The 115,343-nt window shown below is 35.9% G+C and carries 122 protein-coding genes, 2 tRNA genes, 3 rRNA genes and 2 pseudogenes (2 of these 129 running past the window's edge); 106 read left to right on the top strand and 23 right to left on the bottom strand.

Going from position 1 to position 115,343, the window contains the following annotated elements:
- Both G7059_RS08305 and G7059_RS08300 read left to right on the top strand, forming a co-directional pair.
- On the top strand, positions 1–192 hold the 3' end of the coding sequence (locus tag G7059_RS08305) for a sensor histidine kinase (protein WP_166081619.1). Its footprint begins 1,530 nt before the window's first position; only the last 192 of its 1,722 coding nucleotides appear in the window; its start codon lies beyond the left edge, outside the window; it ends in the stop codon at positions 190–192.
- Between the two features lie 6 nt (positions 193–198).
- Positions 199–975 (top strand): response regulator, encoded by a 777-nt coding sequence (locus G7059_RS08300; protein ID WP_166081617.1) that lies wholly within the window; start codon positions 199–201, stop codon positions 973–975.
- A 133-nt stretch (positions 976–1,108) separates the two neighbouring features.
- Here G7059_RS08300 and G7059_RS08295 read toward each other — a convergent pair whose 3' ends face one another.
- Complete coding sequence (locus G7059_RS08295; RefSeq protein WP_166081616.1) at positions 1,109–1,549, bottom strand: hypothetical protein; 441 nt, start codon at positions 1,547–1,549, stop codon at positions 1,109–1,111.
- 75 nt (positions 1,550–1,624) lie between these two features.
- Positions 1,625–1,709: transfer RNA gene (locus G7059_RS08290), tRNA-Leu, on the bottom strand.
- Positions 1,710–1,876: 167 nt separating this feature from the next.
- Here G7059_RS08290 and G7059_RS08285 point away from each other — a divergent pair.
- A complete protein-coding gene (locus G7059_RS08285) occupies positions 1,877–2,056 on the top strand; it encodes a hypothetical protein (protein WP_166081615.1) in 180 nt (59 codons plus the stop codon).
- A 14-nt stretch (positions 2,057–2,070) separates the two neighbouring features.
- Here the strand turns inward: G7059_RS08285 and G7059_RS08280 are convergent, their stop codons facing one another.
- The 3 genes from G7059_RS08280 to G7059_RS08270 form a co-directional block, all read right to left on the bottom strand.
- Complete coding sequence (locus G7059_RS08280; protein WP_166081614.1) at positions 2,071–2,889, bottom strand: hypothetical protein; 819 nt, start codon at positions 2,887–2,889, stop codon at positions 2,071–2,073.
- Complete coding sequence (locus G7059_RS08275; RefSeq protein ID WP_166081613.1) at positions 2,889–3,326, bottom strand: LytTR family DNA-binding domain-containing protein; 438 nt, start codon at positions 3,324–3,326, stop codon at positions 2,889–2,891. Before G7059_RS08275 ends, G7059_RS08280 begins: the two co-directional genes overlap by 1 nt.
- A 90-nt stretch (positions 3,327–3,416) precedes the next feature.
- The gene (locus G7059_RS08270) at positions 3,417–4,253 is read right to left on the bottom strand and encodes a deoxyribonuclease IV (RefSeq protein ID WP_166081612.1); all 837 of its coding nucleotides are present in this window, start codon (positions 4,251–4,253) and stop codon (positions 3,417–3,419) included.
- A gap of 83 nt (positions 4,254–4,336) precedes the next feature.
- Here G7059_RS08270 and G7059_RS08265 point away from each other — a divergent pair, with 83 nt between their 5' ends.
- Positions 4,337–4,861 carry a type 1 glutamine amidotransferase domain-containing protein gene (locus G7059_RS08265; RefSeq protein WP_166081611.1) on the top strand — a complete coding sequence of 175 codons (525 nt, stop codon included), beginning with the start codon at positions 4,337–4,339 and terminating at the stop codon, positions 4,859–4,861.
- Positions 4,862–4,884: 23 nt separating this feature from the next.
- Here G7059_RS08265 and G7059_RS08260 read toward each other — a convergent pair whose 3' ends face one another.
- Positions 4,885–5,847: a lactonase family protein gene (locus G7059_RS08260; RefSeq protein WP_166081610.1), complete on the bottom strand. Its 963-nt coding sequence runs from the start codon at positions 5,845–5,847 to the stop codon at positions 4,885–4,887.
- A gap of 155 nt (positions 5,848–6,002) precedes the next feature.
- Between G7059_RS08260 and G7059_RS08255 the strand changes: the two genes are divergently transcribed.
- Positions 6,003–7,391 carry a 6-phospho-beta-glucosidase gene (locus G7059_RS08255; RefSeq protein WP_166081609.1) on the top strand — a complete coding sequence of 463 codons (1,389 nt, stop codon included), beginning with the start codon at positions 6,003–6,005 and terminating at the stop codon, positions 7,389–7,391.
- A 36-nt stretch (positions 7,392–7,427) separates the two neighbouring features.
- Here G7059_RS08255 and G7059_RS08250 read toward each other — a convergent pair whose 3' ends face one another.
- A complete protein-coding gene (locus G7059_RS08250; RefSeq protein ID WP_166081608.1) occupies positions 7,428–8,258 on the bottom strand; it encodes a MurR/RpiR family transcriptional regulator in 831 nt (276 codons plus the stop codon).
- A gap of 77 nt (positions 8,259–8,335) precedes the next feature.
- Between G7059_RS08250 and G7059_RS08245 the strand changes: the two genes are divergently transcribed.
- Positions 8,336–8,423, top strand: a tRNA-Ser gene (locus tag G7059_RS08245).
- A gap of 285 nt (positions 8,424–8,708) precedes the next feature.
- Here the strand turns inward: G7059_RS08245 and G7059_RS10595 are convergent.
- Both G7059_RS10595 and G7059_RS08240 read right to left on the bottom strand, forming a co-directional pair.
- Complete coding sequence (locus G7059_RS10595) at positions 8,709–8,843, bottom strand: hypothetical protein (RefSeq protein WP_255489620.1); 135 nt, start codon at positions 8,841–8,843, stop codon at positions 8,709–8,711.
- A 97-nt stretch (positions 8,844–8,940) separates the two neighbouring features.
- Positions 8,941–9,351 carry a hypothetical protein gene (locus G7059_RS08240; RefSeq protein ID WP_166081607.1) on the bottom strand — a complete coding sequence of 137 codons (411 nt, stop codon included), beginning with the start codon at positions 9,349–9,351 and terminating at the stop codon, positions 8,941–8,943.
- A gap of 481 nt (positions 9,352–9,832) precedes the next feature.
- On the opposite strand from G7059_RS08240, the pseudogene G7059_RS08235 reads away from it, so the two are divergent.
- Together G7059_RS08235 and G7059_RS08230 are read left to right on the top strand one after the other, a co-directional pair.
- Positions 9,833–10,150: pseudogene (locus G7059_RS08235) on the top strand (HAD domain-containing protein); the annotation flags it as partial.
- A gap of 107 nt (positions 10,151–10,257) precedes the next feature.
- Complete coding sequence (locus G7059_RS08230; protein WP_166081605.1) at positions 10,258–10,737, top strand: hypothetical protein; 480 nt, start codon at positions 10,258–10,260, stop codon at positions 10,735–10,737.
- Positions 10,738–10,795: 58 nt separating this feature from the next.
- Here G7059_RS08230 and G7059_RS08225 read toward each other — a convergent pair whose 3' ends face one another.
- From G7059_RS08225 to G7059_RS08215, 3 genes are all read right to left on the bottom strand, one after another.
- The gene (locus G7059_RS08225) at positions 10,796–11,179 is read right to left on the bottom strand and encodes a hypothetical protein (RefSeq protein WP_166081604.1); all 384 of its coding nucleotides are present in this window, start codon (positions 11,177–11,179) and stop codon (positions 10,796–10,798) included.
- A 93-nt stretch (positions 11,180–11,272) separates the two neighbouring features.
- Positions 11,273–12,043 (bottom strand): hypothetical protein, encoded by a 771-nt coding sequence (locus G7059_RS08220; protein WP_166081603.1) that lies wholly within the window; start codon positions 12,041–12,043, stop codon positions 11,273–11,275.
- Positions 12,044–12,253: 210 nt separating this feature from the next.
- Entirely contained in the window at positions 12,254–12,682 is a 429-nt protein-coding gene (locus tag G7059_RS08215; RefSeq protein WP_166081602.1) for a hypothetical protein, read from the bottom strand.
- 178 nt (positions 12,683–12,860) lie between these two features.
- Here G7059_RS08215 and G7059_RS08210 point away from each other — a divergent pair, with 178 nt between their 5' ends.
- Genes G7059_RS08210 through G7059_RS08200 form a run of 3 tightly spaced genes read left to right on the top strand, consistent with a single transcriptional unit; the run spans position 12,861 to position 13,733 of the window.
- Positions 12,861–13,160: a hypothetical protein gene (locus tag G7059_RS08210; protein ID WP_166081601.1), complete on the top strand. Its 300-nt coding sequence runs from the start codon at positions 12,861–12,863 to the stop codon at positions 13,158–13,160.
- A 36-nt stretch (positions 13,161–13,196) separates the two neighbouring features.
- Positions 13,197–13,463, top strand: coding sequence for an acylphosphatase (locus G7059_RS08205; protein ID WP_166081600.1), 267 nt, complete (start codon positions 13,197–13,199; stop codon positions 13,461–13,463).
- A gap of 18 nt (positions 13,464–13,481) precedes the next feature.
- The gene (locus G7059_RS08200; RefSeq protein ID WP_166081599.1) at positions 13,482–13,733 is read left to right on the top strand and encodes a hypothetical protein; all 252 of its coding nucleotides are present in this window, start codon (positions 13,482–13,484) and stop codon (positions 13,731–13,733) included.
- Positions 13,734–13,748: 15 nt separating this feature from the next.
- Here the strand turns inward: G7059_RS08200 and G7059_RS08195 are convergent, their stop codons facing one another.
- Complete coding sequence (locus tag G7059_RS08195) at positions 13,749–15,494, bottom strand: M3 family oligoendopeptidase (RefSeq protein ID WP_166081598.1); 1,746 nt, start codon at positions 15,492–15,494, stop codon at positions 13,749–13,751.
- 302 nt (positions 15,495–15,796) lie between these two features.
- On the opposite strand from G7059_RS08195, the gene G7059_RS08190 reads away from it, so the two are divergent.
- The 17 genes from G7059_RS08190 (at position 15,797) to G7059_RS08110 (ending at position 34,901) form a co-directional block, all read left to right on the top strand.
- Positions 15,797–16,756 (top strand): ABC transporter substrate-binding protein, encoded by a 960-nt coding sequence (locus tag G7059_RS08190; protein WP_166081597.1) that lies wholly within the window; start codon positions 15,797–15,799, stop codon positions 16,754–16,756.
- Positions 16,757–17,091: 335 nt separating this feature from the next.
- The gene (locus G7059_RS08185) at positions 17,092–18,057 is read left to right on the top strand and encodes an ABC transporter substrate-binding protein (RefSeq protein ID WP_240920484.1); all 966 of its coding nucleotides are present in this window, start codon (positions 17,092–17,094) and stop codon (positions 18,055–18,057) included.
- Between the two features lies 1 nt (position 18,058).
- Positions 18,059–18,955, top strand: a complete 897-nt coding sequence (locus tag G7059_RS08180) for an ABC transporter permease (protein WP_166081596.1) — start codon at positions 18,059–18,061, stop codon at positions 18,953–18,955.
- Complete coding sequence (locus tag G7059_RS08175; protein WP_166082099.1) at positions 18,955–19,734, top strand: ABC transporter ATP-binding protein; 780 nt, start codon at positions 18,955–18,957, stop codon at positions 19,732–19,734. Before G7059_RS08180 ends, G7059_RS08175 begins: the two co-directional genes overlap by 1 nt.
- Before the next feature lie 254 nt (positions 19,735–19,988).
- Positions 19,989–21,523 (top strand): 16S ribosomal RNA (locus G7059_RS08170).
- 292 nt (positions 21,524–21,815) lie between these two features.
- Positions 21,816–24,724, top strand: a 23S ribosomal RNA gene (locus G7059_RS08165).
- An 82-nt stretch (positions 24,725–24,806) separates the two neighbouring features.
- Positions 24,807–24,920, top strand: a 5S ribosomal RNA gene (rrf, locus tag G7059_RS08160).
- The 16S, 23S and 5S rRNA genes sit together here, the layout of an rRNA operon.
- A gap of 409 nt (positions 24,921–25,329) precedes the next feature.
- The gene (locus G7059_RS08155; protein ID WP_166081595.1) at positions 25,330–26,403 is read left to right on the top strand and encodes an ABC transporter ATP-binding protein; all 1,074 of its coding nucleotides are present in this window, start codon (positions 25,330–25,332) and stop codon (positions 26,401–26,403) included.
- Positions 26,403–27,311 (top strand): carbohydrate ABC transporter permease, encoded by a 909-nt coding sequence (locus G7059_RS08150; RefSeq protein WP_166081594.1) that lies wholly within the window; start codon positions 26,403–26,405, stop codon positions 27,309–27,311. The genes G7059_RS08155 and G7059_RS08150 overlap by 1 nt, the downstream gene beginning before the upstream one ends.
- Position 27,312: 1 nt before the next feature.
- Complete coding sequence (locus G7059_RS08145; protein ID WP_166081593.1) at positions 27,313–28,131, top strand: carbohydrate ABC transporter permease; 819 nt, start codon at positions 27,313–27,315, stop codon at positions 28,129–28,131.
- Entirely contained in the window at positions 28,115–29,377 is a 1,263-nt protein-coding gene (locus G7059_RS08140) for an MBL fold metallo-hydrolase (RefSeq protein ID WP_166081592.1), read from the top strand. The genes G7059_RS08145 and G7059_RS08140 overlap by 17 nt, the downstream gene beginning before the upstream one ends.
- Positions 29,378–29,388: 11 nt before the next feature.
- Complete coding sequence (locus G7059_RS08135) at positions 29,389–30,660, top strand: ABC transporter substrate-binding protein (RefSeq protein ID WP_166081591.1); 1,272 nt, start codon at positions 29,389–29,391, stop codon at positions 30,658–30,660.
- 114 nt (positions 30,661–30,774) lie between these two features.
- Positions 30,775–31,320: a hypothetical protein gene (locus G7059_RS08130; protein ID WP_166081590.1), complete on the top strand. Its 546-nt coding sequence runs from the start codon at positions 30,775–30,777 to the stop codon at positions 31,318–31,320.
- Positions 31,320–32,240 (top strand): YafY family protein, encoded by a 921-nt coding sequence (locus G7059_RS08125; RefSeq protein WP_166081589.1) that lies wholly within the window; start codon positions 31,320–31,322, stop codon positions 32,238–32,240. Before G7059_RS08130 ends, G7059_RS08125 begins: the two co-directional genes overlap by 1 nt.
- A 73-nt stretch (positions 32,241–32,313) precedes the next feature.
- Complete coding sequence (locus G7059_RS08120; protein ID WP_166081588.1) at positions 32,314–32,970, top strand: deoxynucleoside kinase; 657 nt, start codon at positions 32,314–32,316, stop codon at positions 32,968–32,970.
- A gap of 13 nt (positions 32,971–32,983) precedes the next feature.
- On the top strand, positions 32,984–33,490 hold the full coding sequence (epsC, locus tag G7059_RS08115; RefSeq protein ID WP_166081587.1) for a serine O-acetyltransferase EpsC: 507 nt from the start codon (positions 32,984–32,986) through the stop codon (positions 33,488–33,490).
- A gap of 328 nt (positions 33,491–33,818) precedes the next feature.
- Positions 33,819–34,901, top strand: coding sequence for an MFS transporter (locus tag G7059_RS08110; RefSeq protein WP_166081586.1), 1,083 nt, complete (start codon positions 33,819–33,821; stop codon positions 34,899–34,901).
- Between the two features lie 132 nt (positions 34,902–35,033).
- Here G7059_RS08110 and G7059_RS08105 read toward each other — a convergent pair whose 3' ends face one another.
- From G7059_RS08105 to G7059_RS08090, 4 genes are all read right to left on the bottom strand, one after another.
- A complete protein-coding gene (locus G7059_RS08105) occupies positions 35,034–36,164 on the bottom strand; it encodes a tyrosine-type recombinase/integrase (protein ID WP_166081585.1) in 1,131 nt (376 codons plus the stop codon).
- 99 nt (positions 36,165–36,263) lie between these two features.
- On the bottom strand, positions 36,264–36,662 hold the full coding sequence (locus G7059_RS08100) for a YxeA family protein (RefSeq protein ID WP_166081583.1): 399 nt from the start codon (positions 36,660–36,662) through the stop codon (positions 36,264–36,266).
- Positions 36,663–36,701: 39 nt separating this feature from the next.
- A complete protein-coding gene (locus tag G7059_RS08095; protein ID WP_166081582.1) occupies positions 36,702–37,274 on the bottom strand; it encodes a hypothetical protein in 573 nt (190 codons plus the stop codon).
- Between the two features lie 302 nt (positions 37,275–37,576).
- Positions 37,577–37,984: a helix-turn-helix domain-containing protein gene (locus G7059_RS08090; RefSeq protein WP_166081581.1), complete on the bottom strand. Its 408-nt coding sequence runs from the start codon at positions 37,982–37,984 to the stop codon at positions 37,577–37,579.
- Between the two features lie 151 nt (positions 37,985–38,135).
- On the opposite strand from G7059_RS08090, the gene G7059_RS08085 reads away from it, so the two are divergent.
- Positions 38,136–38,360: a helix-turn-helix transcriptional regulator gene (locus G7059_RS08085; RefSeq protein ID WP_166081580.1), complete on the top strand. Its 225-nt coding sequence runs from the start codon at positions 38,136–38,138 to the stop codon at positions 38,358–38,360.
- A gap of 133 nt (positions 38,361–38,493) precedes the next feature.
- On the opposite strand, the gene G7059_RS08080 is transcribed toward G7059_RS08085, so the two are convergent.
- Positions 38,494–39,015: a hypothetical protein gene (locus tag G7059_RS08080; protein WP_166081579.1), complete on the bottom strand. Its 522-nt coding sequence runs from the start codon at positions 39,013–39,015 to the stop codon at positions 38,494–38,496.
- 667 nt (positions 39,016–39,682) lie between these two features.
- On the opposite strand from G7059_RS08080, the gene G7059_RS08075 reads away from it, so the two are divergent.
- The 13 genes from G7059_RS08075 (at position 39,683) to G7059_RS08015 (ending at position 48,075) form a co-directional block, all read left to right on the top strand.
- Positions 39,683–40,078 carry a helix-turn-helix transcriptional regulator gene (locus G7059_RS08075; protein ID WP_166081578.1) on the top strand — a complete coding sequence of 132 codons (396 nt, stop codon included), beginning with the start codon at positions 39,683–39,685 and terminating at the stop codon, positions 40,076–40,078.
- Positions 40,079–40,093: 15 nt separating this feature from the next.
- Entirely contained in the window at positions 40,094–40,387 is a 294-nt protein-coding gene (locus tag G7059_RS08070; RefSeq protein WP_166081577.1) for a hypothetical protein, read from the top strand.
- Positions 40,375–40,986, top strand: a complete 612-nt coding sequence (locus tag G7059_RS08065) for a hypothetical protein (protein ID WP_166081576.1) — start codon at positions 40,375–40,377, stop codon at positions 40,984–40,986. Before G7059_RS08070 ends, G7059_RS08065 begins: the two co-directional genes overlap by 13 nt.
- Positions 40,979–42,259, top strand: coding sequence for a DEAD/DEAH box helicase (locus tag G7059_RS08060; RefSeq protein WP_166081575.1), 1,281 nt, complete (start codon positions 40,979–40,981; stop codon positions 42,257–42,259). The genes G7059_RS08065 and G7059_RS08060 overlap by 8 nt, the downstream gene beginning before the upstream one ends.
- Complete coding sequence (locus G7059_RS08055; protein ID WP_166081574.1) at positions 42,256–44,886, top strand: ERF family protein; 2,631 nt, start codon at positions 42,256–42,258, stop codon at positions 44,884–44,886. The genes G7059_RS08060 and G7059_RS08055 overlap by 4 nt, the downstream gene beginning before the upstream one ends.
- 14 nt (positions 44,887–44,900) lie before the next feature.
- The gene (locus tag G7059_RS08050) at positions 44,901–45,950 is read left to right on the top strand and encodes a YqaJ viral recombinase family protein (RefSeq protein ID WP_166081573.1); all 1,050 of its coding nucleotides are present in this window, start codon (positions 44,901–44,903) and stop codon (positions 45,948–45,950) included.
- Entirely contained in the window at positions 45,950–46,414 is a 465-nt protein-coding gene (locus G7059_RS08045; protein ID WP_166081572.1) for a hypothetical protein, read from the top strand. Before G7059_RS08050 ends, G7059_RS08045 begins: the two co-directional genes overlap by 1 nt.
- 58 nt (positions 46,415–46,472) lie before the next feature.
- Entirely contained in the window at positions 46,473–46,625 is a 153-nt protein-coding gene (locus G7059_RS08040; protein WP_166081570.1) for a hypothetical protein, read from the top strand.
- Positions 46,612–46,914, top strand: a complete 303-nt coding sequence (locus tag G7059_RS08035; protein ID WP_166081569.1) for a hypothetical protein — start codon at positions 46,612–46,614, stop codon at positions 46,912–46,914. The genes G7059_RS08040 and G7059_RS08035 overlap by 14 nt, the downstream gene beginning before the upstream one ends.
- On the top strand, positions 46,907–47,098 hold the full coding sequence (locus G7059_RS08030) for a hypothetical protein (protein WP_166081568.1): 192 nt from the start codon (positions 46,907–46,909) through the stop codon (positions 47,096–47,098). The genes G7059_RS08035 and G7059_RS08030 overlap by 8 nt, the downstream gene beginning before the upstream one ends.
- Complete coding sequence (locus G7059_RS08025; protein ID WP_166081567.1) at positions 47,091–47,231, top strand: hypothetical protein; 141 nt, start codon at positions 47,091–47,093, stop codon at positions 47,229–47,231. The genes G7059_RS08030 and G7059_RS08025 overlap by 8 nt, the downstream gene beginning before the upstream one ends.
- Positions 47,232–47,395: 164 nt before the next feature.
- Positions 47,396–47,728, top strand: a complete 333-nt coding sequence (locus tag G7059_RS08020) for a hypothetical protein (RefSeq protein ID WP_166081566.1) — start codon at positions 47,396–47,398, stop codon at positions 47,726–47,728.
- Positions 47,725–48,075, top strand: a complete 351-nt coding sequence (locus tag G7059_RS08015) for a hypothetical protein (protein ID WP_166081565.1) — start codon at positions 47,725–47,727, stop codon at positions 48,073–48,075. The genes G7059_RS08020 and G7059_RS08015 overlap by 4 nt, the downstream gene beginning before the upstream one ends.
- A gap of 84 nt (positions 48,076–48,159) precedes the next feature.
- Here G7059_RS08015 and G7059_RS08010 read toward each other — a convergent pair whose 3' ends face one another.
- Complete coding sequence (locus G7059_RS08010; RefSeq protein ID WP_166081564.1) at positions 48,160–48,363, bottom strand: hypothetical protein; 204 nt, start codon at positions 48,361–48,363, stop codon at positions 48,160–48,162.
- Positions 48,364–48,560: 197 nt separating this feature from the next.
- On the opposite strand from G7059_RS08010, the gene G7059_RS08005 reads away from it, so the two are divergent.
- From G7059_RS08005 to G7059_RS07835, 35 genes are all read left to right on the top strand, one after another.
- Positions 48,561–48,734 (top strand): hypothetical protein, encoded by a 174-nt coding sequence (locus G7059_RS08005; RefSeq protein WP_166081563.1) that lies wholly within the window; start codon positions 48,561–48,563, stop codon positions 48,732–48,734.
- Positions 48,727–48,891: a hypothetical protein gene (locus G7059_RS08000; RefSeq protein WP_166081562.1), complete on the top strand. Its 165-nt coding sequence runs from the start codon at positions 48,727–48,729 to the stop codon at positions 48,889–48,891. Before G7059_RS08005 ends, G7059_RS08000 begins: the two co-directional genes overlap by 8 nt.
- Positions 48,872–49,183 carry a hypothetical protein gene (locus tag G7059_RS07995; RefSeq protein WP_166081561.1) on the top strand — a complete coding sequence of 104 codons (312 nt, stop codon included), beginning with the start codon at positions 48,872–48,874 and terminating at the stop codon, positions 49,181–49,183. Before G7059_RS08000 ends, G7059_RS07995 begins: the two co-directional genes overlap by 20 nt.
- Positions 49,184–49,196: 13 nt before the next feature.
- Entirely contained in the window at positions 49,197–51,161 is a 1,965-nt protein-coding gene (locus G7059_RS07990) for a phage/plasmid primase, P4 family (RefSeq protein WP_166081560.1), read from the top strand.
- A gap of 570 nt (positions 51,162–51,731) precedes the next feature.
- Positions 51,732–52,151: a hypothetical protein gene (locus tag G7059_RS07985; RefSeq protein ID WP_166081559.1), complete on the top strand. Its 420-nt coding sequence runs from the start codon at positions 51,732–51,734 to the stop codon at positions 52,149–52,151.
- Positions 52,152–52,235: 84 nt separating this feature from the next.
- On the top strand, positions 52,236–52,412 hold the full coding sequence (locus G7059_RS07980; RefSeq protein ID WP_166081558.1) for a hypothetical protein: 177 nt from the start codon (positions 52,236–52,238) through the stop codon (positions 52,410–52,412).
- 161 nt (positions 52,413–52,573) lie between these two features.
- Positions 52,574–53,344, top strand: a complete 771-nt coding sequence (locus tag G7059_RS07975) for a hypothetical protein (RefSeq protein WP_166081557.1) — start codon at positions 52,574–52,576, stop codon at positions 53,342–53,344.
- The gene (locus G7059_RS07970) at positions 53,331–53,807 is read left to right on the top strand and encodes a hypothetical protein (RefSeq protein ID WP_166081556.1); all 477 of its coding nucleotides are present in this window, start codon (positions 53,331–53,333) and stop codon (positions 53,805–53,807) included. The genes G7059_RS07975 and G7059_RS07970 overlap by 14 nt, the downstream gene beginning before the upstream one ends.
- A gap of 14 nt (positions 53,808–53,821) precedes the next feature.
- Complete coding sequence (locus tag G7059_RS07965; protein WP_205700199.1) at positions 53,822–54,313, top strand: helix-turn-helix domain-containing protein; 492 nt, start codon at positions 53,822–53,824, stop codon at positions 54,311–54,313.
- Positions 54,258–55,553, top strand: a complete 1,296-nt coding sequence (locus G7059_RS07960) for a PBSX family phage terminase large subunit (protein WP_205700198.1) — start codon at positions 54,258–54,260, stop codon at positions 55,551–55,553. The genes G7059_RS07965 and G7059_RS07960 overlap by 56 nt, the downstream gene beginning before the upstream one ends.
- Positions 55,553–56,875 carry a phage portal protein gene (locus tag G7059_RS07955; RefSeq protein ID WP_166081555.1) on the top strand — a complete coding sequence of 441 codons (1,323 nt, stop codon included), beginning with the start codon at positions 55,553–55,555 and terminating at the stop codon, positions 56,873–56,875. The genes G7059_RS07960 and G7059_RS07955 overlap by 1 nt, the downstream gene beginning before the upstream one ends.
- Positions 56,859–58,421 carry a minor capsid protein gene (locus tag G7059_RS07950; RefSeq protein WP_166081554.1) on the top strand — a complete coding sequence of 521 codons (1,563 nt, stop codon included), beginning with the start codon at positions 56,859–56,861 and terminating at the stop codon, positions 58,419–58,421. Before G7059_RS07955 ends, G7059_RS07950 begins: the two co-directional genes overlap by 17 nt.
- 4 nt (positions 58,422–58,425) lie before the next feature.
- Entirely contained in the window at positions 58,426–58,623 is a 198-nt protein-coding gene (locus G7059_RS07945; protein WP_166081553.1) for a DUF4926 domain-containing protein, read from the top strand.
- 192 nt (positions 58,624–58,815) lie between these two features.
- Positions 58,816–59,445 carry a DUF4355 domain-containing protein gene (locus tag G7059_RS07940; protein ID WP_166081552.1) on the top strand — a complete coding sequence of 210 codons (630 nt, stop codon included), beginning with the start codon at positions 58,816–58,818 and terminating at the stop codon, positions 59,443–59,445.
- 3 nt (positions 59,446–59,448) lie between these two features.
- A complete protein-coding gene (locus tag G7059_RS07935) occupies positions 59,449–60,399 on the top strand; it encodes a hypothetical protein (RefSeq protein WP_166081551.1) in 951 nt (316 codons plus the stop codon).
- Between the two features lie 2 nt (positions 60,400–60,401).
- Positions 60,402–60,767: a hypothetical protein gene (locus G7059_RS07930; protein WP_166081549.1), complete on the top strand. Its 366-nt coding sequence runs from the start codon at positions 60,402–60,404 to the stop codon at positions 60,765–60,767.
- Complete coding sequence (locus G7059_RS07925; protein ID WP_166081548.1) at positions 60,742–61,074, top strand: hypothetical protein; 333 nt, start codon at positions 60,742–60,744, stop codon at positions 61,072–61,074. The genes G7059_RS07930 and G7059_RS07925 overlap by 26 nt, the downstream gene beginning before the upstream one ends.
- The gene (locus G7059_RS07920; protein WP_166081547.1) at positions 61,065–61,592 is read left to right on the top strand and encodes an HK97-gp10 family putative phage morphogenesis protein; all 528 of its coding nucleotides are present in this window, start codon (positions 61,065–61,067) and stop codon (positions 61,590–61,592) included. The genes G7059_RS07925 and G7059_RS07920 overlap by 10 nt, the downstream gene beginning before the upstream one ends.
- The gene (locus tag G7059_RS07915; protein WP_166081546.1) at positions 61,589–61,903 is read left to right on the top strand and encodes a hypothetical protein; all 315 of its coding nucleotides are present in this window, start codon (positions 61,589–61,591) and stop codon (positions 61,901–61,903) included. The genes G7059_RS07920 and G7059_RS07915 overlap by 4 nt, the downstream gene beginning before the upstream one ends.
- Before the next feature lie 3 nt (positions 61,904–61,906).
- Positions 61,907–62,386 (top strand): phage tail tube protein, encoded by a 480-nt coding sequence (locus tag G7059_RS07910; RefSeq protein ID WP_166081545.1) that lies wholly within the window; start codon positions 61,907–61,909, stop codon positions 62,384–62,386.
- Between the two features lie 8 nt (positions 62,387–62,394).
- Entirely contained in the window at positions 62,395–62,748 is a 354-nt protein-coding gene (locus tag G7059_RS07905; RefSeq protein WP_166081544.1) for a hypothetical protein, read from the top strand.
- A 59-nt stretch (positions 62,749–62,807) separates the two neighbouring features.
- Positions 62,808–63,077 (top strand): hypothetical protein, encoded by a 270-nt coding sequence (locus G7059_RS07900; protein ID WP_166081543.1) that lies wholly within the window; start codon positions 62,808–62,810, stop codon positions 63,075–63,077.
- Positions 63,074–65,656, top strand: coding sequence for a tape measure protein (locus G7059_RS07895; RefSeq protein WP_166081542.1), 2,583 nt, complete (start codon positions 63,074–63,076; stop codon positions 65,654–65,656). The genes G7059_RS07900 and G7059_RS07895 overlap by 4 nt, the downstream gene beginning before the upstream one ends.
- A 13-nt stretch (positions 65,657–65,669) precedes the next feature.
- Positions 65,670–66,038: a hypothetical protein gene (locus G7059_RS07890; protein ID WP_166081541.1), complete on the top strand. Its 369-nt coding sequence runs from the start codon at positions 65,670–65,672 to the stop codon at positions 66,036–66,038.
- Complete coding sequence (locus G7059_RS07885) at positions 66,038–67,651, top strand: hypothetical protein (protein WP_166081540.1); 1,614 nt, start codon at positions 66,038–66,040, stop codon at positions 67,649–67,651. The genes G7059_RS07890 and G7059_RS07885 overlap by 1 nt, the downstream gene beginning before the upstream one ends.
- The gene (locus G7059_RS07880; protein ID WP_166081539.1) at positions 67,652–69,733 is read left to right on the top strand and encodes a DUF859 family phage minor structural protein; all 2,082 of its coding nucleotides are present in this window, start codon (positions 67,652–67,654) and stop codon (positions 69,731–69,733) included.
- A gap of 15 nt (positions 69,734–69,748) precedes the next feature.
- Positions 69,749–69,991 carry a hypothetical protein gene (locus tag G7059_RS07875; RefSeq protein ID WP_166081538.1) on the top strand — a complete coding sequence of 81 codons (243 nt, stop codon included), beginning with the start codon at positions 69,749–69,751 and terminating at the stop codon, positions 69,989–69,991.
- Positions 69,988–70,347, top strand: a complete 360-nt coding sequence (locus G7059_RS07870; protein WP_166081537.1) for a phage holin — start codon at positions 69,988–69,990, stop codon at positions 70,345–70,347. The genes G7059_RS07875 and G7059_RS07870 overlap by 4 nt, the downstream gene beginning before the upstream one ends.
- A 1-nt stretch (position 70,348) precedes the next feature.
- On the top strand, positions 70,349–71,341 hold the full coding sequence (locus G7059_RS07865) for an SH3 domain-containing protein (RefSeq protein ID WP_166081536.1): 993 nt from the start codon (positions 70,349–70,351) through the stop codon (positions 71,339–71,341).
- A 3-nt stretch (positions 71,342–71,344) separates the two neighbouring features.
- Positions 71,345–71,596, top strand: a complete 252-nt coding sequence (locus G7059_RS07860) for a hypothetical protein (protein ID WP_166081535.1) — start codon at positions 71,345–71,347, stop codon at positions 71,594–71,596.
- Positions 71,597–71,772: 176 nt separating this feature from the next.
- A complete protein-coding gene (locus G7059_RS07855) occupies positions 71,773–72,897 on the top strand; it encodes a M23 family metallopeptidase (protein ID WP_166081534.1) in 1,125 nt (374 codons plus the stop codon).
- 1,414 nt (positions 72,898–74,311) lie between these two features.
- A complete protein-coding gene (buk, locus tag G7059_RS07850; protein ID WP_166081532.1) occupies positions 74,312–75,415 on the top strand; it encodes a butyrate kinase in 1,104 nt (367 codons plus the stop codon).
- A gap of 21 nt (positions 75,416–75,436) precedes the next feature.
- Entirely contained in the window at positions 75,437–76,813 is a 1,377-nt protein-coding gene (locus G7059_RS07845) for an aldehyde dehydrogenase family protein (RefSeq protein WP_166081531.1), read from the top strand.
- A 28-nt stretch (positions 76,814–76,841) separates the two neighbouring features.
- The gene (locus G7059_RS07840; protein ID WP_166081530.1) at positions 76,842–78,008 is read left to right on the top strand and encodes an iron-containing alcohol dehydrogenase; all 1,167 of its coding nucleotides are present in this window, start codon (positions 76,842–76,844) and stop codon (positions 78,006–78,008) included.
- A gap of 23 nt (positions 78,009–78,031) precedes the next feature.
- Entirely contained in the window at positions 78,032–78,931 is a 900-nt protein-coding gene (locus tag G7059_RS07835) for a bifunctional enoyl-CoA hydratase/phosphate acetyltransferase (protein WP_166081529.1), read from the top strand.
- 150 nt (positions 78,932–79,081) lie between these two features.
- Here G7059_RS07835 and G7059_RS07830 read toward each other — a convergent pair whose 3' ends face one another.
- Positions 79,082–80,605 (bottom strand): bifunctional UDP-sugar hydrolase/5'-nucleotidase, encoded by a 1,524-nt coding sequence (locus G7059_RS07830; RefSeq protein ID WP_166081528.1) that lies wholly within the window; start codon positions 80,603–80,605, stop codon positions 79,082–79,084.
- 156 nt (positions 80,606–80,761) lie between these two features.
- On the opposite strand from G7059_RS07830, the gene G7059_RS07825 reads away from it, so the two are divergent.
- The 7 genes from G7059_RS07825 (at position 80,762) to G7059_RS07795 (ending at position 87,447) form a co-directional block, all read left to right on the top strand.
- Complete coding sequence (locus G7059_RS07825; RefSeq protein WP_166081527.1) at positions 80,762–81,139, top strand: NusG domain II-containing protein; 378 nt, start codon at positions 80,762–80,764, stop codon at positions 81,137–81,139.
- Positions 81,136–81,636, top strand: coding sequence for a Gx transporter family protein (locus G7059_RS07820; protein WP_205700197.1), 501 nt, complete (start codon positions 81,136–81,138; stop codon positions 81,634–81,636). The genes G7059_RS07825 and G7059_RS07820 overlap by 4 nt, the downstream gene beginning before the upstream one ends.
- Positions 81,637–81,655: 19 nt before the next feature.
- On the top strand, positions 81,656–83,449 hold the full coding sequence (locus G7059_RS07815; RefSeq protein WP_166081525.1) for an ABC transporter ATP-binding protein: 1,794 nt from the start codon (positions 81,656–81,658) through the stop codon (positions 83,447–83,449).
- Positions 83,436–85,277, top strand: a complete 1,842-nt coding sequence (locus G7059_RS07810; RefSeq protein WP_370519179.1) for an ABC transporter ATP-binding protein — start codon at positions 83,436–83,438, stop codon at positions 85,275–85,277. The genes G7059_RS07815 and G7059_RS07810 overlap by 14 nt, the downstream gene beginning before the upstream one ends.
- A gap of 145 nt (positions 85,278–85,422) precedes the next feature.
- A complete protein-coding gene (locus G7059_RS07805) occupies positions 85,423–86,535 on the top strand; it encodes a M42 family metallopeptidase (protein WP_166081524.1) in 1,113 nt (370 codons plus the stop codon).
- A 48-nt stretch (positions 86,536–86,583) separates the two neighbouring features.
- Positions 86,584–86,877 (top strand): hypothetical protein, encoded by a 294-nt coding sequence (locus G7059_RS07800; RefSeq protein ID WP_166081523.1) that lies wholly within the window; start codon positions 86,584–86,586, stop codon positions 86,875–86,877.
- Positions 86,878–86,973: 96 nt separating this feature from the next.
- A complete protein-coding gene (locus tag G7059_RS07795) occupies positions 86,974–87,447 on the top strand; it encodes a hypothetical protein (protein WP_166081522.1) in 474 nt (157 codons plus the stop codon).
- Between the two features lie 25 nt (positions 87,448–87,472).
- On the opposite strand, the gene chbG is transcribed toward G7059_RS07795, so the two are convergent.
- Complete coding sequence (gene chbG / locus G7059_RS07790; RefSeq protein ID WP_166081521.1) at positions 87,473–88,189, bottom strand: chitin disaccharide deacetylase; 717 nt, start codon at positions 88,187–88,189, stop codon at positions 87,473–87,475.
- A gap of 57 nt (positions 88,190–88,246) precedes the next feature.
- Between chbG and G7059_RS07785 the strand changes: the two genes are divergently transcribed.
- Complete coding sequence (locus G7059_RS07785; protein ID WP_166081520.1) at positions 88,247–88,726, top strand: peptidylprolyl isomerase; 480 nt, start codon at positions 88,247–88,249, stop codon at positions 88,724–88,726.
- A 127-nt stretch (positions 88,727–88,853) separates the two neighbouring features.
- On the opposite strand, the gene G7059_RS07780 is transcribed toward G7059_RS07785, so the two are convergent.
- On the bottom strand, positions 88,854–89,894 hold the full coding sequence (locus tag G7059_RS07780) for a Xaa-Pro peptidase family protein (RefSeq protein ID WP_166081519.1): 1,041 nt from the start codon (positions 89,892–89,894) through the stop codon (positions 88,854–88,856).
- 94 nt (positions 89,895–89,988) lie between these two features.
- Here G7059_RS07780 and G7059_RS07775 point away from each other — a divergent pair, with 94 nt between their 5' ends.
- The 3 genes from G7059_RS07775 (at position 89,989) to G7059_RS07765 (ending at position 92,915) form a co-directional block, all read left to right on the top strand.
- A complete protein-coding gene (locus tag G7059_RS07775) occupies positions 89,989–90,345 on the top strand; it encodes a hypothetical protein (protein WP_166081518.1) in 357 nt (118 codons plus the stop codon).
- A 79-nt stretch (positions 90,346–90,424) separates the two neighbouring features.
- Positions 90,425–91,306 (top strand): MurR/RpiR family transcriptional regulator, encoded by an 882-nt coding sequence (locus tag G7059_RS07770; protein ID WP_166081517.1) that lies wholly within the window; start codon positions 90,425–90,427, stop codon positions 91,304–91,306.
- 145 nt (positions 91,307–91,451) lie between these two features.
- Entirely contained in the window at positions 91,452–92,915 is a 1,464-nt protein-coding gene (locus tag G7059_RS07765) for a 6-phospho-beta-glucosidase (RefSeq protein WP_166081516.1), read from the top strand.
- 28 nt (positions 92,916–92,943) lie between these two features.
- On the opposite strand, the gene G7059_RS07760 is transcribed toward G7059_RS07765, so the two are convergent.
- On the bottom strand, positions 92,944–93,351 hold the full coding sequence (locus tag G7059_RS07760; protein WP_166081515.1) for a DUF2721 domain-containing protein: 408 nt from the start codon (positions 93,349–93,351) through the stop codon (positions 92,944–92,946).
- An 87-nt stretch (positions 93,352–93,438) separates the two neighbouring features.
- Here G7059_RS07760 and G7059_RS07755 point away from each other — a divergent pair, with 87 nt between their 5' ends.
- The 18 genes and pseudogenes from G7059_RS07755 to G7059_RS07670 form a co-directional block, all read left to right on the top strand.
- Positions 93,439–94,425, top strand: a complete 987-nt coding sequence (locus tag G7059_RS07755) for a lipoate--protein ligase (protein WP_166081514.1) — start codon at positions 93,439–93,441, stop codon at positions 94,423–94,425.
- A gap of 157 nt (positions 94,426–94,582) precedes the next feature.
- Positions 94,583–95,704 carry a pyruvate dehydrogenase (acetyl-transferring) E1 component subunit alpha gene (gene pdhA / locus G7059_RS07750; protein WP_166081513.1) on the top strand — a complete coding sequence of 374 codons (1,122 nt, stop codon included), beginning with the start codon at positions 94,583–94,585 and terminating at the stop codon, positions 95,702–95,704.
- Positions 95,704–96,684 carry an alpha-ketoacid dehydrogenase subunit beta gene (locus G7059_RS07745; protein WP_166081512.1) on the top strand — a complete coding sequence of 327 codons (981 nt, stop codon included), beginning with the start codon at positions 95,704–95,706 and terminating at the stop codon, positions 96,682–96,684. Before pdhA ends, G7059_RS07745 begins: the two co-directional genes overlap by 1 nt.
- Positions 96,685–96,702: 18 nt before the next feature.
- Positions 96,703–98,319 carry a 2-oxo acid dehydrogenase subunit E2 gene (locus G7059_RS07740; RefSeq protein ID WP_166081511.1) on the top strand — a complete coding sequence of 539 codons (1,617 nt, stop codon included), beginning with the start codon at positions 96,703–96,705 and terminating at the stop codon, positions 98,317–98,319.
- 17 nt (positions 98,320–98,336) lie between these two features.
- Entirely contained in the window at positions 98,337–99,743 is a 1,407-nt protein-coding gene (lpdA, locus tag G7059_RS07735; RefSeq protein ID WP_166081510.1) for a dihydrolipoyl dehydrogenase, read from the top strand.
- A gap of 211 nt (positions 99,744–99,954) precedes the next feature.
- Positions 99,955–101,901 (top strand): peptide ABC transporter substrate-binding protein, encoded by a 1,947-nt coding sequence (locus tag G7059_RS07730; RefSeq protein WP_166081509.1) that lies wholly within the window; start codon positions 99,955–99,957, stop codon positions 101,899–101,901.
- 84 nt (positions 101,902–101,985) lie between these two features.
- Positions 101,986–103,470, top strand: a complete 1,485-nt coding sequence (locus tag G7059_RS07725) for an ABC transporter permease (protein WP_166081508.1) — start codon at positions 101,986–101,988, stop codon at positions 103,468–103,470.
- Between the two features lie 2 nt (positions 103,471–103,472).
- Entirely contained in the window at positions 103,473–104,423 is a 951-nt protein-coding gene (gene oppC / locus G7059_RS07720; protein WP_166081507.1) for an oligopeptide ABC transporter permease OppC, read from the top strand.
- Between the two features lie 10 nt (positions 104,424–104,433).
- Complete coding sequence (locus tag G7059_RS07715) at positions 104,434–105,528, top strand: ABC transporter ATP-binding protein (protein WP_166082095.1); 1,095 nt, start codon at positions 104,434–104,436, stop codon at positions 105,526–105,528.
- The gene (locus G7059_RS07710) at positions 105,515–106,444 is read left to right on the top strand and encodes an ABC transporter ATP-binding protein (protein WP_166081506.1); all 930 of its coding nucleotides are present in this window, start codon (positions 105,515–105,517) and stop codon (positions 106,442–106,444) included. Before G7059_RS07715 ends, G7059_RS07710 begins: the two co-directional genes overlap by 14 nt.
- 104 nt (positions 106,445–106,548) lie before the next feature.
- Positions 106,549–106,989 carry a MarR family winged helix-turn-helix transcriptional regulator gene (locus G7059_RS07705; RefSeq protein WP_166081505.1) on the top strand — a complete coding sequence of 147 codons (441 nt, stop codon included), beginning with the start codon at positions 106,549–106,551 and terminating at the stop codon, positions 106,987–106,989.
- Positions 106,973–108,699: pseudogene (locus G7059_RS07700) on the top strand (ABC transporter ATP-binding protein). Before G7059_RS07705 ends, G7059_RS07700 begins: the two are co-directional and overlap by 17 nt.
- 1 nt (position 108,700) lies before the next feature.
- Positions 108,701–110,497, top strand: a complete 1,797-nt coding sequence (locus G7059_RS07695) for an ABC transporter ATP-binding protein (protein WP_166081504.1) — start codon at positions 108,701–108,703, stop codon at positions 110,495–110,497.
- A gap of 55 nt (positions 110,498–110,552) precedes the next feature.
- Positions 110,553–111,245: a hypothetical protein gene (locus G7059_RS07690; RefSeq protein ID WP_166081503.1), complete on the top strand. Its 693-nt coding sequence runs from the start codon at positions 110,553–110,555 to the stop codon at positions 111,243–111,245.
- On the top strand, positions 111,242–111,877 hold the full coding sequence (locus G7059_RS07685) for an HAD family hydrolase (RefSeq protein ID WP_166081502.1): 636 nt from the start codon (positions 111,242–111,244) through the stop codon (positions 111,875–111,877). The genes G7059_RS07690 and G7059_RS07685 overlap by 4 nt, the downstream gene beginning before the upstream one ends.
- Before the next feature lie 9 nt (positions 111,878–111,886).
- Positions 111,887–112,363 (top strand): hypothetical protein, encoded by a 477-nt coding sequence (locus tag G7059_RS07680; RefSeq protein ID WP_166081501.1) that lies wholly within the window; start codon positions 111,887–111,889, stop codon positions 112,361–112,363.
- 182 nt (positions 112,364–112,545) lie between these two features.
- Positions 112,546–114,108, top strand: a complete 1,563-nt coding sequence (gpmI, locus tag G7059_RS07675; RefSeq protein ID WP_166081500.1) for a 2,3-bisphosphoglycerate-independent phosphoglycerate mutase — start codon at positions 112,546–112,548, stop codon at positions 114,106–114,108.
- 122 nt (positions 114,109–114,230) lie between these two features.
- Positions 114,231–115,343 carry the 5' portion of a putative manganese-dependent inorganic diphosphatase gene (locus G7059_RS07670; RefSeq protein ID WP_166081499.1) on the top strand. 552 nt of this gene lie beyond the right edge of the window, so the window shows 1,113 of its 1,665 coding nt (coding positions 1–1,113); it begins with the start codon at positions 114,231–114,233; the stop codon falls past the right edge of the window.

Below are 115,343 nucleotides of genomic sequence, written 5' to 3'. Positions count from 1 at the left end.
ACCATTGCTGATAATGGAATAGGAAGCGATGTCGATGTCTTACGTGAAGCTTCTAAAGAGAATCAGGGTATCGGAATAATAAATGTCAATAATAGATTGAAGTTACACTTTGGAGAATCCTATGGACTACGATGGGAAAGTAAAAAGGGTAAAGGGACTGTTGTGTTTATAGAGATTCCAATAGAGGAGTGATAAGTTATGTTTAGAGCATTGATTGTTGAAGATGAAGTGATGACACGTCAAGGTCTCATTATGACAACACCTTGGCAGGACTATGATGTTGAAATAATTGGCGAAGCAAGTAATGGTAAAGAAGGTTATGATTTAGCCTTAAAGTTACAGCCAGATATAATCATTACAGATATTAAGATGCCACTTATGGATGGCTTAGAAATGATTGAAGCTTTATCGGATAAAGAGAATTTTGTATTTATTATATTAAGCGCTTTTAGTGAGTTTCAATATGCGAAGAAAGCTTTACAACTTGGTGCGGTCGATTATCTACTTAAACCCTTTACTGACTCAGATTTAGAAGAAGCGATCGATAGTGCAAAAAAACAAGTTGAAACAATGAAAATTCTTAAAGAGCAGAGTAAGGTAAGCCGTGCTGATTTAATATCAACAGTTAACCGTTATCTCTCGAAAAGTGATCGAAGCAAGCACGAAAACATTCAAAAAGTCCTAAGTTTCATACATGATAATTACTCAGATGATATTAGTGTTACTACTGCTTCTGATTACTTACAAGTCTCAGAAAGTTACTTGAACAGACTGTTCAGGCAGGAGACAAGCTATAGCTTTCATGAGTATCTAACGGTTTATCGTATGAAGGTAGCTTGCGATTTATTAACGGATCCATCAATAAAAATATACGAAGTAGCAAATGCAGTTGGATATAAAGACCAACGTTATTTCAGTATTGTATTTAAGAAATATCTTGGGATGACTCCAAATCATTTTAAGGAGCAACATTAACGAATTAATTATTTAAAAGAGAATGAACCGATTTGTCAGAAAACTCATATTAAAAAAACAGAGCTCACTACCGCAATAGTGGGCTCTGTTTGTATCGTTGATTAGCATTTAGGATTATTGATTGATATTATCTTCAATTAAGAAACTCATCGAGTTCATGTATAAGTTCAGGTAAATAGGATTGATCCATACCTCTTATAAATAGGAATCGATCTTCTCCAACAAACCCTTCATTCGCACCATACCGAAGTATCTCTAGATTCAGTTCGATTTTTCCTAGACTACCGATGTTGTGGATATTAATTGTTAAGTCATTATCATAGAATCCATTGTTAAGATAAGCTTTTCCATTCATGCTGTGATATAAGTCATTCAGTGAATTTCTAAAGCTAACGAGATTATATGCTAAAAAATCAAGACGATAATTTAGCTCGTAGAATTGTGTCTTTAACTTTACAGCAAGATCATATTTTGGGGTAAACTCTCCAGGAACATACTCATATTTATCGATGCGGTCTAATAACTCAAACGTTAAGTACTCGCTGCTGTCTTTGAATAATGTCAAATACTTCATAGTGGTACCTCCATATTAATTATATCGAAACCATAAAAAAACCAATCTTTTTAAGATTGGTATCTGATTAAATTTTGGTGCGGATGAAGGGACTCGAACCCCCATGCACGAAGGCGCTAGATCCTAAGTCTAGTGTGTCTGCCAATTTCACCACATCCGCGAATATTTAATGCTTTTAGATTATAACAAGCTTTCAAGTATTAATCAATAGTTAAAACGAAAGAAATGATAAATCTTCGTTTTTGAAATTTTTGTAAAACAGTATGCTTCAAAATAGCTATTTAATATTTAATAGTGATATAATTTATCTATGAAGGAGGGGCGCATATGAAATGGTATAATCGTGCAATGTTAGGGTTTGGTTTAGCGTGGATCTCGTTGGTCTTAGGTGCTGATGCAGGGTATGTTTCCAACATACAATCGTCAAGTATTGATTTGATCATTTTATTTGCGGTTATCTCCGTAATTCTCATTGATATTTTCAGAAAAAAAGAAGGAAAGCTCTAAGCTCTCCTTCTTTTCTATAGATAGATAATCTTAATATTGCCGAAATTCGCATCACCATCAATGACCAAAGTAGGAGCATTGTAACCTGGGCGGTTGAAATCATCGGTAACACCACCAAGTGTAGCACTAATGTTGTTAATGACATTGATGTTACGTGGTAAGTAGATTACAACTTGTCCAAAGTTACACTCAACGTTTAAGTGAGCGCCGTTTGGATTAAATGTAGCTTGATCAAAGTAAACACGTAATGATCCGAAATCATTCTCTATTGAACCATCTGTAAAGTTCTCAGCTCTTACATATCGCGTTCTATCGGTAAATGTTGCATTAATACGAACATAATCAGGGTCAATTGTTTCACTATAGGATTCTTTGTCTTTATATTTGAATGCCTCTTTTTTGTACTCATTTTCGAAATCATCCGTATCATTATCAATGATAATAACTTCTTCATCGTCATCATCATCTTTAGAATAAGTAAATTTTGATGAATAGGTATCGTAATTTGAGTAGTTACCACTCTTTGGACGTTTTCGAATTAAACTCTGGAGTCCAAGACTTAAGAACACTCCAGATAGTATTAACCACCATGAGTTTAGTGAATCACTAATATTTAATATTTCTCTGTTAATAATAACTGCAACGATGATTGGCATTATGATGCCAAAGAAGTTTAGTCGTGGCATGTTGCTTAGAGATGAAGCAACTAATAGTACAGTAATTATTATTGTAAATAAGCTAGGGGTCGCAGTGAATAAGTTAAAGGCGTTACCAAGTAAGATAAACCCTAGAACTGTAAATATAATCCCCCAATAATAATTTTTCTTTCTCATTACAAGCTCCTTTCATCCAGTTGTTTCTTTAATATTGGAAAGAACATTCTGGATACGTACACAATTTTATGTGTGTTATAGAATTGGACTGAACGTGATGAACTTAAGTTTCGCTCAATTGATGCGATAAGATCACAGTTTACAATCGCTGATTTTGAAATTCTTTGAAACTGATGTGGTAATAGTTCTTCAAGTTCATACAATCTGTATTTTACTTTATAAGAACCATCGTGTGTATGGGCGTATACATAATCTGTTTCAGTTTCGAAAAACAATACTTTATTAAGTGATACCGCAAATTCTCGACCACGATGTTCAACATGAATATCATTCTTTTGGAATTGACGTAGTATTGCTTCTACTTCAGGAGTCAATTCACGATATTCAATGACGATATCTACGTCTAGATTTGGGTTCTCTTTGGTGAGAACTTTCATGAACTTCCTCCTTTACCCATATCCTAGCAAAATCATAGCCAAATACTATAAAAAGGTGCTAAGTTGTAATAAAAACTAACTAAGTTGCATTTATTCAGTTCTAAGAGACTTAAGAAGTTCGATTTCTTCTGCATACCCATTGTCATTGTCTTGTGGTGTTTCTAGGTAGAAAGGTAGATGACGTAACTTAGGATGGTTGATGATTCTCTCAAATGCATCTTGTCCTAAAGAACCTTTACCAATCTTTTCATGACGGTCTTTATGTGAGTTGAATGGGTTCTTACTATCGTTGATATGAATTGCATGGAGTTTATCTAGTCCAACTACTGCATCAAACATTGCGATAACTCCATCTAAATCATTCACAAGGTCATAACCTGCATCGTATAAGTGGCAGGTATCCCAGCAAACGCCAAGCTTCTCTTTGACTTCTACTTTATCAATAATAGCTTTTAATTCTTCAAATGTACGTCCGATTTCAGTTCCTTTTCCTGCCATTGTCTCAAGAAGAACAATGGTTTCTTGATTTGGATCTAAAACACGATTAAGCATCTCAGCAATCATATCAATACCAGCTTCAACACCTTGACCAACGTGACTTCCAGGATGAAAGTTATATAAACTTCCTTTAATATAACTCATGCGGTAAATATCATCTTTCATGACTTCTTCAGCATATTCTCGTGTGTATGCTTTATCACTACATGCATTTAATGTGTAGGGAGCATGGGCCAAGATATGTCTAAAATCATGTTCCTTAATAATTTCATTTAATGCCTCTATATCAGAAACATCAAGTTCTTTTGCTTTACCACCACGTGGTGAACGAGTAAAAAATTGAAACGTATTCGCTCCTACTTCAAGAGCTTTTAAACCTAAACCTTTATATCCTTTTGAAAAAGAAAGGTGACAACCAATAACAAACATAAGTTCCTCCTCATAATCTTATAAGTATTTTAACACATGTCTTCTAAAAGACCATGCTATAATACATACAAAGGAGGGATGACATGGAATTAAAAGGTAAAAAAGTACTAACAATCGTAAGTCCGGACTTTGATGACTTGGAACTCTGGTATCCAATCATTAGACTTCGTGAAGCTGGAGCGAGTGTTGATATCGCTGCGGAAATTGCTGAGCATGAGTATAAAGGGAAATACGGATTGTCAGTTACTTCATCAATTTCTTTTGAAAATGTAGATATTAGTCAATATGATGGAATTGTGATTCCTGGAGGTTGGGCTCCTGACTATCTAAGGCGTTTAGAGAGTGTTCTAGGCTTTGTTCGCTACATGGATGAACATAATAAGGTTATTGGGCAAATATGTCATGCTGGATGGGTACTATCCTCAGCAGGTATCTTAGAAGGACGTACTGTCACAAGTACACCGGGTATTAAACATGATCTTATGTATGCAGGAGCTACATGGGTCGACGAACCAGCGGTAACAGATGGTAATCTAATCTCTGGAAGACGTCCACCAGATCTACCAATTTATTTACCACAATTAATTGAAGCATTAAAAAAAGGTTAATCTACGGATTAACCTTTCGTTTATTATAGAAACAGAACACAGACTGGTTCTGGTGCATGGACATCTTTTTGAAGTAATGTGAGTTTACCTGTTTCAACATCTCTTGCAAAAAGGCTTAAATTATCAGTAATCATATTTGCGACCACCATGAATTTGTTGTCTGGTGTTAAGTTGAAGTCACGTGGATGTTCACCTTCAGTTGGAATATGTTCAACAAGTTCTAATGTATAATCATCATTAACTTTAAAGACAGCTATAGAGTCATGACCACGATTACTTGCATAAACAAACTTACCATCATTACTGATGCGAATTGCTCCACCTGAGCTCTTAATACCTTCTTCAGGTAAAGTATTGATTGTTTGGACATGTACTAAATCAAAGTCTTCATCACGAACGACATCAATAGTATTGTTGAGTTCTCCAAAGATGTAAATATAAGGTTCAGTAGGGTGGAAGACAAGATGTCTTGGTCCCATTCCATCTGCAGTTTTATAAGTTGCAATCTCATTCATAAGGCGATATTTGCGAACTGTATCAAGTCCTAAATCACAAACAAAGACATCATCTGTCTTAGGATCAAAGTCAATAAAGTGAGCATGAGATCCTTTTGCATACTCAATGACACGATCTTCTTTTTTATCACGTGTTACTGTAATTGAACCTGCATGATAGTTAGCTTCATAGATTGAACCTTCGTTCTTATGGTAGCTCACATAACAAGGTTGAACACCTTCGTTAATACGAGTATATTCTAATTCCGCTTTATCGTCTTCAAAATGGTAAACTGCGATTCCAGCTTTATCATTTTCTTGATAAACACTAAAGAGTGTTTTACTTTCTTCATCAAAATCTAAGTATGTAGGGTTTTGTGTTTTTACTACTAGATTAAGATCTTTCAATTCTTGATTATTTTCGTCAAGAGTAATTTCATAAATACCTTCGCTTATTCGGCGAGTATATGTTCCTAATAGAATTTTAGTCATACGATTCCTCCTTATATTATAATAGCATAAACTTAAGAAAATTAATTTCATTTGCTTGGATAAAAACATGGATTCGATGAAAAAGGTAACCGAGATAGGGCTTATCATTGAATAGAAAAATCCAAAAGAGTACAATGGGGTTAGGAGGGTGAAATATGAGTAAAAAAATTAAAATTGTAACAATTGGTGGTGGTTCAAGTTATACACCAGAACTAATGGAAGGATTTATTAACCGTCGTGATAAATTAGACATTTCAGAACTATGGTTGGTTGACGTTGAAGCGGGTCGTGAAAAACTTGAAATCGTTGGCGAAATGGCGAAACGTATGGTTAAAGCGGCTGGTCTAGATTGGGAAGTTCATTTAACTCTTGATCGTCGTGAAGCGCTTCAAGGCGGAGCAGACTTTGTAACGACACAATTCCGTGTTGGACAATTAGACGCACGTGTTAAAGACGAAAGAATTCCTGCAAAATATGGTTTATTAGGACAAGAAACTAATGGAGCAGGTGGAATCTTTAAAGCGTTCCGTACAATTCCAGTAATCTTAGATATTATTAATGATATGCGTGAATTAGCACCAAATGCTTGGTTAATTGATTTTACTAACCCAGCAGGTATGGTTACTGAAGCAGCTATTAAAGTTGGTGGATGGAAACGTACAATTGGATTATGTAATATTCCAGTAGGGGCAACAAAAATGAACCATGAAGCTATGGGCTATGGTCCAGATGAGTCTGTATTATTTGAAAAATTCGCAGGCTTGAACCATTTCCACTGGCATCGTGTATGGGATAAAGACGGAACAGAAGTTACAGATAAACTTATTGATGCGTTCTATAACCCAGAAAGTGAATTTGCTAAGAAAAAACGTGCAGAAGTTGCGAATATTGCAGCAATTAACTACACATTAGAACAAGTTCAAGATTTAGGTATGTTACCTTGTCCATATCACCGTTACTATTACATTGAACGTGATATGTTAGAAGAAAGTTTAGAAAAATACAACAAACACCAAACACGTGCAGAAGAAGTTAAACGTACAGAAGCAGAACTCTTTGAACTTTACAAAGATCCTGCATTAGACTACAAACCAGAACAACTTGCAAAACGTGGTGGTGCACACTACTCAGATGCAGCATGTGAAATTATTTCATCAATTCATAATGATGGACGTGCAGTTATGACAGTAAGTACACAAAATAATGGTACTATTACTGACTTACCATATGACTGTGTCGTTGAAGTTACTTCTGTAATTACATCACATGGTGCTGAACCATTTAACTGGGGATCATTCCCACCAGCAGCACGCGGACAATTACAACTAATGAAATCAATGGAAGAATTAGTAATTGAAGCAGCAGCTACAGGTAACTATGGTAAAGCAATTCAAGCATTTAATGTGAACCCATTAATTCCAAGTGGAACATACGCTAAAGATCTATTGAATGAAATGTTAGTAGCTCACAAAGACTACTTACCACAATTTAAAGATAAGATTGCTGAATTAGAAGCAGCTGGCGTTACTTACATCGCTGATTAATAAAAGAAGGCAGATTCCCTTAAGGGTTTCTGCCTTTTACATGTTTTCTTCTTCGATGAGTTTTTGATAGCGTTCATAATCAAATGAAAAGATTAGTGCATATAATAAATCAAGAACTAATTGAATTGAAGTACGAGATGAGAATGATGCCATTTTGCGTATTAATGTTTCTTGGGGTGCTACATGAATGACTTCATCAGCGTACTCGACTAAAGGATTATCTTTAGGTCCGGTGATGAGTACAATATAGAGTCCACGAGCTCTTAGACTTTGAATGAGCGCTAGGTTACTTCGAGATACTCCATAGTATGACACCATGATAGTGACGCTATCTTGAGGCTGTGTGAGGGTCTTCATGTATTGGAATCCCACCATGCTCTCGAGGTTGCAATCTTTTTCAATTCTAAACAACTTGTATTGAAAGTCCTGACAGAGGATTAATGATTGTCCCGTCCCATATAAGTATGTGTGAGGGGCTTCGTGAATTTTTCGAGCAACCCTTGATAATTGTTTTTGATCTAGAATGTTGTAAGTATCCTGCATTGATTGAAAGTTCAATGCTAGAATATTTTCTAGAATTTGAGATTCTGACTCATCTTTAACAAAGGGGACATCATCGTGAATGCGTTTATCACTAAAGTGTGAACTTAGCTCTCGTGCTATTCGTAATTTGAAGTCACTAAAACCTTCGGTTCCCATTTTACGACAATAGCGCGTAATGGTTGCAGGCGATGTGAAGGTAGCATTCGCAAGTTCTTGTATCGTTAACGATGATACCTCCCTTTGATGAGTTAGAATATATTCTGAAATTTTAATTTCGGTTTCAGATAGATTATCGAAGTTTTGGATTTTATGAATGAGTAACATAATAACCTCCGTTTCTACTATTATACATTTTATAGATTGTTTTTGTGAATATAATTATGTATAATAGAAAAGCAGTTGGAGGATTGGCCGAGTGGCTTAAGGCACCATCTTGGAAAGGTGGCGAAGTGTAAGCTTCCGTGAGTTCGAATCTCATGTCCTCCGCCATATGAAACTACACCCACTTATTAGTGGGTTTTTATTTTGGAAACACATACAAAACCCCTACAAAATTTTAAAACTAAATTTGCATGTGTGATATATCTAAAAGTTTCAGAATCTGAAGTTTTTCACCATTGGTCTAAGCAAAAAAAGGCAACTACATATTATTGAGGAAATACTAATAATAAGACGAACTTTGATGATGTGAAAAGAGCATTAAAACTTTTGTGTTTTAATGCCCCCAAGTTTGATTGAACAAGAATACTCACATATCTAAACTTGGCAAAATTTCTACGATGGAACTTCCATGTAATTGCTAAAGTCTGGGAAATCAAACTTAACGGCATCATTAATAGCTTCGATAAATACTTCTTGATGTCCAAAATCATTTTGTTGCGACCTAAATTCAATTGAATAGCCTATCAATTGTGAGCCCTTTACATGAAAACTTACATTATCTATATTTACTGGATCGTCTTCATCTAATGGTGAGTCAAATGAATCTAATAGTGGCTTTGCATTATCATTCCTCTTTATCTAAGATGTATAAGATTCCACCATCCTTTGATTTCGTAGTAAAAATCTTCGAATCATAGAAGCTTGGGCTTTTTGTAAGGACAGTGAGCTGATACGCAACAACATTCATATCAAAGTAATCACCATATGCAAACTCAAGTGTTTCATGAGTTAACTGTTCCTTTAGTTGACCACTAGGAAAATCATAATAAATATATCCTTCATTGATATAAGTTGCTGTCAATTGTTCTCCCTCAACTAATGTTTCATTAATCATTTTAGCTTGAGGGAAGTCATTGAGATTATTTAAAGAGACTTTTCTTCCTGATAATAGATTGGGTTCGTTACTTAAGTGTAATAGATAAGATATTACATCACTTTCTATAATTTCATTGATTGCATTCTCTAAAACAGTCATGGATGAATCAGCATTGCTTGCTGTTTTTGCTCATCTGCTTCAGGTTTCTTAGCGCAAGCTGTCAACATTATTAACGCTATCAAGATAACACTTACTTTTCTTTTCATAGGCCCTCCTTATTATTTACTTCTAGTCTATCATAAGCAAAAGTACTGTGGACAGCTAGTGTTCCAATAAGTAAACAGTATAAATATATAACATTATACTTTTGCAAGGGAATTAACTTATAATAAAAGTATCGTGATTCAATGGTTTTGATTAAAAAAGACACAAATGAATATCTCTTTCAACTAATGTAGGTGTATATTATAGGTAGAGATACAAGAGGTGATTTTTTGAAAGTTATATTCCTAGATATCGATGGTGTTATTAACAGTAACTTTTACTATCATAAAGTTAATCGTGAGTCTGAGAGATGTTACATGTTTTTGAGTCGCGAACTGATACTAAAACTTAAAGATATTGTTATGAAAACGGGGCAGTTATTGTGTTGTCTTCTTCATGGCGTACCTCTTTCAATCAAGATATGAAGCCAAGAAGCATCATGGCAGAATACTTACTAACTGCACTTGAGCGAGAAAATTTATCTTTGTTTGATAAAACTAATGTATATGGGGTTGATCGATATAAGGAAATAAAAGAATGGTTAAGTAATCATCCGATTGTTGAAACGTTTGTAATTCTAGATGACATAGATTTTCATTGGAAAGAATTAGAAAAACATTGGATTCGTTGTGACCCTAATATTGGGATAAGTGCCAAAAATATAGAAGAAGCAGTAAATATACTTAACTCCTAAGGTAGCTTTCATAATAACTACCAAAAACGTACTTATATAGAGCTAAAATACATAAAAATGATTTTATTATTGTTAGTTTGTGATATTATTATTACAGGAGGGAATTTATGAAGAACAAAACAAATAGAGGAGTAAAAATTGCTTTGGTATTAGTTGCTATGTTTGCTTTATTAGCAGGCTGTAGTTCTAAGCCAAAGAGCGGTTTAACTGATCAAGAGATTGCTACTATGCAAGTTGACAACAAGAGCATGAAAGAGCAAATCGAAGCGATCACAAACAAGATTCAAGTTAGAGAAGAAACAATGACTTCATTAGAGCTACAACTGTTAAATGTTGTTGATCCTTATAAGGGAACAGCTTTAGAAGGTAAAGTGGAATCTTTAACATTAATCATGGAAGATAAGAATGCAGAGAAACCAAGCATCTTTGAATTATCCATTGAAGATGGTCCTACTAATTCTTTATTGTCAGCTGTAATCGAAGGATTAGAAGTAGGTAAAAATTATAAAGTAATCTTCGTAGGTATCAATGGAATGTCAGATTCAAGAACAATTGGTAAAGTTGCTCGTATCGAACCAATTAACTAATATAGTTTATATAAAAACCGACCAAAACTTGTTATCAAGTAAGGTCGGTTTTTTTGACTTATGAATTACTGTTGTGAGTATTTAAGTGATGCTTTAGAATGATTCCAACGATAATAATAAATAAGTAATACCCAGAAAATAGTATTATTGAATCTCTAACACTTAAAAGTGAGGTATCTTGTTTTGTATAGATATAAATATCATAAAAAACTATAAGCATTAGTGCGTATATTAGGCTAGTGATTTCACCTTTTGTTATCAGGTAAGCTAATAAAAAGAGGGAAAACAATAGCAATAAACCAATAACTCGATCAAGTGAGAAAAAGTCATTAATACCAAAGGTAAACATTACATGAACGTTGATTCCAGTAAGTAATAACGCAGGTAGATAAGCAAATAACTTATATGTGGTCAGTAAATAACTCTTTGTTTCTTGCTTCATATTTTCCTCCCTGTAAGCCTATTGAAGTCACTATTTATGACATCTATATTATAACATTTAAGAGTTGGAGGAATGTTAATGCTTGGTTAAATCCTATGATGAGAGCTTATTGTAACCGAGGTAACAAAGAATCAATTGGACTATTACTCCCCAGAAATTGAGAGGTAAGAGCATGAGACTTACTATATACAGCGCTAGAGTAACAATAGCCATTATTCGAGAATTGTTATACCACGCTAAGTAATTGGTAATGCTTGCTACTAATATCGTAAGAACGTGAAATGGAAGTAAATTGCTTAAGCTTAACTCTTTCAGCTGATTTAACAGATTAGCTTGCTTAAAATCCAAGTGATTCGACAGGAAATAGACAACAATCATTAAATAAATTAAGTTGATAAACAATGACGCTAATAAATATTGGTCTCTTTTTGGTTTGAGTCGGGCTTTGATATTAGAAAGAGACTCGTGGATTTGATTAGGATTTTCGATTAATATTTCATCTCGTGTAATGATGCTTTCACTTGTAAGTTCACTTGTAGTATCGGAATCTATTGGTAAATCTTGAAATGTGTTAGAAGAAACTTCAACTTCCTCAACTTCTTCTGTATAGACTTCATCAATAGGATTCACTTCTACCACACTAGATTCGTGTGTAATCGTTTCATTAAATTGAGTATCTTCTGAGATTGAAGTGTCTTCCTTTGCTGATTTAAACAACATGATACTAAGTATAAACAAAAGTAATCCGGAAACGCTTGTTAAAGCTAGAAGAATAAAGTCATTTTTTACAAATTGCTGAAAAGCTAAAGTGACTGCTACAACGGATAATATTAGAATAAGTATTGGTAGTATGTATTTTTTCATGTGAAGCCTCCAAGAACCTAGCTACATCAATTATAGACTAGATTTATGCATGAATCAAAAGAGAAATACCTATATCTTGGAAGTGTTATTAAAAGAATGATAAAGGTTTGGGAAAAACTTTGGCTTGTTTATTTTATCAAGGTAAAGAATAGTGTTTGTGAATGGCTTTGAAAGGCACTTTCATATAAAAAAACTCCACAAATGTGAAGTTTATTCTTGACCATAATGGTTGTTGTTATCTACCATTATGAAGTAAATTTCAGCTTTATCGCTAGAACCATTCCACTTGAAAATTAGTTTACTAATCAGTGGTCTCGTATTCGTACGGAGTTCTTTTATTATTACTGCAGTTTTTGGACCTTCTTCTTTAAGAATCCAATCAGATGCTTTAACGTCTTTTCCATACTCTTTGAATTTAGCTATGATGAACTCTTCTTTACTTTGAGTAGTAACTACTACTTCGGTCTTAGATGGTTCTTCAATCTCAACAGGAGCTGACTCTTCTTTTTTATCAGAAGTGCTCTCTATAATGGCTTCTTTCTCAGAATTATTGGTTTCGTTTGGTGCGGGTGTATTAATATTTACTGTGCAGCCACCAAGTAATAACGAAATTAAACTGATTATAATGCGTTTCTTCATTATAATTGCCTCCTTTCACTACAGCCCTGGACATTCGGGATGAATGATTCGACCTTGTATAGAATACCACAATAATTTGATAAGACAATCAAATGTACTGAAAGTACGATTTAGTGTTACGAATCATTGTTTTTAGCTAAAAGTGTTGTTATACTTTATTATGAAATGAGGGATTGTTATGACATTTAAACAATTTAAGAAAAAAATGATGCGTCGACAAACTGAGTCTTTTAAGTTTCGTCCTAAAGAGTTGTTAAGATTTAATACTGCGCACGATAAATTTGCGAAAAATAATATGATTATTTCTATTATCTCAATGGTTGTTGTAATCGCGATAATTTTTGCTAAACCTAGTGATATTGTAAGTTTAGTAGTCTGTGCAATTACTTTGTCTGTACTTATTTACTCACAGTATTTTAGTAAAGGATACAAAGAAGTACATTCGATCTTAAAAGAAATGTACGAACAAGTAAAATAGTGCCGAAAGGTACTTTTTTTGAAAGGATAACCATTTATGATTCATATAATTCTACAAGGTAGAGTCCAAGGGGTAGGGTGTCGATGGCTCTGTAAAATGTTGGCTGATAAATTAATCATCACGGGTACAGTAAGTAACTTAGATAATGGTGATGTAGAAATTTATGCTCAAGGTAGTCAAGAATCGCTTGATGTATTTCTTTCTGAAATTAAGAAAGGTTTATCTCCGGTAATGAAAGTGAATTCTATGACAATTAGTGACGTTGATACTGACAAAACGATGAACAACTTTGTTATAATATAAACAAGAGGAGATGATACTATGGATGAAATGAAACTTCAAATACTTGATCGAGTAAAGTACATTGCGGAACATTTTGATTCTTTAGATCTTGTGGACATGGTAACGTTGTTTGTTGCCTGTGCAACCATGTTTGATGTACACAGTGAACACGAACCCTTTTACTCATCGTATTTAAAGATAGTACGACAAATGGTACTTGCTAAACAGCTTGGGGCATCTCTGGATGAACCAGTTTATCGATTAATCGAAAAAATAGAACATCAAATGTGATGTTCTATTTTTATATTATTTTGTTAATTCGATAAAATCATCGATACGCTTAGCAACAACGTCAAGACTAGATTTCCAGAAGTTAATATCTGTGACATCAATGTCTGCCATTTTCGCAACGTCTTCACAACTTGCAGTTGGTGTAGCTTTGAGAAGTGCTTGGTATTTTGGAACAAAGTCTTTTCCTTCTTCTTCAAATTGGTGGTAAAGACCTAATGCGAAGAGCCCCCCAAAGGCATAAGGGAAGTTATAGAAGCTAAGTTCACCACTATAGTAGTGTCCTTTATTGATCCACATGTATGGATGCATAGCATTTTCATCAAGTCCATCTCCATAGGTATCCCTTTGTGCTTGCAACATAATTTCTTTTAAATCTTTAGCAAAGAGGAACTCTTCTTTTCTGCGTTTGAATACTTCCGTTTCAAATTTGTAACGGGAAAGAATATCGACAGTTATTTGAGCTAAATCACTGATTGAGTTTTCGATGAGTACAATCTTTTCTTCATCGCTAACTGTTTTAAGAGCAGCATTCAACACAATGTTTTCGCAGAATGTCGATGCAGTCTCAGCTACAGGCATTGTATAATCGGTATTCAGAATTGCAAGGTCTTCAATCATGTATCCGTGATAAGCATGACCCAATTCGTGAGCAAGCGTGATAATATCAGAAATACTTCCTCCAAAATTTGTTAAGATATAACTTTGTTTAATCTGTGGTTGATTACTACAGAATGCTCCACCAGATTTACCTTCTTTAGGTAAGAAGTCAATCCACTTATTCTCGTAAGCAGTACGTGTCATTTCACTCAAGTCATCGGAGAAATCAGCGAAACTAGAAACGATCATCTCTTTTGATTCTTCGATGGTGTATGTTTTTGGATTCGATGTTTCAAATGGTGCGAAAAGATCATACCAAGGAAGGGAATCTTTATGTCCTAATAGTTTAGCCTTATGTTTAAAGAACTTTCTAAATGTTGGTAAATACTCCTCAATTGCAGCAATCAATGCATCTAATGTCTCTTGGCTTAATCGAGAGTTTATGAGGGTTTGTTCTAATGGAGAGCTATATCCTCGAAGTTCGGAAAGTGTGTTCACTTCTCCCTTAATACTGTTGAGTGCAAATGCTACACTCTCTTCGATTGGTTTGTAGAGCTCTAGTTCTTTTTCATAAGCAGCTTTTCGAACGGTTTGATCGCTATCATATGCTAAGTTACGAATTGAAGAAAGTGTTTGTGTTTCTCCATTCAATTCAATGGTTGTCATAGCTGTTAAGTAAGTTTGAAGTTGACTCCAGTTATTGGAAGCGTTAATTTTCATTTTTGATACAACTTCTTCAGCATCGTCACTTAAGTTATAGGAACTTTGATCAATAATTTCTTGAAGCATGAATTCATATTCTTTAATTTTATCGTTGCTATTAACCCAAATAGGGAATTCGTCACGGTGTTTGCTTAAGAATGTCTTGAATCGAGCGTAAGGTTTAGCTGTACTACTCATGATTGGTTGTAGGATACCAAGCTTTTGATTTGTTACAGCATCTGTAGCATCAGTAGATAAGTTTAATGAAATATAGCTAGATAGAGACATAGCTAGAGTGTAGAAAGCTTCTTCGGTCTCAAGCCATTTTACTAAATCAGCTTGAGTTTCTAAATTCTGTGATAATGAGTCCATAGTTCTAATAATCTTTTTTAGCTCATTAATATCACTGTCAAATTTTTCGTTGTATGCAGGATAAAGTGCATCGAGTGACCATGTGTACATATTTTATATTCTCCTTTAATTTATGAAACAATTATATCACAACAACATTTATTTTCATTGTTTTTCAGAAAGATATTGTAATTTGTTTTGTCCTTTGATACTATGGATTTAGAAAGGTCGGGGTACAATGTCGACAATTCACAATTTACAAGCAAGTAAGAGCTTTTTCTTTTTCTTTAGTTAAACGGTTAATTTCGCCATCGAGATTAACCATTTTCCAATGGAAATCGACATGGCTCCTTAAGTATTCATTTTAAAGCCATGTTGTATACATGGCTTTTTTACTTGAATAGGAGGAAACTATGAAAAAAATCATTGTAACGCTTTTAATGGTAATGCTAGTATTGACAGGGTGTTCAGAGAAAAGTGGAGAGAAACCTACAATTGGAGTTCTTCAACTAGCTGAACATAAATCTCTTGACGCGACATATCAAGGGATGATTGATGTTCTTGATGAGAAACTTGGAAAAGATAACTATGATGTGAATCTAAAGAATGCCCAAGGGAATATGACAAATGTGCAGTTGATAGCTGAACAGTTTGTAAAGGATAAAGTAGATATTATATATGCGATTGGAACGAATGCTGCTCAGACTGCCTATAATGTGACAGAAGGAACTGACACAGTTGTGGTATTTAATGCAGTTACTGATCCTGTTGCAGCAGGACTAGTTGAGTCAAACGATAAACCTGGAGAAAGAATTACAGGGGTAAGTGATATATCACCTGCTAAGAAGCAGTTTCAACTTGTTAAAGAATTGCTACCAGAGGTTAAACGAGTGGGTATTGTTTACAACATTGCAGAGGTTAACTCTAAGGTACAAATAGAAACGCTAGTCCCTATAGCAGAAGAAATGGGTATTGAGATACTTTCTCAAGGAGTAGCGACGATGCAAGATTTACCGCTAGCTGCAAAACAATTGGCTTCAAAAGTTGATGCGTTCTATAACACGACTGACAACATGGTTGTATCTGCCACTTCAACGATTGTAGATGTTGCTAATGAGGCAAGAATTCCTGTGTTTGCTTCAGAAGATGGTGCTTTTGATGAGGGGATCTTAGCAACAGAGTCACTCAGCTATCTAAAACTTGGTAGACGTGGTGGAGATATTGTTTATGATATATTACGTGGTACTAAGAAAGCTCAAGAGATACCAGTCGTAGTTTCAGAAGAGACAGAATTATTTATCAATAAAGACCAGGCAAAAGATTTAGGTATAGAATTAAGTAAAGAAACACTATCAAGAATTTCAAATCAATAGTAAGCGGTGAATAGTTTAGTGCTTTTGATTGATTGAATAATGAAAATATACAAATTTATTACATTTGCTTGCAAAGAAATGTAAACAATGATATGGTTATTTCAGAAAGGTTGGGAATATTATGATTAATACCAATATTATTACATCTCAAGCCCAACAATGGAGCTTCTATTATTACTTTAGTTAATCGGTTAATAGCCTCGTGGATATTAACCTTTTGTGTTTGCTAAAGTATCTACAGGCTCCATACAAAATTCTTCTTAGTTATTCAATGATTATGATGAAGCCGTGTAGAAACGGCTTTTTTGTTATTTGAGATACAAGGAGAGAGAAAAATGAAGAGAATGAAGAAAATTAGTGTTGTATTATTTGTCAGTTTGTTATTACTGGCTGGTTGTTCAAAGAAAAATAAAGACGAAATTACAATTGGAGTGTTACAGTGGGCGCAGCATCCTGCATTAAATGATTCTTTAGAAGGAATGATGGAAGGATTAAAGCAAGCGGGATTGGAAAATGCAAATGTGCAAATCAAAGTGGTTAATGAAGATGCTAGTACTGCTACAATGGCTGCTTCCCAGTTTGTTAGTCAAGGAGTTGATCTAATCTTTACAATCGCAACACCTGCTGCACAGACTGCACTAGTTGCTGTTGAAAATACGAACATACCTGTAGTGTTTAGTGCAGTGACGGATGCAAAGGCAGCGGGTCTTGTAGAAAATATTGACAGTCCTGAAGGGGCAATCACTGGAGTTAGCGATCTTCCGCCAGTTAAGAAACAACTAGAACTGATGAAAACAATGTTTCCTGAAATGAAGAAGCTTGGAATCCTTTTTAATACTAGTGAAGCAAATAGTACAAGCCAAATTGAAGAAGTGAAGAAAATAGCGAGTCCTTTAGGAATTGAAATAGTTACCCAAGGTATTAGTAAGCCGAGTGAACTTGCGATTGCAGCAGCTCAGATAACTAAATCAGTTGATGCCATCTACATAATTCCTGATAACACCATTGCTTCACAAGCTGGATTAGTAGTAAACCAAGCAAGTGAGCTTAAAGTCCCAGTGTTTATGGCGGAATCCGGACAATTCGATCAAGGAATCCTTGCAACTGATTCTATTAGTTACAAATCACTTGGTATTCAAGCAGGGATTATGATTAAAGAAATATTGGTGGATAAAAAACCGATTCAGTCAATTCCGGTTCAAACTGCTCAAGAGACTGAATTAATTATCAGCCAGAAAATGGCGGATGAACTTGGAATTCAAATTCCAAAAGAATTATTAGAAAGAGCAGAGATTCGATAGTATGTTAGATTTCATTATAAGTGTAGGTGTTCAAGGCTTACTGTATGGTATTTTGTCAATGGGAGTCATGATTTCCTATAGAATCTTAGATATTCCTGATTTGAGTGTTGATGGTACCTTTCCATTAGGGGTTGCTGTCAGTGCTATCTTAATAGTTAATGGAGTTAACCCTTGGATTGCTTTACTTGCTTCTTTAATAGCAGGGTTAATAGCTGGTTCAATTACTGGTTTATTACATGTTAAATTAGGAATCAGTTCCTTATTAAGTGGGATACTCGTAATGACTGGATTATACTCTATTAATCTAATGGTTGCAGGGAGCTCTAATGTTCCGCTCTTTGCTCATAACACTTTATTTGTTACTAAGAACTTAAGTGGATTAAATTTGCCTGACTTCGTTTTGAAATACTACCAAATTATTGTGCTATTCATCTTAACAATGATAGTTAAGGTCATAATTGATTTACTTCTTAAAACAAGATTTGGATATTTATTAAAAGTAACAGGTGATAATGAGGGTTTAGTTACAACCTTGGGTCATGATGTCGGGACAGTGAAAATCTTCGGATTAGCAATTGCGAATGGTATTGTTGCATTCAGTGGTGGTATTGCTGCTTCGGTTGGAAGAACATTTGATATTAGCTTAGGTACTGGAATGGTGGTTCTTGGATTGTCCTCAGTAATCCTAGGTACAACATTATTTGGAAAATTAAAGATTAAACAAACGACAATGGTTATTCTGGGTTCAATTGTTTACCGATTAATTATTGCGATTGCATTAGAATTAAACATGAATCCGCAACATTTAAATCTTGCGACAGTCATTATCTTTGTAGTAGCTATTGTGTTAAATAAAAGTAAAGTTGCGAAGAAGATTGGGATGGGAGAAATATTATGATGTTAACATTAAAGAATATAGATAAGACATTTAATGGTGGAACGAGTGCAGAGTCTTCCTTATATAATGATTTAAACTTAGAAATAGAAAAAGGAGAGTTTGTTACTATCATTGGGTCCAATGGATCTGGCAAGTCAACATTGCTTAATTTAATTTGTGGTCAACTTAAACCTGATGATGGCTTCATTGAGTTTGATAAACAAAATTTGTTGAAGATTAAAGGATTTCAACGATTCAAACGAATCTCACGCGTTTACCAAGACCCTCTTGCAGGAACATCTCCTTCCTTAACTGTGATCGAAAACTTATCGCTAGCTTCAGGTAAAGGGAAGCTTTTCACGCTAAGAAAATTATCTACTCAAGATGAGAGAAAACATTTCATAGAACTATTGAAAACTTTAGATATGAACTTAGAAGATAAACTGGATGTAAAGGTTGCACAATTGTCTGGTGGACAGCGTCAAGCTCTATCCTTATTAATGGCACTCATGAATAATCCAGATGTACTTCTTTTGGATGAACATACTGCTGCTCTTGATCCTAAAAGTTCGGAGGCAATTATGGCCTTAACAGATAAGATGATAAAAGAGAAAAACATTACATCTGTTATGGTAACTCATAATCTAAACCATGCCTTGGAATATGGAAGCAGATTGTTGATGTTTCATGAAGGTAAAATCATCCATGATATTAAAGGTGAAGAAAAACAACGGCTTAATAGAGACCAGTTAATTAATATGTTTATGGAATATGAGAATTCTTTTGTCGAAACACTATAATTTATTAGAAGTTATAGTGTTTCTTTTTTTCTAAAACGCAGTGTTTAGAGGGATAAAATGGTGTAGATGTGAAGAAAATGAAAATAAAAAATAAAAAGTTGTTAAAAGCGTTGACAGTGAATAGAATGAATGATATTATGTACAAGCGCTAAGGGAACGAGGCGCAAAAAGGTCTTTGAAAACTAAACAGGAAACGTCAATTTCAATAGTAATTTTAGATAGAAATAAACTCGTCAGAGTTAAAGAGAAAGAATCAAATGGAGAGTTTGATCCTGGCTCAGGATGAACGCTGGCGGCGTGCCTAATACATGCAAGTCGAACGAAGAGCGAAGAAGTTTACTTTTTCAATCTTAGTGGCGAACGGGTGAGTAATACATAAGCAACCTGCCTCACTGCCTGGGATAACTGATGGAAACGTCAGCTAATACCGGATAGCTTATCTTAAGACATCTTAAGATAATTAAAGATGGGATACATCACAATGAGATGGGCTTATGGCGCATTAGTTAGTTGGTAAGGTAACGGCTTACCAAGACGATGATGCGTAGCCGACCTGAGAGGGTGACCGGCCACACTGGGACTGAGACACGGCCCAGACTCCTACGGGAGGCAGCAGTAGGGAATTTTCGGCAATGGGGGAAACCCTGACCGAGCAACGCCGCGTGAGTGAAGAAGGCCTTCGGGTTGTAAAGCTCTGTTGTAAGGGAAGAACAAGTGTGAGAGGGAATGCTCATGCTATGACGGTACCTTACCAGAAAGCCACGGCTAACTACGTGCCAGCAGCCGCGGTAATACGTAGGTGGCAAGCGTTATCCGGAATTATTGGGCGTAAAGGGAGCGCAGGCGGTTTATTAAGTTTATGGTGAAAGTTCGGGGCTCAACCCCGTGATGCCATAGAAACTGGTAGACTTGAGTGCAGGAGAGGTTAGTGGAATTCCATGTGTAGCGGTAAAATGCGTAGATATATGGAGGAACACCAGTGGCGAAGGCGGCTAACTGGCCTGTAACTGACGCTGAGGCTCGAAAGCGTGGGGAGCAAATAGGATTAGATACCCTAGTAGTCCACGCCGTAAACGATGGATACTAAGTGTTGGAGAAATTCAGTGCTGTAGTTAACGCAATAAGTATCCCGCCTGGGGAGTATGCGCGCAAGCGTAAAACTCAAAGGAATTGACGGGGGCCCGCACAAGCGGTGGAGTATGTGGTTTAATTCGAAGCAACGCGAAGAACCTTACCAGGTCTTGACATACCACGCAAAAGCATAGAGATATGTAATAGTTATGGTGGATACAGGTGGTGCATGGTTGTCGTCAGCTCGTGTCGTGAGATGTTGGGTTAAGTCCCGCAACGAGCGCAACCCTTGTCTTCAGTTACCAGCATTAAGTTGGGGACTCTGGAGAGACTGCCGGTGATAAACCGGAGGAAGGTGGGGATGACGTCAAATCATCATGCCCCTTATGATCTGGGCTACACACGTACTACAATGGCGTATACAGAGGGCAGCGAAGCAGTGATGTGGAGCGAATCTCAGAAAGTACGTCTCAGTTCGGATTGGAGTCTGCAACTCGACTCCATGAAGTCGGAATCGCTAGTAATCGCGAATCAGAATGTCGCGGTGAATACGTTCTCGGGCCTTGTACACACCGCCCGTCAAACCATGAGAGTTGGTAATACCCGAAGCCGGTGGCCTAACCCGAAAGGGAGGGAGCCGTCGAAGGTAGGACCGATGATTGGGGTTAAGTCGTAACAAGGTATCCCTACCGGAAGGTGGGGATGGATCACCTCCTTTCTAAGGAGTAATACACTTAAGAAAGAAGCGGAATTGACACAAAGTTTCCTGTTTAGTTTTGAGAGGCTTTTTAATAAGAATCTCAGAAGAAATGAATGATCTTTGAAAACTGAATAATAGAGAAGACAATAGATAGAAATAGAGATATAGACATCAGTAGGTCTTTTCGAATAGTTGAAAACTAGATTTACATCAAGTTAAACAAACAGTAACTTAAGCAAAGCGAACACACGTTTATCAACAGCTGATAAACACAAAAACTGATTTTAAACAATCAGGCGCAAAACCATGTGATTAAATATGGAAGGGCGTACGGTGGATGCCTAGGCACTAAGAGTCGAAGAAGGACGCGACTAACAGCGAAATGCCTCGGGGAGTGGTACGTACACAATGATCCGGGGGTATCCGAATGGGGGAACCCAGTACTGGTAATGCAGTATTACACATGTATGAATACATAGTACATGCTGAGACAACCTTGCGAATTGAAACATCTTAGTAGCAAGAGGAAAAGAAAACAACAGTGATTCCCTGAGTAGTGGCGAGCGAAACGGGAAGAGCCCAAACCAACTTTAGAGTTGGGGTAGTAGGACCATGATGTGGGATTAGTCAAAGTTAGTTGAATGGCATTGAAAGGCCAGTCGTAGAAGGTGCAAACCCTGTAAACGAAAACAGCGACTACCCTAATGGAATCCTGAGTACGGCGAGGCACGTGAAACCTTGTCGGAATCAACCGGGACCACCCGGTAAGGCTAAATACTCCTTAGTGACCGATAGTGAACCAGTACCGTGAGGGAAAGGTGAAAAGAACCGCGGAAGCGGAGTGAAATAGAACCTGAAACCGTATGCTTACAAGAAGTCAGAGCCCGTTAAAGGGTGATGGCGTGCCTTTTGTAGAATGAACCGGCGAGTTACTCATAATGTGCGAGGTTAAGTTTTAAAAGACGGAGCCGAAGCGAAAGCGAGTCTTAATAGGGCGAAATAGTACATTGTGGTAGACCCGAAACGAGGTGATCTAGCCATGACCAGGTTGAAGTTTGGGTGAAACCAAATGGAGGACCGAACCGACCATCGTTGAAAAGCTGGCGGATGAGTTGTGGCTAGGGGTGAAATACCAATCGAACCTCGATATAGCTGGTTCTCCCCGAAATAGCTTTAGGGCTAGCGTCATTGGAATGACTTTGGAGGTAGAGCACTGAATGTATGATGGCCCCATCTCGGGGTACTGATTATAATCAAACTCCGAATGCCAAAGTAGAAATAGATGGCAGTCAGACTGTGGGTGATAAGGTCCATAGTCGAAAGGGAAACAGCCCAGATCGCCAGTTAAGGTCCCAAAATACATGCTAAGTGGAAAAGGATGTGGGGATGCACAGACAACTAGGAGGTTGGCTTAGAAGCAGCCACCCTTGAAAGAGTGCGTAACAGCTCACTAGTCGAGTGACCCTGCGCCGAAAATGTACCGGGGCTAAGCATGATACCGAAACTGCGAATTTATAGTAATATAAGTGGTAGGGGAGCGTTCTATACCGCGTTGAAGATGTACCGTAAGGAGCGTTGGAGCGTATAGAAGTGAGAATGCCGGTGTGAGTAGCGAGAGGTCAGTGAGAATCTGACCCACCGATTGCCTAAGGATTCCAGGGGAAGGCTCGTCCTCCCTGGGTAAGTCGGGACCTAAGATGAGGCTGAAAAGCGTAGTCGATGGACAACAGGTTGATATTCCTGTACCCGAATCATAAGTGAAGGAATGACAGAGAAGGCTAGATTGAGCAGGCGAATGGAAGAGCCTGTCTAAGCGAAGGAGCAGTGTGGTAGGCAAATCCGCCACATAATGCAAAGGCGTGATGGGGAGTGAACCCGTGAGGAAGTAACGAAGCAATTGATGCCAGCTCTCGAGAAAAGTTTCTAGCGTTAATTATGATTTGGCCCGTACCAAAACCGACACAGGTAGGCAAGGAGAGAATCCTAAGGTGAGCGAGAGAACTGTTGCCAAGGAACTCGGCAAAATGACCCCGTAACTTCGGGAGAAGGGGTGCTCTTGTAAAAGGGAGCCGCAGTGAAGAGGCCCAAGCGACTGTTTAACTAAAACACAGCTCTCTGCAAAGTCGCAAGACGAAGTATAGGGGGTGACGCCTGCCCGGTGCTGGAAGGTTAAGGGGATGTGTTAGACCTTGAGTCGAAGCATTGAACTGAAGCCCCAGTGAACGGCGGCCGTAACTATAACGGTCCTAAGGTAGCGAAATTCCTTGTCGGGTAAGTTCCGACCCGCACGAAAGGCGTAACGATTTGGGCGCTGTCTCGGCAGCAGACTCGGTGAAATCTTAGTACCGGTAAAGATGCCGGTTACCCGCAACTAGACGGAAAGACCCCATGGAGCTTTACTGTAGCTTGATATTGAACTTTGAATTTACATGTACAGGATAGGTGGGAGACTATGAAGCATGGACGCTAGTCTATGTGGAGTCATCATTGGGATACCACTCTTGTAAGTTTGAAGTTCTAACCGCAACCCGTTATCCGGGTTCGGGAGAGTGTCAGGTGGGCAGTTTGACTGGGGCGGTCGCCTCCTAAAGAGTAACGGAGGCGCCCAAAGGTACCCTCAGATTGGTTGGAAATCAATCGACGAGCGTAAAGGCAGAAGGGTGCTTGACTGCGAGACATACAGGTCGAGCAGGGACGAAAGTCGGGCTTAGTGATCCGGCGGTACCGCGTGGAAGGGCCGTCGCTTAACGGATAAAAGCTACCCTGGGGATAACAGGCTGATCTCGCCCAAGAGTTCACATCGACGGCGAGGTTTGGCACCTCGATGTCGGCTCATCGCATCCTGGAGCTGAATTCGGTTCCAAGGGTTGGGCTGTCCGCCCATTAAAGCGGTACGCGAGCTGGGTTCAGAACGTCGTGAGACAGTTCGGTCCCTATCTGTTGTGGGCGTAGGAAATTTGAGGAGCGCTGCCCCTAGTACGAGAGGACCGGGGTGGACATACCGCTGGTGTACCAGTTGTCCTGCCAAGGGCACGGCTGGGTAGCTAAGTATGGACTGGATAAGCGCTGAAAGCATCTAAGCACGAAGCCAACTCCAAGATGAGATTTCCCATACGTAAGTAGTAAGACCCCTGAGAGACGATCAGGTTGATAGGTCAGAGGTGGAAGCATAGCAATATGTGTAGCTGACTGATACTAATAGGTCGAGGATTTAATCACACACCACAACTATTTGAAAAGAACTAAGAGTCACACTTTATTATTCAGTTTTGAGAGATTATCTCTCAGTAAAAGCAATTGATCTGGTGATAGTTGCGAAGTGGTCACACCTGTTCCCATCCCGAACACAGAAGTTAAGCACTTTAGCGGCGACAATAGCTAGGCACGCTCTAGTGAAGATAGCTCATTGCCAGGTAATTCGGAACACCTTCTCGGTGTTCTTTTTTTTGTGCTTAAAGTTCGTATATTGGTACTGTATATCCCTTGATTATAATGATATAATGATGTTCCTAGCTTATTTTTTATGAATGTTAACAAAAGATCATATTCAATGAATTCATATGTTATATAATAGTATTAACAACCATATAATGTGAAATCGTTAAGAATACTTATCTATTCTCATTTGTATGCTATAATTTAATGTTATATAACAATGTTTTCACCAATTTTTAACATTAGATGGTATAATACAGGGGTGAGTATGAGGTAATGAATATTTTGAAACACATGTTATAAATAAGATAGTTGTTGTATAATAAGTGTGAGGTTTTTTATTATAAAACTCATTAATTAATCGAAATTTACTACTAGGAGGAACGTAAATGATTGAAATCAGAGACTTGCGAAAGGTATTTGATAATGGCTTTGAAGCTCTCAAGAAAGTTAACTTTACAGTTGAAGAAGGTGACTTAATTTGTTTGCTAGGACCATCAGGTTGTGGTAAGACTACAATCCTAAACTTAATTGCAGGATTACTCGATCCAACAGAAGGGGATATTCTAAACAACGGCGTCACTATGATTGATAAACACCCTAAAGATCGTGACATCGGTTTTGTATTCCAAAACTACGCTCTTTACCCACATATGACAGTATTGGAGAATGTTATGTTCCCATTACGTGTAGGTGAAAAGAAAATTCCAAAAGAGGAAGCTGAAAAAATTGCTCGTAAATTTATGAAGCTAACAAGTATTGAAGAATTAGAAAATAAGAAACCAGGTACAATGTCTGGTGGACAACAACAACGTGTTGCGATTACACGTGCACTTGTACAAAATCCAAACATTTTATTACTTGATGAACCATTATCAAATCTTGATGCTCGTCTACGACTACGAATTCGTGAGGAGATTCGTCGTTTAGTTAAAGAAGTTGGGATTACTACAATTTTTGTTACTCATGACCAAGAGGAAGCGTTATCAATTAGTGACAAAATTGTTCTTATGGATGAAGGTGTCATTCAACAACATGATGACCCTCAAAACTTATATTTAGAGCCAAATAATCTATTTGTTGCTAAATTTATTGGAAACCCAGTCATCAATATCTTACCAGTCGATATTGCTAATGGAAGTGTCAAAGGTAGTGACTTTGAATTTAGTACAAGTGATTTTATTCCTGAACGCTTTAAACAAGAATTATCAGATGGAAAATACCTATTAGGTGTACGTCCTGAAGATATTCATGTCAATCAAGAATCATCACTATTTGAAGTAACAGTTGATAGTGTTGAATTAATTGGACGTGAACGTATTCTAAACTTTAAATTAGATGGTGAACATGCAAAATCAATCGTAACAATTGATGAAATGATTAACCATGGTGATGTAATTAAATGTTCATTTAATTATCCACGTATTTATCTCTTTAAAGAAACAGGGGAGCGTGTTTATTAATGTTCAACTCGATAAAAAGAAAGTTTACTGCCTATAGCGCTGAAAACCAACCAAAAGCTTGGCTTTATTTATTGCCTACATTGCTTATTGTTGGATTATTCAATATCTATCCTTTAATTCGTTCTTTTTGGTTATCATTACAAAAAGGAACCTTATTAAATCTCAGTTTTACTGGATTTGATAACTATGTCCGAGTAATTAATGACAGTGTATTTCAAACTGCAATGAAGAATACTGCAATCTATGCATTCTTCGTTGTTCCTATCTGTCTTGTTATTTCATTACTTATCTCATGGTTAGTATTTGAAAAGATTAAGAAGACAAAAATTCAAAGTGTATTTGAAACAATCTTCTTTATTCCTTATGTAACAAGTACATTAGCTATTGGTATTGTATTTAAATATTTCTTTAACGGTGATTACGGAATTATTAACCATATACTTAGCTGGTTCAATGTACCTGCAGTAAACTGGTTGGATAATCCAGCAATGGCTTTAACAACACTCATTATCTTTGGTGTTTGGTCAGGCCTTGCATTTAACATCATTATCCTTCTTGCAGGTCTACGTAATATTTCAGAAGAATACTATAAAGTAGCTGATATGTTTGGGGCAAGTAATTGGGAGAAGTTCTACCGTATTACCTTACCTCAATTAATACCTACAGTTACATTCTTACTAACAGTAAACTTTATTAGTGCATTCAAGGTTTATTCCCAAGTATATGCTCTGTTTGGAGGATCTGCTGGTCCAGCGAATAGTGCTCAAACTGCAGTGTATTATATCTATGATAAGTTCCACGTTGCTCAGCGTCCAGGGGTCGCTATGGCAGCTACAGTTATTCTGTTCATCCTTATCTTATTGTTTACATTTGTGCAAAATAAACTCTTAAGAAAGGTGGAAGAATAGTATGAAAAAAGTTGTAAACACAGTTGGTATTCTTTTTGTAATCTTTATGGCTATCGTAACCATTTTCCCATTCGTGTACATGGTTTTAGCTGGATTGATGACTTATCAAGAAGCGGTAAGTATTCCACCAACATTAATCCCTGCCAACCCACAGTTTATTAACTATGATTTGGTCTTTGCAAAGGCTCCATTTATTCGTTACTTCTTCAATACAGTTTTTGTTTCTTTAACAACAACAGCAGGTATTTTAGTAACATCAGTATTAGCTGGCTTTGCATTAGTTAAACTAGAATTCAAACATAAAAATCTTGTAACACTTATTATGGTTTCCTTACTTATGGTTCCATACGAGTCAATTGTTTTTACAAACTTCTTAACAATTGCAAAGTTACAATTAATTGATACATATTGGGCACTTATTATTCCATCGTTAGCGAGTGTATTCTATATTTTCTACCTTCAAAACTACTTGAAGAGTATTCCAAGCTCATATTACAAAGCTGCGAAAATTGATGGATGTGGAGATATTGAATTTATTGGTAAAATTTTAATCCCACTTACAAAACCTGCCTTAGTTACAGTTGGTATCCTTAGCTTTATTTCTGGATGGAACTCATTCCTATGGCCATTGCTTGTAACAAACCAAAAAGAATTACGATTATTGAATAATGGTCTTTCTGCTTTTACTACTGAGAGTGGTAGTGATGTCCATTTACAAATGGCAGCAGCAACACTAACTATTATTCCAATTATTATTATTTATCTAGTATTCAGAAAGCAAATTATTCAGGGGGTTGCTAAGAATGGTATTAAAGGATAAGAAAACAACATTAACATTTCATAGCGGTGTGCTTACAATAGGTGGTACGATTATTGAGGTGCGATATGGAAAGTCAAGAATTTTCTTTGATTTTGGTACTGAATACAATCCAGAGATTCAATTGAAAGATGATAGTCTTTTAAGCCTATTAGAAACAGGTTTAATTCCTGAGTTGAATCATGTATACGACCCACGCATGGGTTATCAAGAAGCAAAAGATTTAGATGCTGAAAACACTGCTATTTTTATCAGTCACTGTCATTTAGATCATACTCGCATGGTCAATTATTCAGATCCTGCAATTCCAATGTACGCACTTAAAGAAACAAAAGTACTGCTTGAGAGTCTTAACGCTAAAGGAGATTTCCTTTTACCAAGCTATGATGGTACAAGCGTTAGAAATATTATTCCATTAGACAATTTAGAAACGATTACGGTTGGAGATATTAACGTTCAAGTGATGCGTGTCGACCACGATGCATACGGTGCATGTGGTATGATTATTACAACACCAGATTTACAAATTGCTTATACTGGTGATTTACGTTTACACGGTTATGATAGAGCTGATTCGCTTGCATACTGTGAAAGAGTACACGGAACAGATATCTTAATTATTGAGGGAGTTTCGATAAGTTTTGATGATGACAGAAATGTAAATCGAATCAATAGTGAAGCCGAACTCTTAGAGAAAATCATTGCTTGTGTAAACGAGAATGATGGAAAACAAGTTACATTTAACACATATCCAGGTAATGTCAAACGTCTTGCTGCAATTGTAGAACATGCACCACGTCAAGTCGTACTAGAAGCATCTTATGCACACATTCTTAAGGAATGTTTAAACATCGATGCTTGGTATTATCAAAATGATGATACAGACTACAAACTTGATGAAAGCAAACGTTTAGATTACAAGGATTTGTTAGATGACACAGGTCATTATTTATGGCAAGTTGTGGATAACTATGAAAATCTTAAAGGAGGTGGTGTCTATATCCATAGCGACGCGTCACCATTAGGTGAATTTGATCCTGCTTACCAACCATTCTTAGATATGTTGGCAGCAAACAATATAGATTTTGTACGATTAGCATGTACGGGTCATGCATTCGTAGAAGATTTGGAGGAAATTGTTGATCGAATTTCGCCAAAACTGTTAGTCCCAATTCATAGTTTGCATCCAGAAAGACTGGAAAACAAACATGGTTTGAGACATTTACCAATCCGAGGAGAAACTATTTGAAGGAGATACTCATGAAAAGTATTAAAAAGTTTTTAGTTGTATTACTTGCAGTACTCGTATTAGTAGGGTGTTCAAGTAAACCAGCATCAAAAGATGATGCATCAATCGTAACTGAAATTAAAGAAGATGTAACGGTAACATTCTGGCACGCAATGAACGGTGCACAAGAAGAATCTTTAACAAGAATCACTGAAAAATTTATGGCAGATAATCCAAAAATTAAAATTGAATTGTTAAACCAATCAAAATACCAAGATCTTCAAAGTAAAATTAATGCTGCAATGCAATCACCTAAAGATTTACCAACAATTACTCAAGCATATCCAAACTGGTTATGGACAGCAGCAACTGTTGCAAATCTATTAGTAGACATTGACCCATACATGAATCACTCAGATTTAGGTATCAAAGATATTGACGATATCAACAAAGCATTATTAGACGGTGCTAAAATTGATGGAAAACAATATGGTATGCCTTTCAACAAATCAACAGAAGTTCTTTACTATAACAAAGATTTATTAGCACAATATGGAGTGGAAGTTCCTACAACAATGGAAGAACTAAAAGAAGCTTCAAAAACAATCTATGAAAAATCAAATGGTGAAGTAGTTGGTGTTGGTTTCGATTCATTAACAAACTATTACTCAATTGGAATGAAAGAAGCAGGCGTAGAATTCAATAAAGATCTTGACATTACAAGTGACGCAAGTGTCAATTTAATCAAATACTACCAAGATGGTATTAAAGAAGGCTACTTCCGTATCGCTGGTTCCGATAAATATCTTTCAGGACCATTTGGTGAACAAAAAATCGCTATGAATATCGGCTCAATGGCTGGAGAAAGCCATGTTAGAAAAGGTTCAGAAGGAAAATTTGAATACGGTGTAGCATTACGTCCAAGTGAAGTTAACTTACAACAAGGTACAGATATCTACATGTTCTCAGAAGCAACTCCTGAACAACGTACAGCAGCATTCTTATACATGAAACACTTAGTTTCTAAAGAATCTCAATTAGACTGGGCATCAAGTACAGGTTATATGCCAGTACGTACATCAGTACAAAATGATAAAGCATATGCTGAATCAGAATCAAAAGTTGCTCCATTAATTGCAGAAGCAACAAAGAACTTATTCCCATTACCAGTAATTGAAAACTCAGATCCTGCGTACCAATTATCAGGTAAAATTGTTGAAGACCTTCTTGTTAATAAAGACAAGGATGTTAAAGAAACATTAGAAGGCTATAAGGCAGAAATGAAAGACACTTGGAATCAATAATTTCTAAGTTCAAAGACAAGGTTTCGAAAGAGACCTTGTTTTTTTAGTTTAATGATAGTATATGACGTTAAATGTCGTATAATAGTTATATACTTGAGTCAAGAGGTGATAATCATGACACAAGGATATACATTACAAGAATTAATGCTAGAAATGAAAGGAAACACTATAACACAGTTTATCAGTGACCAACACGGACGATTCCAGGAACGCTTTGGAATGAACTATGATGAGACAGTAAGTGTTACGTTAAAGTTTCAAAATGAGAAAGATAGTATCGACTTCTATAATGAAGTAAAGTACAACACTCACTACAGCAAAGACTACACAGTTTCTACTGTAATATCTGATCCACGACAACTGGTGGTAATGGGTGCTGAGACTCTCTATGATTATTTTGGAAGTAGAGAACCAAACTTATTGACAATAAGTCGAGACTATGGGATTGCGTTTGATATTGAGTTTATTCAACAATTCTCAGGAACCGTATTTACAGGCTCTGTAAACCGAGGAGAGTTATTAAGTCGCCAATGTATCATCGAAGTCAGTAACGTCTTACCTGAGCTTGCTTTGGGTGGTCTTGTTCAAATTGGTCGAAATGACAGAGACTTCAACGACTTGTTGACTCGCTGTTATATTGTTAAAGGGTACAATCTTTAATGAGTAAATTAAACAATGCTTTATCCATGTTAGATATTCTATCAGCACGTAGTGTTGTATCTGTACAAGAGTTATCCGATGCTCTTGAGATCAGCACACGTGCTGTTCAGCGTCTCAAAGATACAATAATTGATTCTGGATATCATATTGAGACAATCATGGGACCAGGAGGTGGATACCGCCTCTTATCAAGTTCTCAGATTCAACCATTAGCATTTGATATGAATCAAAGAAGAATTCTAAAGAAAGCTATTGCTAATATGATGCAGCAGACAACGGTATATGGACCTGATATGCAAATAGCTTTAGCGAAACTATCACAACAACTAAACTATAATGATGTGAATTCAAATCCTTTTGTCCAATCTGTGCAGCTTAATGTAGATCCTCAAACCTACCAAAGACATTTGGAGTTGCTAGAGGATGCTATTGATAGGGAACATAAGATTAGGATTGAATATCAAAAGAATCATCAAACACTGAACAACTATCTTTTTGAACCGTATGAACTCGTACTCGTAAATCAACTTTGGTACCTTTTTGGCTTTGATGAGAAAAATAGATACCTTAGTTTGAAGATAAATCGTATTAATTCTATTGAGGTACTGGACACTAAATTTCTTAAAGATGATGAATTTAGTCATCGACAATCTCTTTCAGAGTTTGGATATAAGATATCACCTGTGAAGGTTTCTTTGATTGTAAAAGATCGTGATTATTTGAGTGAGTATATTTGGGGAAAAAACCAAACGATTACATGGATTGATAGTCACAAGTTTCGTCTCGAAGTAGAGTTTGCGAATGATGAAGCAGCTCGTACTTTTATCCTTCGTGGTGGGTCAAATATCTATATTGATGCACCTGAAAGTCTTCGAAATTGGGCATGTGAAGAGTATCTACAAGCATTTCAACAATATTAACGGCAATACTCTTGCATTTATTCTTTAGTCATAATAAACTTAGAATGCAACTTATGAAAACGTGGTGAATAATATGGAATTTTCGTATCAAGATGTGTTGCGTTTTATATCGAGAAAAGAGGTTTATGACATGATTGTTATTGAGGGTGTTGTAGGAGTTGGAAAGAGCTCCTTGATGAATGTAATCGCTCAGCAAGGCTACGAGCCATTTGAAGAGCCAGTAGTAGATAATCCAGTATTAGATAAGTTTTATTATGATAGAGAGCGTTATTCCTTTCCGCTACAAGTGTTCTTTTTAAATAAAAGATTTGAACATATTAAGAAAGCAAAAGATGTTACTCGTGCTGTTATGGATCATAGTATTTATGGTGATGCAATTTTCGCGAGAATGCTTAATTTAAGTGACGAAATGTCAGATGAAGAATTCCAGATTTATACCGAATTGTTACAAAATATGTTGGAACATGTTCATGTTCCAAAACTTATGATTTATTTAGAAATTAGTGTTGATGAAGCAATGCGTCGTATTGCTAAACGTGGTCGTGATTATGAACAAGTTGTTGAACGAGAATATTGGGAAAAATTAAATACAGAATACCGCAAGTATTTTGATAATTATGATTTATCTCCAATCTTAACAATTAATGTTGATAATCTTGATTTTGAAAATAACCCAGAAGATAAAGCATATGTACTGGGATTAATTGATGAAAAATTAAAGTCTTTATGATTGGAGTGGTTTAATGAAATGGTTGGATACAGCGAGAGCTTATAAGAAAAATGATCCAGCTGTAAGAAGCTTATTAGAAGTAATATTATTATATCCTGGCTATCATGCCTTAGGCTTTTATCGAGCAGCTCATTTTTTGAATACAATTCATTTGTATTTCCTTGCTCGCCTTGTATCTCAGTTTGGACGATTTATCACTCAAATAGAGATTCATCCAGCTGCCAAAATTGGTCGTCGCTTTGTAATTGATCATGGTAATGGAGTTGTTATTGGTGAAACAGCAATAGTAGGTGATGATTGCTTGGTACATCATGGTGTAACTTTAGGTAGTAAAGTAAGAGAGCCAATTAAACGTCACCCAACTTTACAAAACGGTGTTCGTATTGGTGCCTTAGCCGTTCTCCTTGGAGATATAACAATAGGAGAGGGTGCTATTATTGGTGCTGGAAGTGTTGTCACTAAAGATGTTGAAGCACATGATATTGTAGCTGGTGTACCAGCAAAATCGGTAAAAAGATAATTTACAATAGTAATTTACTAGATTAACTTAATGGAAAGTCATTCGTACTATCCATTTTTTAATGGGCAAAAGTCAATTAAACACATTAGAAATTGTTTAGAAATAAATTGTCTGTGATATAACTCACATAGTTGAATTGTGAAATATTTCTTTAATCTAACAAATGCTTGCTAATTGTTTAAATGTAAACTATCATTTAAGTAGTAGTAGAAGTTATATTTTTTTAATACAAGTTGTAAGCGCTTTCTGTTATTCACGAAGGGAGGACACAATCTGTGAACAACACCAAGTTATGCAGCATTTGTTTTAAAAGAAATGAGGTAAACTCATGTTGAAAGATAAATTTCCAGGGTATAAAGTTGCGTTTGGTTGTTTTCTTATAATGTTTATACATTTGGGGGTACTGGGAAGTATAGGGGTCTTTATTCCAAGCATTGCAAAAGAACTAAGTATTCCTATGAGCAGTATTTCACTTGTAGTAACATTCGCAACATCTTCTGCATTTATTTGTAGTCTATTCGCAACTCAATTTATTGCGAAGGTTACTGCAAAGAGAGCTATGTATTTTGCAACAGTAGTCTGTGCATTCCACTATGTAATCTTTGGATTTACACAAAATGTTTGGTTTATTTATTTAGGTGGAACTTTAGCAGGTGCTGTCATGGGATTTGGTACAAACGTTGCCGCAGCTTCCGTTATTGCTGAATGGTTTATTGACCGTAGATCAACTGTTGTTGGTTTAGTATTCGGTGGTGCTGGATTTGGTAGTTCTGTAGCAATGTTCTTCTCAGGAATACTTATTGAAAACTTTGGCTGGAGAAGCGCATACTTCATCTTAGCTGTAGTTATTTTAGTTTTTGGTATATTAGCTAACTTCTTATTTATCAAGAGTCCACAAGATCTTAATGAAAAACCTCTTGGTTGGGAAAAACAATTGGATAATGAAAATAATAAACAAGCGGTAGTAGGTGGCGTTTCATTTGCTGAAGCTCGTAAGAGTTCTACATTCTATATGTGGTGGACAGCAATATTGTTAATTGCAATGTTAATCACAGGGTATACATCTTTTGCACCAACATTCTGGCAAGAAGCTGGCATGACTCATTTACAGTCTTCAAGCTTTATTAGCCTATTATCACTCATGGGAGCAATTTCAGTCATGGTGTCAGGTGCTCTAGCAGAAAAATTTGGTGTTAAATTCTTTGTTCTGTACAATACCGTTGCGTTTACGGTAGGGACAGTTATTTTAGTCATGTTCCCAAATTCTGGAACAGTTATAACTTTAATTACAATCGTCTTAGTAGCTGTAGCTTATCCATCATCGAACTCACTCCCTGCAACCATTACTGCATCAGGTTTTGGAAACTTGGAGTATGGAAAGATCATGGCGCAGTTATCAACAGCAGATTAGATGATATTTCAGTCAATTCAAATAATGTCCAATATGCACTTATAATTGGGTGAAATATCATTTAATACCTTCCGATCTGTTTTCCTAAATCGTGAAGAATAATAAAAAATGGTGACCATTTGGTGACCATTTTCACTTTTTAGAAGATAAATTATCATACATATTTTCGACTAATTCTTTTTGCTCATCAATATCAACAAGCGCATAGGTATCTGTCGTCATTGCCTGATTATGCCCAGCGTTTTTTGCAACAATATAAGCATCAGCACCAGAGCGCAACATATTTGTTATCATCGTGCTTCTTAAGTCATACCAGGAGAATACAGGCACATTAGCGAGTGATATCGCATTTTTAATGGCTTTATCTATGGAAGACTTAGATTGTCGCTCAGTGACTCCAATCAGCGGTGTATCGCTTTGTAAATCATAAAGCTTTAAGGAATCATAGTACATATCTAATTCTACACGCAATTGGTGGGGAATAGCAACATATCTTTCTTTATTGTTCTTAGGAGGCCCGAGTTGTTTTGTCTCAGAGTCCCATGATTTCGTAATAGTAAATCGATCACCTAAGTCATCACCAAAATCTAAGGCAAATATCTCAGCAGGTCTCATGAATGTATAAAGAGATATTGCGAGTGCAGCTCTATAAGTAGGTACATTTAAATAATCCAGTACTTTGAGTACATCCTCATACTTAGTATATCTTCTCTTGAATGTACTATTAGGTCTATTCGTTTTGAGTGGTGGCATTCTTCGCATTAAGTTTTTGTCAATATAATCGAAATTTTCTGCATAGTCGAAAACTTGTTTAACAACAGAGTCCATTTTTTGTACAGACCTATTGTCGTAGTAGCTACCATCCTGCTTCTTTTTTTCAGTGATTTCTTTTCTAAAGGCAACAAGGTGTGACACTTTAATCTCTGATATTTTCAAATGACCGAGTATAGATTTGACATGATTATCATAATATCTCTTATCACCAATCTTTGTGTTTTTACGTGCTACTTTGAAATCTAAATATTCATAGAATACTTCTTCAAAAGTCATCCTACTAATTGGAGTCTTAGTTGATAAATTTTCGCAAAGTTCGAGTAATGACTCTTCAGCAAGATACTTTTTAGACTTGATCCATTTCTTTGATTTGCGTTGATAACGAACGTCATTATGATAAAAATCATAAGTCCAGCATTTACGTTTATCATTCCATTCGATACTATCTTTATAAAGTTTAAATAGATTTTGAATATCAGCTAATGTCATAATTCATTTCCTCCTTTTATATGTTATAATTGGAGTACAACAAAAGTCAGTCAGTCAGACCAAAGTTGTACTTAGACACCGGTGACCGCCGGTGTTTTTTTAATTTTCTTTCGAATTCAATTTAGCCAACACTGATTTCGGAACGTCTGACTCACTAATTATTTTTTCACTTAATGATAATTCTTTACTCATCGCAATTTTTAAATATTGTCCAGGTTGTAGTAGCTTTTCAGAGTCTTTAGTTTGAATTGTGAATGTGACTTCTCTTTCTTCTCCATTTTCACTAATTGCGATAAACTTGTACTCTTTTCCTTTATCAACAATTTTTCCTGAGTCGTCAAATAGATCTTCTATTTCAGTAGATTGATCAGCTGGGACTTTATAATAAAAATAGTCATCGTGTGCATATCTTCCATCATTGTACTGTTTTACAAAAAACAATCCTGTAAAAAATAATACAAGCGCTACAATTGAAATAAACATATTCTTCTTTTTCATAAAAATCCTCCTATTAAATTATTAATTCCATTACAATAATCAGTCAATCTTAATGATTCTAATTCCGTTGCCTTCTTTTAATTGAATCATTTTATTCTTTGGTGAATTGGAATCTTTGGACATTTCCTTAATTTTACGTTCAACTTCTTTGGAAATAAGGTTATCCAAGTCCTCTTTATTTATTTTTTCTCTATTGTTTCCAGATATCATAGGGTGAACAACCGCGATAGTGATAAGAACACTTAGAATGTTACCGATAAATCCCAACCACCCATCAGCACTACCTAATTTTGGCACATTGCTTTTTACTAAAGCATTCCCAAATGTCAAAATGTAGTATGTTACAGGGAAAGATAAAATTAACGACGATGCCAGAATGGGTAGAGCCGTTGGTTTTTTTTCACCTTTATAGGCGATAAGTAAATATAGGAGATAGAAATAGACAACTATAGAAAATAAGGATACTCCTACATTCATAAAAAAATGAGATGCATTGTCAGGTTCGTTAAAAGAGCTTTTAGTGAGCCATATGAACAAAAATAAAGTTCCGGTATAAACTAATCCTTCGAGCCAAAGCCATAAAAGATTAAATTTTCGTTTTTGTGTATTCATCAAAGTTCCTCCATTAAACAAATACTAATTCCATTACTTTAATCATATCTTTAACTTCTTTCTCACATTCCCAAGCATCATTTATATGGCAGGAAAAATGATTCTCTAATACATGAATTATTTCGTGAATAGTGGTTTTCTTCAGTTGTTGTGAGTCAAATCTATTATTTAATATCACATGGTAGACATTTCCATCATAGAAACAAAAACCTCTTATTAACGTATCTAAACTATTATTCAAGTTAATATATATACCATGGTTATAGCAGAACTCTTCAAAATTTACACCAATATGCATTTTATCATCGCGTTCCGCCTTTCTTAATACTTTCAATAATTAATAAGACAGACTCAAGAGCTTCAGGAGTTAAGTCCTTAGCACTATCAAATAGTAGTTGAAGAGACTCACTATTATAAATTTCTTTATATAGTTCTAGTAGTTCAGGCTTATTTGCGAAATAGTCTAAGTTGTCTTGGTGGTTTCCATAGATTGAGTCTTCGGCTTGAGTTAAATCGTGATTCACGAGCTCATCCATTGTCAAATTAAACATATTAGCTAGTATGTTTAGCTTTTCTATGCTTGGTTCAGACATGTCACTTTCCCACTTTTGAATGGTTGTATAATTTTTATATCCTAATTTATCAGCAATAAATTCTTGACTCATTCCATTTTTATGTCTTAAGTATCTTAAATTTTTTCCAAAGTGCATAATTTTCACCTCTTTATAACTGAATAGTACAGTATACTTGAAATTTTATCAAGTAATTTTGAATGTTTTGTATGAAAACATGAAATATATTCAATTTAACTATTGACACATGAAAATTATTCATGTAGCATGTGAGTAAGGAGGTGAAAGAGTGAAATACACACTAAAAGAGTTGCGAGCAAAAAATAATCAGAGTCAAACTGATGTTGCAAAAGCCGTCGGAGTTAGCGTTCAGACATACTGCTCATGGGAAAAAGATTATAACCAAATTAAAATAGGAAACGCTAATAAAATAGCAAATCACTTTAGAGTTACTTTAGATGATATTTTTTTTACAAAAAAACATGAAAATTATTCATGTAAAAATGAATGTTGAGTTTACTATACCTAGAAAGGAGAAGTCATGGAACTAGAAGTCGTGAATAAACCAAAAGGAAAGTTGGTTGAAGTAATATCGAAAAATGGAGGTATGGTTGTCAAAATATATGGTCTAGACATATCAGATAACGTCATATCTGTTCGCTGTGATGATCTATCACGTAGTGTTGTGACAGTTGAATTGCTGGTTGACCAGATTGATTGTCAGTTTGATAATCTCGGCTAAAGTAATTGTTTATAAAAACTGTTACAAGAGCAGTAATAACTATAAACAAAATGGTAGTTAGAAAATTTTTGAGTGTTGAGTGTTTATCCTTGAGTGCATAGTATTCAACAAGACCCGAGTTATCACTCAGTAATGAAAGGATATCAATATCAGATTTTGAGAAATTATCATAATATTTTATAAAACGCAAGCCGTTTGAGCTTAAGTAATTGATATCTCGAACAACTCCCCTAAGTTGCCCGGAGCCTACTCTTTCGTAACTTATACCTTCAATCATTTTGTAATCAAAGATAGCTTGGAGGACCTGATGGTTGGGTAATTCTTTATTTGAGTTATTCCAAAATGATGTAAACGATCTGGGGTCATTTTGATAGTTGGTTAAAACGTTATAAATATCACGATAAAGTGATTCTCTAGTTACATGCATAAAATACCTTCTTTCTATATAGAAAGTATACCAAGGTGAATAAGTAAAAGAAATGAGTAAGTAGCTGGAACGTTAAAAAGGGCAAGGGGGAAATGATGGAAACAAATAATAGTAATTCTAATTAAAGTGATCCTAATAAAAGTTTAGTTAGGATTGGTCCATTCACATTTACTCACATTTCAAATAGAAAAACAGTTAAAGCTGATTTCTATGATAATGATGATGGAGGATTTGTAGAAAAAGAAAATAATAATTTGTTAACCTGCAGTGATCGCGAAGGTGTGTACATCATTTGAACTAAAGAAACACCGCTACTGAGAATAGTGATGTTTCAATTAAGACCGTTAATGGATACATAGTTGAGGTATCAAGATAGTAAATTATTCCTTAATTTCAGGATGATATCTAAATAAATCAAGATGACCACAATTTGTACACATATATGGACGAACAGGGATAAATGTATCAGGTACTATCTTGAGTTCTTGTGGAACTTAAGAATGTCCTGTAGATACCATTTCTAATTTAACCGGTCCATATGATGCATCATAATCTGTAATTGTTGTATCTGCTCCACAGTGTGTACAACGTTTCATATTATCACCAGCTTTCTATTGTAATAATAGCATGGAGGAAACAATTTAACTATTGAGAAAGGAGAACGTAAATGAAAGAAATTGAATTAAGAAAATTAATGGAAAGAGACAATATCAGTATTAGAGAGCTTGCTCGATATTTAGATGTGTCTAAGTCTGCGATAGAGCGTTGGAGACAAAGCTCACACTATATACCTGAAAACAAGCTCTTAGATGTTTGTACTCTGTTTGGTCTCCCATATGAAGATTATATCAATCCGATTGAGTTAGTAGTGAATGATGACTCAGATCAGTTAGTATTCTCACCAAAAATAGGATTCGAAAAACTAAATCACAGTATTTCAGTGAATGGTGAATTGTACTTAAGAATTAAATCAATATCAAAACTGACAGGGCATTCTATGACATTTATTACTAAAGAATTACTCGAATTCAGTATTGAAAAAGTACGCTTACTAGATAAGTAGAGAAAGGAAATCATTATGAACTTAACATGGAGTGAAGTGCAAGATATATTAGAAATTTATTTAACTACTGCAAAACAATTAGTCAGAAAGTATAAACATAAATGGACAGCTTCAGGATTAAAGCTTGTTGATCGCAAGAAGATTCCTACATGGTTCTTCATCTATCAATATTCTAAAGAATTTGGAGTAGCAGAAACAGAATTATGTAAAAAATTCAATTACGAACTGAGAAACTATGAAGCCAATCTTACTAAGTATAAGAAGCACTTAGAAGAATTAGAAAAGGAACGTGAGAAATGCAAGAAATAAAAAAGGAAAGAACAATTAGCCCGGCAGCTAAAATCATTCTTTCTGTACTCATTTTATCATGTGCGGTTTATCTAATCAATCAGCAGCACAAGACGAGAATAGTACAGGAAAAACTTAGAAATGAAATTAATGAGGTATCCGACGACATTCGTGAGTTTCAAAAGTCCAATAAAGAAATAAAGAATGAACTGGATTTAATAAGTGAGATTGAGGAAATCGGTAGGACAGCAGCTACCACAGATGTGTTATTTACCAATTATTACACAGGCGATGGCTCAAGTGGAACAACAACAGCTTCAGGTTTATCAACAAATGATTTCACAGTTAATGATCTAGGAATGTACCTCTATGACCATAAAGTAGTTCTTGCAACTGCTCACACTTCTTTAGGTAACGTGAGAGCTGGATTTAGAACCCACCAACTCTACGACACAGTGGTCTTTGAACTAAACAATGTTATCTATACAGGTATTGTTCTTGATAAATGTGGGACATGTACCTGGGGTAATAGTTTCGAGGATAAACAGCGTTATGACATATTCACCACTCACTCTGTAATTGGTAAACAACCAGGTATGGTAATTGAGAGAAATGATTAAGCTATATTCACATCAGGTAGTGGCGCGTAAGCATCTTATGCAAAACAATGCTTTCGCTCTCTTTATGGACCAGGGAAGTGGTAAAACATTACCAATCCTATTCCATCTTGCTTACCTATTCGAACACGGCTTGATTAGTAACGCGATTATCATCGCTCCACTATCGACCTTAGGTAGCTGGTCAAGGGACCTCGATAAGCTCCCAAAGAGACGTAGAGAGTCAATTGGTGAACTTGAAATCATTAATTATGACAAAGTGTGGCGAAGAGCTGAAATATACGAGAAGAAATGGGACTGCATTGTACTTGATGAGAGTCATTCAATTAAACATAGAACGAGTAAACGTTCGAAAGCAGTAAGAAAGATGGCTCGAAATGGTAGCAAGTATCGTTATATCTTAACAGGTACACCCATGAGTAATGGCCACTTGGAAGAGTATTGGGCTCAATATGATTTTCTTGATAACTCAATATTTAATACATATAAGAAATTCAGTGATCGCTATTGCTTGTTAAACCAGTTCTTTAAACCGTACAAGTACCGAAACACTGACGAGTTAATAGAGATTATCAATAATCATTGTTATCGCATAACCAAGGAAGAATGTCTTGATTTACCAGATAAGCTTCCAGATGAAGTAATTAAAGTTGAACTTAAAGAGAAGAAACTCTACAAACAGATGATGGATAACTTTATCAAAGAGTTAGAAATCGAAGCAAGTAATCCTTTAGTACGAACGATTAAGCTACGTCAAATTGCCAGTGGGTTTATCGTAAATGAAGAAGGTCAAATTCACTCATTAAAAAGTGACAAGTTGAAAATACTTGGTGAACTACTTGAGGCAAGAGGAGATAAGAAAACAGTAATCTTTGCTGAATTCAAACACTCTATAAAATCAATAAGACACTATCTTGAGAAAAGTAATATTAAGCACTTAGTTCTTGATGGTGACCAGAAGGATAAAAACATCTGGAAGAAGTTTCAAAGTGATGAAACGGAACAGGTTATCGTTTGCCAGTATCAAACCGCAAACGCAGGAATTGACCTCTTTGCAAGTGACACGATTATCTTCTACGAACCAACACTGAGTAGTACAGTGAACGACCAAGCAAAGGATAGAATTCATCGTATTGGTCAGAACTCGAAATGTAGTTACTATTATTTACTTACAAAAGGAACATTAGAAACACAGATTTATAACACTGTTGCCAAAGGAAGTGATTTTGGTAAAGAAGTGTTACTAGACTTTATAAGAAGAGGAGAACGACCATGATTAGCGGTGTGACATTCTACGACGTTGAAGTGTTCAAACATGGCTGGTCCATAGTATTTAAAAATCAGAGAGGACAGTATAAGACGTTCATTTCAAAGCATACGGATGTAAGCGTTGGACTCAAAGTTAAAGAGTGGCTGACACGTAACAATATCTGGTTATGTGGGTTTAACTCCAAACACTATGATGACCACATTCTTCATGCGATTACTCTTGGTTTCTCTAATGAAGAAATAAAAGAGTTGAACGATTTCATCATAAATGACAGACAGCAAGCATGGCTTTGGTATAAGTTTCCCAAAGGTGAATATAAATGCTTTGACTCGTTTGATAGTAGAGATGATCTTATGTTGTCGTTATCACTTAAAGCAATTGAAGGAAACCTCGGTATGAAGATACTTGAGAGTAGTGTTCCTTTTGATATCGATAGACCACTCACTGATAAAGAGTGGGAAGAAAACATTGAATATAACAAGTTTGATGTTGATGCGACGGAGAGAGTATTCATGGAACGGCAAGACTATCTCCAAACTAAAATTATGTTAGGCGAGATGTCGGGTATCGATGAGAGAAATGCATTGTCAATGACTAATGCGAAACTTGTTGCTGCATATTTAGTAGGACGATATGCTAAACCACTCACTTGGAGTGATGAGACAGTCTACTCAAGACCACAAAACATAGAAGTGGTTAACGATGAGGTCAATGACTTCTTTAGTGAAGTTGACCCAGAGTATAAGTCCTACAGAAATGTTCTCATTGGAGACATTGAACACCGTATTGCCTGGGGTGGACTGCACGGTGCACTTCCAAACTTTCATATGACACTTGATGATGACTCAATAATTATCAATGCTGATGGACTTCAATTTTATCCATCCATGATGAATGAGTATGAGTTTCTATCAAGAGCTGTGAAAAGTCCTGAACTCTTTGAGCAGTCTTGTAATGACCGTGTGTACTATAAATCAATTGGAGACACTGCAAAACAGAAACCGTTGAAACTCGTTAACAATACGACCTATGGGGCTTCTAAGAACCAATACAATGCACTTTATGACCCGCGAATGGCAAACAGTGTATGTATTACTGGTCAGCTTCTCTTAATTGATTTGATTGAAAAATTAGAGATGAAGATAAAAAGTTTCAAACTGATTCAATCAAACACTGACGGTATCATGTTCAAATATTCAAAGAAAGACAATGACGCAGTTTATGAAGTCTTTGATGAGTGGCAGAAAAGAACACGGATTACACTTGAATATGACTTGATTAAGTCAGTTCATCAAAAAGACGTTAACAACTACATGGTCGAAATGGACAACGGGAAAATTAAAACAAAAGGTGGATATCTTGCAACATACGGTGGTCGAACACTTGAGAATGGATCCCTTGTCATAGTTTCAAAGGCAATTGTTGATTACTTCATCAAAGGAATTAGTCCAGAAGTAACCATCAATCAATGTAATGATCCATTAGACTTTCAAATGATTGCTAAAGCTGGTGGAACATATGACCAGGTTATGTGGGAAAGTCACAACGGAATGGTTGAAGTAAATAGAGTTAACAGAGTATACGCAAGCAAAGACCACAAAGATGGAACACTTTATAAAATCAAACACGAAGCAATGCGTAAAGATAAGATTGCAAGTTTACCTGAACGTTGTTTAATTGACAACAATAATGAGGTAACAATTGACCAAATTGATAAGGAATTCTATATCAATATGGCAACAAAACGAATTCATGACTTTATTGGAAAAGGAGAAAGTGAATTGGGTAAAGAATTACAACAAATTGTAAAGCGTAAAACATACAAGAAACTCGATGATGAGGTTCGTGTATTTAATAAGGGCGATATCATTTCTGATGAATGGAATGAAGCTCAGGATATTACTAAGAAGAAATATGATGATTTTATCGCTAAGGGCGAAGAGGAGGATATTGTCGTGAGTAAAACAGAAGTACAAGGAATAGTGAGTAAAATATTTGAGATTCGTAAAATCCTATCAAGAGTCCAATGGGAAAAAGACGGAACTAACACTAACCAAGAATATAACTATATTACAGAAGCACAGTATAAGAAACATTTCGAGTCTGCGATAGAACAAGTTGGCTTAGATTTTGTATTTAATCCAATTGAAACTAACTTTGTTCAAAATATAACCTCTAAGCAGCATTTAACTGAAGTAAAAGTTGAAGCTAAATTAATTGATACTGATACGAATGAGGAACGACTCTATTATGCGTTTGGCCAGGGAGCAGATATGGGTGATAAAGGAATATACAAAGCGCTCACAGGAGCACTTAAATACTTTATCAGTACTAACTTCTTGATTAATGATAACAACGATCCAGAGGCTGATGAACCACTTCCTAAACCAAAGAAAACAGCGTATGTGGCTCCAAGTAAACGTGACGAAATTAAAGAAGAGATTATGGAGACTGAGGAACTTGCTACAGCAGAGAATAAAAGAATCATAAAAGACCTCCGTGACCAACTTAAAGAAACTGGTGAGCATAACGACTTAGTAAAAGAAATCAATTCTATTATGAAATCAAAACCTACAAATAATGTCGCAATAGAATTAATAATGAGACTAGAGGACGAAATCGATGAAATTTAAAGAAGGTGCTCACAGTGGAATATAAGCTTACAAATAGCAATGTTGAGGTGGGGAAGTTAGGACGAGTTAAGAAGGTAACTGGCACGCGTCTTGCGGCGATACTAGGTTTAAACAATTGGAATACTCCGTTTGCAACTTGGTGCGATATGACCAAGGTTTACTCTCCACCGTTTGAAGATACGATTTATACTATCGCTGGTAAAGTAATTGAACCAAAAATCATTAATTTTCTAAGAAGAACTATTAAAGTTGGAAAGGTAATTGATGGTGAAGAGTACTGGGGCAAGGACTTTATGAAACGTCGATTTGATTATTACCCTGAGAACAAGATATTTGGTGGTATGTGGGATGCACTCATAGTTAGTGAGAAAACTGGTAAGCCTAGGGGAGTTATTGAAATCAAGACAACCAAGAGAGCTGAAGATTGGCAAGAGGATATTCCACTCTACTACAAGATTCAAGCAATGCTTTATGCTCATCTTCTTGGGGTTAAGAACATACTTTTTGCAGTAGCTTTCTTGAGTGATGATATCTACGATGATCCAAGTTTGTTTATTGCAAGTGAAGAAACAGTAAAGATAATTTCATTCCGACTAGATGACGACGAAATCAATCAGTACATATTACTAGCAGAAAAATGGCACAAAGAACATATCGAAGGTAAAGTTAGTCCTGATTTCGATGAGAAGAAGGATGCGGAAATATTAAAGATACTTCGTACAAATGTGGTAGAAGACATCGACGATTCAATAGAGACTCATTTAAAAATTATTGATGAAAACAAGCCACTTCTTGATGAAATGAAAAAAGTGGAGAAATTAGTTAAAGACTCTGAAAGTGCAATAAAAAAGTATCTCCTTACACAATTTGGAGAAACAGACACAAAAGCAGTAGTTTCCAGTTCAAAGTATGAGATTACGCTTTCTAATACAGTTAAGGATGTTGAGTCCTTTGATGTAGAAGCATTCAAGGAATCATACCCTAAACTGTACGAAGAATACTTGAATGTAGAAACAAAAGAAACCATTAGACAGTCAATTAAAAATATAGGAGGTACTAAATAATGGCAAAATTTACAAATGCAAATACGGGAAACGGTTGGATTAGTGAAGAGGGTGAGAAAGTCCTTCTCAAAGTTACCAAAGTAGATGACAAAATGGATGATTTTGGAAAAATCACTGTTTATTTTCAAAATGAATTAGGACAGGGAATTAGTAACAATTATCAAATTAAAAAAAGAAGTAAAATCAATGAAGGCGCAATGACTGCATTAAATATTCTAGCAAGTAGAGTACTGCCTGGAGTAGAAGAATATGATACGGATGATTTTGTTGGTAAATATATTCGCGCCAACATTATTGGAGTAGAAGGAGATGAAAAAGATGAGGATGGAAACATCAAAATGTTTTATAACATTAAAGAAATGTTTTCAACCACAGATGTATTTACTTCAAAAACGAAAAAGAATAGTAAGCCAGCTCCTGAACCTGAAGTAGATGAAGACGAGGACGACGAGGAGTGGGATTAACCCACTCTTTGTCTTAGATATTATGTTCAGATGTAATAATTGCAATTGTGAGTTTTCGATGCCTGAAAACATTCATACGACCTATGAGAAAGTTTATGGTGTAGCTAATCAATTTGGCGATAGACACAATGTAACGATGACAGTGTGTCCAGTGTGTTTACTTGATGATTATTATCTGGTTGAAGATGAGATTGAATATGAAAGAGACTGATTTACAGAAGAAGTGTTTGAGATGGTGCCGTGATCAAGAAAAGAACGGTTATCCAATTGTAGCCGTCAACCAGCACGGTAGTGCATTTGCTTCTAGAGGCGTTAGTGACATCTTACTGAACGTTAACAGTAAGTTTGTAGCTATTGAACTTAAGGTAGGTAAAAACAAGCCTACAGAGCTACAAACGCATTTCATTGAACGAATACAAAGAGCCAAAGGTTTAACGTATGTAGTTTATGATTATGAATCGTTTAAAACAATAATAAAGGAGATTTTAGATTATGAGTAATACGACTCAGATGAAACATACATTGAATATCGCGTATGACACAGTCAAAGAAGTAAGTATTCAAAGTGGTAGAAATAGATTGAATAATAAAGAGTCGATTGAGTTGTTATCCTCTGCACTACTGAGTGTTATATCGATTGTGAATAGGCTGATATATGAAGTGGAGAATAAAGATCATGTTTAACATCGATGTACTATTAAATATATTGTTCGGACTTGTGCTGTGTACATTAATTGCTGTGGTTGCACTTCTTGTGATTATCCTTGTTAAACAAATAATTATTACCGTGTTTATTGAAGATAAAGAGAATAAATAATATGCGACGAAAAGTAAAGTATACCGTAAAATATTACGACCAGATACTGGGTCACTTAAACGATATACACGAAGTATATGAAGAATTGGCTTTCAGTATTCAAGTGGTCAATTCAATGATTACTCAAAAGTTACCCTATATGGGTTACAGCGTGGAGGTGGAGTATGAATGAGTATCACTGTATTTTAGATAATGGAACAATTGTAAAAGTGCGAGCAAACTCAGAGGACGAAGCTATTCGTGTGGTAGAAGACACGTACAAGAAGCGTTGTTACAGTGTAGAACTGCAAAGTGATAATCTAGCAGATAAGATGTTTAGTGACTTAGGGTATATCGGGAAAGGATTAAGATATGAAGGTAAGTATCAAACTATAACATTCAATCTTAATAGTAAGAAATATTGGATAATGACAAACGCTCATGGTGACAATAGTTTTGTATGTAACAAACTACACCTCGCAATACATCAAAAATTAAAGGAGCTAGGGTGGATATGAATAGAGCAGAATGGTATTTTGCAAGACTAATGTTTCAAGCTGAAGAGTTTGATATTACTTACAATGATCCAAAAGAATTAATTGAAGTTGAGAAGTTATACTCTGAAATTGATGACTACCTTAATCGTAAAGATAAATTAGTTGTAGGCTCGGAATGGGTATGTGATGCGAATAATTGGTCATATGACGATACAGAATATTACGAAAGCGCCGGAGAAATCAAGGAAGGTCAAATAGTTACCATCTCAAAAATCATTGAGGGATATATACAAACAAACGAGTACAGGGACGATAGCATTCCATTAGGTCAATTTCTAGCGTGTTTTAGTCCTAAGAAGCAGAAATAAATATAAAGTGAATAGTGATTGATAGTAGTTGTTAGATATAGACTCTGCTGATTTAAATAAAAAAAGAAGGTTTTCACCTTCAAATTACAATGCTAATAAAGATACAACTATCACAGCCAATAATGCGGATAAAATAAACTGTAAAAGGAATGAACCTCTAGAATTAATGCTCTTACCCAGGTAACGATAAGCTGTTTCAACAATCCAAGAGCAAATACCAAATGAAACGCCAAAAACAGCTAGTATCACAATCATTCCACCCAAGTCACCTGAAACTTTAAATCTCATAGTTAACCTCCAAATATTGTTGGGTTAATTATATCACAAAGAATACACATAGAGTGTTAAAAGTTTCTAAAATAAAATAAAATATTAAGGAGAAAATATGTATAGAGCAGAAAAACTAATAAATGAATTTATGGTGAGTTTTACCCATATAAACCTGACGTATTCCATGAGACGTATGTGGTTGTTGGTGATGAGGAATGATTAATCTAGAAACATCATTAAACATTCTCGTCTCATTATTCGTTATTATTGTAGTCATTGGAACTGTGTTTGCAATAGTAATGGTAGTTTACACTTTAAAAACCATGAAAAAACGCGATGAGAGACGTTACAAGTGTTTCTATTATAGAAAGGTAAAGAAAGATGAATGACTTATTACTTGGTATTTTAATTGGAGTTGGTGGCAGCATACTGATACTGTTCTTAAGTGGTTTTACTCATATGAATGATCCTAAAGTATTTAGTGAGGCTGAAGTAAATGAAATGATACAAAAAGTGAGGAAACAATATGAAAATAATTCTCGATGACGAGTATTACATCAGAGCTGGTCAAGGTGCATCCTATGAGCTTGTAAGAGATGAAGGTAAAACGACACTTGTAAATCAAAAGGACGGGTCAACACTAGATACTCCAATTGTTACAGTACTTGCTTATAATGATGTACCAATGCTTGTGGATAGTTACATTAATCGCAATATAATAGATAGTAAGCGAGTCTTTACTCTAAAAGAATATGTTAATGAGTATAAGTTAATGCGAATGGAAGTTTTAAAATTATTAGATGATATTAATGGTGTAAGAACACAAACAGATAAATAGAGAGGGTGAGCCAATGAAATATATAAAAATTGTACCAGGCAAGAAAACGCCCGCTCATAAGTTAACGACTACATTTACTCGCAAAGAAATAAGTGATGTTGATGATGTTGGAATGATGGTTGAAGAGCCTTATGTTGTAGTTGATGTTGACGATAGTGAAGAAGCAGAAATTCTTCTTAATATTATTAGGGGAGAAGGTATCAAGGCACGAGTCATGAAGACGCGTCGTGGTTATCACTTCTGGTTCAAAACCTCCAAATCAATTAAGAATAACACAACCGCTAAAGTTGGACTTACGCTCTATGTCGATTACAGATCATGGGGCATTAAAGCAAATGGTGAACCTAAGCTGTCATACACGCGAATTAAAGCCGATGGTGCTTGGTTCGATTGGGAGCTGAGAACACCGTTTAAAAACCTCGATGAGTTACCACGCTGGTTAAGGCCTACTGGGAGCAAATATCTATTCAAGGGGTATTCAGATGGAGATGGTCGTAATCAGGCTCTATATGAGTACATACTCACCCTACAGTCTGCTGGGTATACGCGTGAAGAAGCTATTGAAACAATAACGCTTATTAATAAGTATGTGCTTAAGGATTCTCTAAAATTATCAGAGTTAGAGACGATACTTAGAGATGAATCCTTTGTTGATGAAGAGACTCTTGAAACAGTTAATGGTAATCACGAATCATGGTTTACAGATAAGGGTAAGTTTCTTCATAATGTATTCGCCGATATGATTATTAAGGATATGCAAATTGTTACCTATCATGCACGCACATATGTTTATGAAGATGGCTATTATCAAGATACAGACAATGACATCATGCTGAAGATGATGGAACTCTTTCCTGCAATCAGCATGAGGCAGCGCAGTGAAGTAATGTCATACATTAAAATCATCACACATGTTAGTGAACCTGAAAGTGATGAATATACGATTAATCTCATGAATGGACGTTATGATTTACGTAAACAAAGACTGACACCTCATAACTCAAAATATATGGACTTCTCAAGAGTCAATGCTGAGTATGATGCCGATGCGTATGATGAATATACTCATAATGTGTTAAAGAAAGTATTTATAAATGATGATCAGTTATTTGAACTCTTTACTCAGATACTTGGGTACAGTCTTTGTAAGAATACTATATATCAACAAGCCTTCTTTTTATCAGGTGGTGGGTCCAATGGTAAGTCAACAATATTAGAGATGGTAAAGTCTCTCATCGGTTATCGTAATGTATCCACTCTGAGTCTTACTGACTTAGAAGATAAGTTTAAGGTGGCAGAGCTTGAGAACAAACTCGTGAACCTTGGTGATGATATACCAACTTTAACTATTAAAGATACTGGTAAGTTTAAAAAGCTTGTATCGGGCGAAGGAGTGACTGTAGAGCGTAAGAACCAGAATCCTTTTGAACTGAATAACTATGCGACTTTGTGGTTTTCTACAAACAAGATGCCATCGTTTGGCGACAAGTCATTAGGGATGGAACGACGCATTACGATATTACCGTTCAATGCAACATTTACAAGTAAGGATAAAGATTTCGACCCTAATATCTTGGAGAAAGTTACGACACAATCAGCACTTAATTACTTACTACGACTTGCCATTGAGGGTTATCAATCGTTACGTAAGAGTGGTAAATTCATCGTTCCTGAAGTGGTTACGAAAGCCAATGAGGCTTATAAAATTGAGTCATCGAGTATTCTCACATGGCTCAAGGAAGGTGGTTACAGTGTCAATGAGTTAACCCATGAACCCATAGTGTATTGGTACCAACAATACAAGCTATGGTGCGTGGAAGCGGGGTATCAAAAACCATTCTCAAGACGTCAATTTGTTAATGAAATTTGTACATACGTAAAACTTGACACTAAGCAAATACGTACAGGATATGGTGATGATGTGACAGGAAAAGGATCAAAAAGAGAATACTATTTCGTTGAAAAAGCTGTCTCATAACTCGAAAAAACGGTTGTTTTGGTGTCTCATATCTTTTTTACCTTAAAAAGAGCAAGTGTCTCATAACTTTTCTAAAATCAATACTAATAAGACAATGAGACAAGTAATAAGACACATAAATTTTAGAAAAACCTACTGTTTACTAGTTGTTAGATTATTAGGTGTCTTGTGTCTTATATCTTTCTTCCCATAATGAAGATATGTAGTATATAAATATAGAATAATAGCAATAAAATACTATAAAATTACAAAAAATAGGGTATAAATAGTACACCTATAGGGAGAGAGTGTGAAACTCAAAAAAGACACGAGTCAATGAGACACTTCATCAACTTAGGAAAAATTGAATGAAGGGCAAAAGGCATTTTCGAAAGGATTGTTTTTAATATAATTAACACGAAATACATTGGACGTCGTTAGTGATGGAAATTTAGTGTCAAAGTAATGAATGTAATACCTAAAAAAGGAGTGGATAATAATGTTAGGAAATATAATCTGTTTCATCCTGGGAGGGATGCTTGGGATGTTTGTAACATCACTATGTGTTATTGCTAAGGACAGTGATAAATAATGAGGGTAGACTTCAAGCGAGCTCATATCAATCATGCTAAGGCAGAGCTTAGAAACTATAAGTATCTCTTAAATGTCTGTCGTGGCTTTGATGATAAGATACTTCAGCTACAAACGATACTAGAGGGAGTTCAATCACCTGGAGCAATGGTTGAGTTCACAACATCTTCCGGTGAGAGTCATTCTGTTCGTCAGCAAGAGTTACGCGATAAGCTACAAAAATATCAGTATGATCTTGCTAATGTTCGTTATCGGACCGATAGAGTGAAGTTTTTTTTAGAGAACCTCAAACAGGAAGAACGTGAAATAGTAACTAAAGTATATGTTAATCGGGTACACATTGAGCGAGTGGCTTTAGAATACTTTTGCTCAGAGAAAAAGTTAAGAAGAAGGATTGATGATATACTTATACAGTTTTAGATTTGTAGAAAACATCTAAAGTACAGTTCATCTGTGTAATTGTATTAACTAGATTGATACAATGAAGAAAAGGAGGTAATTCATGTGAAGAGCAGAAAGAATAGTGAACGAAGAATTTTCAATTCACTTGAAGATGACTTCGTTAAAATTCTAAGGGGATTTGTTCTCGCTGGAATTGTTGTTTACTTCACTGACTGGCTTATTTTAGGAGTGGTAGCGTTTATTATTGGTGCAACTGGAGTACCTTTTAGTAAAAAGTGACCGTCGCGCCCCACTTTTACGTGATATTATGGTAATGTGGCTATTGAGCCAAACAACAACCACAGCTATGTTATCCTTTCTACATAGAAAAATACAGACCCGCTCCCTTTCTCAGTGGGTTTTGTGTATAATGGAAGTAAATATGAGAAAGGAATCACAAAATGAAGCTAAAAGTTCTGACAATTGAAAGTGAACGAGTTAGGAGAAATGAAGTAAATATTAATACAATTTTAGAAAACAGAATTTTAGAAGAAGATAAGTCAGCCAACGGTCGTTACTTCGCATATAAACATATAATTGAATCACAAAGTAACGACCATGGAGTTTTGCAACAAACGGGTACCATGCAGTCATTGGGAGATAGACTTGCATCAAGAGGCGAAAAGTTGATTAAGTGTCGTTTTATTGTGGTTGATACTTTATCGAAAAATGTATATTATGATGGAAATCAGACTGATATAAGGATAGTTTTAATGGAATTATTCGATGTACATTATAAAGAAATCATGTTTGTAACTGACATTGATTCTTTTTATAAACTAAGACAACTTAAAATAAAAACTACACCAAGTGGGCAAATAGGTATGGATGATGATATATCGATATTAAGTAGTCAAGAAGATATGTTTAAAGATTTGTGCGAGGATGGGTCTCAAGTAGCATCTACAGTTTTCGAAGTCAATTTCATAAAAGAGGGAGCAGTATTTAAGAAAGATGCGTTTAAGAAGATAGCATCTAGGAGTAAAAAAGGATTGATTACAATTACCGCAAAAGGGTTTGACGAAGATGGGAATGAAGTAAAACTTAGTTCAAAAATTTCGAAAGAAATTCTTGTTCTTCCAGAGGTGAGTAGTTGGGAAGATAAGCTTTACTTAAAACTTGGTTATTTAGTTAGTTCTTTAGTAGAGGAAGGTAATAATGAGAATAGTTAAAAATTTTTTCATTAAGATGTATAAATTATACAGAAGTTCCTATTTCTCAGTTCATATATTTTTGATACTATTATCCTTTGCTTTATATTTTTTTATAAGAAAATATAATGTGTTAAATGTTGATCAAGTTTTTACAGAGGTTCTCAACGGAATGGGTATTTTGACTTCTTTCTTTATTCTTGTGATTGATAAAATCAATGTAAAGAGTCTGGGTGATAGATATCCAAATAGAATTAGATGCGGTTTTATAAAAAAGTATAGTATAAGTGAGGGAATAAAATTAATGAATACGATTTTTTCTCTTACCATTTCTATGTTTGCAATTTTAGGGACAAATTATATATTACTGTTGTTTGGAGTAAAAAATGTAGTGTTATTAACATGTCTAATTGTGTATATTTTCGTTAGTTTTATTATTGCAATTTCTATATGGCACGCATTTGAATTAAAGGGAGTAGAATAAGGAGGTCCTGAACAGTGACAAGAAAAATCTCAAATAAATTAAAGCCTTGGCTTACTGAGTCAGGGCTTTTGCGTATACAGGGTTGGGCTCGTGATGGCTTAACAAATGAAGATATTGCAAAGAACATCGGAATCAACCCCAAGACTCTCTATGATTGGATTAACAAGTGGCCAGAGATAGAAAAAGCTTTGCGATTAGGCAAAGAACCTGCTGATCGTAAGGTTGAGAATGCATTATTCAATAAGGCTGTAGGCTATACTTACATTGAAGAGGTGCCAATCAAGACTAAAGAAGTCCTATACAATGAAAATGGTAAAAGAAAAAGCGAAAAAGAAACTATTCATATGGTTGAGGTAACTAAACATGTTCCTCCTGAAACTACCGCAGCTATATTTTGGCTGAAGAATCGTAAACCAGGAGATTGGCGTGATAAGCAAGAGGTTGAACATAGTGGAGAAGTTGATACAACCATTAAAATCAACATTGTGCCTGATGACGATGATTGAGTTAAATATTAGTTCAAAGTGTTTTAATCCAATCTACTTAGAACACATGATGAATAATCAAAATAGAAAACAACATTACTTCGGTGGTTCATCTAGTGGGAAATCATTTAGCCTAGCACAACGTACAGTATTAGATGTTCTTGAAGGTCGAAACTATTTAATCTGTCGGAACGTTGCAACAACAATTAAGAGGTCTGTATTTAACGAGATTGTTAAAGCTATGAATAATTTCAAAGTTCGAAAGTACTTCGATGTTAATAAAAGTGACTTTGTCATTACATGTACCCTAAACCAGTCACAAATTCTTTTCACAGGTCTTGATGATACCGAGAAAGTAAAATCAATAACTCCGATAAAAGGGGTACTAACTGACATATGGGTTGAAGAAGCAACAGAGTGCAATCTTAAATCGATAAAACAATTAGAAAAAAGACTTAGAGGTCGTTCGAAATTCAAAAAGCGAATGACCTTTTCTTATAACCCTGTATTAAAAACATCATGGCTCTATACCGAATACTTTAACGGTCTATGGCAAGACGATAAGCAGTATGTAGAGGGTAATGATGTTTCAATCCTTAAGACAACCTACAAGGACAATCTATTCCTATCACAAGATGATGTAGATGGAATGGAAAACGAAACAGACCCTTACCACTATGAGGTTTATACACTTGGCAACTGGGGAGTATTGGGTGCTGTTATCTTTAAAAATTGGAAAGTTAAAGAGTTTGACAAAGAAGCATTTGAAAAATATAGACACGGGAATGACTGGGGATTCAGCGATGATCCATTCGCTTATGTTCGTGTTTCAGTTGATGAATTAAAGAAAAAGAAGAAGCTGTATATATGTGATGACTTACAAGCAACTAATCTATCAAATGAAGAAGCAGCAGAGTTAATCAGACCAATAGTAGCTTCATCACTAATAACAAGCGATAGTGCAGAACCTAAATCGATTGAAAAATTTAAGGAACTGAGAATAAACGCTAAAGCAGCAAAAAAAGGTCCTGGCTCATTGGAGTTTGGAATTAAGTTCTTACAAAGTCTAGAAATTATTGTGCATCCTAGTTGTCAGAACATAATTAATGAACTGAGCGTTTACAGGTTCAAAGAAGATAAATCAGGGAATGTGTTGCCAATACCCGTAGATAAAGATAATCACGGAATAGATGCACTCAGATACGCTCTGGAGAGCGATATGGTGGAAAGAAAAGTTAGAACACGAAAGGGGCTGTATTAATGGAACTTACTCGAGAACGAATAGATTTTATTAAAGCACAGAAAGCTGAAGAAGAAAGCAATACTAAACTTAAGCAAGATTATTACAAAGGGAAACACAGAATTCTTGAAAGAAATAAAGATCCGGATTTAAAGAATAACAAGGTTGTTGTTAATCATTGTAAGCGTATTGTGGATATTAACGCAGGTGCTTTATTTAATCAACCGGTACAGTATCAAGTGAACGAAGGACTTGATATTCAGCCGCTACTTGATGAATATAACAAACAAACAATCGAACGGTTAGATTTATCAAATGCAAAAAAAGTCGGTATTAATGGTAAATCTTATGAATATATTTATGCAAAAGAAGTGGACAATCAAATTAACATTATTTCTGTACTGTTAGATCCTAATACTTCATTTATCAAATATGATAATACGATTGAACGAAACAAGGAATATGGAGTATTTTGGACTTTTGATTCAGAAACAAAAACCGAAGAGTGGACACTTATGGACGATTCTGAAATTAATATCTATATAGTTGACGATAAAGGTTCGATAATCTTAGATGAGGAGCGCTCAAGTCAACACTTATTTGGTCGAATTCCTATGATTGAATATGTTAACAATGAAGAACACCAAGGAGATTTCGAACAAGCAATCTCTTTGAATGATGCGCTAAACATATTACAGTCCGATAGAATTAATGATAAGGAGCAACTCGTATCAGCAGTATTAGCTTTGTATGCCGCAGAAGTTGACGATAACGACATGGATGCAATTAAGACACATAGAGTCTTAATGCTCCCAGAAGGAGCAAGAGCAGAGTATCTTATTAAATCTATGGACGAAACATCTATAGAGGTACTTAAGAAGTCAATTGTTGATGATATTTATACAGTTACAATGACACCTAACCTCAGTGATGAGAAATTTGCTGGTAATGCATCAGGAGTCGCTTTGGAGTTGAAACTTATTCCATTCATTCAAAATATCGATAACAAAAAAACATTCTTGTCTATAGGAATGGATGAACGCTTTGAAATATATTCAAATGTACTGGTGGCGCTTGGTAGAATGAAGCAACATGTTGACGCTTCTCAAATGGATATCATCTTTAAACACAATCTACCTCAAAACAAGCTGGAAATTGCTCAAATCATCGGGTTGCTTTGGGGCAAGGTAGACCGTGAAACACTTATCAGTTGGCTTCCTGATGTGAAAGATGCCAAGGAAATCCTAGAAGCCCTGGATGAAGACGAAGAAATAGCACGTGAGAAGTACAATATCCCAAATTACGGTTTTGATGAAGTAGGAAATAATGAAGACGAAACATAGTTTTGAATATTGGGAAAAACGACAAGATAGTCGCCTTGCATATTCAGAACGTGTTGCCAGTCAAACTGTTTCTAATATTGCTGACGTCTATGATGATTCTCTCGAAAGGGTTCAAAAGAAAATCGATAACATTATTAAAAATTATTCTAAGTCAATTAAGATGCCACAAGATAAACTTAAGGACTTGTTGTCAAACCATGATGTAGATAAACTACTAAGTGATCTAACACAAGATTTAATTGCCAACGGTGCGAATACCAACTCTAATATGGCTTGGTTGAGAGGAAACTACTTAAAGAGAATTAGTAATGAACAAGCGATAAAGTTACAACTGGAGAACGAACGTCGTATCATATCAGAAAATGAGAAAACTATTAGTTCTCTTGGTTACAAGAAAACAATAGACCAAACATATATGACTTTAGCTAAAGACCTTTCAGGTAAAGGAAAGGCCCTAAGCGAGAGTGCGAAACAATCGATGCTAACTAATCGATGGGTGGGCAATAAAAACTATTCAGAACGTGTATGGGATAACACGGGTGAATTATCTAAAGACGTAGACAGACTAATTAACTCCTCACTTCTATCTGGTCGTTCTAGAGTTGATATCCAAAACGACCTCATGGAAAAATATGATGTTGCTAAGTATCGTGCTGAAGTATTGGTGCGAACTGAAATGAACTACTTTGAAAATCAGTCAGAGCTACAGTCTTATAAAGATTTAGGTGTAACACACTATTTATTCTTTGCAACACGTGATAACCGTACAAGTTCATTATGCTCTAGTATGGATGAGTCGAGATATCCAGTAGCTGAGGCGAAAGCAGGTCTTAACTATCCACCAATGCATCCAAACTGTAGAAGCGGTACACTTCCAGATTTAGAGTTTGAAGAAGATTATCGAGTGTATAAAAATCCAATTACTCTTGAACGGGAGAAAACCACAAAGTCATACGACGAGTGGTATGAGTCAAAAAGACAAGCCTATAATGAAGGCCCGAATAAATTTGATATTGAAGTATCTAAACATCAAAATCATTCAAGAGATAAAACAGAAATGAATAAAATGGTCAATGAGTTAGTTAATGATCACGTTCCCAAAAACATTAAAGACTTTCAGATTTTAAAATATGAAAACGATGTGCAATTTAGTAGGTTAAAAAACAAATCAAGGCTGTACAAAAGTGGGATAAAGAATGGTACTTTATTGCCTGAAAATGATATAATGATATCAGATGATAAATTCACTAAATACCTTCTAGACTATTCGAGCGAGCGTGGAAAACATAAAGCTCATGTAATTGAATCAGTACTTGGATATAATCAGACAAACTATGACGAGTTGATTGCAAAAATAAAACTTGAATTGCCATTTAGTCCTATGCTTGATAGAAGAGATACAAAGTTTGGAACCAGAACAACTATTCCAATAATAATTGATGGTCCTAATAATCGCTATTTGAAATTAAATACTGTATGGCAAAAAGATGAGGTCTCGAAAGAATATAGATTTATTACTTTAACATTTGATAAAAAGAAAGGGTGATAGTATGAAATTCAATGAATTTGATGTTGTTAAACTAAAAAACGATGATTTGGAGTTTGGTGTAAAAAAGAGTTATTTAGGTACTATTGTTGATGTTCAAAAAGGAACATACTGCGTAGAATTTTTAGATGATAACAATAACACAATCGAAAAAGCTTTGGACAAATACTACTCACCTGATGAACTTGTTAAAGTTAATTAAAAATAATCTAAATTAAGGCGGACCAAACATCCGTCTTTTATTATGGAGGTGATCAAAAGTATCTAAATAGTAATGAGGACAGTTAAGTAACTGTCTTTTTCTTGTCCTGTGCATGACGCAATAAAAGGCACAAATCTTTTAACCACATAAGAACTCAGAGGTAGAACACTCAGAGGGCAGAAGGAGAAAACTATGAAAGATTTATTTAAATTCCCGTTAAACATTCAATTGTTTGCGGACGAAGGTTCAGAAGGGTCAGAAGAGGGTAACGAACACTCAGATGAAACTGCTAAACCGAAAGAAGATACATTCACACAAGCCGACATTGATCGAGCTGTAACGAAAGCGGTTCAAACTGCAACAACTAACTTAGAAACTAAAAATAAAACAGTACTACAGAAAGCTGTTGATGACGCTTTAGCAGAAGAACGACGCAAAGCATCATTAACCGAAGAACAACGTCAAGAGGAAGCGCGTACTCAAGCGCAAAAAGCATTTGAAGCCAAGGAGGCTGAGCTTAACAATAAATTACTTCGTGTTGACGTAGGGCAAGTGTTAGTTGAGCATGAGCTTAATCCCGAGTTGCTAGATTTTGTATTAGGTAAAGATGTGGATGAATCAATTAAGAATATCGACAAACTTGTTTCGGTTATTGATAAGCAAGTTGAAGATAGAATCAAGAAAGTTGTTACTAAGCCAGGTGTTCCAAATAAACCACAAGGCAAGTTAATAACAAAACAAGAAATTATGAGCATTAAAGATGATGAAGAACGACAAAAACAAATAGCTCTTCATCCACAATTATTCAAATATGGAGGATAGAAAATGAATAAAGAACATAAATTTCCACTAAACATTCAATTGTTCGCAGAAGGTAACATTATTAAAGAAGGAGACATGGGTAAAGCCAAAGACATTGACTTTGTAGAACGCTTTAGTGCGTCATTAGTAAAGTTAACTGAAGCGCTTGGAATCACACGTCCGTTACCAATGAAACAAGGCAATAAGATTCAAACATACAAATTTGTTGTAACACCAGCAGCAGGAGATGCTGCAAAAGGAATCGTTCGAGAAGGCGAAGACATTCCATTAACACACGTTAAACGTGAACTTGATCGTGAAATTGAAGTCGGTTTTCGTAAGTACCGTAAGGCAGTAACAATGGAAGAAGTTCAACGTATTGGGTATGATGCAGCAGTGAACAAATCAGATAAGCAAGTCCTTGGTTTGATGCAAAAGAATGTGCGTACTGATTTCTTTGATTACCTTGCAACAGCACCAACAAAAATGAAAGCCAAAGGTTTACAGGCTGCGTTTGGTAAAGCGTGGGGTAAATTGAATGCGTTGTTTGAGGACTATGGAGAGTTCCAAATTGTACAATTTATTAACCCTGAAGATGCTGGTGAATATCTTGGTGAAGAAGCGATTGCTAATGGAACATCTGTTGGTTTTGGGTTGACCTTACTTAAAGACTTCACTGGCGCAGGAATTGTCTTAATTAATGCATCTGTGCCTCGTGGCAAGGTTTATGCTACAGCAGTAGATAACATCAATCTAATGTATATTGACGTGAATGGTGAGGCAAGAAAGGTGTTTGAAGGAAAGACTGTTGTATCAGACGAACTTGGTCTTATTGGATTAGTTAAAGAAGCCAATACAATTAACGCTACAACAAGTTCGACACTATTTAATGGTGTTACTTTATTTGCAGAAATTACTAACGGCGTCATTGAAGTAACAGTAGAGAAACCTGTACCTGAACCAGCTGGCGAGTAATTATGGAAATAGTCCAAGCAATTAAAGATTATATCAAAGTCTTGGACTCTGATCTTAATCTTGAAGAAAAGCAAATTGAACTAATACTAAACAGAGTGAAGGTATATCTCAACAGAGTAGATATACCTTTTATTCTGTCGGGAACGATTGCAGAGATGATCGTTGAGCAATCAAAACAACAAAAGAAAAATGATGGCGATGTTATTTCATCAATATCGGATAATGGACAATCAATTTCCTTTAGTAATACAGTGTTTCAATCAATGATATCTCAAACGGATGCTGAACTCTTTGGTTCTCATACTGTTATTCTCAATCGATTTAGGAAAGTAGGTGTTATCGGTGTTAATCCCTTCAAAGATGAATGAACTCATGGATAAATACTTCTATGATAAAACAGTAACCTTTTATACCATAGACAAAAAAATTGATGACGAAGGCGGTCGCAAGAACGGAACTTCAAGAGAAGCAGGCAAAACCAAATGTAACGTTAATCCGACATCAAACAAGATGCTAAAGGAAAATTTTGGTATTGACGTTGATGCGAAGTTGATGATTACCTGCAATCCAAGCGAAAGCGTTGAAAAAGGTTACACGCTATCTTATGGCGGGATTGATTATGAAGTAGTTGAAGTTCTGCATCAAGATTCACACCTCAAGATACTATGTCTGTAATTAAAGGTCTTGATAAATTGCTTAGCAAGATGAATAAAGCGCCTAAGATTGTTCATGATGAGGTGGTCAAAGAGGTGCGTCGTAAAACTTTAGCTATTCAAAAAGATGCAAAGAGAAACGCGCCCACTGGGATTACTGGTGATTTACGTCGTTCGATTAAAGCTGAGGTAGAAAGTGATGGAAAAGGTGTAGTTGGTCGAGTTCATACAAACCAAGAAGCAGCAATGTATGTTGAATTTGGAACGGGACCAGTAGGTAAAGGAACTGCTGATATAGTTCCAAAAGGAGTTATACTTCAATATCGTGATACGCCTTGGTTTGTGAACGCAAAAGATTTTCCTGATTATGATAGATATCGCTTTATAACTATCAGTGCAGGAGAAGAAACGTTTATCTTAGTACGCGGACAAAAAGCACAACAATTCATGAACCCTGCAGCACAGAAATACAAAGAGACAGTAAGTGATGATATGTCGAGTTCCATTCGTAAACGAATGATCAAGGAGCTGAAAAAATGAGAAAAGAAGTACAAAACCAACTCCAGAAGGTTACAAATAACGTATTTCAAGACTACCCAAACACAGACAAAGATTACCCGTGTTTAGTCTGGAGTTTATCTAATGAAGGACGAGCTAGTCATGATGGAGTAGCGTTTTACAGACAATTCCTAAGAGTCGAAATATTTGCACTACAATCAAATGAACGAACAGACCTTGAGATTAAATTAATAGAAACTCTATTAGTTGAAGGCTGGATAAATAGAAGCAACAATGAATTACCACATCCTGATTATTACAGACAAAATTTAACCTTTGAACGAAAGGAGTAGCAAATGACTACAAAAAACGAAATTAATCCAATTAACGAAACGGAGGAAGAAAATGTGAGTAAAGAAGAAAAACGTACGATTGGTACGAAATTAACATTGGCTAAAATTTCACCAGAAACAGAGGACACAAAAATTGGTGACCTTACAAGTATTGGTGAAATTGGTCTTGAAAGTGAAGAAATTGACATTACAACACACGACAGTGAAGGTGATTTCAAAGAGTTTATTGCAGGTTCAAAAGATGCAGGCGAGGTTTCTGTGGAGGGATACCTATTCAACCACAAAACATTTGAAACATTACTTAAGCTAGCAAACAGTCGTGAAGTCCGTGACTGGACTGTAACCTATCCGAGTGGTGCCGAATGGAGCTTTAAAGCATTTGTTAAGTCGATTAAAGATGCTGAAAAAGGACTTGATAGTGTAGCAGGATTCAGTATGTCATTACGTGTATCGGGTGCGCCAACATTCACGGCAGCTAAATAGGAGGAACTATGGAGTTTAAATTTACGGCATCAATTATTGATGCGATTGAACAAACACAAAAAGAACCAATAGGTAATGTTGTTTCTGATAATACCATTCGTAACATGGCTCGTTTTATTGAAAAAGCGGGTGTTAAAGAAGATGGAACCGTTGGTATGTCAAACAGCATTGCATTAAAAAAGATTGACGCATATTTAGAAGAGCCTGAGAATGACATGGACTTACTTGTACTTGATGTTACTGAAGCTCTTGTTCGTGATGGTTTTTTATCACGAGACCTTTCGGTGGAGAAGATGAGAACACTGAAGAAAACCAGAGCCAAACAAGCGATGGAGGAAATCGACAAGGTAATCGAAGGGTAAGGAAAGTTTTCTTCGGGGAAGAGTGGCGAAACCAAGAGGTTGATGCTATACGTATTGGAATGCAACTAGATTATTATTGGAATCTTACTCCAAATCAATTTATAAAGCATCTCGATGTATTCAAAGAAAAAGAAATTAACAAAGCAAAGTTTGCAGATGAAATTGCTCATTTAATGGGCTTATATGTACTGCAAGCTTTTAATGACCCCAAGAAATATCCTAAGGAACCATATCATAGTCAGACAAAACACACTACTATGTCGGATGATGATATGGAACGTATTGCACGTAGAAACACAATCATGTTAGGAGGTGAGATTGACGAATGACAATTGAAGAACTACAAATTTTAATTACCGCAAACACGAGCGACTTAAAAAAAGAAATAACGAGCACAAACAATACCCTTGCTAGTTTAGAAAAGAGTTCGTCAAGAACAAGCAAAGGTGTCATTAGTGGATTTAAGTTTATGAAAACCGCAATCGTAGCTCTTGGTATAGGAAAAGTTATTCAATCAATCATCACTAATCTTGATGGTGCAATTGCTAGAGTGGATGCTTTGAATAACTTCCCTAGGACGATGAGTAATCTTGGTATCAGTGCAGAACACTCACAGCAATCGGTTAATCGACTTAGTGAAAAGTTAAAAGGCTTGCCTACAACCTTGAACGATGCGACATTATCAGTACAACGTTTCACGAGTGCTAATGGAAATATTAAAGCATCAACTGAGATGTTTCTTGCAATGAATAATGCTGTTTTAGCAGGTAATGCGCCAATGGATATGCAACGATCCGCCATTGAGCAATTAAGTCAAGCCTATAGCAAAGGAAAACCTGACATGATGGAGTGGCGTACTGCTATGTCAGCAATGCCGGCCCAACTAAAACAAGTTGCGTTATCAATGGGATATGCAAGTTCGGATAAACTTGGCGAAAGCTTACGTAATGGAACAGTTTCAATGAATGATTTCATGCTTGAATTGATAAAATTAAACAAAGAAGGAGTCAAAGGATTTCAAAGCTTTGAAGATCAAGCACGCAACTCAACGGGCGGTATTGCAACATCAATGATAAACGTTAAAACAGCAATCACGCGTGGTATTGCAGACGTGATTAATGCAATTGGCCAGTCTAATATAGCTGGCTTTTTTAATGGAATCACAAATGCAATTAATACAGCAATACCTTATGTAATTGCCTTTGCAAAAGTAGTGCAAATGGCAGTGGGGTGGGTATCTGCCTTATTTGGTAGAACATCTAAACAAGCCAAAACAGTTGGTTCAGATATTAAAGACATTACGACATCTATGGGTAGTCTAGGGGGTTCCTCTGGAACTGCAGCAAAAGGAATCGATAAAGCAACTGGATCAGCAAAGAAACTAAAAAAAGAATTAAAAGGACTTGCCGACTTTGACGATTTACACGTTATGCACCAACCTCAAGATAACGGATCTACAGGAGCTTCTGGCAGAGCCGATGTCGGCGGTGGTGCAGTTGATATGTCAGGTCTTGACTTTGATTGGAATGAACAAGCGAACGGGGTTGATAAAGTATCAGAAAAGGTACAACAACTGCTTGGGTTTGCTAAAGGTATAGGATCATTTCTTGATAAATACAAGGTCCCTATTCTTTCAACTTTGGCAGCTGTAATCGCTGGATTTTCGACTTTAGGAGTCATAGGTTTAATCCCTAAAGTACAAACGTTGTTCAATCTTATTGGTGGAGGCCTTGGGTTATTTAAATTATGGACAAGCGAAATGGGTCTTTTGAAAGGTTCGTTTGACTTACTCGTAACAATATTTGGTGCAACAAACTTATCTATCGTAGCAATCATTGCGGTTGTCATGGCAGTGGTTGGAGCAATCACTCAGCTATGGCTTACGAACGACAGTTTCAAGAAAAGTGTATTGAACGCGTGGAACGGAATTAAAGACACGCTATCGCTTATTTATACGACTGTACTTGAACCAATCCTCACATCGATTAAAGATGCAATGATGATTATTTGGAACGATGGAATTAAGCCTTTATGGGATGGTTGGGTTGAGTTTGTAAGATCTACAGTACTTGTCATGACTGAGTTTTGGGACGAAGTGCTTAAACCGATATTTGATTGGTTAGTAATTACTTTTGGACCAATATTAACAGGCCTGTTTGATATGTTAGCTCAAACTTTTGCTTACGTTTTTTCTGCAATGGGACAAGTTCTTGGAGCATTCTTCAAACATGCTTCAATTGTTATTGACGGAGTTGTTGGAGAATTTAAAGGAATTATTAACTTCATCAAGGGTGTATTCACAGGTGATTGGAAGTTGGCTTGGGAAGGTGTAAAGGCTATTTTCAGTTCAATTGTTGGAACATTCTTTGGAATCTTTAAAAACGTATGGAATCTAATCATGGGATTGTTTAATTCTGGAGGAAAACTATTTGATGGGATTGTTGGAGGAATCGCAAAAATCTTTACATCAATTGTTAACTCAGTGATTAGTGGAATTAACAAAGTTGTATCTATTCCATTTAATACTATTAATGGTGTTTTGAATTTTATTAGGGATATTGATATTCCAATAATTGGTAAACCGTTTAAAGGCTTCTGGGGATATAGTCCAATTCCGGTGCCTCGAATACCAAGCTTGCCAGCTTACGAAAAAGGAACAAACTTTGTGCCTGAAACGGGATTTGCTTTACTTCATAAAGGAGAGAGTGTTGTCCCTGCTAAACAAGGTAAAAAATATGAAGAGCGTGCACAGCGTGATTTAGAAATAATTCACTTGATGCTAGAGATGAATATGTATCTTGCTCGAATTTCTGAAAAAGACACGGATGTCTATATTGATGATGAAAAGGTAACAAAGAAGCAAGCACAATCTCTCGGGAGAAAATTGAAAGCGTTAGGACAAGTATAGGAGGGAAACATATATGCCTACTAAAGAAGAATTAAAGATAGTGGTGAACGGATATCGTTTCCCCTCTCCACTTCGTGATAGCTTTTCAGTAACCAAAATTAAATATAACGCATATGCGGAACGTACAGCTAAATCTATGCGTATTGATCAACTCGGTGATGTATGGAAGCTGAAGTTTACTCTTCCATCACAATCCGAAAATGAGTACATTCGGATATGTAACGCATTAGATCCATTTGTCGTCAAAGTGGAATTTTATAACGATTGGATTGGAGAAAGAATGGAAACAACTTTTTATCACTCTGATTTAGAGTTAGTAAGAATTAGTCAAAATCTTCATCGTCCATTAGAGTTGACGTTTACAGGAACTGAGGTGATTTAATGTATCAAACAAATGAAGAATTTATAAAATTATCTAATGCAATAACAAGAAGACCTATTCCAATTGTATTTATAAACGATATCGAAATTGATATTATCAGCATTGATTTTAAAGAACCTCGTGATTCATTTGTAGGTGGCTTTGTATCCAAATATGTTACTCTATGCATTGACCATCTTGCATACGAAGGAACGCTTGTTAATGCGTTAATCGAACCTTATATTATGTTTAAAGGCTCAGACATCAAGGTGCCTATTGGTAGATTCTATGTTGACAATGAGGATATAGTTTTCGATGAAGTAATGAAGAAATATACTATTACTGCCTATGATTCTACGGTCAATTTTGATATTAAGTATGAGCCTATTGACTTACCTGCAACAGGAGCATCTATAATTACACAAATATGTAATAGATTGAAGATTCCTGTTAATGTTCCATCTTTGAACGCTTTGGTGTTATCTAATGACGAATTTACTGAGTTAAATATCGGAGAAAATGAAAGAATTAGTTATCGACAAGTAGTTAATGATTTTGCTAGATTAAACTTAAGTAATGCAAAAATCAACCGTTTTGGAGTGTTAGAATTTGTATGTGTCTTTTCTTCAGAATCTGTATCACAAATTAGTGGCCATGATTATATGGGATTAAAAATAGATAAGACAAATAAGCCAATTAATTCCTTAGTATATAACGAAGGAGATGTTGAAGACCCTATATTCAAAAGAAATGAATTAAGTATTGAAGAGTATGGATTGACTGAACTTAAATTGCCTACAAGCATATTCATTCAGCTAAATTTTAGAGAGTATAAGCGAGAGGTAGTTGATAGATTATTTAACTTAATGGTATCTACGAATCCTGAAGGGTTCATTTATCACGAATTTAGCACTGACCAGGTAATGAGGCCAGACTTTGACTCTAGTGATGTAGTGGAAATCATGGACATGGAGGAAAAACCTTATAAGACAGTTCTAACAAACGTTGAATGGTCTTGGAAAAATGGTGGGTTACGTGGTTCTCTTTCATGTCCTTTATTACCCGAGACTTTAACTGACTATGAGCTTGATAGCTTAAATCAATCAATACTCAATATGGGTATTAAGGTTGATAGAATAGCGGTTAAAATTACAGAACAGGTTGAAGTTATTGAAAAGATAGATAATGAATTACTTAATCAATCGTCTATCATCACTCAAACTCAATCATCAATAGAACAGGAAATCATTGATAGAATTTCAATGGGTGAAACAATCATAGAAGAAACGACATCACTCATAAGCTCTACAAGCGAAAGCTGGCAAATCATATTCACAAAAATTGAAAATGAACAGCAATTAACATCTGAAGAATTAAATCAATTTAAAACATACTTTAGATGGGATATTAATGGTGCAATTATCGGTAAAGAAGGATCTCCGATTGAGCTCTACCAAACAAACAACAGAATTGAGTTCCGTGAGAACGGAGTAGCATTTGCTTATTGGGAAGGTGGTACGATGAGTGTCGATAACATCATTGCAAAGATATCGATTATTATCGGTACTCACCTTGTTGAAACGTACCAGTCCCCAGTTGTTGGTAAATCTACAATAGTAAGGCAGGTGGACTAAATGGCGTGGGTATTAGTCGGAACAACGAAATTAGGATCGTTTCATCAACTAGAAGTATGGTTAGAGCAGCGTTCTCAAAACATAGCAAACAATAATACAGTTATCGCTTATGAATTTGGGATACGAAGAACAGCGACTAATGGTGGTGCGTATTGGACAACTAACACCAATAACTCCGCATGGTTAACTGTTAATGGTACAAACATATCAATAGCTAACTTTTCTTATGACTTCCGCAATTCAACTTACAAGGTTTTAGCGAGTTCTACAATTACAGTTCCTCATAATGCTGATGGTACTAAATCTGTTTATATTAACGGTACAATTCAAATTGGAAGTGGTTTACTTCAAGGTGGTAATGCTAATGGTACACTGTGGTTAACAACGATACCAAGAGCAAGTAGTATCTCTTCAGTAACAGGGAGTACAATAGGCTCAGTAGTCACTGTAGCAATCAGTAGAGCAAGTTCATCATTTACGCATACTGTTAAGTTTACATTTGGGAATTACTCTCATATTTTAACAGGGCAATCAACTAGCGCAAGTTTTACACCGCCTTTAGATTGGTGTAATGCGATTCCTAATGCAACAAGCGGGACTGGAACGATAACACTTACAACCTATAATGGTTCAACACAGATTGGTAGTACAGTTTCACGTTCGTTTACGCTTACTGTGCCTAATTCTGTATGGCCATCGTTTAGTCACATATCAAACAGCGAGTATGTAGCGGATATAAGGAATAAAGTAGGTGCTTATGTACAAGGTCAATCACGAGTTACCCTAGCTATTAATGGAGCTAAAGGATCATATGGAAGTACTATTAAATCGTATAAGATAACCCTTGCTGGTCATACCATTAATAGTGTTTCTGGAACAACTGGAAAGATTACGCAAAATGGTAATTTGACTATTACAGGTTCGGTAACTGACAGTAGGGGTCGAACTGCTCAAGCAAGTACAACGATTAGTGTCTTAGCCTATGCAGCACCAAAGATTTCAAGTGTTCGCTTTGAACGCTGTACTTCAACTGGAACTATTGATGCCTTAGGAACATTTGTGAAGGTAACGTTTAGTGGTTCAGTGTCATCGCTCATTAATGGCACACAGAAGAATAAACTCAACTACAAGATTTTTTCTAAAAGAACCAGTGAATCATCGTATGTGACAAAGACAAACACAGATCATGGTTCTTTATCATATTCAGCAAGTACGGTACTAAGCACTTATGCGATAGACTACTCGTTTAATTTTGTCGCACGAATTACTGACATCTTTGGTGAAACATCGTCATTTGGTGTTGTGGCAATTGGTGAGGTCTTAATGCATTGGCATAAATCAAGTTTATCGGCAGGAATGTTACTGCCTGGTACGGTATATAATTTCTATGTAGGACCAAAAGGTATGAACTCTTATGGTCCAATCTATCAAAATAACGGAGTACCTGTAGCAAATGGCTATTGTGGTCGTATACCTTCAGGAATTAACTTGAATGATAAAAATGATTTAGGAAGTCTCGGTACTGGAGTATATTGGAGTGTTCAAAATGACGGAGTAACTGGTAAACCCAGTGATTATGGGTTTTTAGTCATATTGGCATCATTTGGAAGCTCGGAAGGTTATGCAACATGGAAACATCAAGCTACAGGTGACCATTACTGGACATCGTGGAATGCTAATAACGTAACAGGATGGCGGCGTTTTATTGATTCTAATAACTACTACAATGAGCTAACTAAGTACCATAGTGATAGAATAATCGGTTACAGTTCTAACGCAAATGGACAGTATTGGAAGTATGAAAGTGGCCGTTTGATATGTAGAGTTATTGGAGTATGCCCTGGGGTTGATACCACATGGGGAGGGATGGCCTATGGTTATTTATCCACTAAAGACTGGACATTCCCACATGCTTTCGCTAACCGAAACATAACTCTTACTGGTTCTCCTCAATATTATGCAGGGTGGATTGGTTCAGACGCAATTCTCGCTAATAAGGTAAATGGATTGGCGTTATATCGTGGAAACATATATAACGTTTCTACTCCAGTGACAATCGAGGCGTCAGGATATTGGAAATAGATAGGAGGTCTCAACATGAGCACGACAGAATTATTGGCTGAACGAAAAGCCGAATTAAAAGAAGAACAAGCAAAGTATGATTATCGTTCAGATGAAACTGAAATTAATAGATTAAATGATCAGCTTCAGAATAAGGTGATTCTTATGAATCAGAAAAAGAATCTGTATGATGAATTTGAAAAAGAAATCGTTCATATTGAAGATATGGAACGGTATTTAGAAACCCTCGAAACAGAGGAAGTGGAGGAAGTATTATGAATGAATTATTTGAAATTGTAAGACCTACATTGATTACACTGGTAACCTTAATCTTAGGTTACTTTTCTTTACAGTTTAAGACATGGATCAATATTAAGATTACAAGCGAACAACAAGCGCAAATTATCAAAGTAGCTAAAGCTGCAGTTGAATTTGTAGAACAAGTTTCTGGAAATAAAATATTTGGTGAAAAAAAACTAGAACTTGCGAAACAACGAGCACTAAGTTCTCTTAATAATATTGGTATCAAGATTTCTGATGAAGAATTAACAATGTGGATTGAAGCAATCGTGAAGGGTATGAATGATCATGCCTTTCTAATTGATACTGATATTCAAACGAAAGAGGGCGAATAATATGGGACTACCGATTTTATTGAACTACTTACAATCTCCAGCTCATAAATCATTTGTAAACTTTGATGGACATCCTAATGGCGATGCGATGGACTTAGGTTGGAGAAATAAATACAACAACCCGAATCAACCATTGTATTCTCTTGGAGAAATGCAAGTATTAGGGGCGCAATACTTTAAAGATGCTGGAAACAACATAGCCTTAGGTGCTCAATATGACAATGAACGAGACGTATGGGTAGCGACAGGACATATGCAGTATGCAGCAATTGTAAAAGTAGGAGATATTCTTACACGCTCATCTCAAATGGGTAACATGGGAGATAGTGGGAAATCATTTGGTGCTCACGCTCATATTCGTATGTGTTTTGTACCTAAAGGAACACCTTTCATTTGGGATGCATTGTTTAATGCTCCTCGAGTTAATCCTTATGACTATATTTATACAACTCCTGAGATGGATGTGCTTGATATGAAAGCAATGCCTAATGATTGGGCAAGCATCACAGATGATGATTCTCTTGTAAGACAAGATGGTAAATTCACTGTTACATTTGCAGATGGCCTAAACGTTCGTAAAAAACCTAGCGTTAATTCAGAGCGTGTTACAGGATTATCTAAGGGTCAATCTGTTATCTACGATAATTATATCGATGAAGAAGGTTATCGTTGGGTATCGTGGATTCACGAAGGCATACGAGTCTATGGTGCACGTCGTAAGCTTGATAATTCAGAGATTTATGGTGATGCAGAGTTTCTAAGTAAAGAACCAAGTAGACCTGTGAGTGATGTTGGTAAATCATGGACTCCTAAGAGTTTTCCGTTAAAGTTATATCCACAATCAACAGGCGGTACTAACTACGGAGACAGTAATGGTGATCGATCATACACGATTCTAAGTGAAGCAAATGGACGAGTGCAAATTCAGCATAAATTGTTTGATGCTCCACAAAACAAAGTGTGGGTAACCAAGTCTGATGGTAAGGTGGGGTAATTCATGACAGAATGGAGCGTATTCCTTGTGGTTACCACAATGTTAGGTTTTGTGGGAACAGCATACACCATGTTTTATAAACCTACTCACAACCTTACAATTGAAATAGTGAAGTTGAACGCAAATCTAGAGCATCTAAATAGAAGTGATATTAGTCAAAATAAAAGACTCGATAATCATTCAGAGTTAATTGACGATCACGAAAAGCGTTTAATCGTTATCGAAAGCACAAATTTTATTAAAGATAGATACTAGAAATTTTCCACCTTCTTTATTGAGGGTGTTTTTTTTGTATGTTAGTGAAATTTGAACGAAAAAAAAAAGCAGTTAGATGAGTGTTTTGAGAATATAGACTTAAATCACAGATTGTGATACTGTTTATTTGTTAGTAGTTCGAACGAAGAACAAAATATAACAGGAGATAAATAACTATGATAAAAAAAGGTTTGCAAAAATTAACTGTGTTTTTTGTCGCGTTCTTACTAGTATTTTCTGCAATGATGGTTAATCAAAAATCAGAAGTTTATGCAGCTAGTGATAGCACTATTATCGAAGGAAGATTTCAGTTTGTAGTAGATTCAAACAAAATAATAAAGTTTGCTCGTGAGTTCAATGATAAAGGTGAATTAGTAAGAGTATACGAATATTTCCCAAATACGAAATATGGGCAAGATCATGGAAAAAAGATAAAATTTGAATTTGAAATATATCCAAATGCTGCCATAAAATTTTCTAGAGAAAGAAATACAAAGCAGGAATTGATTGCAGTTTACGAATATCATGAACCGTCCTATTATGGTGACGGACATGGAAGTAGAATAAAGTTTAAGTTTAACACATATTCGAATGGGTTCATTAAGAATGCAATAGCATACAATTTAAAAGGTGAGATCACCCAAGCATATGAATACCATGATGCATGGTATGGTGATGGACATGGTTCAAAAATAAAGTTCAGATTTGAGTTGTATCCTAATGCAGCTATAAAGCACGCAGTAGGCTATGATAAAAATCAAAATGCTGTTCGCTTATACGAATATTTAGAACCATCTTATTATGGAGACGGACATGGAAGTAGAATAAAGAGTATTACAGATCTTACTCCTTCTGGAAATAAATACGTATATCCTGTTGCAAACAGACATGCACCAATTACATGCGGTATAGGATGTTACTCCGGTCATACTGGTATAGACTTAGGAGTTTCAAGAGGAACTAAGGTTTTCAATATTGCTGAAGGAATAGTACGGAGGATACAAGCATCTTGTCCAACTGAAGGATATCGCGGTTCTGGTTGTGGAAATCGCTTTGGAAATCATGTTGTAGTAGAAGTAATGAAAGATGGAAAGAGATATTTTGTTTACTATGGTCACTTAAGCCAAAATTCAATTAAAGTGTCTGTTGGTCAGAAAGTATCAACAAATACTCTATTAGGGTTATCTGGAAATAGTGGAGACTCTGATGGACCTCATCTCCATGTTGAAGTTCGACTTAATGACGTTAAAGCTACATCGGTTGGGTCAACAATAGATTTTAGAAGGCTTTTTGGATTATAATATGATAATATATGTCTAGTATATGTCCTCTAGATATATGCGAACACCCATTTCTCCTATCTAAGAGTGGGTGTTTTTTTATTTACTGTATGCTACTATTTACTCTATTAAAATGATGTGTTACATTTATAATACAGCGAGGTAATTGAAATGGATATTAGTCTAGCGATCATAATTATTATAATAATCATCGTTGTTTCTTTTGTTATAGGAACACATATTGCGAACAAGAAATACATGTCTGGAAAAATAGAAGCTAATGAAATGAATAGACTTTCAAGTGAATATGGAATTAATATATCTGTAATTTGTGTAGTCATTTTGTCAATTATTGGAATAATTTTCAAAGTTAAAATACACTAAAATAATTATATACTGTATAATATTAATGTGACGACCCTCAATGTTTAGCATAGTGCGTCACAAATCCCGGCTCGGAGTTATGAAAATATTCTCCGAGTTTTTGTTTGATTAATTAATGATATATGATAATCTAAGGTGGTACGTTGATTAACGTGCATCCGTGCAGCGACAATGTACTTAAGACCAGGGTGGCGGCTCTGGTTTTCTTTTACTAAATAATAATATATAATTAATTTGTGGTATGTATACTATGGGCATATCATAAAATCCTTAAAGCCTAGAGGTGTGCCAATCTCTAGGTTTTGTTTTAATATGGTGATGTGCTAAGATAATAAATAGATGCGTTATCGAATATTGAAAATGTTTTTATAAAACTCTTTATGCATGCACCACAATATAACGTATCTAGACCCAAAGCCCCTGTCCTTGGGTCTTTTTTTCTGTTTCACACAGTCTATACACTTACTATTGAAGAAAGACTGATACAATATAGTAAAGTCATGGATAGTGGCTAAATCTTAGATAAATATCACACAGACTGTCTCTCGATTATATCTAGTGGTAAGCCACTTAGAGATATGGCTAAATTCTTAGCAATAATCGCCATCACTATGCTAAGAATTCGGACTCCAGCGCATTTACAAAAATACCAAATAGTAATAATCATGAACTTCAATCAAGCGCTGGAGTTCTTTTTTTTGTTATGAAATATTATAGAGTTTGTTCACAATCATAGGCATATTTGGTGACTTTTTGGTGACCGACTCATATTTATTATCAAAATACCGTCTATTAAGTGCGAATAATATAATAGAAATCAGCTATCAACAGCTGGGTATTTAGGAAAAGCACTCTTGCCAATTATCTTAGGACAAGTCCACAAAATTACAGGTAGCTTATCCTTAGGATTCGTTATCTTATCAGTATTCTCAATAATAGGACTGTTATTATTCTTAACAGGCTATAAACTGGCTCCTTATAAAGAATCAAATAGTCTCAGTTCTTAATAAATATAATTACACTAATTTACTTAGAAGAGGCGGTAATTCAATTGAAAAATAAAATATTAGTGATTAATTTAGGTGGAACATCTTCCAAAGTAGCTGTATATGATGATGAGCAGTTAGTACTAGAAAAAACGATTCGTCATTCCAAACAAGAAATGGATGATGCACCTACAAATAAAGAACAAGTAATCTATCGTACTTCAATGATTTTAGATTGGTTAGAGGAAAACCACATAAATGTTGAAGACATCACAAGCATGGCTTTACGTGGTGGTAATATTCCACGAGAAATGTCAGAGCATGGTGGTACATATTTAATTGATGATTTCCTAAAAGAAGAAATCATGAAGCGATATAACCCAGATGCATTATTCCATCATGGTGTTATTGTTTCTCCACATGTCGCAACAGCACTAAGTGGCAGTCGTAAAATTCCACTATATGTAACAGACCCACCTACAGTCAATGAAATAGCTAAAGTAGCACGTATTGCGGGTCATCCCTTATTTGAACGACAAGCTATTGCACACATCTTAAATCAAAGATCAGTGGCACGAAAAGTTGCTCATGAACTTAATAAAGATTATCAAGATTCACGTATTATTGTAGTTCATCTTGGTGCTGGAATCTCGGTTGGAGTTCATCAGGACGGAATGATTGTAGATATTAATAATTGTACTCGTGGTGATGGACCAATGTCACCAGAGCGATCAGGTCAATTGCCAATGGGACAGCTCGTAGAGCTAGCCTTAACTGGTGATTACACTAAAGAACAAATCGAACTCATGCTAAGAGGTAATGGTGGTGTTAAAGCATACCTAGGAACCTCTGATATGCGTGAAGTCGAACAAATGATTGACAACGGCGATGAGAAAGCAGAGCTTGTATGGAATGCTTTAATCTATCAGGTAGCCAAAGAAATAGGTTCAGCTTATGCGGTATTAGGAGGTGACGTTGACTGCATAGCGTATACAGGTGGTATTGCACATTCTCAACGTGTCATTAATGCATTGAATGAACGCGTAGGATCCTTTGCACCAAGTCTAGTGTTCCCTGGAGAATTTGAGAACGAAGGACTTGCTTATGGAGCATTACGAGTTATTCGTGGTGAAGAAGAAATTGCTAACTATACCGACATCGATCGATAAAAAAGAAAGGGTAATATTAGAATGGAAAACCAAAAAATAATGAATGAATTAATTGAACGTTCAAAGAAGGCTCAACTTGCTATTGAAGATTGGTCACAAGAGAAAACAGACCAACTTGTTAAAGCAATCGGTAAAGCAATCTTTGATCATGCTGAGATTTTATCTCAAGAAGCAATTGATGAAACTGGATTTGGAAACTTGCCAGGTAAGATTGGTAAACATAAGAGTGTTACAATGGCAAACTGGCATTATATGAAAAATATAAAATCAGTGGGTGTCATTGAAGTTGATCCAATTAACCAAATTGTTACCTTAGCGAAACCAATGGGAGTTGTTGCTAGTGTTACTCCAAGTACAAACCCTACATCAACACCTGCTCAAAATGCTATGATCGCTATTAAAGGCCGTAACTCAGTTATTGTTGCACCTCACCCTAATGCAAAGAAAGCAACATCACATGCTGTAGAAATTATGCAAGATGCGATTGAAAAATTAGGAGCTCCACGAGACCTTGTCTTAGTTATTGAAGAACCAAGCTTAGAAATGACAAACCTCTTGATGGCTAATGCTGATGTTATCTTAGCTACTGGTGGATTTGGAATGGTTAAAGCTGCTTACTCAAGTGGTAAACCTTCATTTGGTGTTGGACAAGGAAACGTTCAAACATATATCGATGAAACAGTTCCTAACTTAGCCGTAGCAACAGCCACAATCGTTGGAAACCGTGCAATGGACTTAGGTGTTCCATGTACAGGAGACCAAACAGTTTACATTCCACGTTCAATGGAAAAAGAAATCCTTGATTCCTTTGTAGAAAATGGTGCTTATCTCATTAATGATGATGCATTAGTTGATAAGATTCGCCAACAGGCATTTATTGATGGACGTCAAAACTTAAAGATTATTGGTAAGACACCAACACAAGTTGCTGAAGTCATGGAATTAGGTCTTGATGTTCCGGAAGAAGCACGTGTACTCCTGGTAAAAGTTGATCAAGAAGGACCAACAGAGCCACTTGCTAAAGAAATTCTTTGCCCAATGCTTCGTTACCGTGTTTACGATGACTTTAAAGAAGCAATCGAGTGGGGAAGAACAAACTTGCTCATGGAAGGGGCAGGTCATACAGGAACGATCCACACAAGCAATGATGAAAACATTGAAATCGCTGGAGAGCGTTTACCTGTTGGTAGACTCATGGTTAATCAAGCGGGTTCAGCTGCATCAGGTGGACCATATAATAATGGATTAAATCCGACACTATCTATTGGTTGTGGATCATGGGGAAATAACTCAATTTCTGAGAACTTAACTTATAGACATTTACTCAACGTTACAAAAGTATCAAGAATTATTCCTGGTATTGTTGCTCCAACACCTGAAGAAGTTTGGGCAGATTAACACATACACATAATAAAGGAGAAATATAATGACAGTTAGAATAGAAAGACCTTTTAGGACAATAGGACCGATATTCCAAGGAAGCGGAATATCTCAAGAAACTGGAAAAAGATTAGCAGATGCTGGTCTTAAGAAAGCTTTGGTTATTTACGACAAAGGTATTGAAGCAATAGGTATTGGACCTAAGATTGCTCAATCCATTAAAGATGCAGGTTTGGTTGTTGTAGAGAGTAATTTAGTACAAGCTGATCCACCTGATACATCCGTTAACATGATTGCTGAAATAGGTCGTCGTGAAGAAGTTGACTGTATTGTTGCTGTTGGTGGTGGTAGTACCATTGATACCGCAAAAGGTGTTAACGTACTCTTAACTAACCCTGGTGAGATTGGTATCTACTTCGATAGAACTATTCCTCAAAAACCTGGTAAATATCTTGTAGCTATACCTACAACTGCAGGGACAGGTAGTGAGTCAACCGGTGGTGGTATTGTTACAAATACAGAAGTTCAAGTTAAAGGTGTTATTGCTGGTGCAGCAACAGTTGCAAACTTAATTCTAGTTGACCCAGATCTTACATTAGGTGTTCCACCTTATGTTACTGCAACGACAGGATTTGACGTTTTAGCTCATGCGATTGATGGTATGTTATCAATCTTCGCAAATGACATTACTAAATCAATAGCTAGTGAGACCATTCGTTTGTTTAATGCTAACATTGAAGAAGTAGTTACAAATGGAAAGAACGTTGAAGCTCGTAATAACATGCTTACAGCAGCAAGTCTTGGTGGACTTATTATTACAGGCGCAAACTGCTCACTTTCACACTCATTTGGTCACTCAATAGGTGCAACACATCACATTGCTCACGGTAACTGTGTTGGTCGCTTCTTGCCACCTACAATTGATTATGTTGCTGAACAAAAACCTAAAGAAATCATGATGATCGCTGATGCATTTGGATTAGACTATAACCCAGAAGGCGATATTAATGAAATCTCAAGAAAAATCGGTGAACACATTACTGATTTAGCGAACCGCATGGGATTAAAGACAATGCTAGATATCGAACCTGAAGTCGATAAATTAGACGTTTTAATTCCTATGGCTAAAGCTGATGTTATGACAACAAGTACACCGCGTCCATTAACAGATGAAGGTGCTAAGTGGATCATTGAACGAGCATATAGTTACTAATTAGAAATAAGTGAGGTACTAGGATGCCATATGTTAATTTAGAGGAGATCTTTGCACACGCAAAGAAAAAAGGAAGAAAGAAACTTGCGGTTGCAGCGGCACATGATTTGGAGAGTTTAAAAGCTGTAATCAGAGCTCAGGATGAGGGGGCAATTGACCCTCTCCTCGTGGGTGATACACTAAAGATTAAAGAGTATTTAGAAACTTTAGGTAAAGATCCAGAAACTTATCAAATATTTGAAGCTCTGGATGATACAGAGAGTGCTCAGAAATCAGTTGAACTTGTAAAGACTGGCCAAGCTGACTTCTTGATGAAAGGTTTCTTGAATACATCTGATTTATTAAGAGCTGTTGTGAATAAGGAAACTGGACTTGGATTAGGTAGAACAATTTCTCATATTAATATCATGGAAATTGATGGCTATGAAAAACTTCTTATTATTACCGATGTAGGTATTGTGATAAGTCCAACACTTCAGCAAAAGAAAGAAATCATAGAGAATGCAGTAAATGTATTACGTAATATGGATTATGATGAACCTAAAGTTGCGATATTAGCAGCTGTTGAGAGCGTGAATCCGAAGATGCCTGAAACAGTTGATGCAGCAGAACTTCAAAAGATGAATGAAGAAGGGGAAATCAAGCATGCACTTGTTGAAGGGCCAATATCATTTGATATTGCTCTAAACAAACGTACTGCTGAAAAGAAAGGATACAAAGGAAAGATTGCTGGAGACCCAGACATTCTTGTTGTACCTAGCGTTGTTGCTGGTAATATCCTTGTTAAAGCGATTGGTCGTTTTGGAAAAGTGAGATCAATTGCCTTTGTTACAGGTGCAAGTGTTCCAATTGTATTAACATCAAGAGGAACTTTAGCAGAAGGTAAGTATTATTCAATTCTTGCTTGTATTGCTGCACTTTAATAATTAGAGTCACCATGAGCAATTACTGCTCATGTTAAAAAAGATTCTACTAAATGCCATGAATATGCCTTGTTTATAAACTCCTATACAAAAACTCAGTCATATTCTAGTTAGCAAAAAGGACCACGTTATGTGGTCCTTTGCTTCTGTTTAATAGGTAACGAGGATGTTATCTTCGTGTTCAACTTCTACAGGTGAGTTTTCTTGGAAATAGTTCATGAGTGTATCAACCATTTCTTCTTGAATGTCTTCAACAAGATCACTCTTTGCGACCATCATATAGCCACCACCGCCTGCTGCACGGTAATTATTTACAACGATTGTGAATGTGTCATCATCTTCAACATCGCGTCCTTGGTATTTTAAATCGGCAATGCGAGAGCCTCGAGGATTTGCAACATGGATTGTGTAGCTTACACCGTCAACCATATCATAATTATAGTGTTGTGGTTTGGGACTTACATAATCAGGAGAAACTGCGATTTGATTATTTTCATCAATGGTAAAGAAATAAGCGGAATACTCAAGCATCTTTTTAAGTCGACTTCCAGTAATTCGTTTGACTACTAAGGTATTAGGATAGATATAGGTACCTACAAGCTCTCTCATTGTAATAGACTTGTTAAAGCCAATGCTTCCATTGAATAATGCAACAGACGATAACTGAGCACCACTTCGATCCTTTTGCACCTGATTCATAAATGATACGAGAGGATGTTTACGAATTCTTGCTTCAAACTCATCTTCAATAATAAGTGAAGGAGAAGACTCGGAGAACGAACCTATTGGTTGATCTAACCAATTTTGTACATTTTCTTGTAACGTTGCTAAAGGTTTTAAGATTTCTTCATCAAGCGGGTAGTCTTCTGTCTGATGGATCATTGGTGAGATTTCACCGGTTTCGAGATCAAAATCGATGGTTGCAAACTCTTTAGCTTTAAGAGTAGTTTGCGTAACTGCTTTTCCATGTAAGTAAGTTGCAATCGAACGATGTTGATGACCTGTAATTAAGATATCAAGACCTTCAATAAAGCTCATTTGATATCCTTCGTTTTCTCCAGTCTGACGTTCTGTGGGTTCACCAGTTTCTAAGTCTTTCTCGAATCCACCATGATACATTCCGATAACATAGTCGACAGAGTCTCTAATAGCTTCTACTTCTGCTTTCATATGTTCGTAAGCATCATTAAGAGTTACACCTTCAAGATGACTTGGTCGTTCCCAATGAGGAATGAACTGTGTCAGTACTCCAATTAGAGCGATACGCTTACCACCATATTCAAGGATCTGTGTTTTACCTACTGGATTTCCATCAAAAAATACATTTGAAGTCAGTAAAGGCGCATTGTTCTCCTTGATAAACTTCTTAAGAACATCAAGTCCATAATTAAAGTCATGATTCCCTAAATTAATATAATCATACTTTAGAGCGTTGAAAACTTGAGCTATTGGATTCATCACTGTATCTATGTTCTGATGTGCATAGGTTAATAATGGCGTTCCTTGGAAGGCATCACCGTTATCTAAGAGAAGGACATTTCCTTCATTACGGAATTTCTTAATCGCACTCGAGATGTGAGCAAGGCTATAATCTTGCTTTTGATCTCGTGTTGTATAGTTTGTAGGAAAGATACTTCCGTGTATATCTGTTGTCGCTACTATTTTTATTTTCATTTTATCACCAATTCTTATTATACCAAAAATAACGGAATTGGTGCATATCATTCGTTTTTTAACAATTAAATGATAAAAACTTACGTATTTACCGAAAATTGAATACACATTAATAAAAATATGGTAATATTTATGAGATATAGAAAGGAGAAGTCAATGAATCGATCCGATAAAGTCTTTATAGCTGTTGTACTCTTACTATCAGTGGGATTATTCTTTTCAACAGGCAAGTTAATAAGTGCCGTTGATAGTGATTCGTCTCATGCAGTTGTGATGTACAAAGATGAAGAAATCCTTCGTCTCAATATGAACAAAGATGGACATTATACCGTTCCTGGCGACTTAGGAGATGTTGTAATTGAAATCAAAGATGGTCGTATTCGAGTCGCTGATGAAATTTCTCCTTTAAACTATTGCTCCATTCAAGGTTGGGTAGATAAGACAAATGTCCCAATTGTTTGTTTACCAAATAAAATCTTGATTGTCGTTGAAGCAGATAACACAGCCACAGAGGAAGACATCATCATTCGATGAAAATAAGAAGTAAGACACACCGCATGACAGTTTTAACAATGCTTTTAGGGATGGCTATGATCGTTAATATGATTGAACCCGTATTTGTTATTGGGGTTCCAGGGGTAAAACTAGGTCTAGCAAACGTTTTGGGATTAATAGCGTTTTATTTACTAGGTGTCAAAGAATTATTTATTGTTAACGTAATGAGAGTTTTAATCGTATCATTATTGAGGGGAACATTAGTTGGAACGGGATTCTGGTTAGCGTTCATTGGTACTCTATCAAGTTGTTTATCAATAGTCTTTTTTCATAAAGTTACTAAGATGTCAGAGATTGGTATTTCAACGGCATCTGCTACGTTTCATAATTTAGGACAAATTGGAGTAATTATTTTTATTACGAACATGCCATTAATGATTACATGGCTACCCGTAATGTTATTGACAGGAGTTCCTACAGGAATACTAACAGGATATCTCGTTAAAACTATTAATAAAAGATTTATAACAGATTAATAGTAGAGGGATAGAATGTATGAATCATTTAAAGTTTATTGCTGGTTATACCAAAGGGTATAAACGTAATTTACTCATTGTAATTATTGCGACATTATTTTATGTTTCAATTGTTTTAGTAAACCCAATTTTACTGCAGTTTGTTGTTGATAATGTATTTAACCAACAAGCAGTAAACGGTGGATCAGCACAAGTAATTGCATCACTGTTAGGTGGTGTGGAGTATGTAAGTAATAATCTTTGGATTATTGCGGTAGCTATCGTATCGCTCAATGCCTTAAGTGGTATTGCGCTCTTTATTCGTGGACAGGCAAATGGACGTTATACGGAGACTTTTACACGCCGCCTTCGTAATCATTTGTATGACCATTTACAAACATTGCCTTATGCATATCATGTACGTGCTAAAACAGGGGATCTAATTCAACGCTGTACATCAGATGTTGATACAATCAATAGATTCCTTTCTAATCAAGTGCGTGAATTTATTTATGCAATCTTCATGGTTGTTATATCATTAACGATTATGTTTAACATCAACGTTAAGATGACGTTTATTTCGATGATTGTCTTTCCAATCATTTTCTTCTTTGGCTATGCATTCTTTAAGAAGATGCAAGAAGTCTTTAGAGAGAGTGATGAAGCAGAGGCTGATCTATCAGATACATTTAAAGAGTCCTTAGATGCAGTTCGTGTTGTAAAGGCATTTAATCGCGAACGTTTTGAATTAGAAAAATTCACGAAGAAAAATGAAGTGTATCGTGACAAAACAAAGCATTTAATTTGGTTGTTGGGAATGTATTGGGGAATCTCTGATATGTTATGTTTCCTACAAATTCTAACTGTGCTCATCGCAAGTATCTTTGAAGTTCGAAGTGGAGCAATGACAATTGGTAATGCAGTTGTGTTTGTTACATACATTAGTACGGTATTGTGGCCTATTCGAAATGTGGGACGTATCTTGTCCGATATGGGTAAAGTTACTGTTGCAATCGATCGATTGAATGAAATTCTAGAAGTTGTACCAGAAGAACTTGATGCAGGAGACACTCCTGAAATAAAAGGAAGCATTCGTTTTGAAAATGTATCATTTATCTATGATGATGGAACAGATAAGGTATTAGATGATATCTCATTTGACATCAAAGCAGGAGAAACTGTCGCAATTATGGGTCCAACAGGGAGTGGTAAATCAAGTCTTGTACATTTACTAACACGTATCTACGATGCTAGTGAAGGAAAAATTTACTTCGATGACCATGATCTTAAAACGATTGCACCTCGACATGTTAGAGAACATGTAGGGATTGTTTTACAAGAACCTTACTTATTCTCAAAAACAATCTTTGACAACATTAAGCTTGCAACACCTCGTGCTGATGAACGTGATGTTTATGATGCAGCTCGTATTGCGTCAATTCACGATGTTATTGAAGGATTTGATCAGGGTTATGAAACTGCAGTAGGAGAAAAGGGAGTTACCTTAAGTGGTGGACAAAAACAACGTGTTGCCATTGCTCGTACTGTTATTAATAAACAACCTATCGTTATTTTTGATGACTCACTTTCAGCATTAGATGCTGAGACAGACGCATCTATACGAAAAGCATTAAAAGAAAACCAAGAAGCTACAACCTTAATTATCACGCACCGAATTAACTCAGCACAAAATGCTGATAAAATCGTTGTTATCAATAAAGGGAAAATAGAACAAATTGGTACACATGAGACACTGATCAATGAAGAAGGTCTCTATCAAAAGATTGCCAACATTCAACACAATACGAATGGAGGTGCAAATGATGGACAATAAGTTTGAAGAAGAAGTATTTGAATCGGACTCTTTAAATACGAGTCTTTGGAAAGAAATTTTTGGATTGATGAAATCCAGTAAGAAAAGAATGATGGGTGCTCTTGTGATCGTTACAGGAGAAGCTATGATTGGTGTAATCCTACCATTGTTAAACCGTCACGCAATTGATGTATATTACTCAGGTCAAGGTAGCAATCAAGATATCCTCTTCTTTGCATTAGGTTATGCTGCATTGGTAATGTTTCAAGCATACCTTATTTATCAGTTTATTTATCAAAGTGGCCTTATTGAAATGGACGTAAGTTTTAATACACGTCAAGAGGCAATGAAGAAACTACAAGTATTACCGTTCTCATATTATGATAAGACACCATCAGGATGGTTGATGGCACGTGTCACAAGTGACATTGCTCGTTTATCAGAAATATTATCATGGAGCTTTATTGACCTCCTATGGGGAATCTTTATGATGATTATGCTTGCAATCGTTATGTTTGTGGCAAACTGGAAGCTTGCATTAGTTGTTGTAGCCATAGTACCGTTTGTTTACTTTATCAGTGCATGGTTTCAAAAACGAATTCTAAAGAACTATCGTAAAACCCGTGCAATTAACTCTAAGATTACAAGTGGTTTTAGTGAAGGGATATCAGGAGCCAAGACTACGAAAACAATGGCTCTTGAAAGACTCCATTATAGTGAGTTTACAGTTCTAACATCAGAAATGAGATCGCAAACAATGAGAGCAATCTTATTAAGTTCTCTCTATGTTCCAATTATTATCTTAATCTCATCACTTGGAAACGCTGGGGTTATTGTAGTTGGTGGAGAAATGGTTGTCCAAGGCTTGATTCAAGTAGGAACACTTATTATGTTTACACAGTACGCTGGTCAATTCTATGAGCCATTACGTAACATTGCAAATATCTTAGCATCATTACAAATGGCGCAAGCATCAGCTGAGCGTGTGTTATCCATGCTTAACAGTGAAATAGAACTTACGGATACAGAAGAAGTTATTGCGAAATACGGAACAATTCTTGAACCTAAAGAAGAAGCTTATGAAGATATGGTAGGTCACATTGAATTTAAAGATGTTGATTTCTACTATAATCCAGAAGAGCCGATTCTAAAGAATTTCAATCTTAAAGTTGAACCGAAGCAACGTATTGCTTTAGTTGGGGAGACGGGTTCAGGTAAGAGTACAATTGTTAACTTAATTTGTCGCTTCTATGAACCACGTAGCGGTGAAATCTTAATTGATGGAAAAGACTATCGAGAACGTTCTATTGCTTGGATGCACTCACATTTAGGTTATGTACTTCAAGCACCACACCTTTTCGATGGTACGGTTAAAGAGAATATTCGCTATGGTAGACTTAATGCAACTGATGAAGAAATCGTGGAAGCAGCAAAACTTGTAGATGCACATGATTTCATTATGCAACTTGATAATGGCTATGATTCCGATGTTGGTGAAGGGGGAGGAAGACTCTCTACAGGGCAAAAACAATTAATCTCATTTGCTCGAGCACTTATCGCTCAGCCATCAATTTTCGTCTTAGATGAGGCAACTTCATCCATTGACACAGAAACTGAAGCAATTATTCAACATGCTGTGGATACTGTACTCAAGGAAAAAACAAGTTTTATAATCGCGCATAGACTTTCAACGATTGTTAATGCAGATAGAATCCTTGTTATCCGATATGGTGAAATCATTGAAGACGGAACACACCAAGAATTATTAGCCTTAAAAGGTTATTATCACAAGCTCTATACAAATCAGTTTAACGAAGCTCGCGAAGCACAATTAATGTCAGAGTTATAAGAGAGTTTAATGACTCTCTTTCTTTTAATAAATACTTTGATAAATATTTATCATTTTCAATGAAACTTTAACTGAGCTGTGGTATTATTAGTTTACTTGGGTTTTATTCCCAGTGTTATAGAAAAAGAAGTGGAGTGAAAGAAGTATGAGCGAGAAAGACGCAAAATTAGAGGAAGCATACGGAGAAGTAAATTTAAGTTTACTTGCTGACTTTGCCCTCACAAATGGTATCTCTGGACATGAAGTAGAGATGACACGTGTTTTCAAAACATGGACTGAAGAATTCGCTGATGAAATTAGTTATGATCAATTAGGATCAATTATTGCTCTTAAAAAAGGTGCTGAAAACGGACCGAAGATTATGTTTGCAGGTCACGTTGATGAAATTGGTTTCTTAGTAAAAAGCATCGATGATAAAGGTTTCTTACGACTCCAAGCAGTTGGAGGATGGTGGGGACATGTCTTACCATCACATCCTGTTACAATAACAACTCGTACAGGTATGGATTATGTGGGGGTTATTGGATCAAAAGCTCCTCACGGATTACCACCAGCAGTACGCAACAAAGTAATGGATATTCAAGATATGTATGTTGACTTAGGTGTTGCTTCCAAAGAAGAAGTAAAACTACTTGGTATTCAAGTGGGTGACGCTGTTACACCTAAAGCTGATTTCCATGTTCTTGCTAATCCTAACTACTTAATGTCAAAAGCATGGGATAACCGAATTGGTGCAGCAGTTGCAGCAGAGGTTATTCGCTCATTAAAAGACGAAAAAATTGATGCAAACGTATATTCAGTTGGTACAGTACAAGAAGAAGTTGGTTTACGTGGAGCAAAAACTGCAGCACAAAAAATCAATCCTGATATTGCAGTAACAATTGATACTACAATTGCACTTGATACTCCAGGTGATGACAACCGTATTAAATTAGGTGTTGGTGTTACATTAGAAGTCATGGATGCTTCCTATATTGGACATAAAGGCTTACTATATCACTTACAAGACTTATGTGATGAAATGGGTATTGATTACCAATTTGAGCTCTTAGCAGCTGGTGGTACTGACTCAGGAGAAATCCATAAAGTTCATGATGGTGTAATTACACTATCAATTTCAATTCCTACACGTTATATTCACTCACATTACGGAATTATTCACCGTAAAGATTTTGTGGATACAGTTAAACTCTTAACAGAATTTAGCCGTCGTATGAATGCTGAAACATTAACAGAATTACAAAACTACAAACGATAAGAACTTAGCATTTGCTAAGTTTTTTTCTACATGAAAGGGAGGAAATCAATGAAAGTTGTAACACTTTGTGGAAGTATGAGATTTGCCAATGAAATGATGAGGATTGCATTGGATTTAGAGTTGAATCACGAGTGCGCTGTCCTTCAGTGTTCATATAATATTGACAACATTGAAATTAATCCTATCAAACTTGCGAAAAGTCATATGAGGAAGATTGATATGAGCGATGCCATTTATGTTGTGAACATAAACGATTATATTGGTGAGAGTGTACGTAGTGAGATTAAGTATGCTACTGAAGCTGGAAAAGAAGTAATGTACCATGAGAATCGTCAGTCTTAATAAGCTGTACTAAACTTAATAAAGATTTTTTACTTATTAGTAAAGTTGATGATATAATAACAGTAATCATAAAAAGTAATAAGAGGAGAATAAGACATGTTACAAGCACAAATTTTTATTGAAAAACCAGTTGAGGAAGTATGGCGTTTTATTGAAATGGAATTTGCAAAGGTATTTAAATGTAGTCCATCAAAGTTACTTAATCAAGAAATTAAGTCGACAGCACGTAACTTTAATGGTCAAGAGATTTCGATTGAACAAAAAGTTACAGTATTTGAACCAAACGTAAAAATAACTATAGAATCAATTAATAGTAAAGACCGTGTATTTACAAGTTATGAATTAATTGCAGATGCTGACGGTACGTTCTTATCCACAACAGAAGATGGACAAGGGGTAAGTAGTAAAGCTCGTTCATTAAACTATAAATTAATGTCATTGCCTATTATTAGTCGTGGTTCAAGAAAACGTCTATTAAAACGTTTGGAAACTATGAAATATATTATTGAAGGTGGTCCATTAGACACTGAAGAAGTTGAAACTGTAGAAGAAGTAGATAACCAAGAGTAAAAGAAAAAGAGTCGCTAGACTCTTTTTACTTTGAAAGATCTTTATAACTAACAAGTTCGATTCCTAAATCTTTAACTGCTTGAAGCACCTTAGGATCTTGTAACACTTGTCGTTCCGTTTCACGATAAGTATTGTAACTGGATATTTCCATAATACGATCGTCAACGTATGCAGGGTGTGTCATGAGATCTAGATATTCCTCAGTGTTTGTTTGGAAAAGGTTCAATAAGTAATCAGTAGAAACTGTTTCTTTATAGAAGCCACCATCGAGTTTAACTTGGGTAGGGACGACTGTCGCATCTGAACGATAAGGTAGATTGTATTTCTTAGCAAGCTTTTCAACTACAGTTCTCAAGAGAGGATGTAGATGGGTGTGGTGATGAGAATCAAGGTGAGTGATTGGAATTTGACTCTTGATTGATTCAATTTGTGCATCCCATTCTTGATAAAGCTCGTCTAAATCTATAGATTCATCAATAGTATCTGAGCGGAATTTAAAATTTCCTTCGTCATCAACTAATGTTTTGTGAGTTTTTAATAGAGGTCTTCCGGTTGTGAGTACCATATGGACTCCGACACCAAGACCAGGATTTTCTTTTGAAAACTGGATTGCTTGATCTGCGAAAGGCATATTTGCCATTAAAGTAGTGGAAGTTACAATTCCATTTTTATAACATTCTATGATGGCACGGTTGCCACCATCAGTTAAACCAAAATCATCTGCATTAACAATTAATTTCATATTAAATCCTCCTAGTAAAATTATAGCATGTTTGGTATGATTGTCACGGAGGTATTTATGGAAACTAAAATAAAAATCACAATGACAACCGGTAGTACAATGATTGCTGAGTTGTACCCAGAAATTGCACCAAAAACAGTAGAGAACTTCGTCAAGTTAATTAACGACAAGTTCTATGATGGATTAATCTTCCACCGTGTTATTCCAGGATTTATGATCCAAGGTGGAGACCCTACAGGAACTGGAATGGGTGGACCTGGATATCAAATCGAGGGAGAATTCACATCAAATGGCTTTAAGAATGATTTAAAGCATAGTGAAGGTGTATTCTCTATGGCTCGTGCATACGATCCAAACAGCGCAGGAAGCCAATTCTTTATCATGGCTCAAGATTCACCACACTTAGATGGACAATATGCTTCATTTGGTAAAGTTATCGAAGGACTTGATGTAATTCAAGAAATCGTTAACGTTAAACGAAACAGTAATGATAAACCACTTGAAGACCAAGTAATCCAAACAATTGAAATAATATAGGAAAAGCGACTGATATAGTCGCTTTTCAATGCTTGAGGGGATGTAAGCATACAATCCGAAGATTGCATACTTATAGTACCCTTTATTATTCTCAAATCTTCTGTTTCGTGTCTAAAAGAGAGGTATTTTATTGAACTATTTGTTCTAATGACTTGGTATAGTGATTTAATACCTTTACACCATGTTCACTGACGCAGACTAGGTCTTCAACTCTTACACCGCCAACTCCCGGGATATAGATTCCTGGTTCGATTGAAAAACACATCCCTATTTGGACAAGTTCCTGGTTACTTGAGGATACATCAAGGTTTTCATGAGCCTCTAATCCTATTCCATGACCAGTGCGGTGTACGAAGTATTCTCCATAGCCTGCATCACTAATCACATCTCGAGCAGCTTTATCAATAGAGGCGAAACTGACACCTGGTGCTATAGCGGCAATAGCAGCTTCATTTGCTTGTCGACAGATTTCATAAATCTTCTCAAGCTCTGGCTTACTACCTACTAGGAAACAACGTGTCATGTCTGATGCATAATGCTTATACATTCCACCCATATCTATCAGTACCATATCGTTTTCTGTAAGCTTACGATTTGATGGAATGCCATGAGGGTCAGCAATGTTCTCACTGAACAGTGCGATTGGAGTGAAACTGACACCTTCTAATGGATCTGTGTTTTGCTTTGTGTTGATAATGTCAGCTAATTCAATTTCAGTCATACCTACACGAATTTCATGTTTCAGTTCTTCCATGATTCGATCATTATGTTCAGAAACTTTTGTCATGAGTTCAATTTCGTCATTATCCTTAATACGACGCAGGGATTCTAAAGTAGCAGAAGCATCATGAATGTCGTAATCATGGATAAAAGGAATCACGAATCGTGCAGCCCACGTTCCATCAATACCGAGATCTTTGTGGGCTAAGTATGACTTGATTAGATTAATTGGATTATCACTATCTTCATAAGAGATTGTTTTGATAGTGTCTGGTGCTATGAATAGTTTGTTTAGGAATAGAAGTGGTTCTTTATCTTTTTGAATAAGTAGAGCTAAGAGACGCTCTCCTGGATCATACTCTTTCCCAATAAAGTAATAGATCATTACTGGGTCTGTCACAAGTATTTGGGGTAGTGTCATTATTTCTTGTAATTTCTTGTATCGCATGGTAATTCCTCCTCATTAATAATTATAGTAGGAGTTCTCTAAAATGCAATGTTATCTAAGATGTGATAAGATAAATGTGAAAGGAAGGGATACTATGAAACCAGAAGAAAAACAAGTTATTATTGTAAATAAAAATCCAGTCGATTTGTCGATGCAAATTTTGATTCCTCCTTTTCGCCCAATTAATCTTTATGAAATCGAAGATAATTTAGAGGCGGTACTTGAGGAAATTCAAACGTATCGAGTTAATGAAAATATCAAACGATACATTGTTTCTTTCTTTACTGCAATTCATGATGCTATGAACGAAAAAGACATTCTACCACTTGTCGAATACTTTTTCTTAGAAGAAGATTTTGAAACATTTGATGCGAAAGAGACACAGGCTGTATTTGAAACACTCCAAGAGTTTATTCGCAGCGCAAACGATGAAAATAGACTGATGCACTAACAACTCCATTACGGAGTTGTTTTTTATAATCTTTAAGCCTTTTCAAAATGGTATAATAAGTAAGAAAAGAGGGATATGTATGCTAATTGATGACCTAAAGAATACAAAGAACCTATCTGATAATGAAAAAGAAATTGCTCACTACATACTTGAAAATCCAAAAAAGGTAATTGAAATGACGATAAGTGATTTTAGTGCAACAGTTTTTTCTTCTAATTCTACTGTCGTAAGATTTTGCCAGAAGCTTGGTTTTAAAGGTTTTTCTGACTTTAAAATTACCTTAGCTAAAGAAATAAGCATGATACTTCTTCAAAACGAAAGAATTGAAGTTGATATGCCAATATTACCTACTGACTCAGACGAAGCAATTGTAAAAGCTTTTGTGAATTTGAATTCACAGGCTATTGAAGATGCCTATCATAATCTTAATATTAAAGATTTGCGCCAAGCTGTTAATCTATTAGAAGACGCTCATCGTATCACTTTATGGGGAATTGGAAACTCGGCACTTGTTGCACTGGACTTCCATAACAAACTTAAGCATATAGGTTATCCTTCCTCTTGTGACAATACAATGGGATTCCATAACTATTTTCCTCCAAGATTTAAGAACCACAAAGAGGTGGCAGTAATCTTTAGTACTTACGCAAATAGTAAACAAGTAAGAGATTGGATTACGCAATTTAAAGAAGCAAAGTGTGAAGTTATTTTGATTTCAGCCAATCCGAATACACCCTATGCTAATCTTGTAGACTGTTCTGTATTAATCGATAATAGTGAAAAGAGAATGGTAAAAATGGGAGTCTTTGCATCAAGGATTGCTATGCAATTTGTTGCTGATATTATATATGCCATGTTGTTCCAACTGGATTATCAAAACAATGTATTGAGACAGTACAAATCAGGACAACATATTAATGAACAAGGCGAATACCTTAAAAATATATTATTAGGAGAATGACGGAAGCAATTTCCGTCTTTTTTATACGGTTTCATTAAATAAAAAGAAAGTATTACCATATTACCCTGTAGATATTACGGATACGAAGAGTACGCGCTACAATGGAACCATAAATTAATTGAGGAAACAAGAATGAGGAGGAATTATGATAAAAGGATTTAGAGATGATTTCTTGTGGGGTGGCGCCACTGCTGCCAATCAAATTGAAGGTGCATGGAATGTCGGTGGTAAAGGTTTGTCTGTATCAGATGTTTTAACCTATAAACCGGATGTATCGGTCATGGATTATAAGAAAAACAATTCATACACAATGGAAGATATTAAAATAGCGATGGAGAGTGATGATACAAGATATTACGCTAAACGTCGTGGATCAGATCACTATAATCGTTATAAAGAAGATATCGCTCTCTTGGGTGAAATGGGATTTAAGGTCTATCGTTTATCAATCGCATGGTCTCGTATATATCCTAACGGTGATGATTTGGAGCCTAATGAAGAAGGTCTACAGTTTTACGATGATTTATTTGATGAGTGTGCAAAATATGGAATCGAACCTTTAGTTACCATGTCACACTATGAACCACCAATTAACTTAACTGTGAAGTATGGTGGGTGGTCTGATCGTCGTGTTATCGGATTCTTCTCAACATTTGTCGATACTATTACAAAACGATATAAGAATAAAGTAAAATACTGGTTAACATTCAATGAAGTCGATAGTATGATTCGTCATCCATTTACAACAGGGGGGCTTGTTGAGTCGGAGTATGATGAAAAAGAGTTCGAACAAGTTGTGTATCAATCAATGCATCATCAATTTGTAGCAAGTGCATTAGCAACAAAAATCACACACGAAAACATTCCAGAATCACAAGTTGGCTGTATGCTCACAAAACTAATGTTCTATCCATTTACTTCTAAACCAGAAGATGTCTTGGCTGCACAACAGGATCAAAGAAATACATTAGCTTATAGTGACACTCAAGTTCGTGGTGAATATCCACCATATCTTCTTGCACTATTCGAGAGAAAAGGAATTGAGATTAAAAAAGAAGTAGGGGATGATGAAATCATGAAAGCATACCCTGTAGATTTTGTGTCATTTAGTTACTATTCTTCATCATGTTCAGCGAAAAACTCAGAAGAACTTGCAAAGACTGCAGGTAACACGTCTTTTGGAATTAAGAATCCACATTTAGAATCGAATGCTTGGGGATGGCAAACCGATCCAATTGGTCTAAGAATTTCCTTAGTTGACCTTTATGATCGTTATCAAAAACCATTGTTCATTGTTGAGAATGGTTTAGGTTATGAAGATGTACTTGAGGAAGATGGTACAGTTAATGATGATTACCGTATTGATTATCTTCGAGAACATATTCAAGCTATGAAAGATGCAGTAGTTGAAGATGGGGTAGATCTTATGGGGTATACATCGTGGGGCTGTATCGACTTAATTTCTGCTTCTACAAACCAAATGTCTAAACGATATGGTTTTATCTATGTTGATAGTGATGACTTTGGTGAAGGAACGTTTGATCGTTACCGTAAGAAATCATTCTATTGGTATAAAGATGTCATTGCATCAAATGGTGAAAAACTGTAAAAAAATAGCTGTGGAAATTAATCCACGGCTATTTTTGGTTTTTGATATCATCCAATTGAATTGTTAGTGCATCAATGGAAACTGACAATTCTTTTAATAAGTAAACAAGGGATATTACTAAGCATATTAAACTTGTAATAAAGAGAACACCTGAGAGTTTGGGAATGTTGACCATTGCTGCAAGCATACTGATGGCTGCAATCGCAAACGCAACAGCTCCAAACATCTGCATTTTCTTGATGAGGGTCATACGAAATTGTAGATTAGCGATTTGGTTTAAATTTCGCTCGTCAGGATGTGCCTGGTGACGTTCATAAAGATCACGAATTAAATCAGCAAGAACCACAAATCGGTTTGTATATGCCAACATTAATAGTGATAAGGCAGGAAATATTAGTGCTGGTGTTGTTAATGAAAAATCAAATGTGAATGACATAGTTTCTCCTTCTTCTGTGTAAAATCATTGAATTATACATTAATTGTCGATAAAATTATATCATTGAATGAGAAAAGAGGAAATGAAATGAGATACTTAATTAATCCGTCAACCAATCCGTATTTCAATCTAGCACTTGATGAGTATGCTATGAAATATATTGATTGTGATGACGATTTTTTCTTTTTATGGCAAAATGAGCCGTCAGTAATCATTGGCAAGAACCAAAATACTGCTGAAGAAATTAATCAGAAGTTTATTGATGATAATGGCGTTAAAGTTGCTCGCCGTGTTTCTGGTGGTGGGGCTGTATATCATGATTTAGGGAATCTAAACTTCACATTTATTATTAATGTAGATGACCCAAGTAAAGTTAATTACAAAAAATACGTACAACCAGTCATAGACGCTTTAGAAAGTATGGGTGTTAAAGCTGAGGCATCTGGTCGTAATGACATTCTTGTAGACGGACTTAAAATATCGGGTAATGCTCAACGTGTAGCAAATGGTAAGCTAATGCATCATGGTACTTTAATGTTTGATGTAAAGGTTGAAGATTTAGTAGATGCACTTAATGTTGATCCAGATAAGATTACATCTAAAGGTGTTAAATCAGTGCGTTCTCGTGTAACTAATATTAAAGAACATTTACCTGAAGGAACAACACTCCAACAATTCTGGGATGCTCTTCAATATTATTTATCAAATCAAGGTCAAGATGAAGAAATTGTCTTATCGGAAGAAGATATCGCAAAGATTGAATTTGAAGCAATGAACCGATTCTCAACATGGGATTGGATTTATGGTTATTCACCAGAGTTTAACTTAAAGAATAGTCGCCGATTCCCTGGTGGTAAACTTGAAGTGTTAATGGATGTTGATCATGGACGTATTGAGAACATTCGTTTCATTGGTGATTACCTTGGTGTTGAAGATGTTGAAGAAATAGAAAATCGATTAAAAGGGGTACGATTCCACCAAAAAGATGTAGAAGCGATTCTTGATTCATACCACATTGGTACCTATTTTGGCGGTATTAAAAAAGAAGAAATCTTAGACTTAATGTTCAATTAATTCCATATATTTACAAAACGATTGTGAAAAATTAAGTCTATTTAACGAAATCTCGGGATATCCTAGCATTATCATTGAATGAAAGGGTATTCCGTGTTACATTTATACTGTAATGTTAGGGCCAAAAGCTAACATGAAGAGAGGAAATGGAGATATTATGGCACAAACAAAAAAAGCAAATAAAGCTTTAGATTTCGCTGCACATTTAAAAGCAGTTGAAGCGCTTTATCCAATGTTCCAGATTTTAGATGAAACTGGAAAAGTTGTTAACAAAGATATGTTACCAGATTTAAAAGACGAAGAACTTGTCGATTTATTCGAGAAGATGCTTTGGTCACGTGCGTTGAATGACCGTTCAACAACATTAGCACGTCAAGGTCGTTTAGGATTCTTCGCACCTACAGCAGGTCAGGAGGCATCGCAAATTGCGAGTCATTTTGCGTTTGATAAAAACGATATTTTATTCCCAGGATACCGTGATATTCCTCAATTAGTACAACACGGACTACCACTTCATAAGGCATTCTTATGGAGCCGCGGACATGTTGAAGGAAATATTTATCCAGAAGATTTCCACGCAATGCCACCACAAATTATTATTGGGGCACAAATTATCCAAGCAGCAGGAGCTGGTATTGGACTTAAAAAACGTGGAAAACAACAAGTAGCATTTACATATACAGGTGATGGAGGATCTTCACAAGGAGATACTTATGAAGGTTTTAACTACGCAGGTGCATTTAAAGCTCCAGTAGTGTTCTACATCCAAAATAACGGATATGCAATTTCAACACCACGCCATGTCCAAACTGCAGCACCTACATTAGCTCAAAAAGCAGCAGCAGCTGGTATACCAGGTGTTCAAGTTGATGGTATGGATCCACTTGCAGTCTATGTTGCTTCAAAAGCAGCTCGTGATTGGGCAATTGCTGGAAACGGACCTGTATTAATTGAAACAATTACTTCACGTTTCGGACCTCACTCATTATCAGGAGACGATCCAAAACGTTACCGTGATCAAGCAAGTTTTGACGAATGGGATAAAAAAGATCCATTAATTCGTATGCGTAACTTCTTAACAGAAAAAGGTCTATGGACTGAAGAAAAAGAAGTTGCTTTAATTGAAAAATATGATGAAGAAATTAAAGAAGCAGTTAAATTAGCTGACCAAGCTCCAAAACAAAAAGTTTCAGATTTCTTGAAAACAATGTTTGAAGAGCCAACAAACGTTATTGCAGAACAAATTGAATTCTTTGAAAAAAAGGAGGGTAACAAATAATGGCACAACTAACTATGATTCAAGCCATTACCGAAGCGCTTGACATTGCCCTTGAACGTGATGAAAACACATTAATTTTCGGTGAAGACGTAGGGAAGAACGGTGGAGTTTTCCGTGCGACTGAAGGTCTTCAAGAAAAACACGGTGAAGATCGTGTATTTGACACACCTCTTGCTGAGTCCGGTATTGGTGGACTTGCAATTGGTTTAGCATTAGAAAAATTCCGTCCAATTCCAGAAATTCAATTCTTTGGATTTATCTTTGAAGTAATGGACTCAGTAGTAGCACAAATGGCACGTACTCGTTACCGTATGGGTGGTACACGCCAAATGCCTATTACAATTCGTTCACCATTTGGTGGTGGGGTTCATACACCTGAGCTTCACTCAGACAACTTAGAAAGTTTAATTGCACACTCACCAGGGATTAAAGTAGTTATTCCTTCAAACCCTTATGATGCTAAAGGTTTACTATTAGCTGCAATTGAAGACAACGATCCAGTTGTTTACTTAGAACACATGAAACTTTACCGTTCATTCCGTGATGAAGTTCCTGAAGGATACTATACAATTCCATTAGGAAAAGCAAACGTAGTTAATGAAGGTAATGATGTTACTATCGTTACTTACGGATACATGGTTCGTGAAGCAATTAAAGCTGTTGATGTCCTTGCTAAAGAAGGTATTTCAGCAGAAGTTATTGACTTACGTACAGTATCACCACTTGATATTGAAACAATCGTTGCATCAGTTACAAAAACTGGTCGCTTAGTAGTTGTTCAAGAAGCACAACGTCAAGCAGGAGTTGGCGCTACAGTTATGGCAGAAATCGCAGAACGTGCAATTCTATCATTAACAGCACCTATTGGACGTGTGGCTGCACCTGATACGATCTTCCCATTTGGTTTAGCTGAAGGTGATTGGTTACCAAGTGTTACAGATGTCGTTGAAAAAGTTCGTGAAACAGTGAACTTTGACTAATTGAAGGGAGCAAACAGTATGTCATATATTTTTAAAATGCCAGATGTCGGAGAAGGCATCGCTGAAGGCGAAATCGTTCAATGGTTTGTTAAAGAAGGGGATACCATCAAAGAAGATGAACCTCTCTTAGAAATCCAAAATGATAAATTAGTACAAGAAGTACCATCACCAGTTGCTGGTACAATTACAAAAATTTTAGTTCAACCAGGTACAGTTTCAACTGTTGGTGATAGCTTAATTGAAATCGCTGTTGAAGGTGGTGCACCCGCACCAGCTGCTCCAGAAGCACCAGTTGAAGCAGCACCAGCACCTGCAGCACCAGCTGCATCCGCAAACTTTACATTCAACATGCCAGATGTTGGAGAAGGTATTGCTGAAGGTGAAATTGTTCAATGGTTTGTTAAAGAAGGCGATTCAATTAAAGAAGATGAACCTCTCTTAGAAATCCAAAACGATAAATTAGTACAAGAAGTACCATCACCAGTAAGTGGTACAATTGCAAAAATCCACGTACAACCAGGTACAGTATCAACAGTTGGAGATCCACTTGTTGAAATTACTACAGCTGGTGGTGGACACGTTGCTCAAGCAGCTCCTGCAGCTGCACCAGCTCCAACTGCTCAAGCAGCAGCTGCAACACAAGGAGATGGAACAACATTTGTTCATAACACAATTGCAAACCGTGTACTTGCAATGCCTTCAGTACGTCAATATGCACGTGATAAAGGTGTTGATTTAACATTGGTAGCAGCAACAGGTCGTCATGGACATGTTCGTAAACAAGATATTGATGCATTCTTACAAGGTGGAGCACAACAAGCAGCACCAGCAGTAGAAGCACCAGTACAAACAACTCAAGAAACAACAGTACAACCAAGTGCTCATGTTCCTGCAGAAAAACCTGCACCAGCAGCACCTGTATTTGTAGCTGGAGAAGAAACACGCGTTGCAATGACACCAACACGTCGTGCAATCGCAAAAGCAATGCTTACAAGTAAAAAAGAAGCACCACACGTTACAATCTTTGACGAAGTGGATGTTACAGCACTTGTTAACCACCGTAAGAAATTCAAAGATGTTGCTGCATCACAAGATGTTAAGTTAACATTCTTACCTTACGTAGTTAAAGCATTAATTGCTACTGTACGTAAATACCCAGTATTAAATAGTAGTGTTGATGATAAAACAAATGAAATTGTTTACAAAAATTACTACAATATTGGATTTGCAGCAGATACACCTCATGGATTATACGTTCCAAATATTAAGAACGCAGATTCAAAAGGATTATTCTCAATTGCTAAAGAAATTACAAAACTTGCTAAAGATGCAAATGACAATAAACTTGCAGGACCAGATATGAGAAATGGAACAATTACTATTTCAAATATTGGTTCAGCTCGTGGACTATGGTTTACACCAATCATCAACTTCCCAGAAGTTGCAATCTTAGGTGTTGGACGTATCGATAAGAAACCAGTTGTTCTAGAAGATGGAACATTAGGAATCGGTAATGTCTTAGCTCTTTCATTAAGCTTTGACCACCGTATTATCGATGGTATGACTGCTCAATCAGCAATGAATGAAATCAAACGTTTATTGAGCGATCCAGAATTATTATTAATGGAATCATAAGAGAGGTGTAAATTATTATGGTAGTAGGAGATTTAGCTTTAGAACTTGAAACAGTTGTTATCGGTTCAGGTCCTGGTGGATACGTTGCAGCAATCCGTGCAGCACAACTTGGACAAAAGGTAGCAATCATTGAAAAAGAATTTATCGGTGGTGTGTGTTTAAACGTTGGATGTATTCCTTCAAAAGCATTAATTAATGCTGGACACCGTTACCAAGAAGCATTACATTCAGAACCTTTTGGAATTACAACTAAAGGTGTAACAATTGACTTTACAAAGACACAAGCATGGAAAGACAACGAAGTAGTAAAGAAACTTACAAGCGGCGTTGAAATGCTTCTTAAAAAGAATAAAGTTGAAATCATTCGTGGTACAGCTTTCTTCAATGATACACACCAATTACGTGTTGTTAATGGTGATGATGCACAATCTTATACATTTAAGAATGCAATTATTGCTACAGGTAGCCGTCCAATTGAAATCAAAGGCTTCAAATATGGTAAACGAGTACTTGATTCAACAGGTGGATTAAACTTAAAAGAAATTCCTAAGAAATTAGTTGTTATCGGTGGTGGTTACATCGGTAGTGAGTTAGCTGGTGTTTACGCTAACTTAGGTACAGAAGTTACTATATTAGAAGGTAGCCCAAGTATCTTGCCACAATTCGACAAAGACATGATTAAACTTGTTGAAAATGAATTTGCTAAGAAACATGTTTCAATCGTTACAAATGCAATGGCTAAAGAAGCTAAAGAATTAGATAACGGTGTTGCAGTTACTTATGAAATTGATGGTAAACCAACAACAATCGAAGCTGATTACGTTCTTGTAACTGTTGGACGTCGTCCAAATACAGACGATTTAGGATTAGTAGTAGCTAATGTTGAGACTACAGATCGTGGATTAATCGTTGTTGACAAGCAAGGCCGTACATCACAAGAACATATCTTTGCAATCGGTGATGTTGTTCCTGGAGCAGCTCTTGCACATAAAGCTTCATATGAAGCAAAAATTGCAGCAGAAGCTATCTCAGGCGAAAATGTAGAAATCGATTATGTTGCGATTCCTGCAGTATGTTTTACAGATCCTGAACTTGCTACAGTTGGATTAACTGAAAAAGAAGCAAAAGAACAAGGATTAACTGTAAAAGTTTCAAAATTCCCATTCGGTGCTAACGGACGTGCGCTTTCACTAAATGCTACAGAAGGTTTTGTAAGACTTGTTTCAGAAAAAGATTCAGGACTCTTACTTGGAGGCCAAGTAGCTGGTGTTGGGGCTTCTGATATTATCGCTGAAATTGGATTAGCTGTTGAAGCACGTATGAATATTGAGGATCTTTCCTTAACAATTCATGCTCACCCAACATTATCCGAAACAATTATGGATGCATCTGAGTTATCACTTGGATTACCAATTCATATTTAATAGTATCTATAGTATATATAGAAAGGACTTCTGAACAGGAGTCCTTTTTTCAATGTAATAAAATTACATCTATGAAACAATTTTCAGAAATATAATTAAAAGTTTTCAAATATGTGAGAGAAATATGAAAAAAGCATTGACTTTAATTTCAAGTGGTATATAATAATTTCATACAGAGCGACAACTGTATCCAGAAATAGGAGGAAGAGAAATGAAGAAATTACTCGCGACATTAGTAGCGGTATTACTAGTAATTACTGGTTGTTCATCCGGCAAAGGATCTGACACAGTTAACGAGTATAAATATGTTTATACAACAGATATTACTCAACTAGACTATACTGCAACAATGAGAGCTACAAATGGTGACCACTTCGCAAACTTTGTGGATGGACTATTTGAGAACGACAATTTAGGTAGATATGTTCCTGCACTTGCTGAAGGTGAACCAACAGTTAGTGATGATGGATTAAACTATACATATAAACTTAAACCAGGTATTAAATGGGTAACAAACGAAGGTGTAGAATACGATGAAGTTAAACCTTCAGATTTCGTTACAGGTTTAAAACATGCAGTTGATGTAGAGTCAGAGTTACTATATATTGTTGCAGATTCAATTGATGGACTTGCAGCTTATATTAAAGACCCTTCATTAGGAATTGAAAGTGTTGGTGTTAAAGCTGATGATGCAGCAATGACATTAACATATACATTAGCAAATCCAGAACCATACTTTAATACAAAGACAACATATGGTATCTTATTCCCTATCAGTGAAAAGTTCCTTACATCGAAAGGTGACACATTCGGATCAGCTTCACCAGATAGTATCTTATACAACGGACCATTTATCTTAGCTAACTCAACAGAGAAAACTAAGATTGAATATACTAAGAACCAAAACTACTGGGACAAAGACAATGTATTCCTTGAAAAAGTAGAATACACATTCTTTGATGGTAAAGATCCAGATGCATTATATCGTGCATTCTCAGATGGAACTTATACACAAGCTCGAGTATATCCAGCATCAGCAGGATATGCAGATGTTGTGAAGAATGATAAAGACAACATCAATGCTTCACAAACAGATAGTTCAACATTCAACATGACATTCAACTTTAACCGTGGTGCTTACAAATACACAAGCCACTCAGAAACAAGTAGAGTTGATGCTCAAAAAGCAATCAAGAACTTAAACTTCCGTACTTCATTAATGTTTGCAATGGATCGTGCTTCATACTTAGCGCAAAACGTTGGTGATGATATGAAAGAAATTTCAATCCGTAATATGTTAACACCTTCTGAATTCTTAACAATTGGTAACAAGACATACGGTGAAGTTACATCAGAAAAATTAGCAGCATTAAATCCTGAGTTATATACAGGAATCGATCTTAAAGATGGTCACGATGCATTCTACAATGTAGAAAAAGCTAAAGCAACATTCGAAAAAGCTAAAGCTGAACTCGAAGCACAAGGTGTAGCATTCCCAATTCAACTTGATATGCCAGTTAATAACGAAGCAGAAATTGGAATGAACCAAGCTAAATCACTCAAAGCATCTATTGAAAAATCATTAGGTACAGATAACGTTGTTATTAACCTACAATTAATCAGTAGAAAAGAATACATGGATATTACTTACTATGCTACTTCTGGAGCAGCAAGTGATTTCGATATTTCAACAGCATCAGGTTGGGGAGCAGACTTTATTGACCCTTCAACATACCTAAATATTTACAACCCAACAAACGGGGATATGTTAAATACATTTGGTCTTGATGCAGCAGTTGCAGCAGTTGGTGGTGATCCAGCAAACGTAGCAGCTAAAGAATTAATCGGTCTTAATAAGTTTGAAGCAATGCTTGAAAAAGCAAATGCAATTACAGATAAAGATCAATTAGATGCACGTAACGAAGCTTATGCAGAAGCAGAAGCTTGGTTAGCAGCTAACGTTTTACAAATTCCTATCCAAGCAGGTGGTGGTACACCATTTGTATCTAAAGTTGTTCCATTTACAAGACCTTCAGGATTCGCAGGCTTAGGTAAAGAAAAACTTAAGTTCATGAAAGTCCAAAAAGATGTTGTTTCAATCGAACAATATACAAAAGCTAAAGAAGAATGGGAAAAGAAAGTAAAAGCTGGTTCATAAAACCTAGACGATAAAGCATTTGAGTTAATAGAGGGTTAGCTTAATAACTAACTCTCTTTTATCTCTGTATTAGGAGGTATAGAAGTGAAAAAATACGTATTTTTTAGAGTCCTGCGTTCAATGCTCAGCATTTTTCTCGTTACGACTATCGCATATATTTTAATATTTACAATGGTTCCACGCCAAAACATATTTATTGGTGATACTGCGTGGACAAAGCTATCAGGAAAACCTGATGAGCGTGTTAATTATGAGTACACTACATATAAAAAGATGGGGTACGTTGATTATAAAACAACACATGAACTTTGTAATGTAGCTACTGAAGGTACTGATAATTACCAAGATTGTATATCTAACCCAGAAACTTATGCTACAGAATGGGCTAAGTCTTCAAAAGGTTGGGAAATCGGACAATATCCTTTATCTAAGGATTTTTATGCCGTTCGTGAAATTCCAATTTTTGAAAGAGTAGCGCGTTTTTATGGCAATTTAATTAAGATTGATCATCCATGGGCAATTGATGATCCAAATCTTGATCGCAATATTTATATTAGTAACAATGAGACCAGTGGTCTGTCTTTGGCATGTTCTGGTTGTCGCTCAAAACATCTAGTCTATTTTGACGGTACATTCCCATTCATTCACCAAAACATAATTACACTTGATATGGGTACGTCATATCCTACATTCAGTGGTCGTCCAGTTATGGATGTTATTACTGATAAACAGGGTACTCCTGTTCAAAAAGAAGTAACATTTGAAACAGGATTAACAACAAACTCTTCCATTGATGTGCATTCATGTACATATAAACCAACAGAAATGATTGATCACTTAGATGAACAACGTTTCGTAGATAACTATGCAAACTGTAAACAAACTAATGGAGATCCATCAATGATTGGTATCTCAATGATGACAGGTATTGTTGCGGTTGCACTCTCATACTTAATTGCAATTCCATTTGGTATTACAATTGCTAGAAACAAAGGAAAAATGTTTGACCGTTTTGGAACAGGTATCGTCATGGTATTAATGTCGGTTCCAAGTATTGCGTTTATCTATTTCTTCCGTTTCTTAGGTTCAACATTCTTAGGATTGCCTGATACATTCCCTGCATTAGGTGCTGGAAACTTCCTATCCTATGTACTTCCTACATTAGTTCTTGCGTTACTAAACGTACCTGGATTAACTGTATGGATTCGTCGTTATATGGTTGACCAACAATCTGCAGACTATGTTAAGTTTGCTAAAGCTAAAGGTCTATCAGAGAAAGAGATTTCTAAACGACACATCTTTAGAAATGCGATTATTCCAATTACACAAGGAATCGCTCGTTCATTTATTTTATCAATTACTGGTGCTACAATTACTGAAAGTATCTTCGTTATGCCAGGTATGGGTAAAATGTTACCAGATGCAATCAACTCCTATAACAATACTGTTGTAATCGGTCTTGTATTTGTATTTACTACATTATCTGTACTTTCTGTATTACTTGGAGATATTACATTAACAATGGTAGACCCACGTATTAAATTATCTGATAGCAAAGGAGGACGTTAATCATGACACAAAACATTAACACAGTTGATGCATCGTATGATGATAAATTTAAATTTGTTAAACTTGATGAAACGGCTTCTGAGCATATTGATGCTCCTACATATTCCTATTGGAAAGCTGTAGCACGTCAATTCTTTGGAAATAAAATTGCTGTATTCATGTTATTACTAATCGTAGTAATTTGTGCTTTCGCATTCATTCAACCAATATTCAGTGGCTATGACTTCATGAATATTGATAACATTAATGAATTTGGCGATCGCTATAACTGGCCATCATTGAAATATTGGTTTGGTACTGATGCTAACGGACACTCACTCTTTGATGCAGTGTGGTCTGGTGCTCGTATCTCAATCTCAATTGGATTTATTGCTACACTAATTACATCTGTAGTAGGGATTATTGTTGGAGCTATTTGGGGTTATTCAAAAGTTGTTGACAAGATTATGATTGAAGTTTACAACATCATTAGTAACGTTCCTTCACTACTTATTGTATTTGTTATGGCATATTCAATGGGTCAAGGGTTCTGGAATCTTATTGTTGCGATGTCAATCACAAGTTGGGTTGGTACAGCATATATGATTCGTGTACAAGTTATGATTATGCGTGACCGTGAGTATAACCTTGCTTCACGTTGTCTTGGAACACCAATTCCACGTATGATTACAAAAAACATTCTTCCATACTTGATTTCAGTTATTGTTACTGATATTTCAGGAACGTTACCAGGATTTATTTCCTACGAAGCATTCCTATCCTTTATGGGAGTTGGTCTTAATGCATCAATTCCATCATTAGGCCGTATTATTTCTAAATATTCAATGAACATGAGTAACTATCCATACCTATTCTGGTTACCGGTTATTGTTCTTGCTTTAGTTACTGTTTCATTGTTCTTAGTAGGACAAGCGCTTGCGGATGCTTCGGATCCGAAGACGCACATGATGTAAGAGGTGTATGATGACAAACAATAAAAATAAAATTCTATCTGCTAAAGATATTACTGTTAAATTTAAAGTTCGTGATCGCATCTTAACAGCTATCCGAAATGTATCTGTAGATCTTTACGAAAACGAAACTCTAGCAATCGTTGGGGAATCAGGATCAGGGAAATCAGTTCTTACAAAAACTTTTACTGGAATGCTCGATTCAAACGGGTATATTGATTCAGGAAGTATTATTTATGAAGGAAATGATTTAACCGAACTTAAGAAGGACAAAGACTGGGTTGGGATTCGTGGTAATAAAATTGCTACAGTTTTCCAAGACCCAATGACTTCTTTAAACCCAATTCTTACAATTGGAACTCAAATTACTGAAGTAATTATTAAGCACCAAGATAAGTCAAAAGCAGAAGCAAAAGAAATTGCGATTGATTTAATGCGTAAAACAGGTATCTCAGATCCAGAAAAACGCTTTGATGACTATCCATTTGAATATTCAGGTGGAATGCGTCAACGTATCGTTATTGCGATTGCATTAGCATGTAAACCAAACATTTTAATCTGTGATGAACCAACTACTGCTTTGGATGTTACAATTCAAGCACAAATTCTTGACTTAATTAAAGAACTTCAAGATGAATTCAAATTCACAACAATTTATATTACTCACGACCTTGGTGTTGTTGCATCTGTTGCTGATAAAGTAGCAGTTATGTATGGTGGTCAAATTGTTGAATATGGTACTGTCGAAGATATTTTCTATAACTCAAAACACCCATATACATGGAGCTTACTATCATCACTTCCGCAACTTGGTGAAAAAGGTGATAAACTTTATGCAATTCCAGGTACACCTCCATCACTTTATAACGAAATTAAAGGGGATGCATTTGCACCTAGAAATCCATTTGCAATGGAGATTGACTTTGAAGTTGAACCTCCAGTGTTCTATGTAAGTGATGTTCACTGGGCAAAAACTTGGTTGCTCGATCCACGTGCTCCTAAAGTTGAGATGCCTGAAGTAATTCGTGACTTACATGGTAAGATTAAGAAAATAAGTCAGACATATAACGCAATAGCGCAAGAGGAGGCAAACAATGGAGAACAATAATAATAGAGAAGTTGTACTATCTATTAAAGAACTTCAAGTTAAATTTGGCTCGTTTGTAGCTGTTAATAATGCAAGTTTTGATATCTATAAGGGAGAAACTTTCTCACTTGTAGGTGAATCCGGATCTGGAAAGACAACAATTGGCCGTGCTGTTGTTCGTATTAACGAAACAAGTCATGGTGATATTATTTTCAAAGGTAAGAAAATTAATAAAAAATTAAACAAAGCAGAAGATGCAGAGGTTATTCGTGGAATTCAAATGATTTTCCAAGACCCTGCTGCTTCACTTAATGAACGTGCTACTGTTGACTATATTGTTTCAGAAGGACTTCATAACTATCACTTATACGAAGACGAAGCAGATCGTATTCGTAAAGTTGAGAAAATTGTTGGTGAAGTTGGACTTCTTAAAGAACACTTAACACGTTATCCTCATGAGTTCTCAGGTGGACAACGTCAACGTATTGGTATTGCTCGTGCATTGGTTATGGAACCAGAATTAGTGGTTGCTGATGAACCTATTTCAGCACTTGATGTTTCCATCCGTGCGCAAGTACTTAACTTACTTAAAACTATGCAAGAAGAACGTGGTCTAACATATCTGTTCATTGCTCATGACCTTTCAGTTGTGCGCTTTATCTCAGATAGAATCGCAGTTATTCATCAAGGTGTTATTGTTGAGTTAGCTGAAACTGAAGAATTGTTTAACAATCCACTTCACCCATATACACGTTCATTACTTTCTGCAGTTCCTCTACCAGACCCAGAGTCTGAAAGAGAGAAGAAACCAGTTATCTACAATCCAGCTGTTCATGATTATTCTCAAGAAAAGCCAAGTTTTGTAGAAATTAAGCCAGGACACTTTGTTTGGGCAAACTCTGTAGAAATTGAAAAATACAAAACACGATTAAAATAAGACCAAACGGTCTTATTTTTTTTGATAATTCTTTCATATCTCTTTTGCGAATTTGTGTAGTATGTTATAATTAGTTAGTTGATTAACTAATTAGGAGAGATAGTGTGGATAATGAACTAAGATCATTGTTTAGAGAAGTATTTCGTTGGCATCGCTATACAGTCCAAAAGTATTTAGATGAATTGGACCTGTATATCGGACAGCCGCGTTTTTTATCGACCATTGAAAGGAATCCAGGAATTACTCAAAAGGAACTTGTCGCATCTTTGAATGTATCGAAGGAGTCAGCTTCAGTGTCGTTAAAAAGATTGGAAGCATCAGGTTATATAGAGAGAAAAGTTGACGAAAAAGATCGTCGTGCAAAGAAACTCTATCTTACCAAGCGAGGTAAGATTACAAGCGATGCTTTAAAAGAAAACTTCGAAAAGATTGATAACGCAATGTTTCAATCCTTTTCAAGCGAAGAACAAGACCAGTTAAAATCCTACTTTGAAATTATGTTAATCGAATTGAAAAAGGGGTCAATGAATGAAAAAGTTTTATAAGTATTTTAAACCAGAGATTCCTGCAGCCATTCTTGGGATTATATTTGTTGGTAGTGTAGCTTTTATTGAACTTTACCAAATACAGCTTATGGCAGAAATAATTGATAACGGTATTGCGAATTCTAACTTTGACATTATCTTATCAGTGGGACTAAAAATGATATGGTTAGCGCTTCTAGGTGCTATTCTCGCAATTCTTGGTCTTGTGTTTCCATCACAAGTATCCAATAACTTTGCTTTACGTTTAAGGGATGCATTATTTCAAAGAATTCAAACATTCTCAATAAAGAATATGACGAACTTCTCAACTGCATCTCTTGTAACGCGATTAACCAATGACGTTAACTTTCTACAACGTACTATAATGATGTGTTTACGTCTTCTAGTTAGGGCGCCAGTATTTTTATTTACATCTGTTTACTTTACCTACCTAGTGAGCCCAGAATTAAGTTGGGTTATGTTAGGTGCAGTTATCTTCTTGTCGGGAATCTTAGTGTATGTGGTTACTCATGGTTTCTCACGTTTTGTTCGACTACAAAAAATGGTTGATAATATGAACCGTAAAGTTCAAGAAACCTTGATGAACATTCGAGTTATTAAATCATTTGTTCGTGAAGACTTTGAAGATGATGGATTTGATAAAGAAAACAAAGAGCTATTCAATGCAAGTGTTAATGCTATGAACTTAATGATTATTATGAACCCTGCATTAACAGGAGCAATCCATTTTGCAACGTTATTTATTGTTTGGATTTCTTCGTATCTTATCGTAGACATGAACTTAATTCATGTCGGGGATTTACTAGTTTTCATTAACTACTTAAGATTTACTATGTTCTCAATGAACATGATTACGAACGTTTTAATGATGATTTCAAGAAGCCGTGCTTCAGTTATTCGTATCGGTGAAGTTCTTGATACAGAAGCTGATATCCTTCCTAAAGAAGATGCAGTTGTAATTGAGGATATGAAGGGTGTCTTAAAATTCGAAAATGTATCATTTAGATATTATGCGGATGCTCAAGATGTTCTTACAAATATCAATCTAACGATTAATCCTGGTGAGCATATTGGGATTATTGGATCAACAGGTAGTGGTAAGTCAACTTTAGTTAACCTCTTATCACGTCTTATCGACGTCACAGGGGAAGAATCACAATTGATGATATTGATATCAGAGATTTAGATTTGAAGTACCTACGCACCTTATTTGGCTTTGTACCGCAAAAGAATCTCCTATTCTCAGGAACTATTGCTGACAACTTGAAACTTGGTAATGAATTTGGAACAGTTGACCAAATGATTGAATCAACAGAAGCTGCTTCTATTTATGGATATATCCGTGATTTAAAAGGTGGCTTTGATGCACCGGTTCAACAAGGTGGAGCTAACTTCTCAGGTGGACAAAGACAACGTCTCTGTATCGCACGAGCTCTAATGATTTCTCCACACTATCTTGTGATGGATGATTCAACCAGTGCGCTTGATGCTGCAACAGAAGCTCAAGTTAAGGAATCTGTAGCAGAACGTTTCAAAGATACAACGGTTATCAGTATTGCTCAGAAAATTAGTTCAGTAGCAGACAGTGACAAGATTGTTGTTTTAGATGAAGGACGTATTGTTGGATTAGGTAAACACGATGATTTATTAAATTCTTGTGGTGTCTATCAAGAAATCTACAACAGTCAAATGCAAAAGGGGGGTGAGTAATATGAGTCAATCGAAAAATATTGTTATTGGTAAACATAAACCAAAGAATCAAAAGAAAACACTCCGAAGACTTATCTCTTATCTTGCAGAAAGTAAATTACTCTTGTTTATCGTAATTGTAGCCTCCATACTCTCTACACTTGGTGGCCTATACGGATCCTATGCTATATCACCAATGATTCAAACGATTGAAGATACCCTGAATAATGTCATTACACGTGATGTAATGATAGCAAGTCTTGGAAGACAGATTACTATTCTTGGGATTGTCTTTGCAGTTGAAGTCATTACGATGTATGCATCAGCTCGCTTAATGGTACGTATATCTCAACGAACTGTAGAAACTATTCGTAAAGAAATGTTCCAACGTGTTCTTCGTATGGATGTTAAGTTCCATGACTCAAATGCTCATGGAGATTTAATGAGTCGCTTTACAAACGATATTGATTTAGTTGGTGAAGGATTAAACTCAGCTGCTGCATCAATTATTATAAATATATTTACTCTTATTGGTACTGTGGTAGTAATGTTTGTATTAAGTCCAATACTTAGTGCGGTAACTTTACTTATCTTGCCATTATTATCGATTATGTCGAATATAATCATAAAGAAATCAAGAATTTATTCGAAACGACAACAACAAACCTTAGGTGATCTCAATGGTTATATTGAAGAAGCAATGGAAGGTCAAACTGTCATGCAACTCTTCAACCATGAACATCAAGCTCATGAGACATTTAATAAAAAGAATAAAATATATCGTAAAAATGCTCAGTTCGCTCAGATTACATCGATTATGATTTATCCACTCATGCAAAACATCAATACAATTAGTTATGCTGTTATTGGTATTGTTGGGGGATATCTTGCGATTAATGGCCGCCTAAGCATTGGGGACCTTAGTGCTTATGTAAATATGACACGTACTCAAGGTAAACCTATCAATGAAATTTCCAGTCAGTTTACGACACTTCAATCCGCTATTGCTTCGGCAGAGCGTATCTTTGAACTCTTAGATTGGACAGAGGAAGTCGTTAATAGTGATGATATTATTCTTGATAACGTTGTAGGAGATGTACGCTTTGAAAACGTTACTTTCGGTTACAACAAGAATCATCCAGTTCTAAAGGATGTTTCATTCTATGCGAAACCTGGGCAAAAGATTGCTTTTGTAGGGTCTACAGGAGCAGGGAAGACAACCATTACCAATCTTATCTCACGTTTCTATGATATCGATAGTGGTCAAATTCTCATTGATGGTACCGATATTCGTACGATAAACCGTTATAGTTTACGTAAGAATATAGCAATGGTTCTTCAAGATACCAACTTATTCACGGGAACAATCTTAGAGAATATACGTTATGGTAATTTAGATGCTAGTGATGAAGAGTGTATTGCGGCAGCGAAACGTGCCAATGCCCACCACTTTATTACGACTCTAGAGCATGGTTATCATACAAAGATTACGGGTACTGGCTCAGAACTATCTCAAGGGCAAAAACAACTCTTGAACATTGCACGAGCTGCTGTTGCTAATCCAAGTATTCTGATTTTAGATGAGGCTACATCCTCAATTGATACTCGTACTGAACGCTTAATTGAAAAGGGAATGGACACCTTAATGGAAGGTAGAACAACCTTTGTAATTGCACACAGACTTTCAACAGTCCGTAATGCCGATGCGATTATTGTCTTAGAAAATGGTGAGATCATAGAACGTGGTGATCACGATGACCTACTTGAATTAGATGGACGTTACGCATCACTCTATACAGGACAAACAGAATTAACGTAAAAAGGTAGCTTTGCTACCTTTTCTTTTGTTATACTTTATTTAAGAGGTGATCAGTGTGATTAATGTAGAATATCTGGATGTATTTGGTTATGTTATTGAAACTGAGCTAGCGATTTATGTATTTGACTACACGAAGGGTCAATTGCCTTCAAAGTATTTATTAAGTAAAAAACCACTCTATTTCTTTGTAAGTAGGGATGATGTAAAACATTATAGTTCGTCAATTTTATCGTATCGCAAGCCAATTTTCATGCATGAAGAGATAAAGACATCACCACAGGATGATGTGTTTAAAATTGCAAATGGCGATACTTTATTCTTAGGGAAAACTAAAGTTAATGTACTCCAAGTTTCTCGACAAGGATTGGCATTTATTATAAAAGAACCAAACTTAAGTATCTTTTATGCAGGGGACTTAAACCATAAACTATGGCGTCCTTTAGGCGTTGAAAAGGAAGATTTGAACACTGAGATACTACTTTCCCAGTTCTTAGAAAGAATTGAACCGTACAAACCTATTGATGTAGCTTTAGCGTCTGTTAATCCAAATATTAGTATGAATTATGATGCTACTGCACGTCGAATTATTCAAAGTTTAGAGCCAAGGTATTTCTTCCCTATGGATTTTGAAGACAAACCTTCACGTATCTCAAATTTTATTAAGTGGGGAGATTCTGTTAGCAGTGTAAAAATTTTCCAACCACTTTATGCAAATCATGCGTTTGAGAATATCGAGGTTGTGAAATGAAAGGGATAATCTTTGATCTTGATGGGACATTGTACGACTCCCTCGAAGATATTGGCTCAAGTGCTAATAGAACATTAAAAAAATATTCGTATCCAGAACACCCAATGGAAAGCTATCAAGAATTCGTTGGGAATGGTCTAAAAATGACCATCACGCGTGCTATTCCTGATGATGTTGTCTTGAGTGATGAAATTCTTAATGATTTTCTCACAGATTACGAACACAATCACACAGTTTTTTCTAAACCGTATCCGGGTATACTTTCGATGTTAAAGTCATTGAATGAGATGGGGATTCCTGTTGCAATTTGTACAAATAAGAAACAAGCTTACTCTGAAGGAATTGTTGCAAAAGACTTCAAAGGTATTGAGTTTGTATCTGTCATCGGAGATCTTTCCAACAATACCTTAAAGCCAAATCCACTAAACACTTTAAAAATCGCTGAAATGATGAATCTTAAACCAGAAGAAATCTATTTTGTAGGTGATACAGATGTAGATATGCATACTGCTAAAAATGCAGGAATGGTACCAATTGGTGTATCCTGGGGATTTCGTGAAGTGGAAGAATTAGAGCGTGAAGGAGCAACAATAATTATTGATCAAGCTGAAGCAATTTTAGATTTATTTTAGGAGATATAAATGACAAAACATTTTATTAGCCCAGAACAAATAGAAGTTTTTATTTCAATGACAGCTGAAGTTGCAGGCGTTCTGCAAACAATACAAGTAAAACGTAACAAAACAATCATGATATTGAACGAATGGAATCAATACTCCAATATGATTGAAGATGTTGAAGATTACATTGAAACGCTCATCGCATTGGGTGATGAAATCGATGATAATATTTTGTTTGAGAGTTTACCACCAATTATTCAAATGTTGCTTGTAGAGTGTGTCAAATTTAATGAGCTGACTGAATATATCTTGGATGGATTAGAAGAAGCGAGTCTTAAAGAAGGTATTGATAAATTTTTTATTGAAGGAATACTTGATCAAATGATGATGGATGTCGTCTCAAATGAAGACTGGGTAATCTTTGATGAGATTCTTGAGTCATTTATGCATGATAACTCGGATATTGATGAAGAATCTGAAGAAGAACTCTTAAGCTAAAAGTACATTTAATCTCAGAAATGAGATTTTTTATTGAAAAACTTTGATTTCTTCACATTGTAAGGGGTTCGTTTTTGTATTTACTGATTATTTATAACATATCTTGAATTATGAGTATAAAAACTAGAACATCATCCTTAAAAGTGATAAAATTAACATGTTGTTTATTGAGGAGGAATATTATGAAAAAGAAACCAGTAGTATTGGTAGTAATGGATGGTGTTGGTCTTTCCGATAGCGTTGAAGGAAATGCTGTTCGCCAAGCTCATACACCTTATTTAGATGAATTATTAGCGACTTGCCCAAATACAGAACTTAAGGCTCATGGTCTTGCGGTAGGATTACCAAGTGATGAAGATATGGGGAACTCTGAAGTAGGGCATAATGCTTTAGGTTCAGGACAAATCTATTCACAAGGTGCAAAACTTGTGAATGAATCAATTCAAGATGGAAGTCTTTTTGAATCAAAAACATGGAACTATTTAACAGAGGGATTAAATGATAATACACTTCATTTGATTGGACTCTTATCAGATGGTAACGTTCACTCACATGTTAATCATGTTGAAGCGTTAATTCGTAATGCAAAAGCAAGTGGTGTTAAGAAATTAGCACTTCATGCACTTCAAGATGGTCGTGATGTTGAGCAACAATCTGCGTTAGTTTATATCGACCAGATTCAAGCAGTAATGGATGAATTAAACGATGATACATTCCACGCACAATTTGCGAGTGGTGGTGGACGTATGTTAGTAACAATGGACCGTTATGATGCAGATTGGGGAATGGTTGAACGTGGTTGGAAAACACACGTATTAGGTGAAGCAGAAATGTTTGAATCACCACATGCAGCGATTGAACACTTCCGTTCAGTAGATCCAAAACTTTCTGATCAATATGTACCTGCATGGGTTATTGCTAAAGATGGTAAAGCTGTTGCACCTATCGTTGATGGAGATTCAGTAATCTTCTTTAACTTCCGTGGTGACCGTGCTCTAGAAATCTCAAAAACATTCGAAGGTGATGATTCCTTTGACCGTTTCGATCGTGTACGTGTTCCAGAAGTTAAATTTGCTGGTATGCTTCAATATGATGGAGACTTAGGAATTCCTGCTAACTTCTTAGTAGAACCTCCACGAATTACAGATACATTAACAGAAACATTAATTGCTAATAAGATGTCATCATTCGCAATTTCAGAAACACAAAAATACGGTCACGTAACTTATTTCTGGAATGGTAACAAACTTGGTAAGTTTGATGAAAACCTCGAAACATTCGTTGAAATTAAAGGGGACGACGTTACTTTTGACCAACGTCCTTGGATGAAATCAGCAGAAATTACTGATGAAGTTATTGCTGCATTAGACAGTGGTAAGTATGACTTTATCCGTCTAAACTTCCCTAACGGAGACATGGTTGGACATACAGGCGATATGCTTGCATCAATCATCTCAGTTGAAGCAGTTGATTTAGCATTAGGTCGTTTACTACCTGCTGTTAAACGTAATGAAGGAACATTAATTGTGCTTGCAGACCACGGTAATGCTGATGAAATGATTGATAAGAAGGGTAACCCAAAAACTTCACACAGTCTTAATCCAGTACCATTTGTGATCTACAATCGTGATGTTGAACTTAAGAAAGATGCAGAATATGGACTTGCAAACGTTGCGGCTACAGTTGCTGACTTATTAGAAGTTGCTCCTAATCCAAAATGGGAAACAAGTTTAATTAAAAAATAATTGCTAACCAGATCTTAGGATCTGGTTTTTTTAATGTTTTCTCTGTGCATGTTTATCCAAGATGGCTACTTTATAGAGTGTAAATATGATAAACTAAAAGTAATTAATGATGAGGAAAAATTATGAAAAGTGAAAATAACGCAATTTATATCCATGGACATAAAAATCCTGACACAGATTCAGTTGTTTCAGCAATCGCTTATTCTTATTTAAAGAATCAGCTTGATATACCAGCGGTTGCTTGCCGTTTAGGGGCTCTTAATGAAGAAACTGAATATCTCCTTGATCGCTTTGGTTTCGAGCCTCCAATGCTTTTAAAAGACGCTAGAGCAACACTTGATGAAATCGATGTTGATACTGCAAACTCAATACATCTTGATACTTCAATTAAAGATGCGATGACAATGGTACAAAAAAACCGCCAAACATTAGCGGTAGTTGACGACTTAGGAACCTTAGTTGGTGTAGTAACATCTTCCAATCTTGCTCACGTTGCGATGGGGGATACAGCTCATACTATTGAACTTTTAAAAAGAACACCTGTAGAGAATATTGTGAATGCAATAGACGGTCAGTTGATTTATAAACCTAAGAACTTTAGATTTAATGGGAAAACAAGTATCATTGCTATTGCTCAGTCAAAACTAGAAAATTATCAATTGGATAATCGATTAGTTATTGTTGGTAATGATGTTGAAGCTCAAATTCAAACTATTGAAAAAGGAGCGGCATGTCTTGTAACAGTTTGGACTGAAGAAGTTGATGACCGTGTTCTCCAAAAAGCTATTGAAAAGGGTTGTGCAGTGATTCAATCATCCCATGGGACAATGAATACTTCACGTTACTTACTCTTCTCACCAAGTGTTAGAGAAGTAATGACAACGGATTTGGTAACTTTTAATAAAAATGAATTTGTAGAAGATGTAGGGGTTGTTATGTTACAGACACGATTTAGATCGTATCCTGTAGTTAATGACGATAATACAATCTATGGATTTATCTCACGATTCCATATTCTAAACAGTCACAGTAAACGTTTAATTTTAGTGGATCATAATGAGTATTCTCAAAGTGTTGAAGGTGTTGAAGATGCTGATATACTTGAAGTTATTGATCATCACCGTATCGGAGATCTTAATACAATTAAACCAATTTACTTTAGAAATGAAATAATAGGTTCAACAGCATCCATTATCACAAAAATGTTTACTGAGAATGGTGTAAACATTCCAAAG

Source organism: Erysipelothrix sp. HDW6A (assembly GCF_011400295.1).
In the GTDB taxonomy this organism is placed as follows: domain Bacteria; phylum Bacillota_I; class Bacilli_A; order Erysipelotrichales; family Erysipelotrichaceae; genus Erysipelothrix.
This window is presented reverse-complemented; position numbering and strand designations above follow the sequence as displayed.

Coding starts and splice junctions, on each gene's coding strand:
- G7059_RS08055 (WP_166081574.1), top strand. CDS start 42,256: ATGATTAGCGGTGTGACATTCTACGACGTTGAAGTGTTCAAACATGGC.
- G7059_RS07880 (WP_166081539.1), top strand. CDS start 67,652: ATGGCGTGGGTATTAGTCGGAACAACGAAATTAGGATCGTTTCATCAA.
- epsC (WP_166081587.1), top strand. CDS start 32,984: ATGAAATGGTTGGATACAGCGAGAGCTTATAAGAAAAATGATCCAGCT.
- G7059_RS07950 (WP_166081554.1), top strand. CDS start 56,859: ATGAAGACGAAACATAGTTTTGAATATTGGGAAAAACGACAAGATAGT.
- G7059_RS07900 (WP_166081543.1), top strand. CDS start 62,808: ATGCAACTAGATTATTATTGGAATCTTACTCCAAATCAATTTATAAAG.
- G7059_RS08150 (WP_166081594.1), top strand. CDS start 26,403: ATGTTCAACTCGATAAAAAGAAAGTTTACTGCCTATAGCGCTGAAAAC.
- G7059_RS07760 (WP_166081515.1), bottom strand. CDS start 93,351: ATGTCATTCACATTTGATTTTTCATTAACAACACCAGCACTAATATTT.
- G7059_RS08205 (WP_166081600.1), top strand. CDS start 13,197: ATGATTCATATAATTCTACAAGGTAGAGTCCAAGGGGTAGGGTGTCGA.
- oppC (WP_166081507.1), top strand. CDS start 103,473: ATGACACAAAACATTAACACAGTTGATGCATCGTATGATGATAAATTT.
- G7059_RS08125 (WP_166081589.1), top strand. CDS start 31,320: ATGAGTAAATTAAACAATGCTTTATCCATGTTAGATATTCTATCAGCA.
- G7059_RS07855 (WP_166081534.1), top strand. CDS start 71,773: ATGATAAAAAAAGGTTTGCAAAAATTAACTGTGTTTTTTGTCGCGTTC.
- G7059_RS08175 (WP_166082099.1), top strand. CDS start 18,955: ATGTTAACATTAAAGAATATAGATAAGACATTTAATGGTGGAACGAGT.
- G7059_RS08130 (WP_166081590.1), top strand. CDS start 30,775: ATGACACAAGGATATACATTACAAGAATTAATGCTAGAAATGAAAGGA.
- G7059_RS08155 (WP_166081595.1), top strand. CDS start 25,330: ATGATTGAAATCAGAGACTTGCGAAAGGTATTTGATAATGGCTTTGAA.
- G7059_RS08250 (WP_166081608.1), bottom strand. CDS start 8,258: ATGTTACTCATTCATAAAATCCAAAACTTCGATAATCTATCTGAAACC.
- G7059_RS08180 (WP_166081596.1), top strand. CDS start 18,059: ATGTTAGATTTCATTATAAGTGTAGGTGTTCAAGGCTTACTGTATGGT.
- G7059_RS07955 (WP_166081555.1), top strand. CDS start 55,553: ATGGAACTTACTCGAGAACGAATAGATTTTATTAAAGCACAGAAAGCT.
- G7059_RS08185 (WP_240920484.1), top strand. CDS start 17,092: ATGAAGAGAATGAAGAAAATTAGTGTTGTATTATTTGTCAGTTTGTTA.
- G7059_RS07875 (WP_166081538.1), top strand. CDS start 69,749: ATGAGCACGACAGAATTATTGGCTGAACGAAAAGCCGAATTAAAAGAA.
- G7059_RS08075 (WP_166081578.1), top strand. CDS start 39,683: ATGAAAGAAATTGAATTAAGAAAATTAATGGAAAGAGACAATATCAGT.
- G7059_RS08045 (WP_166081572.1), top strand. CDS start 45,950: ATGGCAAAATTTACAAATGCAAATACGGGAAACGGTTGGATTAGTGAA.
- G7059_RS08230 (WP_166081605.1), top strand. CDS start 10,258: ATGAAGAACAAAACAAATAGAGGAGTAAAAATTGCTTTGGTATTAGTT.
- G7059_RS07715 (WP_166082095.1), top strand. CDS start 104,434: ATGACAAACAATAAAAATAAAATTCTATCTGCTAAAGATATTACTGTT.
- G7059_RS08020 (WP_166081566.1), top strand. CDS start 47,396: ATGAATGAGTATCACTGTATTTTAGATAATGGAACAATTGTAAAAGTG.
- G7059_RS08200 (WP_166081599.1), top strand. CDS start 13,482: ATGGATGAAATGAAACTTCAAATACTTGATCGAGTAAAGTACATTGCG.
- G7059_RS07785 (WP_166081520.1), top strand. CDS start 88,247: ATGGAAACTAAAATAAAAATCACAATGACAACCGGTAGTACAATGATT.
- G7059_RS07740 (WP_166081511.1), top strand. CDS start 96,703: ATGTCATATATTTTTAAAATGCCAGATGTCGGAGAAGGCATCGCTGAA.
- G7059_RS07765 (WP_166081516.1), top strand. CDS start 91,452: ATGATAAAAGGATTTAGAGATGATTTCTTGTGGGGTGGCGCCACTGCT.
- G7059_RS07755 (WP_166081514.1), top strand. CDS start 93,439: ATGAGATACTTAATTAATCCGTCAACCAATCCGTATTTCAATCTAGCA.
- G7059_RS08040 (WP_166081570.1), top strand. CDS start 46,473: ATGCCTGAAAACATTCATACGACCTATGAGAAAGTTTATGGTGTAGCT.
- G7059_RS08135 (WP_166081591.1), top strand. CDS start 29,389: ATGAAAAGTATTAAAAAGTTTTTAGTTGTATTACTTGCAGTACTCGTA.
- G7059_RS07905 (WP_166081544.1), top strand. CDS start 62,395: ATGGAGTTTAAATTTACGGCATCAATTATTGATGCGATTGAACAAACA.
- G7059_RS08260 (WP_166081610.1), bottom strand. CDS start 5,847: ATGACTAAAATTCTATTAGGAACATATACTCGCCGAATAAGCGAAGGT.
- G7059_RS07990 (WP_166081560.1), top strand. CDS start 49,197: ATGAAATATATAAAAATTGTACCAGGCAAGAAAACGCCCGCTCATAAG.
- G7059_RS08220 (WP_166081603.1), bottom strand. CDS start 12,043: ATGAAAAAATACATACTACCAATACTTATTCTAATATTATCCGTTGTA.
- G7059_RS07805 (WP_166081524.1), top strand. CDS start 85,423: ATGAGCGAGAAAGACGCAAAATTAGAGGAAGCATACGGAGAAGTAAAT.
- G7059_RS07985 (WP_166081559.1), top strand. CDS start 51,732: ATGAGGGTAGACTTCAAGCGAGCTCATATCAATCATGCTAAGGCAGAG.
- G7059_RS07770 (WP_166081517.1), top strand. CDS start 90,425: ATGCTAATTGATGACCTAAAGAATACAAAGAACCTATCTGATAATGAA.
- G7059_RS07835 (WP_166081529.1), top strand. CDS start 78,032: ATGCCATATGTTAATTTAGAGGAGATCTTTGCACACGCAAAGAAAAAA.
- G7059_RS07795 (WP_166081522.1), top strand. CDS start 86,974: ATGTTACAAGCACAAATTTTTATTGAAAAACCAGTTGAGGAAGTATGG.
- G7059_RS07745 (WP_166081512.1), top strand. CDS start 95,704: ATGGCACAACTAACTATGATTCAAGCCATTACCGAAGCGCTTGACATT.
- gpmI (WP_166081500.1), top strand. CDS start 112,546: ATGAAAAAGAAACCAGTAGTATTGGTAGTAATGGATGGTGTTGGTCTT.
- G7059_RS07975 (WP_166081557.1), top strand. CDS start 52,574: ATGAAGCTAAAAGTTCTGACAATTGAAAGTGAACGAGTTAGGAGAAAT.
- G7059_RS07910 (WP_166081545.1), top strand. CDS start 61,907: ATGACTACAAAAAACGAAATTAATCCAATTAACGAAACGGAGGAAGAA.
- G7059_RS07710 (WP_166081506.1), top strand. CDS start 105,515: ATGGAGAACAATAATAATAGAGAAGTTGTACTATCTATTAAAGAACTT.
- G7059_RS07995 (WP_166081561.1), top strand. CDS start 48,872: ATGAAAATAATTCTCGATGACGAGTATTACATCAGAGCTGGTCAAGGT.
- G7059_RS08280 (WP_166081614.1), bottom strand. CDS start 2,889: ATGAGAAAGAAAAATTATTATTGGGGGATTATATTTACAGTTCTAGGG.
- G7059_RS07945 (WP_166081553.1), top strand. CDS start 58,426: ATGAAATTCAATGAATTTGATGTTGTTAAACTAAAAAACGATGATTTG.
- G7059_RS08090 (WP_166081581.1), bottom strand. CDS start 37,984: ATGCACTTTGGAAAAAATTTAAGATACTTAAGACATAAAAATGGAATG.
- G7059_RS08195 (WP_166081598.1), bottom strand. CDS start 15,494: ATGTACACATGGTCACTCGATGCACTTTATCCTGCATACAACGAAAAA.
- G7059_RS07885 (WP_166081540.1), top strand. CDS start 66,038: ATGTATCAAACAAATGAAGAATTTATAAAATTATCTAATGCAATAACA.
- G7059_RS07915 (WP_166081546.1), top strand. CDS start 61,589: ATGAGAAAAGAAGTACAAAACCAACTCCAGAAGGTTACAAATAACGTA.
- G7059_RS07935 (WP_166081551.1), top strand. CDS start 59,449: ATGAATAAAGAACATAAATTTCCACTAAACATTCAATTGTTCGCAGAA.
- G7059_RS07820 (WP_205700197.1), top strand. CDS start 81,136: ATGAAAATAAGAAGTAAGACACACCGCATGACAGTTTTAACAATGCTT.
- G7059_RS07695 (WP_166081504.1), top strand. CDS start 108,701: ATGAGTCAATCGAAAAATATTGTTATTGGTAAACATAAACCAAAGAAT.
- G7059_RS08010 (WP_166081564.1), bottom strand. CDS start 48,363: ATGAGATTTAAAGTTTCAGGTGACTTGGGTGGAATGATTGTGATACTA.
- G7059_RS07860 (WP_166081535.1), top strand. CDS start 71,345: ATGACAGAATGGAGCGTATTCCTTGTGGTTACCACAATGTTAGGTTTT.
- G7059_RS07685 (WP_166081502.1), top strand. CDS start 111,242: ATGAAAGGGATAATCTTTGATCTTGATGGGACATTGTACGACTCCCTC.
- G7059_RS08100 (WP_166081583.1), bottom strand. CDS start 36,662: ATGAAAAAGAAGAATATGTTTATTTCAATTGTAGCGCTTGTATTATTT.
- G7059_RS08295 (WP_166081616.1), bottom strand. CDS start 1,549: ATGAAGTATTTGACATTATTCAAAGACAGCAGCGAGTACTTAACGTTT.
- G7059_RS08095 (WP_166081582.1), bottom strand. CDS start 37,274: ATGAATACACAAAAACGAAAATTTAATCTTTTATGGCTTTGGCTCGAA.
- G7059_RS08140 (WP_166081592.1), top strand. CDS start 28,115: ATGGTATTAAAGGATAAGAAAACAACATTAACATTTCATAGCGGTGTG.
- G7059_RS07840 (WP_166081530.1), top strand. CDS start 76,842: ATGACAGTTAGAATAGAAAGACCTTTTAGGACAATAGGACCGATATTC.
- G7059_RS08285 (WP_166081615.1), top strand. CDS start 1,877: ATGAAATGGTATAATCGTGCAATGTTAGGGTTTGGTTTAGCGTGGATC.
- G7059_RS08225 (WP_166081604.1), bottom strand. CDS start 11,179: ATGAAGCAAGAAACAAAGAGTTATTTACTGACCACATATAAGTTATTT.
- G7059_RS07810 (WP_370519179.1), top strand. CDS start 83,436: ATGATGGACAATAAGTTTGAAGAAGAAGTATTTGAATCGGACTCTTTA.
- G7059_RS08025 (WP_166081567.1), top strand. CDS start 47,091: ATGTTTAACATCGATGTACTATTAAATATATTGTTCGGACTTGTGCTG.
- G7059_RS08270 (WP_166081612.1), bottom strand. CDS start 4,253: ATGTTTGTTATTGGTTGTCACCTTTCTTTTTCAAAAGGATATAAAGGT.
- chbG (WP_166081521.1), bottom strand. CDS start 88,189: ATGAAATTAATTGTTAATGCAGATGATTTTGGTTTAACTGATGGTGGC.
- G7059_RS08255 (WP_166081609.1), top strand. CDS start 6,003: ATGAGTAAAAAAATTAAAATTGTAACAATTGGTGGTGGTTCAAGTTAT.
- G7059_RS08005 (WP_166081563.1), top strand. CDS start 48,561: ATGATTAATCTAGAAACATCATTAAACATTCTCGTCTCATTATTCGTT.
- G7059_RS08105 (WP_166081585.1), bottom strand. CDS start 36,164: ATGACATTAGCTGATATTCAAAATCTATTTAAACTTTATAAAGATAGT.
- G7059_RS07830 (WP_166081528.1), bottom strand. CDS start 80,605: ATGAAAATAAAAATAGTAGCGACAACAGATATACACGGAAGTATCTTT.
- G7059_RS07940 (WP_166081552.1), top strand. CDS start 58,816: ATGAAAGATTTATTTAAATTCCCGTTAAACATTCAATTGTTTGCGGAC.
- G7059_RS07680 (WP_166081501.1), top strand. CDS start 111,887: ATGACAAAACATTTTATTAGCCCAGAACAAATAGAAGTTTTTATTTCA.
- G7059_RS07870 (WP_166081537.1), top strand. CDS start 69,988: ATGAATGAATTATTTGAAATTGTAAGACCTACATTGATTACACTGGTA.
- G7059_RS08120 (WP_166081588.1), top strand. CDS start 32,314: ATGGAATTTTCGTATCAAGATGTGTTGCGTTTTATATCGAGAAAAGAG.
- G7059_RS08275 (WP_166081613.1), bottom strand. CDS start 3,326: ATGAAAGTTCTCACCAAAGAGAACCCAAATCTAGACGTAGATATCGTC.
- G7059_RS08065 (WP_166081576.1), top strand. CDS start 40,375: ATGCAAGAAATAAAAAAGGAAAGAACAATTAGCCCGGCAGCTAAAATC.
- G7059_RS07800 (WP_166081523.1), top strand. CDS start 86,584: ATGAAAGTTGTAACACTTTGTGGAAGTATGAGATTTGCCAATGAAATG.
- G7059_RS08190 (WP_166081597.1), top strand. CDS start 15,797: ATGAAAAAAATCATTGTAACGCTTTTAATGGTAATGCTAGTATTGACA.
- G7059_RS07920 (WP_166081547.1), top strand. CDS start 61,065: ATGTCTGTAATTAAAGGTCTTGATAAATTGCTTAGCAAGATGAATAAA.
- pdhA (WP_166081513.1), top strand. CDS start 94,583: ATGGCACAAACAAAAAAAGCAAATAAAGCTTTAGATTTCGCTGCACAT.
- G7059_RS07775 (WP_166081518.1), top strand. CDS start 89,989: ATGAAACCAGAAGAAAAACAAGTTATTATTGTAAATAAAAATCCAGTC.
- G7059_RS08300 (WP_166081617.1), top strand. CDS start 199: ATGTTTAGAGCATTGATTGTTGAAGATGAAGTGATGACACGTCAAGGT.
- G7059_RS07815 (WP_166081525.1), top strand. CDS start 81,656: ATGAATCATTTAAAGTTTATTGCTGGTTATACCAAAGGGTATAAACGT.
- G7059_RS07930 (WP_166081549.1), top strand. CDS start 60,402: ATGGAAATAGTCCAAGCAATTAAAGATTATATCAAAGTCTTGGACTCT.
- G7059_RS07780 (WP_166081519.1), bottom strand. CDS start 89,894: ATGCGATACAAGAAATTACAAGAAATAATGACACTACCCCAAATACTT.
- G7059_RS08080 (WP_166081579.1), bottom strand. CDS start 39,015: ATGCATGTAACTAGAGAATCACTTTATCGTGATATTTATAACGTTTTA.
- G7059_RS07845 (WP_166081531.1), top strand. CDS start 75,437: ATGGAAAACCAAAAAATAATGAATGAATTAATTGAACGTTCAAAGAAG.
- G7059_RS08060 (WP_166081575.1), top strand. CDS start 40,979: ATGATTAAGCTATATTCACATCAGGTAGTGGCGCGTAAGCATCTTATG.
- G7059_RS07895 (WP_166081542.1), top strand. CDS start 63,074: ATGACAATTGAAGAACTACAAATTTTAATTACCGCAAACACGAGCGAC.
- G7059_RS07825 (WP_166081527.1), top strand. CDS start 80,762: ATGAATCGATCCGATAAAGTCTTTATAGCTGTTGTACTCTTACTATCA.
- G7059_RS08215 (WP_166081602.1), bottom strand. CDS start 12,682: ATGAAGAAACGCATTATAATCAGTTTAATTTCGTTATTACTTGGTGGC.
- G7059_RS08265 (WP_166081611.1), top strand. CDS start 4,337: ATGGAATTAAAAGGTAAAAAAGTACTAACAATCGTAAGTCCGGACTTT.
- G7059_RS07970 (WP_166081556.1), top strand. CDS start 53,331: ATGAGAATAGTTAAAAATTTTTTCATTAAGATGTATAAATTATACAGA.
- G7059_RS07730 (WP_166081509.1), top strand. CDS start 99,955: ATGAAGAAATTACTCGCGACATTAGTAGCGGTATTACTAGTAATTACT.
- G7059_RS07890 (WP_166081541.1), top strand. CDS start 65,670: ATGCCTACTAAAGAAGAATTAAAGATAGTGGTGAACGGATATCGTTTC.
- G7059_RS08070 (WP_166081577.1), top strand. CDS start 40,094: ATGAACTTAACATGGAGTGAAGTGCAAGATATATTAGAAATTTATTTA.
- G7059_RS08240 (WP_166081607.1), bottom strand. CDS start 9,351: ATGACTGTTTTAGAGAATGCAATCAATGAAATTATAGAAAGTGATGTA.
- G7059_RS08000 (WP_166081562.1), top strand. CDS start 48,727: ATGAATGACTTATTACTTGGTATTTTAATTGGAGTTGGTGGCAGCATA.
- G7059_RS08210 (WP_166081601.1), top strand. CDS start 12,861: ATGACATTTAAACAATTTAAGAAAAAAATGATGCGTCGACAAACTGAG.
- G7059_RS08145 (WP_166081593.1), top strand. CDS start 27,313: ATGAAAAAAGTTGTAAACACAGTTGGTATTCTTTTTGTAATCTTTATG.
- G7059_RS08015 (WP_166081565.1), top strand. CDS start 47,725: ATGAATAGAGCAGAATGGTATTTTGCAAGACTAATGTTTCAAGCTGAA.
- G7059_RS08110 (WP_166081586.1), top strand. CDS start 33,819: ATGTTGAAAGATAAATTTCCAGGGTATAAAGTTGCGTTTGGTTGTTTT.
- G7059_RS08030 (WP_166081568.1), top strand. CDS start 46,907: ATGAGTAATACGACTCAGATGAAACATACATTGAATATCGCGTATGAC.
- G7059_RS08035 (WP_166081569.1), top strand. CDS start 46,612: ATGAAAGAGACTGATTTACAGAAGAAGTGTTTGAGATGGTGCCGTGAT.
- lpdA (WP_166081510.1), top strand. CDS start 98,337: ATGGTAGTAGGAGATTTAGCTTTAGAACTTGAAACAGTTGTTATCGGT.
- G7059_RS07865 (WP_166081536.1), top strand. CDS start 70,349: ATGGGACTACCGATTTTATTGAACTACTTACAATCTCCAGCTCATAAA.